The organism is Brenneria sp. L3-3C-1 (assembly GCF_016456245.1).
GTDB lineage: Bacteria > Pseudomonadota > Gammaproteobacteria > Enterobacterales > Enterobacteriaceae > Brenneria.
This window is the reverse complement of record NZ_JAEMHF010000010.1, coordinates 1-115,343: the sequence shown is the minus strand read 5'-3', so window position 1 is coordinate 115,343 and position 115,343 is coordinate 1. Positions and strand designations below refer to the sequence as shown.

At 58.4% G+C, this 115,343-nt stretch carries 102 protein-coding genes, 2 tRNA genes, 1 pseudogene and 1 riboswitch (1 of these 106 running past the window's edge); of the genes and pseudogenes, 55 read left to right on the top strand and 50 right to left on the bottom strand.

Features of this window, described 5'->3' with window-relative positions; translation table 11 throughout:
* The 4 genes in view from JG725_RS17090 to JG725_RS17075 are tightly spaced (at most 15 nt apart) and all read left to right on the top strand, a layout consistent with a single transcriptional unit that may run on beyond the window.
* Positions 1-365: the 3' end of a TIGR03756 family integrating conjugative element protein gene (locus tag JG725_RS17090; protein WP_199379006.1), read on the top strand. The gene continues 580 nt to the left of window position 1, outside the view; only the last 365 of its 945 coding nucleotides appear in the window; the start codon falls outside the window, past its left edge; the stop codon is at positions 363-365.
* Positions 366-375: 10 nt separating this feature from the next.
* Positions 376-1,773, top strand: a complete 1,398-nt coding sequence (locus JG725_RS17085) for an integrating conjugative element protein (RefSeq protein ID WP_199379004.1) — start codon at positions 376-378, stop codon at positions 1,771-1,773.
* Positions 1,770-2,120, top strand: a complete 351-nt coding sequence (locus tag JG725_RS17080) for a hypothetical protein (RefSeq protein WP_199379002.1) — start codon at positions 1,770-1,772, stop codon at positions 2,118-2,120. The genes JG725_RS17085 and JG725_RS17080 overlap by 4 nt, the downstream gene beginning before the upstream one ends.
* 15 nt (positions 2,121-2,135) lie before the next feature.
* Positions 2,136-3,668 (top strand): conjugal transfer protein TraG N-terminal domain-containing protein, encoded by a 1,533-nt coding sequence (locus JG725_RS17075; protein WP_199379000.1) that lies wholly within the window; start codon positions 2,136-2,138, stop codon positions 3,666-3,668.
* 13 nt (positions 3,669-3,681) lie between these two features.
* On the opposite strand, the gene JG725_RS17070 is transcribed toward JG725_RS17075, so the two are convergent.
* The 4 genes from JG725_RS17070 to JG725_RS17055 form a co-directional block, all read right to left on the bottom strand.
* Positions 3,682-4,062 (bottom strand): DUF3742 family protein, encoded by a 381-nt coding sequence (locus JG725_RS17070; protein ID WP_199378999.1) that lies wholly within the window; start codon positions 4,060-4,062, stop codon positions 3,682-3,684.
* 69 nt (positions 4,063-4,131) lie between these two features.
* Positions 4,132-4,548 carry a PIN domain-containing protein gene (locus JG725_RS17065; protein ID WP_199378996.1) on the bottom strand — a complete coding sequence of 139 codons (417 nt, stop codon included), beginning with the start codon at positions 4,546-4,548 and terminating at the stop codon, positions 4,132-4,134.
* Positions 4,535-4,768, bottom strand: coding sequence for an AbrB/MazE/SpoVT family DNA-binding domain-containing protein (locus tag JG725_RS17060; RefSeq protein ID WP_199378994.1), 234 nt, complete (start codon positions 4,766-4,768; stop codon positions 4,535-4,537). Before JG725_RS17060 ends, JG725_RS17065 begins: the two co-directional genes overlap by 14 nt.
* Positions 4,769-4,892: 124 nt before the next feature.
* Positions 4,893-5,378, bottom strand: a complete 486-nt coding sequence (locus tag JG725_RS17055; protein WP_199378992.1) for an Lrp/AsnC family transcriptional regulator — start codon at positions 5,376-5,378, stop codon at positions 4,893-4,895.
* A 222-nt stretch (positions 5,379-5,600) separates the two neighbouring features.
* Between JG725_RS17055 and JG725_RS17050 the strand changes: the two genes are divergently transcribed.
* The 10 genes from JG725_RS17050 to JG725_RS17005 all read left to right on the top strand — a co-directional run bounded on the left by JG725_RS17050 (position 5,601) and on the right by JG725_RS17005 (position 13,909).
* Positions 5,601-5,966, top strand: a complete 366-nt coding sequence (locus JG725_RS17050; RefSeq protein WP_199378990.1) for a Dabb family protein — start codon at positions 5,601-5,603, stop codon at positions 5,964-5,966.
* 28 nt (positions 5,967-5,994) lie between these two features.
* Positions 5,995-6,417, top strand: a complete 423-nt coding sequence (locus tag JG725_RS17045) for a DUF2000 domain-containing protein (protein ID WP_199378988.1) — start codon at positions 5,995-5,997, stop codon at positions 6,415-6,417.
* A 10-nt stretch (positions 6,418-6,427) separates the two neighbouring features.
* On the top strand, positions 6,428-7,831 hold the full coding sequence (locus tag JG725_RS17040; RefSeq protein ID WP_233356462.1) for a phenylacetate--CoA ligase family protein: 1,404 nt from the start codon (positions 6,428-6,430) through the stop codon (positions 7,829-7,831).
* A 2-nt stretch (positions 7,832-7,833) separates the two neighbouring features.
* Entirely contained in the window at positions 7,834-8,799 is a 966-nt protein-coding gene (locus JG725_RS17035) for a branched-chain amino acid transaminase (RefSeq protein ID WP_199378986.1), read from the top strand.
* Positions 8,800-8,820: 21 nt separating this feature from the next.
* Complete coding sequence (locus tag JG725_RS17030) at positions 8,821-9,462, top strand: bacilysin biosynthesis protein BacA (RefSeq protein WP_233356461.1); 642 nt, start codon at positions 8,821-8,823, stop codon at positions 9,460-9,462.
* 34 nt (positions 9,463-9,496) lie between these two features.
* Positions 9,497-10,066, top strand: coding sequence for a carboxymuconolactone decarboxylase family protein (locus JG725_RS17025; RefSeq protein ID WP_199378984.1), 570 nt, complete (start codon positions 9,497-9,499; stop codon positions 10,064-10,066).
* Positions 10,067-11,023 (top strand): ornithine cyclodeaminase family protein, encoded by a 957-nt coding sequence (locus tag JG725_RS17020; RefSeq protein WP_199378982.1) that lies wholly within the window; start codon positions 10,067-10,069, stop codon positions 11,021-11,023.
* Between the two features lie 30 nt (positions 11,024-11,053).
* Positions 11,054-11,674, top strand: a complete 621-nt coding sequence (locus JG725_RS17015; protein WP_199378980.1) for a LysE family translocator — start codon at positions 11,054-11,056, stop codon at positions 11,672-11,674.
* A gap of 173 nt (positions 11,675-11,847) precedes the next feature.
* Positions 11,848-12,963, top strand: coding sequence for an NAD/NADP-dependent octopine/nopaline dehydrogenase family protein (locus JG725_RS17010; protein ID WP_199378978.1), 1,116 nt, complete (start codon positions 11,848-11,850; stop codon positions 12,961-12,963).
* A 58-nt stretch (positions 12,964-13,021) separates the two neighbouring features.
* A complete protein-coding gene (locus tag JG725_RS17005) occupies positions 13,022-13,909 on the top strand; it encodes a DMT family transporter (protein ID WP_199378976.1) in 888 nt (295 codons plus the stop codon).
* A gap of 44 nt (positions 13,910-13,953) precedes the next feature.
* On the opposite strand, the gene JG725_RS17000 is transcribed toward JG725_RS17005, so the two are convergent.
* Positions 13,954-14,847: a LysR substrate-binding domain-containing protein gene (locus tag JG725_RS17000; RefSeq protein ID WP_199378974.1), complete on the bottom strand. Its 894-nt coding sequence runs from the start codon at positions 14,845-14,847 to the stop codon at positions 13,954-13,956.
* A gap of 124 nt (positions 14,848-14,971) precedes the next feature.
* On the opposite strand from JG725_RS17000, the gene JG725_RS16995 reads away from it, so the two are divergent.
* The 6 genes from JG725_RS16995 to JG725_RS16970 all read left to right on the top strand — a co-directional run bounded on the left by JG725_RS16995 (position 14,972) and on the right by JG725_RS16970 (position 20,763).
* A complete protein-coding gene (locus JG725_RS16995; RefSeq protein ID WP_199378972.1) occupies positions 14,972-16,351 on the top strand; it encodes an MmgE/PrpD family protein in 1,380 nt (459 codons plus the stop codon).
* Positions 16,351-17,523: an FAD-binding oxidoreductase gene (locus tag JG725_RS16990; protein ID WP_199378970.1), complete on the top strand. Its 1,173-nt coding sequence runs from the start codon at positions 16,351-16,353 to the stop codon at positions 17,521-17,523. Before JG725_RS16995 ends, JG725_RS16990 begins: the two co-directional genes overlap by 1 nt.
* Positions 17,516-17,815: a (2Fe-2S)-binding protein gene (locus JG725_RS16985; RefSeq protein ID WP_199378968.1), complete on the top strand. Its 300-nt coding sequence runs from the start codon at positions 17,516-17,518 to the stop codon at positions 17,813-17,815. Before JG725_RS16990 ends, JG725_RS16985 begins: the two co-directional genes overlap by 8 nt.
* A complete protein-coding gene (locus JG725_RS16980) occupies positions 17,815-19,254 on the top strand; it encodes an FAD-dependent oxidoreductase (RefSeq protein ID WP_199378966.1) in 1,440 nt (479 codons plus the stop codon). Before JG725_RS16985 ends, JG725_RS16980 begins: the two co-directional genes overlap by 1 nt.
* On the top strand, positions 19,200-19,562 hold the full coding sequence (locus JG725_RS16975; RefSeq protein ID WP_199378964.1) for a RidA family protein: 363 nt from the start codon (positions 19,200-19,202) through the stop codon (positions 19,560-19,562). Before JG725_RS16980 ends, JG725_RS16975 begins: the two co-directional genes overlap by 55 nt.
* 193 nt (positions 19,563-19,755) lie before the next feature.
* The gene (locus JG725_RS16970) at positions 19,756-20,763 is read left to right on the top strand and encodes a tripartite tricarboxylate transporter substrate binding protein (protein WP_199378962.1); all 1,008 of its coding nucleotides are present in this window, start codon (positions 19,756-19,758) and stop codon (positions 20,761-20,763) included.
* Positions 20,764-20,831: 68 nt separating this feature from the next.
* Here the strand turns inward: JG725_RS16970 and JG725_RS16965 are convergent, their stop codons facing one another.
* Together JG725_RS16965 and JG725_RS16960 are read right to left on the bottom strand one after the other, a co-directional pair.
* A complete protein-coding gene (locus JG725_RS16965; RefSeq protein ID WP_199378960.1) occupies positions 20,832-21,296 on the bottom strand; it encodes a hypothetical protein in 465 nt (154 codons plus the stop codon).
* A gap of 332 nt (positions 21,297-21,628) precedes the next feature.
* Complete coding sequence (locus JG725_RS16960) at positions 21,629-22,012, bottom strand: hypothetical protein (RefSeq protein ID WP_233356460.1); 384 nt, start codon at positions 22,010-22,012, stop codon at positions 21,629-21,631.
* 355 nt (positions 22,013-22,367) lie between these two features.
* Between JG725_RS16960 and mobH the strand changes: the two genes are divergently transcribed.
* Entirely contained in the window at positions 22,368-24,203 is a 1,836-nt protein-coding gene (mobH, locus tag JG725_RS16955; RefSeq protein ID WP_199378958.1) for a MobH family relaxase, read from the top strand.
* A gap of 108 nt (positions 24,204-24,311) precedes the next feature.
* On the opposite strand, the gene JG725_RS16950 is transcribed toward mobH, so the two are convergent.
* Positions 24,312-24,617, bottom strand: a complete 306-nt coding sequence (locus JG725_RS16950; protein WP_199378956.1) for a helix-turn-helix domain-containing protein — start codon at positions 24,615-24,617, stop codon at positions 24,312-24,314.
* Positions 24,618-24,715: 98 nt separating this feature from the next.
* Between JG725_RS16950 and JG725_RS16945 the strand changes: the two genes are divergently transcribed.
* On the top strand, positions 24,716-25,381 hold the full coding sequence (locus tag JG725_RS16945) for a LysR substrate-binding domain-containing protein (protein WP_199378954.1): 666 nt from the start codon (positions 24,716-24,718) through the stop codon (positions 25,379-25,381).
* A gap of 70 nt (positions 25,382-25,451) precedes the next feature.
* On the opposite strand, the gene tssA is transcribed toward JG725_RS16945, so the two are convergent.
* The 17 genes from tssA to JG725_RS16860 form a co-directional block, all read right to left on the bottom strand.
* Complete coding sequence (tssA, locus tag JG725_RS16940) at positions 25,452-26,549, bottom strand: type VI secretion system protein TssA (protein ID WP_199378952.1); 1,098 nt, start codon at positions 26,547-26,549, stop codon at positions 25,452-25,454.
* A 228-nt stretch (positions 26,550-26,777) separates the two neighbouring features.
* On the bottom strand, positions 26,778-27,281 hold the full coding sequence (locus JG725_RS16935) for a type VI secretion system tube protein Hcp (protein ID WP_199378950.1): 504 nt from the start codon (positions 27,279-27,281) through the stop codon (positions 26,778-26,780).
* Between the two features lie 137 nt (positions 27,282-27,418).
* A complete protein-coding gene (tssM, locus tag JG725_RS16930) occupies positions 27,419-29,920 on the bottom strand; it encodes a type VI secretion system membrane subunit TssM (RefSeq protein ID WP_199378948.1) in 2,502 nt (833 codons plus the stop codon).
* On the bottom strand, positions 29,917-30,843 hold the full coding sequence (gene tagF, locus JG725_RS16925; RefSeq protein WP_199378946.1) for a type VI secretion system-associated protein TagF: 927 nt from the start codon (positions 30,841-30,843) through the stop codon (positions 29,917-29,919). The genes tssM and tagF overlap by 4 nt, the downstream gene beginning before the upstream one ends.
* 43 nt (positions 30,844-30,886) lie before the next feature.
* Positions 30,887-34,762, bottom strand: coding sequence for a type VI secretion protein IcmF/TssM N-terminal domain-containing protein (locus tag JG725_RS16920; protein ID WP_199378944.1), 3,876 nt, complete (start codon positions 34,760-34,762; stop codon positions 30,887-30,889).
* Between the two features lie 23 nt (positions 34,763-34,785).
* Entirely contained in the window at positions 34,786-35,505 is a 720-nt protein-coding gene (gene icmH, locus JG725_RS16915) for a type IVB secretion system protein IcmH/DotU (protein ID WP_199378942.1), read from the bottom strand.
* Entirely contained in the window at positions 35,502-36,845 is a 1,344-nt protein-coding gene (gene tssK, locus JG725_RS16910) for a type VI secretion system baseplate subunit TssK (RefSeq protein WP_199378940.1), read from the bottom strand. Before tssK ends, icmH begins: the two co-directional genes overlap by 4 nt.
* On the bottom strand, positions 36,842-37,579 hold the full coding sequence (gene tssJ / locus JG725_RS16905; protein WP_199378938.1) for a type VI secretion system lipoprotein TssJ: 738 nt from the start codon (positions 37,577-37,579) through the stop codon (positions 36,842-36,844). The genes tssK and tssJ overlap by 4 nt, the downstream gene beginning before the upstream one ends.
* Before the next feature lie 66 nt (positions 37,580-37,645).
* Positions 37,646-37,813 carry a hypothetical protein gene (locus JG725_RS16900; protein ID WP_153574941.1) on the bottom strand — a complete coding sequence of 56 codons (168 nt, stop codon included), beginning with the start codon at positions 37,811-37,813 and terminating at the stop codon, positions 37,646-37,648.
* Positions 37,810-38,274 (bottom strand): hypothetical protein, encoded by a 465-nt coding sequence (locus JG725_RS16895; RefSeq protein WP_033951041.1) that lies wholly within the window; start codon positions 38,272-38,274, stop codon positions 37,810-37,812. Before JG725_RS16895 ends, JG725_RS16900 begins: the two co-directional genes overlap by 4 nt.
* Before the next feature lie 24 nt (positions 38,275-38,298).
* Positions 38,299-40,911, bottom strand: coding sequence for a type VI secretion system ATPase TssH (gene tssH, locus JG725_RS16890; protein ID WP_330529053.1), 2,613 nt, complete (start codon positions 40,909-40,911; stop codon positions 38,299-38,301).
* Positions 40,908-41,978, bottom strand: a complete 1,071-nt coding sequence (tssG, locus tag JG725_RS16885; protein WP_199378936.1) for a type VI secretion system baseplate subunit TssG — start codon at positions 41,976-41,978, stop codon at positions 40,908-40,910. Before tssG ends, tssH begins: the two co-directional genes overlap by 4 nt.
* Positions 41,942-43,777 (bottom strand): type VI secretion system baseplate subunit TssF, encoded by a 1,836-nt coding sequence (gene tssF / locus JG725_RS16880; RefSeq protein WP_199378934.1) that lies wholly within the window; start codon positions 43,775-43,777, stop codon positions 41,942-41,944. The genes tssG and tssF overlap by 37 nt, the downstream gene beginning before the upstream one ends.
* Positions 43,777-44,262 carry a type VI secretion system baseplate subunit TssE gene (gene tssE / locus JG725_RS16875; protein ID WP_199378932.1) on the bottom strand — a complete coding sequence of 162 codons (486 nt, stop codon included), beginning with the start codon at positions 44,260-44,262 and terminating at the stop codon, positions 43,777-43,779. The genes tssF and tssE overlap by 1 nt, the downstream gene beginning before the upstream one ends.
* A 25-nt stretch (positions 44,263-44,287) precedes the next feature.
* Entirely contained in the window at positions 44,288-45,790 is a 1,503-nt protein-coding gene (gene tssC, locus JG725_RS16870; protein WP_199378930.1) for a type VI secretion system contractile sheath large subunit, read from the bottom strand.
* 15 nt (positions 45,791-45,805) lie between these two features.
* Positions 45,806-46,342, bottom strand: a complete 537-nt coding sequence (gene tssB / locus JG725_RS16865; protein WP_199378928.1) for a type VI secretion system contractile sheath small subunit — start codon at positions 46,340-46,342, stop codon at positions 45,806-45,808.
* Positions 46,343-46,391: 49 nt separating this feature from the next.
* Entirely contained in the window at positions 46,392-47,141 is a 750-nt protein-coding gene (locus JG725_RS16860) for a hypothetical protein (protein ID WP_199378927.1), read from the bottom strand.
* A 549-nt stretch (positions 47,142-47,690) separates the two neighbouring features.
* Here JG725_RS16860 and JG725_RS16855 point away from each other — a divergent pair.
* The 18 genes and pseudogenes from JG725_RS16855 (at position 47,691) to JG725_RS16770 (ending at position 65,115) form a co-directional block, all read left to right on the top strand.
* Complete coding sequence (locus JG725_RS16855; protein WP_199378926.1) at positions 47,691-48,707, top strand: hypothetical protein; 1,017 nt, start codon at positions 47,691-47,693, stop codon at positions 48,705-48,707.
* Positions 48,704-49,429 carry a hypothetical protein gene (locus JG725_RS16850; protein WP_199378925.1) on the top strand — a complete coding sequence of 242 codons (726 nt, stop codon included), beginning with the start codon at positions 48,704-48,706 and terminating at the stop codon, positions 49,427-49,429. The genes JG725_RS16855 and JG725_RS16850 overlap by 4 nt, the downstream gene beginning before the upstream one ends.
* A 403-nt stretch (positions 49,430-49,832) precedes the next feature.
* Complete coding sequence (locus JG725_RS16845) at positions 49,833-50,792, top strand: hypothetical protein (RefSeq protein ID WP_199378924.1); 960 nt, start codon at positions 49,833-49,835, stop codon at positions 50,790-50,792.
* A gap of 127 nt (positions 50,793-50,919) precedes the next feature.
* Positions 50,920-51,144 (top strand): hypothetical protein, encoded by a 225-nt coding sequence (locus JG725_RS16840; RefSeq protein WP_199378923.1) that lies wholly within the window; start codon positions 50,920-50,922, stop codon positions 51,142-51,144.
* Positions 51,145-51,239: 95 nt separating this feature from the next.
* A complete protein-coding gene (locus tag JG725_RS16835) occupies positions 51,240-53,093 on the top strand; it encodes a type VI secretion system Vgr family protein (protein ID WP_199378922.1) in 1,854 nt (617 codons plus the stop codon).
* Between the two features lie 2 nt (positions 53,094-53,095).
* Positions 53,096-53,665, top strand: a complete 570-nt coding sequence (locus JG725_RS16830; RefSeq protein WP_199378920.1) for a hypothetical protein — start codon at positions 53,096-53,098, stop codon at positions 53,663-53,665.
* A gap of 25 nt (positions 53,666-53,690) precedes the next feature.
* Positions 53,691-54,161, top strand: a complete 471-nt coding sequence (locus tag JG725_RS16825; RefSeq protein ID WP_199378919.1) for a DcrB-related protein — start codon at positions 53,691-53,693, stop codon at positions 54,159-54,161.
* 6 nt (positions 54,162-54,167) lie between these two features.
* Positions 54,168-58,373 (top strand): RHS repeat-associated core domain-containing protein, encoded by a 4,206-nt coding sequence (locus JG725_RS16820; protein ID WP_199378918.1) that lies wholly within the window; start codon positions 54,168-54,170, stop codon positions 58,371-58,373.
* On the top strand, positions 58,367-58,921 hold the full coding sequence (locus JG725_RS16815; protein WP_199378917.1) for a hypothetical protein: 555 nt from the start codon (positions 58,367-58,369) through the stop codon (positions 58,919-58,921). The genes JG725_RS16820 and JG725_RS16815 overlap by 7 nt, the downstream gene beginning before the upstream one ends.
* 107 nt (positions 58,922-59,028) lie before the next feature.
* Positions 59,029-59,259 (top strand): annotated as a pseudogene (locus JG725_RS20910) (hypothetical protein); the annotation flags it as partial.
* Positions 59,260-59,601: 342 nt separating this feature from the next.
* Positions 59,602-60,459, top strand: a complete 858-nt coding sequence (locus JG725_RS16805) for an RHS repeat-associated core domain-containing protein (RefSeq protein WP_199378916.1) — start codon at positions 59,602-59,604, stop codon at positions 60,457-60,459.
* A 3-nt stretch (positions 60,460-60,462) separates the two neighbouring features.
* Positions 60,463-60,933, top strand: a complete 471-nt coding sequence (locus JG725_RS16800; protein ID WP_199378915.1) for an Imm26 family immunity protein — start codon at positions 60,463-60,465, stop codon at positions 60,931-60,933.
* Between the two features lie 305 nt (positions 60,934-61,238).
* A complete protein-coding gene (locus tag JG725_RS16795; protein ID WP_199378914.1) occupies positions 61,239-61,655 on the top strand; it encodes an immunity protein YezG family protein in 417 nt (138 codons plus the stop codon).
* Between the two features lie 159 nt (positions 61,656-61,814).
* Entirely contained in the window at positions 61,815-62,045 is a 231-nt protein-coding gene (csrA, locus tag JG725_RS16790) for a carbon storage regulator CsrA (protein ID WP_199378913.1), read from the top strand.
* Positions 62,045-62,503 carry a hypothetical protein gene (locus tag JG725_RS16785; RefSeq protein WP_199378912.1) on the top strand — a complete coding sequence of 153 codons (459 nt, stop codon included), beginning with the start codon at positions 62,045-62,047 and terminating at the stop codon, positions 62,501-62,503. The genes csrA and JG725_RS16785 overlap by 1 nt, the downstream gene beginning before the upstream one ends.
* 50 nt (positions 62,504-62,553) lie before the next feature.
* Positions 62,554-62,982: a hypothetical protein gene (locus tag JG725_RS16780; protein WP_199378911.1), complete on the top strand. Its 429-nt coding sequence runs from the start codon at positions 62,554-62,556 to the stop codon at positions 62,980-62,982.
* A gap of 28 nt (positions 62,983-63,010) precedes the next feature.
* Positions 63,011-64,024, top strand: a complete 1,014-nt coding sequence (locus tag JG725_RS16775) for a DUF6710 family protein (RefSeq protein ID WP_199378910.1) — start codon at positions 63,011-63,013, stop codon at positions 64,022-64,024.
* A 389-nt stretch (positions 64,025-64,413) separates the two neighbouring features.
* The gene (locus tag JG725_RS16770; RefSeq protein WP_199378909.1) at positions 64,414-65,115 is read left to right on the top strand and encodes a hypothetical protein; all 702 of its coding nucleotides are present in this window, start codon (positions 64,414-64,416) and stop codon (positions 65,113-65,115) included.
* A gap of 21 nt (positions 65,116-65,136) precedes the next feature.
* On the opposite strand, the gene JG725_RS16765 is transcribed toward JG725_RS16770, so the two are convergent.
* Positions 65,137-66,972, bottom strand: a complete 1,836-nt coding sequence (locus tag JG725_RS16765; protein WP_199378908.1) for an integrase arm-type DNA-binding domain-containing protein — start codon at positions 66,970-66,972, stop codon at positions 65,137-65,139.
* Between the two features lie 228 nt (positions 66,973-67,200).
* Positions 67,201-67,276, bottom strand: a tRNA-Gly gene (locus tag JG725_RS16760).
* Between the two features lie 103 nt (positions 67,277-67,379).
* Here JG725_RS16760 and JG725_RS16755 point away from each other — a divergent pair.
* Positions 67,380-67,577: a hypothetical protein gene (locus JG725_RS16755; RefSeq protein ID WP_199378907.1), complete on the top strand. Its 198-nt coding sequence runs from the start codon at positions 67,380-67,382 to the stop codon at positions 67,575-67,577.
* Between the two features lie 160 nt (positions 67,578-67,737).
* On the opposite strand, the gene JG725_RS16750 is transcribed toward JG725_RS16755, so the two are convergent.
* From JG725_RS16750 to JG725_RS16725, 6 genes are all read right to left on the bottom strand, one after another.
* Positions 67,738-68,376: a fimbrial protein gene (locus JG725_RS16750; protein ID WP_233356458.1), complete on the bottom strand. Its 639-nt coding sequence runs from the start codon at positions 68,374-68,376 to the stop codon at positions 67,738-67,740.
* Positions 68,377-68,389: 13 nt separating this feature from the next.
* The gene (locus tag JG725_RS16745; protein WP_199378905.1) at positions 68,390-69,436 is read right to left on the bottom strand and encodes a fimbrial protein; all 1,047 of its coding nucleotides are present in this window, start codon (positions 69,434-69,436) and stop codon (positions 68,390-68,392) included.
* Entirely contained in the window at positions 69,433-72,066 is a 2,634-nt protein-coding gene (locus JG725_RS16740) for a fimbrial biogenesis usher protein (protein ID WP_199378903.1), read from the bottom strand. Before JG725_RS16740 ends, JG725_RS16745 begins: the two co-directional genes overlap by 4 nt.
* Positions 72,067-72,168: 102 nt before the next feature.
* Positions 72,169-72,885, bottom strand: a complete 717-nt coding sequence (locus JG725_RS16735; RefSeq protein ID WP_199378901.1) for a fimbria/pilus periplasmic chaperone — start codon at positions 72,883-72,885, stop codon at positions 72,169-72,171.
* A 216-nt stretch (positions 72,886-73,101) separates the two neighbouring features.
* Complete coding sequence (gene fimA / locus JG725_RS16730) at positions 73,102-73,668, bottom strand: type 1 fimbrial major subunit FimA (RefSeq protein WP_172291552.1); 567 nt, start codon at positions 73,666-73,668, stop codon at positions 73,102-73,104.
* Between the two features lie 713 nt (positions 73,669-74,381).
* Entirely contained in the window at positions 74,382-75,005 is a 624-nt protein-coding gene (locus JG725_RS16725) for a helix-turn-helix domain-containing protein (protein WP_172291551.1), read from the bottom strand.
* A gap of 907 nt (positions 75,006-75,912) precedes the next feature.
* Between JG725_RS16725 and gcvA the strand changes: the two genes are divergently transcribed.
* From gcvA to JG725_RS16710, 3 genes are all read left to right on the top strand, one after another.
* Positions 75,913-76,818, top strand: coding sequence for a transcriptional regulator GcvA (gcvA, locus tag JG725_RS16720; protein ID WP_172291550.1), 906 nt, complete (start codon positions 75,913-75,915; stop codon positions 76,816-76,818).
* 75 nt (positions 76,819-76,893) lie between these two features.
* The gene (locus tag JG725_RS16715) at positions 76,894-77,721 is read left to right on the top strand and encodes a DMT family transporter (RefSeq protein WP_172291549.1); all 828 of its coding nucleotides are present in this window, start codon (positions 76,894-76,896) and stop codon (positions 77,719-77,721) included.
* Between the two features lie 20 nt (positions 77,722-77,741).
* Positions 77,742-78,632 carry an oxidoreductase gene (locus JG725_RS16710; protein ID WP_172291548.1) on the top strand — a complete coding sequence of 297 codons (891 nt, stop codon included), beginning with the start codon at positions 77,742-77,744 and terminating at the stop codon, positions 78,630-78,632.
* 327 nt (positions 78,633-78,959) lie between these two features.
* Here JG725_RS16710 and JG725_RS16705 read toward each other — a convergent pair.
* A tRNA-Gly gene (locus tag JG725_RS16705) sits at positions 78,960-79,035 on the bottom strand.
* A 222-nt stretch (positions 79,036-79,257) separates the two neighbouring features.
* Positions 79,258-79,800, bottom strand: a complete 543-nt coding sequence (gene orn, locus JG725_RS16700; protein ID WP_172291544.1) for an oligoribonuclease — start codon at positions 79,798-79,800, stop codon at positions 79,258-79,260.
* Between the two features lie 166 nt (positions 79,801-79,966).
* On the opposite strand from orn, the gene rsgA reads away from it, so the two are divergent.
* The 3 genes from rsgA to mscM all read left to right on the top strand — a co-directional run bounded on the left by rsgA (position 79,967) and on the right by mscM (position 85,435).
* Positions 79,967-81,016 carry a small ribosomal subunit biogenesis GTPase RsgA gene (rsgA, locus tag JG725_RS16695; RefSeq protein ID WP_199378899.1) on the top strand — a complete coding sequence of 350 codons (1,050 nt, stop codon included), beginning with the start codon at positions 79,967-79,969 and terminating at the stop codon, positions 81,014-81,016.
* 77 nt (positions 81,017-81,093) lie between these two features.
* Positions 81,094-82,053 carry an archaetidylserine decarboxylase gene (asd, locus tag JG725_RS16690; RefSeq protein ID WP_199378896.1) on the top strand — a complete coding sequence of 320 codons (960 nt, stop codon included), beginning with the start codon at positions 81,094-81,096 and terminating at the stop codon, positions 82,051-82,053.
* 58 nt (positions 82,054-82,111) lie between these two features.
* A complete protein-coding gene (mscM, locus tag JG725_RS16685) occupies positions 82,112-85,435 on the top strand; it encodes a miniconductance mechanosensitive channel MscM (protein ID WP_172291541.1) in 3,324 nt (1,107 codons plus the stop codon).
* 53 nt (positions 85,436-85,488) lie between these two features.
* On the opposite strand, the gene epmA is transcribed toward mscM, so the two are convergent.
* The gene (gene epmA / locus JG725_RS16680; protein ID WP_172291540.1) at positions 85,489-86,466 is read right to left on the bottom strand and encodes an elongation factor P--(R)-beta-lysine ligase; all 978 of its coding nucleotides are present in this window, start codon (positions 86,464-86,466) and stop codon (positions 85,489-85,491) included.
* A gap of 411 nt (positions 86,467-86,877) precedes the next feature.
* Here epmA and frdA point away from each other — a divergent pair, with 411 nt between their 5' ends.
* The 4 genes from frdA to frdD are packed head-to-tail and all read left to right on the top strand — an operon-like array spanning position 86,878 to position 90,181.
* Complete coding sequence (frdA, locus tag JG725_RS16675; protein ID WP_172291539.1) at positions 86,878-88,674, top strand: fumarate reductase (quinol) flavoprotein subunit; 1,797 nt, start codon at positions 86,878-86,880, stop codon at positions 88,672-88,674.
* Positions 88,667-89,401, top strand: a complete 735-nt coding sequence (locus JG725_RS16670) for a succinate dehydrogenase/fumarate reductase iron-sulfur subunit (protein WP_199378895.1) — start codon at positions 88,667-88,669, stop codon at positions 89,399-89,401. The genes frdA and JG725_RS16670 overlap by 8 nt, the downstream gene beginning before the upstream one ends.
* Positions 89,402-89,414: 13 nt before the next feature.
* Complete coding sequence (frdC, locus tag JG725_RS16665; protein WP_172291537.1) at positions 89,415-89,810, top strand: fumarate reductase subunit FrdC; 396 nt, start codon at positions 89,415-89,417, stop codon at positions 89,808-89,810.
* 14 nt (positions 89,811-89,824) lie between these two features.
* Positions 89,825-90,181 carry a fumarate reductase subunit FrdD gene (gene frdD, locus JG725_RS16660; protein ID WP_172291536.1) on the top strand — a complete coding sequence of 119 codons (357 nt, stop codon included), beginning with the start codon at positions 89,825-89,827 and terminating at the stop codon, positions 90,179-90,181.
* A gap of 131 nt (positions 90,182-90,312) precedes the next feature.
* Here the strand turns inward: frdD and JG725_RS16655 are convergent, their stop codons facing one another.
* From JG725_RS16655 to efp, 3 genes are all read right to left on the bottom strand, one after another.
* Positions 90,313-90,666, bottom strand: a complete 354-nt coding sequence (locus JG725_RS16655; protein ID WP_172291535.1) for a DMT family protein — start codon at positions 90,664-90,666, stop codon at positions 90,313-90,315.
* A gap of 92 nt (positions 90,667-90,758) precedes the next feature.
* Positions 90,759-90,890 carry an entericidin A/B family lipoprotein gene (locus JG725_RS16650; protein ID WP_172291534.1) on the bottom strand — a complete coding sequence of 44 codons (132 nt, stop codon included), beginning with the start codon at positions 90,888-90,890 and terminating at the stop codon, positions 90,759-90,761.
* Between the two features lie 149 nt (positions 90,891-91,039).
* Positions 91,040-91,606 (bottom strand): elongation factor P, encoded by a 567-nt coding sequence (gene efp / locus JG725_RS16645; protein WP_172291533.1) that lies wholly within the window; start codon positions 91,604-91,606, stop codon positions 91,040-91,042.
* Positions 91,607-91,645: 39 nt separating this feature from the next.
* Between efp and epmB the strand changes: the two genes are divergently transcribed.
* Complete coding sequence (gene epmB / locus JG725_RS16640; RefSeq protein ID WP_199378894.1) at positions 91,646-92,704, top strand: EF-P beta-lysylation protein EpmB; 1,059 nt, start codon at positions 91,646-91,648, stop codon at positions 92,702-92,704.
* Positions 92,705-92,759: 55 nt separating this feature from the next.
* On the opposite strand, the gene JG725_RS16635 is transcribed toward epmB, so the two are convergent.
* Positions 92,760-93,104: a DUF4156 domain-containing protein gene (locus tag JG725_RS16635; protein ID WP_172291531.1), complete on the bottom strand. Its 345-nt coding sequence runs from the start codon at positions 93,102-93,104 to the stop codon at positions 92,760-92,762.
* Positions 93,105-93,744: 640 nt separating this feature from the next.
* Between JG725_RS16635 and JG725_RS16630 the strand changes: the two genes are divergently transcribed.
* Complete coding sequence (locus JG725_RS16630; RefSeq protein ID WP_172291530.1) at positions 93,745-95,175, top strand: capsule assembly Wzi family protein; 1,431 nt, start codon at positions 93,745-93,747, stop codon at positions 95,173-95,175.
* 65 nt (positions 95,176-95,240) lie between these two features.
* Here JG725_RS16630 and pgi read toward each other — a convergent pair whose 3' ends face one another.
* The gene (gene pgi, locus JG725_RS16625; protein ID WP_172291529.1) at positions 95,241-96,890 is read right to left on the bottom strand and encodes a glucose-6-phosphate isomerase; all 1,650 of its coding nucleotides are present in this window, start codon (positions 96,888-96,890) and stop codon (positions 95,241-95,243) included.
* A 168-nt stretch (positions 96,891-97,058) separates the two neighbouring features.
* Positions 97,059-97,254: riboswitch (Lysine riboswitch) on the top strand.
* Between the two features lie 125 nt (positions 97,255-97,379).
* Between pgi and lysC the strand changes: the two genes are divergently transcribed.
* Complete coding sequence (lysC, locus tag JG725_RS16620) at positions 97,380-98,741, top strand: lysine-sensitive aspartokinase 3 (protein ID WP_199378893.1); 1,362 nt, start codon at positions 97,380-97,382, stop codon at positions 98,739-98,741.
* 45 nt (positions 98,742-98,786) lie between these two features.
* Here lysC and JG725_RS16615 read toward each other — a convergent pair whose 3' ends face one another.
* From JG725_RS16615 to JG725_RS16595, 5 genes are all read right to left on the bottom strand, one after another.
* Positions 98,787-100,433, bottom strand: a complete 1,647-nt coding sequence (locus JG725_RS16615) for a Na/Pi cotransporter family protein (protein WP_172291527.1) — start codon at positions 100,431-100,433, stop codon at positions 98,787-98,789.
* A gap of 472 nt (positions 100,434-100,905) precedes the next feature.
* Complete coding sequence (locus JG725_RS16610; RefSeq protein ID WP_199378892.1) at positions 100,906-103,014, bottom strand: TonB-dependent siderophore receptor; 2,109 nt, start codon at positions 103,012-103,014, stop codon at positions 100,906-100,908.
* A gap of 122 nt (positions 103,015-103,136) precedes the next feature.
* Entirely contained in the window at positions 103,137-104,093 is a 957-nt protein-coding gene (locus JG725_RS16605; RefSeq protein ID WP_199379134.1) for a helix-turn-helix transcriptional regulator, read from the bottom strand.
* Positions 104,094-104,297: 204 nt separating this feature from the next.
* A complete protein-coding gene (gene metH / locus JG725_RS16600; RefSeq protein WP_199379132.1) occupies positions 104,298-107,981 on the bottom strand; it encodes a methionine synthase in 3,684 nt (1,227 codons plus the stop codon).
* Between the two features lie 44 nt (positions 107,982-108,025).
* The gene (locus JG725_RS16595; protein WP_172291525.1) at positions 108,026-108,178 is read right to left on the bottom strand and encodes a hypothetical protein; all 153 of its coding nucleotides are present in this window, start codon (positions 108,176-108,178) and stop codon (positions 108,026-108,028) included.
* On the opposite strand from JG725_RS16595, the gene iclR reads away from it, so the two are divergent.
* Positions 108,177-109,010 (top strand): glyoxylate bypass operon transcriptional repressor IclR, encoded by an 834-nt coding sequence (iclR, locus tag JG725_RS16590; protein WP_172291524.1) that lies wholly within the window; start codon positions 108,177-108,179, stop codon positions 109,008-109,010. The genes JG725_RS16595 and iclR overlap by 2 nt on opposite strands.
* Here iclR and aceK read toward each other — a convergent pair.
* The 4 genes from aceK to metA form a co-directional block, all read right to left on the bottom strand.
* Positions 109,007-110,776 carry a bifunctional isocitrate dehydrogenase kinase/phosphatase gene (gene aceK / locus JG725_RS16585; protein ID WP_199379130.1) on the bottom strand — a complete coding sequence of 590 codons (1,770 nt, stop codon included), beginning with the start codon at positions 110,774-110,776 and terminating at the stop codon, positions 109,007-109,009. The genes iclR and aceK overlap by 4 nt on opposite strands.
* A gap of 48 nt (positions 110,777-110,824) precedes the next feature.
* The gene (aceA, locus tag JG725_RS16580; RefSeq protein ID WP_199378890.1) at positions 110,825-112,132 is read right to left on the bottom strand and encodes an isocitrate lyase; all 1,308 of its coding nucleotides are present in this window, start codon (positions 112,130-112,132) and stop codon (positions 110,825-110,827) included.
* 30 nt (positions 112,133-112,162) lie between these two features.
* Positions 112,163-113,761 carry a malate synthase A gene (gene aceB / locus JG725_RS16575; protein WP_172291522.1) on the bottom strand — a complete coding sequence of 533 codons (1,599 nt, stop codon included), beginning with the start codon at positions 113,759-113,761 and terminating at the stop codon, positions 112,163-112,165.
* A 283-nt stretch (positions 113,762-114,044) separates the two neighbouring features.
* Positions 114,045-114,974, bottom strand: coding sequence for a homoserine O-succinyltransferase (gene metA / locus JG725_RS16570; protein ID WP_199378888.1), 930 nt, complete (start codon positions 114,972-114,974; stop codon positions 114,045-114,047).
* Positions 114,975-115,343: the final 369 nt, after the last annotated feature.

Below are 115,343 nucleotides of genomic sequence, written 5' to 3'. Positions count from 1 at the left end.
TGTGGGGCTCCGTGTACCCACGCGGCGGCTTCCTGCATCAGGTCGATGACCACAAAGCGGCCGCCGTGGTCGCTCAGCGCGCCGGTGACATCGTGACCCGGCGCGGACAACTGCACGTGTACCAGCCCCTGCTGGCCAACGCGCGCGACGGCTACTGGCCAGCCGGTGAGCTGGTAGAGACCGATGCCTCGACAGGCAAGTGGCAGGAGCTGACCCCACGCCTCTCCAACACCTGCGCGGTGTTCCCGCACAGCGGGCTACTGACGCAAGCCCAGCAAGGCGACTACGCCTGGGCCCTATGGCGCCCGTACAGCTGTTGCGAGCGGCGCGGGCAGACCTTCCTCGGCAGTGTGGATTTCTACTGAGGGCACGCGCATGCACCATCCTGACCTGACAACGCATTCGGCTATCGCCCCACACCGCTGGCGCCTTACCGCATTGGCCTGTGCACTGGCCCTGACGAGCGGTCTGACCCTGGCCCAGAGCGGCGGCTTCCAGACCACCGGAAGCGTGATCGGCGACGAGGTCATGTACTCGATCGGCGGCGGCAATGCAGTCTCGATGAGCGGCGCGGCCGGCATGCGATCGATTGGCGTCGGCGTCGGCTGGAACAGCAACTTGGTTTGTGGCGACATGAGCATCAGCACGACGATCCAGAACCAGCTCAACGGACTAACGAATGGATTTCAGAACATCATGTCGTCCGTGATCCAGAGCGCCACGAGTGCGGTCGCATCGCTGCCGGCACTGATCATTCAAAGGGCTGACCCCGGTCTGTACAACCTCCTCACGAATGGGGTGCTGCAAGCCAGGCTCGACTTCGACCGCTCCAAACTTACCTGTCGTGCGATGGCCGAGCGGATGGCCGAGGCCGCCGGCGGCCAGCTCGGCTGGAACCAGATCGCCGAGGGCATGGCGCTACGCCAGGCGGTGGCAAGCACCGATGCAGTCTCGGCCATCGAGCAGGCCGAAACCAATCGCGGTAACGACGGCGTGCCGTGGGTAGGCGGCAGCAATGCCGGCGGTGCCGGCCAGCCGTCGATCAAGGTGGTGTCGGATGTAACACGGGCCGGTTACAACCTGGTCAACGGGCGCAGTGCGACCGACTCATCCGCCATTGATGCGGCAAGCTGCAACAGCCTGGCCTGCCAGACCTGGACCTCACCGCAAGAAGCGATCGACTGGGCCACCCGCGTGCTCGGTGAACAGGAGCAGCGCACATGCGACGCCTGCACCAAAACCCAAACCGTTCCGGGCGTGGGCCTGACGCCGGTCATCCAGGAAGAGTACGACACCAAGCTGCAGGTGCTGCAAGAGCTGATCAGCGGCTCGCGCACCACCACCTTCGAAAACCTGCGCGAAGCCGGTAGCGTCTCGCTGCCAATCACTCGCGGCGTGATCGAAGCGCTGCGCGACGAGCCCGACCAACATATCCTGGCACAACGCCTGGCCTCAGAAGTGGCATTGGCCTCGGTGCTGGAGAAGGCGCTGCTGCTGCAACGCACCTTGCTCACTGGCAGGAAAGAACCGAACGTCGCGGCCAACCAGTTGGCGATCACCACCGTCGATCAGGAAAGCAACGCGCTCGACCGGGAAATCCTCAACCTCAAGACGGAGCTCGAGCTGCGCCGCGAACTCGCCAATAACTCTCCGTTATCGATCATCCAGCGCCATAGCACGCGCGCAGCCGGGTCGCGCGGCATCTACGAAGGCGACCCGGTGCCGGATCGGCTCGATCAATTGCAGCGGCCCACCACCGGAGGCACGCCATGAGTCTGGCGTGGCTGCGCCCTAGCTGGCTGTTCAACCGGCGTATCGGCAAGGTGCTGCTCTGGACCGTGCTGCTCCTGACTGCCGCCGTGACCGCCAACGCCCTGGGCATCCATTTTGTTGGCAGCGTCGCCAGCTGGGAGCGCTGGCTCGCCGATGCAGCGGTCTATTTCGTGGTGTGGCGCCTGTGCCTGTACGGTGCCACCGTCTATGGCTGGCTATGGATGCGTCGTCGCCTGCTGGCGCGCGAGAACAACGCCGAGGCACAACGCCGACTGCTTCGTGCCGAGGTTGCCAGCATCATCGCGATTGTTGCGTTGGAAGCCAGTCTGCTGATGCAGGCCGCCTAGCGGGAGACTCCGGATATGACGCTTTTTACGACCGACTACCTGGAGTATTACCTGACGCTGGTGGGCTGGATCGTCCACAACGGCATCTGGACGATGCTAGTCGCCAGCGGTCTGTTCGCCATTCCCTTCGTAGCCATCATCATCCAAGAGTGGCTGAAAGCCCGCACCGAGGACGCCGACGAAGGCAATAAAGGCGTGCTGTCCTCGATGCGCATCGAAAACCGTGTGTGGGTGGCGATCGTGGTGGTGATGTTTGCAGGCATTCCATTCATCGACGTCGACCTCAACACCATCAAGTACGACGTGTCGCGTTCGGCGCAATGTCAGGTCAACGTGCCGCAGCCAACCGAGACGGGCTGGTCGCGGTCGTTCAGCACACTCAACGACCAGAGTGCGAAGGTGCCGGTATGGTGGGCCCTCATGCACGCCCTGTCACGGGCCGCGACCGGTGCTTCGGTGGCTTCCATCCCGTGCGGCACGGACTTGCGGCAGATCCGCATGGAGATCAGCGCTACCCGTGTCGATGACCCGGTTCTCGCACAGGAAGTGGCAGACTTCACTCATGACTGCTACGGACCGGCCAGGGCCAAGCTTTTCATGAGCCGCCCGGAACTCAATGAGGCACAGATGCACGATGTGACCTGGATTGGTTCGCGCTACCTCCTCGACACTGCGGGTTACTACGACACCTACCGTGCCAAGACGCCGCGCGACGGCTGGGCATACGACAGCGACCGCGACGCCGGCCTGGCTCAGGTGCCCAGCGGCGCTGGCTATCCAACATGCCGGCAATGGTGGAGCGACGGCGGCAACGGACTTCGCGCCCGCCTGCTCGCTGAGGTCGATCCCAGCTTGCTCAACCGCATCGCAGGCTGGGCCGGTTTCCTGAACCGCACGGAGGTAGATGACTCGGTGATCCGCGCCATCGCTTCGCCCAGGCAGCAGAAACTCAACCTTGGCAGGGTCTACACCGACTATGGCGGCCAGATCGAAAAAACCCTGCCGAACATCGTCACTCGCACAGCCAGCGACGTAGGTCTGATTGCGGGCTCTCTCGGCTACTTCCCGGCAATGGATGTCGTGCGGCAAGCATTGCCGATGACGCTATCGCTATTGAAAATGGCGTTTGTGATCTGCATCCCGTTGGTGCTGGTTATTGGCACCTACGATCTGAAATCGCTGGTCACGATGAGCGTGGTGCAATTTGCACTGTTCTTCGTTGATTTTTGGTTTCAGTTGGCACGATGGATCGATTCGACCATCCTGGATGCGCTGTACGGCATCGGGCGGCCGCACATGAACTTCAACATCACGATGGGCCTAGAGAACGCGTTCGGGGACATGATCCTCAACTTCGTGATGGCGACCATGTTCCTCCTACTCCCCGGCTTCTGGATGACCGCGCTGGTCTGGACGGGAGTCCGCACAGGCAATGCCCTGCAAGGTCTATCCAACGGAACCGCCGGCGCAGGACAAGCGGGCGCCAAGGGCACAGGCGTGGTCACCAATGTTCTCAGCGCGGGTAAGGCCAAGACCACGAAGAAGTAGATCACGCGACGGCTCAATCATCCTCAAAACGCGGATCGGGATCATCGTTGTAGGAGGCAGGGTGGTAGAAAAGACTGTCGCGATGATCCCGCTCCTCGGCCTTGTGTCCGAGAAAATCATCATCGTCGTCATCACTCGCCGACGCATGCTCCGCGCCCCAGGCGGCCACGATAACAAACACCAATAGCAGCGCGAGCCAGAAGGCGGCATACAGCAGCACTGCCAGCAAAGCCAGCTTGAGCAGCCATGGCAACACGAGTGCTCCACCTTCCGGCAGCCCCTTGGCGACAAGCCATCCCGACATCTGCGTTTCCCTGCGGGCACAAGCCCGCCATCCATGACCAAGCCAGCGGCCAAAGCGTTCTGCGGTACTGCTACGGGTTGTCGTGTTCATGGTGATCACCTGCTGTCTGCGTTACACGGTTGCTCCAGTTGTTTACTGCTTCATACTCGCTCGCTGCAATCATTTCGCTACGAACGGATTCCTGATGATCAAACTGTCTTCCAGTATCTGCCCGTGGTTCATATCTTCACTGTAGAGCGTACTGCAACCAGCTGTCGCTGCGGCCGCCACAATGCAGGCGTCGTAGAACGACAGGCGGTGCTGCTCGGCCACCCACCGGGCCTGATCGTGAATCGTCTCCGTGAGCGGCACGACCCGGCAGAAGCTGCGCACCAGTTCCAGAAACTGGGCGATCTCATCCCAGTTCATGTGCAGCTTGCGCAGGCACACGTTCGTCACTTCATTGAGCACCTGCACGCTGATGACCGGGTAAGTCTTCAGCAACGCCTCCGCGCTATCGGCCTTGGCTGCGTCGCTCGACAGCAGGTAGAGCACCACATTGCTGTCGAGGAAGTGCTTGAACTTAGCCGCGGGCATTGGCTTCGTCACGACTGAAGCGGAAATCTGCCGGCAGCTTGCCGCGGAAAGAGCGCAGGCGCTCCAGCAGGGCATCGGCACCGGGTTTCTTGCGAACCGCGAACGTGCGCAGATCATCCACGATGATCTCTATATCGTCGCCTTCACGCAGCTCCAGCGCGTCCACCAGCGTGGCCGGGAGACGCACGGCGAGACTGTTACCCCATTTTGCGACTTGCATGTTCTGCTCCTTCATGGATATACACTCAATATTGTATATCCAGAGAGGTAAAATGCAAGCTTCTGCGGTGCTGCAGGCGGGCGACCAAGGTCGCAAGCCCACGTACAGCCCCCATGGCTCACCTTCAAACGGCTCGCTGACGTTTGACCGGGAACGACACGAAAGGCTTGATTTCCTTGAGCACGAACATGCTCTGCATTTCCTTGATGCCGGGCAATTTCCGAACATTGGACATCGCAAATTCGGCGAACGAGTCCAGATCAGGTGCCACCACCTGCAACAGGAAGTCGGCATCGCCACCGATGCTGTAGCACGCAACGACATCCTCCAACTGCATCACTTCCTGCTCGAACTTCTTCGCCTCGGCCTCGCTGTGGTGGTCGATTTTGATCCGGATGAACCCCATGACCCCCAGCCCGATCTTGCGGCGATCCAAGACCGCCCGGTAGCCCTGGATGTAGTGCTCCTCCTCCAGTTGCTTCACCCGGCGCCAACATGGGGAGGCAGACATGCCGACCTGCTCGGCCAGCATCTGGTTGGTGACCCTGCCATCTTGCTGCAGGGCGGTAAGGATTTTGACATCTATCAGATCCAGAGCTCGATCGGTCATAAATTTCACTTGTTCACTTATTTTGGGTAAATCCTACCACTTTTTGACTGGTTTCCAATAAGAATAGAAAGCTCTTTCCCGATCAGATGACGTAGCATTTTTCATCTGAGAACGTCACGCGCAATAACTATCGTGCTGCATTCTTTATTGCATGTTGGGCACGTCGTTTGAGCCGATCAATAAGTCGATAGTCGCCTTCGAGGCGCGATGCGAGGATGAAAAATGATTCTCCATCTAGTGGTTTTCAAACTTAATAACCCTTTCCAATGGCGCGATGACGAAGTTGTCGATGCTGAAGCATCGACACGCCAACATCCAAAGCACATCAAAGAAATCAGTGGCTGGTTTTGTGCCCGGAATATCAGTCTGCGCGAACAAGCCATGGACTTCGTGGTGTTGGGACTCTTTGAAAACCAAGAAGACCTTTCGGCATATCTGATTCATCCCGATCATCAACAGGGGGTTCGGAAGTGGAAGAAAGTTGCCAATTGGAAAGTGGTGGATATTGATCTCGGCAGCGACACGACAAGGTTCTTCGGGTTACTGAGTGGCCTGGCCGACACCAGTGCAGCACTCGTATCGAGCTGAATATTTTTTGAAAACAAAGGAGAGATCAATGAATTTCGATGCATCCATTCACAAGTGCGTCATTGTGGTCGACAAAGCACTCGGACTGGGACATGCAGTCAATGCCGTCAGCGTGATTGGCGTCAGCATGGGGCGCTCAGTAGAAGGCCTGGTTGGGCCAGACATGCAAAGCAAGGACAACGTGAATTACCCAGGCGTCATCTACGCCCCCTTGCCGATTCTGCTTTCCAGCAACGAACTACTGCACGAAATCCTGGAGAAGGCGCTGGCGGACGATGAAATCAACAGCATCCCTTTTAGTGCCTTGGCGCAATCCTGCAAAACCTATCAGGAGTATGAAGCGCGTATTTCGGAAGCGGACAGCCAATCCATTGAATTGGTTGCCATTGGTTTGATTGGGCCGAAGAAAAAGATCAGCAGACTGACTGGCAGTCTTCCACTGTTCAAGTGACAAGGGGGTTATGGTGTACGCCTTATTCAAGCCTGATCTACTGGAACTGGCTCGTGAAGTTCATCAACAGCACGAGCTATTTGAAAATGGCGAAATGTCTGCCAAGGAATTGAATGACATTCGACTTGAGCGGCTTAAAAACACGCTCCGCCATGCCAAAAATAATGCGCCTTTTTACCGGAACACATTGTCTGGCCTATCTGATTCAAGCATAGATGAGCTGGACTGGAATACGTTTCAGGAATTGCCGTTCACCACAAAGAATGATTTGCGCACAGCAGGGCATGACATGGCTGCTGCGCCGCTGACCGAAGCCTGGATCTACTACGAGACCACTGGCACCACTGGCGCGGCGACTCCCTGTCCGCGCAACGAGCAGGACTCCATATTCAATAACACCCCGCTGATACTCCGTTATGGCGAGATTTTCCGAGCCCACGGCCCGCAGCATATTGTCGGCGTGATGGGCCCTACGGAGTTGCACTCGACCGGCGATACTTTCGAGGATGTGTGCCGCAGTTTGGGCCACACCGTCGTGAAGATGTGGCCGCGCTCGCCCGTTGTAGGGCCGGATCGCGCAGTGACGCTGATCAAGGAATTGAAGATCACCGCTCTGGTCTGTACGCCGGCCATCGCCATCAGTCTGGCCAAGCATCTGCTCCGAAGAGAATGCGCACCTTCCGACTTGGGCGTGAAGCTGATTTTCACCTTGGGCGAGCTCACCACGCCTGCCTTGCTGCGCAATATCGGCGAGGTTTGGGGCAGTGCCGTCTACAACTGCATGTATGCCTCACAGGAATCGTCGATCCTGGCCGCAAGCGATAAGGATGGAAACCTCTGCACGGTTCCCCTGAACGTCCTTTATGAAATGATCGATCCCCTGACGGAGCAAGTCTTGCAACCTGAGAACGCCAGCATGACTGGCGAACTGGTCATCACCCACCTGTATCCGGGGCAGAAGCCGCTGATCCGCTATCGCACCGGCGATATGGTCAGAGCGCAGGTAAGGGATCAAGGCCAGTGGCACATCATCCCTATCGGCCGAGTCAGGGACACCTTGTCCATCAACGGCATAAGCCACTGCGCCTACGACATCGAAGCCGCACTGCTCGAAAGCCTCAAAGGCTGCCTGGACTATCACATTCAGGTGGAAACCGTTGCCGGTGCCGATCGGCTGAACGTCACGCTGGAGCTGGGGAACAAGAGCGCCGCCCAAAACGATCTGGATTCCATCTCCAGTTCCATGGCGAGCAAGCTCGGTGCCCGTGTTCACATCACGGTTGGCTCGACCGATGCCGTTACCGGCACTGCGGCGATGGTCAGTTGGAAGGCCGCCAGACTTCATGACAAGCGCCAGGGCAGTGACAACCAGGAGCGTGAAACCGCATTGAAGATTGCTGCGCGGAGGGCTTGACCATGGCTGACTCGTTTGGCACTGCCTTGTCTGCCCCACGCAAGCCACACCCCTGGGTGTATTTGGATGGGGAGGTGGTGGCGGCTGCAGAAGCTCTGGTACCGACAACGACCCAAGCGTTCAATTACGGCACCGCCGTTTTCGAGGGCATTCGCGCCTATGCCACCGGCAATGGCGTACTGAATGTCTTCCGGCTAGACGATCACCTGAAACGACTGGAGAGTTCGGCCAGGCTTCTGCAGTTGGAAGACCTGCCGCGACGCCTGGCGATGAAGGAAATCATTCTCGATCTGCTACGGCGCAACCAGGCATCGACCGATAGCTACATCAGACCGCTGGCCTACAAGAAGGCGCTGCTGCCCGGCTTCGGCTTCGGCGTCAAGCTCACCGGCGTCAGCACTGGCCTGGCAATCAATACCCTGGCCATGGGGGCCTACATGCCAGCAGACGGCATTCGTTGCGCCGTTTCGAGTTGGCGGCGCATCCCCGACTCGTCACTCCCCGCGCGGGCCAAGATCACCGGCAGCTATGCAAATTCGGCACTGGCTATGGAGTCGGCGCAGCGCATTGGGTGCGATGACGCATTGATGCTGAATATGCATGGCAACTTGGCCGAATCGACCACTTCCAACGTCTTCGTCGTCAAGGGTGGCCACCTTATCACCCCCCCTTTGAGTGCCCACATTCTTGAGGGAATTACACGCGACACGGTCATGACCCTGGCCAGAGACGAACTCGGACTGAAGGTCATCGAGCGTGACGTCTCGTTTTCCGAACTGTTCTCGGTCGATGAATGCTTCCTGTCCGGCACCGGCGTCGAGGTCGTACCGGTGACGCAAATCGACCACTACAAACTGCAAGAAAGTAGTGTGGGGGAAATAAGCACTGCACTCAGGAGGCTCTATTTGGAGACCGTGAAAGGTCTGAATACCAAATACGCTCATTGGCTGACCCCTGTATCCAATTGATCTCACTGGAGACTCGTGACTATGGACCGCAGATTACTGAATTTTGGTATTGGTGATTGGTGCGATGTCAACATTCACACCTTGGGACCCAACGGCACCAGCAGTGAAGCGGCCGCCGGATTCTTCACCGAATGGTTCGAGCAACGATATCCCGGCTCACGTGTACGGCTCAACCTCAGTGATTCCTACGAGCATGCCCGTTCCAGCATGGAAACGGACACCCCAGCGGTGTTGATCGTGGCCAATGCCTATCCAGAAATTCACAACTTCTACATGGAACCGCAACTCAGCCTGGTTGCAACCTTTGTATTCGACACACCTTTGTACGGGTTGGTGAGCAAGGGACCGTTGACGACCAGCAAGCCAACCGTCGCAACCCATCCGGCGCCCCGGCTCCTGATCGAGGAGCTATTGCCCCAGGGTCTGGAAATCGGTTCCGTGGTCCTCGCGCTTTCCACCAGTGCCGCCGCAGCCGCTGCAGCCAAGGGTGAGGTGGATATGGCGCTGACCACGGAAGTAGCGGCCAACATCCATGGTTTGCATTTCATCTCCAACACTCGTCCGATCCGAATGCTCTGGTCTGTCTTCGCACACACGCGCTGGAGCACAAGGTTGGCCGAGGCCAGCTCGCGCAGGTTGAGCACAGAGCAACTCGCAATCTGATCGGACTGCCATTGAATCAGCCTTCGAGGTCATTATGTCCATCTTTAAACGACACACAATCGACTCGGCACCGGAAAAAAGCAAAGCGCTACTCCAGAGCTCAATCGACAACTTTGGCTGGATTCCCAACCAGAGTGCCTATATGGCGGAGTCACCGTCATTATTGGCGGCCTATCAGCGAGCACATGATCTGTTCATCGACAGCTCGTTAACTGAGGAAGAAAAGGCCGTTGTATGGATAACCTGCGGTGTCGAAAACAACTGCGCTTACACGGTTCAGGCACATGCCTTCATCGCCTTGTCCAAAGGCGTCGACGCACGCGTGGTTGACGCTGTTGCGCACGCTCCAGCCAACCTCGATGCCCGGCTCCTGGCGCTGCACAACTTCACCCTGAAAGTGATCCACTGCCGCGGTCGCCTCGGAAAGAAGGCAATGGATGCTGTCGTGCAGGCCGGCTTCAGCAAACAAAACATGCTGGACGTGGTTCTCGGCATTTCACAGAAAAACATGTCGACCATCCTGAACAACATTGCTGGCACGGAAATCGATAGTCGCTTCAAGTGGGATGCCTTTCGGGGAATCAAGCAGACAGGCGAGGCTTGAATGATGCTTCACGTGGATGGCGAATCGATCAGGAAACTCTTGGATTTCAAACTAGGCATCCGGCTTAGCGAGGAAGCATTCAGGCTGCACTCTTCGAATCAGGTAGAACAGCCGCTGCGCACAGTCCTCAGAGGAAGCGGTAACGAGCTGATGGGCGTCATGCCTGCCTACATAAAATCCGGCCCCTACCAGGGGTTCGGTTTGAAATCGGTGGTAGTCAGGCTGGGGGCCGAGATTCGTGGCCCGTCTCATATGGGGAGCGTCCTGATCTATGACGAGGCCGGGGCATCCCCGGTCGTTGCTGTCGATGCTGGGGCGATCACTGAAATCCGCACGGCGGCAGCGTCGGCATACGCGACGAGCCTTCTTGCCGCACCCAACGCCAGCCGCCTAGCTATTCTGGGCACGGGCTTGCAGGCCCGCTCCCATCTCCTGGCAATGCAGGCCGTCAGGCCGATCAAACAACTTTCCGTATGGGGACGCACCGAAGCCGCCCGCCAGGAATTTGCCATCTGGAGCAAGCGCTACTGCGATTTTCCGATCTCGACTCACGCCACAGTGGCCGAGGCTGTGCACGACAGCGACATCATCTGCGCCACCACAGCTGCTCGCTCGCCCATCCTGAACCGTACTGACCTGCCTGCACACTGTCACGTCAACGCAATTGGCTCTTCAGCTCTCGGTTTTCAAGAGCTGCACGAAGACATGTATGAGCACAGCGCCTTGTTCACAGACTGCAACCGTTCGGTCCTTGCCTCATCCGAATGCGTGATCAAGGCCGTCCAGAAAGGCCTGTTGACCGCGCAGGACGTTGGGACAGAAATCGGCACCGTCCATGCCAATCGTGCGCTGATTGATGAACGGGGCGTGAGCATCTTCAAGTCAGTCGGATTGGCAGTCCAGGATTTGGTCTTTTCCCGTGAGGCCATAAGGCGGTGGCTATCCACATGCCGCTGACACCCATAACCATTGCATCAGGACCGTGACATGCTCGATTTAACGCAGGTGATTTCCTATTCGGTAGCGCTGGGTATTGCCGCTGCCGTTCCCGGCCCAGGGTTGGCTGCTCTGGTCGCCCGCAGCGTCAGTGGCGGCACCCTGTCGGGCTTCTGCCTACTGCTCGGTTTGATCCTTGGCGATCTGATCTATCTGTCTTTTGCGGTCTTTGGCCTAGCGATGGTCGCGGAACACTTCAGCGCACTGTTTGAGGCGGTACGTTGGGGAGCCGCACTGTATCTCTGCTATCTCGCTTGGCAGTTCTGGTTCGCCAATCATCAGGCGATAGAAGTAGGCAAATCGGCAAAGAAGAGAGAGCTCGTGTCGGCTGCGCTGTCTGGGCTGACCATTACGTTGGGCAACCCGAAGACTATCGCTTTCTACCTGGCGATCTTGCCGCTGGTCATTGACCTGCAGGCGGTCTCATTACAAACCTGGGCGGTGGTGCTGGTGCCCCTTACCGTCTTGGTGCTGTTGAGCGTTGGCGCACTGTTCATTGTCGCCGCGGTGCGTGTCCGACACCTGCTGTCCAGCCCGCGCGCTCAACAACATTTGTTCCGTGGGGCAGCGACGATCATGGTGGCTGCGGCAGCCTCCATGCTGCGTCGCTGAGGTGGACAACTTTCTTGCTCACGATGCACAGGCGTTCCGGCATTGCCGGGCGCGTCTGATGCTCACCGTTCGACCATAGGTTTTCATGTTGTCGAACTTTGCTTGTGATGTAGCAAACAGTGAGGCCAAGGCTCTAGGGCGTCTCTTCGCGAGAGACAGGACGAGGACATTACATGAACATGTCTGTTTCGATCATCGGCGCCGGTCATTGCGGATGCGCGTTCGCCGCCGACCTGCTTGATCGCGGTGCCCGTGTGCTTCTTTATGCCCACCCCAACCACCGCAGCGCGCTCGATGCCATTGAAGACAATGGCGGCCTGCTCGCCTCGGGAATGATCGATGGCGTCTTCCACCCCGAACTGAGCACCGATATCGGAGACGCCGTCCGGTTCTCCAGATACCTCGTCGTCACAGTACCGGCTTATGCCCATGACGACGTGATTTCAGCCCTGTCAAAGCACGACCTCAACGCTCATTTCGTAATTTGCATCACAGGCAACTTCTTCAGCCTCGCGGCGCGTCGGGCGCTGAATGCGGCGGCGATCCTGGAGACCAGTTCCGCCCCGTACGCCTCACGCATCGAAGGTGCCACGGCGACGATTCTTGGCATCAAGTCCGCGATGCCAATCGCATCACTCTTGCCCATCTCAGATGCCGCCCTGCGCGATTGCATCGCCCGCACGTTCTCCATGCCGCTTCAATGGCATCGGCATGTGCTGGAAATCGGCTTTTCCTGTATCACCGCTGTGGTTCATCCGGTGCCCACGCTGATGAATGCAGGGTGGATCGAGTCGACAGGCGGCGACTTTTACTTCTACCGCAACGGCATGAGCCGTTCGGTCGTCAGGGTCATGGAAGGCGTGGACGAGGAAAGGCGCTTGATCGCCAAACAGTATGGCTTTTCGCTGCCAACCACTGTAGAGCTGATGAATCGCTACTACCAGAGCAACTACGCCGATCTAGCTGACTTCGCCAACCGCAGCCCCGAGCACAACCGAACCAAGATGGCGCCAGCGAGCCTGAGACATCGGTTCATAGCCCAGGATGTTCCCTACGTCCTCGTTCCTTGGTACGAGTTTGGGCGCGCAGCAGGCATTGAGGCGCCGTCCATCTTGTCGGTTATCCAGATCGCGTCGCTCATCCACAACGTCAATTATCTGGAGACCGGACGCACATTAGGGCGGCTCGACCTGCATCAGCTCGACAAGCACGGTATCCAGGCTGCACTTGGCGTCAGCGTTGCGCAAGGGCCATCGTCACCGCCCGCCCACATTGCGACGTGTTGCTGAGATGCGCTCAAGGCGCATCGGGTCTCTGGCTCCACTGCACGGGGCCGGCTGCTCGCCATTGCGCGCGATCGCCTACAAGCTCGCCTCGGCGATCGTGCTGGCCTGCATGTTTGCCCTCATCAAGTCGCTCGGCAGCCGCTATCCCATCGGTGAGATCGTCTTCGCGAGATCCATCTTCGCACTGCTGCCCATCCTGTGGCTGCTGCACCACTCCGGGCAATGGGCAACCCTCAAGACCACCCGGCCGCTGGCCCACCTTCACCGATCGGTCGCGGGGACTCTTTCGCTGTTCCTGAGCTTTGGCGCAGTCACGCTGCTGCCGCTTTCCACGGCTACCGCGTTGACGTACGCCGCGCCCTTGTTCATCACCGTTCTGGCGGCACCGATGCTTGGCGAACGGGTGCCGGCCCGTCGGTGGTCCGCAGTCCTGGTGGGATTCGTCGGGGTGCTGATCGTCGTCCAGCCCGACATGGGCGCCGGCCTGCCCATAGGCAAGGTTTTGGGCGTGCTCGCCGCCGTCGCCACGGCCCTGGCACTCATCGCCATTCGCCAGATGGCCGCAACGGAGTCCTCCCTGGCGATCACGTTCTACTTCACCTTGTTCGGCACTCTCATGGGCGCGGCCACGCTGCCGTTCAGCTCGGTGCGCCCCGACGGCATGGACGCGCTTCGCCTGATCGTGGTCGGGCTGCTCGGAGGCGCCGCACAACTGCTGCTGACCAAAGCCTATCACCTCGCGCCTGCCTCCCTGATCGCGCCGTTTGAGTACGCCACCTTGCTGAGCGCGATCCTGCTCGGTTTTCTGGTCTGGGGCGATCTGCCCAACCACGTGGAGTGGATCGGTATTGCAATCATCGTCGCAGCAAACCTTGCGCTGGCCGCGCGCGAGCACTCAACGGCCTTGCTGCAGCAGATGCGCACGCTGGCAAGGCGGAAAGTGAGATGAATCTGCTGACGCCCAGCCTGCGCGCCACGGCCAGCTTAGCCTCGTCATTGCGCCATGCGCAGGGCCAGCAACTCCGCGAACTCGTTTGCCAGCACCATTGGCGGATGATTCGACGGAGTCACGACACCATACTGCGACCGAATGCACTCCTTCAGCGGCCTGACCACACAGCGCGGGTCGCTGATCGGTGCCGGCACCCAGTGCGACACCAGCGCGATACCCGCGCCTGCCGCGGCGAGTGCGCAGGCAATGGAGGACGTCGGGGTTTCGGCGACGACCTGCGCTGCCAGGCCCCGCTGGTTGAAGGCGTCGTCGATCTGGTATCGCACGTAGCTGTGCTGCGAAGGCAGGATCAAGCGCTCGGATATCAACTCGGCCAAGGCAATCTCGGACTGGTCCACCAGACGGTGCCGAGCGGGCAGCACCGCCACCATATCGCCCGAGGGCAACGGCGTGACACTTACACCCGCGCGCGCAAGCGGCAACTCGATCACGCCGACCTCGAACTGCCGCGTGGAAACCAGTTCGGCAATCTGCCGGGATGGCAGCGACTGCACGAACACCGTGGCCTGCGGCCGCTCAGCCATGAACTTCGCGATCACTTCCGGCACCAGCCATTGGGCCAATGCCGGCAGCACGGCGACCTTGAGCGCCCCCGCGCGGTGGTGGCGCAGATCCTGCGCGACCTCGGTAATGCGCTCGATACCGCCATAGATCTGCTCGACTTCACGATAAAGCGCTTCGGCCTCGGCCGTGGGCACCAGACGGCGGCCTTTGCGATGGAACAGCGGATAGCCCAGGCGCAACTCGAACAGCCCAATGGTCCGGCTGACCCCGGGCTGGGTCACGCTGAGCAGTTCAGCGGCCCCGACGACGCTGCCGGACAGCATCACCGCCCGGAACGCTTCGATGTGTCGCAGGTTGATGGTGCTCTTCATCCATTACCTTTAGGCATATACAAGACTCAACACGGTAATAGTCGTGTGAGGAGAACCTCTTTACGATTGCAATAAACCCCAGCATTTCAGATGCAATTGAGGGGGATACCCCGAAGGAGCATAAATGCCACCTAGTTATACATCGAAATCAATCAGCACCATTGCTTCGGCATCTGCGCCAGATTCCACCTCGCACACGCTGGCGCGCTACGCGGTCGGCACCTCGGCTATCCCCCTGTCCAGTACAACGCGCGACACGGCGCTCAAGTGCCTGCTGGACGCGCTGGCCAGTGCCGGCGCCGCGCTGGACCTGCCGGGCGTGAGGGCTGCGCGGGAGGGCGCCGTGCGCCTGCTCGGCCAAGGCCAAGTTCCCATCTGGTTCACAGATAGCCATGGTTCGCTGGGCGCCGCCCTGGTCGCCAACAGCGCAGCCACGGCGGCGCTGGACCTGGACGACGGCTACCGGCGCGCACGTGGCCATCCCGGCGCCGCCGTCATCCCCGCAGCGCTTGCGGTGCTGGGAACAGAGCCGGATCTCCAGGCCGATACCCTCATCGCGGCAATCGTGGCGGGCTACGAGGTGGCATTGCGCGTGGCGATCGGGCGCCCGTCGTATGCCCCATCGGGCGCATGGTCCCCATACGGCGTGATCGCGGCGATCGGCCGCCTGCAGGGCAACAGCGCGGAACACATCGCCCATGCGCTGGCCATCGCCGCCCAGGCAGCGCCGGGGCTGCCTGCGCTGGCGGGCATTGCGGGCTCCGATGTCAAGGAAGGCATTCCTTACGGCTGCCTGGCAGGATTGGCTGCCCTGGAGATGGCCAGGGCCGGCGCGACCGGCCCCCTCGACATCTTTGACGACCCGGCATTGTTCAACGCGCAAGCCATCCTGGACGGCCTGGGCGGCACGCCCTTGATCGAAGGCACCTACTTCAAGCCGTACGGCTGCTGCCGCCACATTCACGGCGCGCTCGATGCCTTCCTCGCACTGCGCCAGTTGCAACCATTCGAGGCCGCAGACATCGTGGCGCTGGATGTTCACACTTACCGGGCCACCTTCAACCTCGCCAACCGGGCCGAACCCGTTTCCCTCGTGGATGCGCAGTACAGCGTGCCGTTCTGCATGGCCGCCGCCGCGCTGGGCGGAGCGCGCGCGCTGCTGCCCTTGAAGCCATCGCAACTGCGCGATCCATCACTTCTGCAACTGGCCCAGCGGGTGACGGTCCACCATGATCCCGAGATCGAGCCGCTGTTTCCCGCTCGCTCGCCATCGCGGGTGACGGTCGTGCTCAAGGACGGCCAGCGTCTGGACTCGCCGGTAGTGGACCCACGGGGCGATCCCATCCAGCCACTGTCCTGGGAAGATCTGGTCGCCAAGTTCCGGCAGGCGAGCGCCCATACGCTGGGCTCGCAGCAGCAGACCGTGCTGGCCAGCCTGGAACGGTTCGCCCAAGGCGATACGGCCCCCTTGAGGCAGGCGCTCGCGCTGCACGGGACGGTGTGATGTCCGCCAGGCAACACCCCTCGACGCTGCCGGCAGGTAACGCGCACCGCCTCGCGCGCATGCCGGCGAGTGGCCCTTTTGACGTGCTGGTGGTGGGCGCCGGTGTCGTGGGCATGAGCGTGGCCTGCGGCCTGCTCCAGCAAGGTCTGACGGTGTGCGTGGCGGACGAAGGCGATATCGCCTTGCGAGCCTCCTGCGGCAATTTCGGCCTGGCCTGGGTTCAGGGCAAGGGCGCCAAGTTCGCCCCCTATGCGCATTGGTCCATCGACGCGGCGGCGATGTGGCCCGGCTTCGCCGACGCGCTGCAACAGTGCAGCGGCGTGGATGTGGAGCTGTCGCAGCCTGGCGGTTTCACGATCTGCACCGACGAGCAGGAGTACCAGCAGCGCGTGGCGATGCTCCATGGCATGCAGCACCAGATGGCACCAAAGTTCCGCTTCGAGGCGCTGTCGGGGCCCGAGACGCAGGCGCGCCTACCGCACGTCAGTCCCCGCATCGCCGGCTCAACCTACTGTCCGCTCGATGGGCACGTCAGTCCACTGCGATTGCTGCGGGCGCTGTTCAAGGCCTTTGTCGCGCAAGGCGGTGTGCTGCTTCCCCGCACGCCCGTGCGCGCTCTGACGCCCCGGCCCGGCCTAGGCTTTCTGGCCTGCACCGCGGGCCAGCCCATCGAAGCCGGCAAGGTGGTGCTTGCAGCCGGGCTGGGCAGCGTGGCGCTGGCCGCCGAAGTCGGACTCAAGGCCCCGCTGCGCCCGCTGCGCGGCCAGTTGCTCATCACCGAGCGCACGGCACCGTTCCTGCACCACCCGACGCTGCATGTGCGCCAGACCGCCGATGGAACCGTCCAGATCGGGGATTCCAAGGAAGAAGTCGGCCTGGATACCGGCACGACGTGGGAGGTGCTGGCACGCATCGCCAGCCGTGCGGTGCTCACCTTCCCGTGCCTGCGCGACGTGCGCGCGGTTCGCAGTTGGGGCGCGCTGCGCGTCATGAGTCCCGACGGCTTCCCGATCTACGACGAGTCGGAGCGGTATCCCGGTGCCTTCCTGGTGACCTGCCACAGCGGCATCACCCTGGCACCCCAGCACGCCGGGCCGGTGGCGGATTGGATTGCCGGCGGCAGCAAGCCCGACGCCATCGCAGGGTTCAGTTCAAGGAGATTCGATGTTTAAACCACTGGATGGGCTTGCGCCCACCCCCACGGTGGAGCTGGACGTGGACGGAACCACGGTCGCAGTCGCGCAAAGCAGGACACTCGCCATCGCGCTGCTCGAAGCGGGCTACCACGCCACCCGCCGCAACCATCGCGGCGAGCCTTGTGCCCCTTACTGCCTGATGGGTGTGTGCTTTGAGTGCCTGGTGCAGGTCGACGGCGTGGACAACGTGCAGTCCTGCCTGGTCAGAGTGCAGGCTGGCATGAAGGTCCGCCTGCCCAACGGCCCCCGGCCGGTGAAGGAGGGATGATGGACTACGACCTGGTGGTGATCGGCGCCGGGCCGGCCGGCATGGCGGCGGCAGCCGAAGGCGCGAACCTGGGACTGAAGGTACTGCTGCTCGACGAACAGCCGCAGGCCGGTGGCCAGATCTACCGACGCGTCCAGCAGGCCAGTCCGCAGGCGGCGCGTGTGCTTGGCAAGGATTACATCGAGGGGCGTGAGCTGGTGGCCCGTCTGGACGCCAGCGGAGCGGACACCTGCTTCGGCGCCTTCGTGTTCGACGTCTCGCCGCAGTTGGAAGTTTCTTTCCAGGCGGACGGCGTCTTCATGCAGGCTCGGGCGCGGCACCTCATCATCGCCACCGGCGCCATGGAGCGCGCCTCGCCGTTTCCCGGCTGGACGCTGCCGGGCGTGATGACCGCCGGTGCCGCCCAGATCGCGCTCAAGGCCGATGCCGTGATTCCGGCGGGGCGCATCGCCATCGCCGGCTGCGGGCCGCTCGTGCTGCTGGTAGCCCAGCAGCTCCTGCGGGCCGGTGCAACGCTGGCGGCCGTGATCGAGACCGGGGAGCCCCGCAACGTGCGCCGCGCCATCGGCAAACTCCCTGCAGCGCTGCGCGCGCACCGTGACCTGCGCAAGGGCGCGGCGATGCTGCTGGGCATACGGGCAGGGCGCGTGCCGTGGTTCAAGGGCAGTGCCGATCTGCGCGCACTTGGCAGCGACCGGCTGCGCGGCATCCAGTTCCAGCACCAGGATGCCCGCAAGGAAATGGAAGTCGACACGCTGCTGGTGCACCACGGCGTGGTCCCCAACCACCAGCTCACGCGCCTGCTAGGCCTGGCGCACCGCTGGAACACCGATCAACTGGCCTGGGAGGTGGTTTGCGATGCGCTCGGGCAAACCTCCAGGCCCGGGGTCAGCGTCGCCGGCGATGGCGCCAGCATTGCCGGCGCCAAGGCTGCCGCCGCACGCGGGGCGCTGGCCGCGCTTGGCGCGGCGCACGCCCTGGGCGTGCCGCCGCCAGAGGAACGGCTGCAACGCTACCGCGCGCGGCTGAAGACGTACACGGCCATCCGCCCCTTTCTGGACACGCTGTACCGCCCGCCAGGCTGGATCGAGCAGCCCGCAGATGACACCACCGTCTGCCGCTGCGAACGCGTGACCGCCGGAACCATTCGTGAAATGGCCGACCTGGGCGCCGGCCCCAACCAGACCAAGTTCTTCAGCCGCTGCGGCATGGGGCCATGCCAGGGCCGCGTTTGCGGCACACCCGTTTCGCAATTGCTGGCACAGCGCGCAGGACTGAGCATCGATCAGATCGGCGCCTACCAGGTCAGGGCGCCGCTCAAGCCATTGCCCCTCTCATTGATCGCCAGTTTCGATCTCAACACACCTTCACCCACCAACCAGCCATGCCCACCACACTCCAGCGCTTCCATAGCAACACCCGGCTCAGCAAAGTCGTGATCCATCCCAGCGGCTTGGTCTTCCTGAGCGGCCAGACCGCCAGCGGCACCACCGCATCCTCCATCGAGGAGCAGACGCAGGAAGTGCTGAGGCGGATCGATGCCTACCTTGCCGAGGCGGGCACCGGCAAGGAAGGCATTCTGTCGGCAACGATCTACCTGCGCGAGATCAGCGACTTCGGCGCCATGAACCAGATCTGGGAGCGCTGGGTACCTGCAGGACATGCGCCTGCACGCTGCACCGTGCAGGCGCAGTTGGCCTCGCCGCAACTGCGCATCGAGATATCAGTGACTGCAGCAACCCAATAGCTGGCATCGCCACGTGATCGGCAAGAGGCTGCACCGCCCGTCAATCCCTTTGCTCCCTCCGCAGTCGACATAACAAGCAGGCATAAACAGCCCAACGAATTTGCATATTCATATTCTGCTGATTCATAAAAAATCAACATACCGCCTGGCTGCCTCAGTCGTCTTTTAACCCCCCCTTTAATGAGGTTCCGTAATGAATGCACCGATTCAGACCATCCCCTGCGCCAATCGCCGAACCATCCTGCGTTTAGCGGGATGTGCAGGTCTTCTTCCCCTTTTGGGGTTTGCACAGGGAAAAACCGAATATCCAACCAAGCCGATTCGATTCGTCGTCCCTGCGCCGCCTGGCGGTGGAACCGACGTCGTGACCAGGCAGATAGGCAATGCCTTGTCGACTTCACTCGGGTGGACAGTGGTAGTCGAAAATAACCCCGGAGCGGGAGGCAATATCGGGCTCGACCGTGTGGTGAAGGCACCCAAGGACGGATACACCATTGCCATGGGGGAATCCAGCAACCTCACGGTCAATCAGTTTCTCTACAAGAACATCCCTTTCGCCATCGAGAAGGATTTGATTCCGGTTTCCCTGATCGCCAAGGTGCCATTGGTATTGCTGGCCTCCGGCAAGGGGGCACACCAAAGCGTCGCCAACCTGGTGGAAGCTTCCAAGAGCAAGCCACTGACGTTCGCATCGTCGGGCAACGGCACCCTGGGGCATCTGGCGGGCGAGTTGTGGAAGAAAACCTCCGGACTGGACTTGCTTCACGTTCCTTATCGTGGCGCGGCTCCGGCCATGTCGGATCTGAGTGGCGGGCACGTGGATCTGTTCTTCGCCTCGATCACCGCAGCACTCGCGAGTATTCAGTCCGGGCTGGTTCGCGCGCTGGCCGTCACGACCGCGGAACGTGCATCGGCACTTCCCGACGTCCCAACCATGGCCGAAGCCGGCTACCCGGACATCGAAGCGGCGGTGATCTTCGGCGTGGTCGCCCCCACTGGTACGCCGCAGGAAGTGGTCGCCAGGCTCAACCAGGAACTCAATGCCGCGTTGCAGCAGGCCAGCCTGCGCCGGGCGCTCCTTGATCTGGGAGCCATTCCGGAGTCCTTGGGTGGCAGCGTCGAGACGTTCGCGGACGTTCTGCACGAAGAACGGCTCAAGTGGGGCGAGGTCGTCAAGGCGTCCGGCGCGACGGTCGATTGACTGCCCCGCCTGCACTGGGAGAACCGCCCAGACCTCTGCATCGGCATGTCAGAGGTCACGGTCATGCGTCATGAAGCGCTGGCGGGCACTCTGCCCTCCAGAGAGGTAATCCCGACGCTGTGCAGGCAATGGGGGTTGTCCTGGCGGAAGGAAAAACTCAGTTGCCCCCAAGGCTGCGTGCTTTCCCATACGGCCGATTCATTGGCCGAACGGCCACGTGGTCCCGAGCGCAGTTGCAGCGTGCCGTACTGGGCCTTGATCTGGTCATGTGTGATGCACGCTCCACCCAAGTACAGACCGACCACAGTCTTGGACTGGGTAGTGGCACTGGGCCTGGAGGTCAGACCCACCTGTTCGACACGCATGTGGCCGCGCAGGGTCACCGGGCCGCCGGCCCAACGTGTCCGAGCCGCAGTCTGTTCCTCGACCTGTAGGGAGGTACCCAGCGCCTGCCCCACCTTCTGCGGCGTGAAGGGAATTTGCTGCCCCAGTTGGTCAATGGCTTGCCAGAGTGTCAGCGGTTCTTGATTCATTGGCCCCTCCTTGGGGGTGGTGGCACCCGGCGCCGCATATGCCGCCACGCCAGTCAGGCAAAGCAAGACGAAACACAACAAGGACAAGGGTGCCCTACCTCGATCCAACATGATTGCCATACCCACTGAAGTAATAGTCGTTTGTAGTTCAACGAATGCTGCCTGTATTCACCGCTGCATCAGGCCGTTTTGCTTCATCTGCTGTGATTGTTCTACCTGCCGCACCGCCATTCAACGCAAGTATTTCTCGGCAGAATTCATGCAGACAGTCCCTAGCGTTGAGGAGGCCTGTTCAGAGTGTTGTCCGAGGAGACCGCCCAACTCCGAGAGCGTCAATGAAATCCGCTTGAGACCACCTCATGCTGCATGGCATCAGTATCGAGGTCGAAGTCCCGTAGTCGATCCAGCAGCGCATGAAACGCCTCATCGCCCCCGACCATTCTGGAGAAAATGGCACATTGCCATAAGAGGGAATCCAGCAGCAGTCGCTGTTCGCCCTCGGACGGGAACTGCTTCACGCCGGAAAGAATGAGTTGATATGCCGTCTCGGCGTATATGCTGGGATTGGCGTATTTTTCCGAACGATCCATGTCGCTCTTACCCCTGATCGCATTTAGCTTTACCGCTGCCTGGCTCGATGGCGGCGACCCGCAGGGGTGAGAAACCGGCTGATACCAGACCGGCCAGACGCGAACGCCTGCCCTACGGATCGCCATAACGCGACCCGCTCGGTATCAAATTCGAGTTCTCACACCCGGCGCCGATATGCGGCGCTCGGCAAGGATTGCACACGGCTATTTGCCTTGGCAACCTAAAAGCGGTGGCATTCCCGAGAGATAGCTGTCCCTTGTATGCACCCGGCCCGAGTCTCAAGTCGTTCAATGCTGCCACTTCAACAAAGGGGCACCGACCGTACCGTATTGACAGTGGCTGGCACGATTGCACAGCGCTATATCAAAGGGTTTCAGCAAGGGGTAAAGGGTTGGAAGGGTCAATGGAATGGGGCCAAGGGGAATGGCCCTATCTGGAAAAGGAAAAGGCCCACCTTACTTCGTACTTCAGGCCATCACGATGCTCGCTCTGTTCAAACGAAAACGGCCGGCGCCGTCTGCCCCCTCTGTCGAGAGATCACCGAAAGGGCTGACGCGGCCGGAGCCGGCCGCGTCCCTGTTGGCAACACCACGTCGGCGGAAGCTTCTTGAGCACATCTGGCAGCGCACGTCGCTCTCCCGCCGACAGTTCGCGTCGCTGTACCTTGCGCCACTGGAACGCTACGCGAGCCTGGCCCAGCAGTTCCCAGCTTCCGAGAGCCATCACCACGCTTACGCCGGGGGCATGCTGGATCACGGCCTGGAGATCGTTGCCTACGCGCTCAAGCTGCGCCAGTCCTATCTTTTGCCCGCCGGCACGACGCCGGAAGATCAGGCCGCGCAGTCCGAGGCCTGGACCGCAGCCGTGGCCTACGCCGCCTTGCTCCATGACCTCGGAAAACTCGCCGTCGACCTGTACGTGGAATATGACGACGGCACGATCTGGCACCCTTGGCACGGTCCCGTGCAGCGGCCGTATCGCTTCCGCTATCGAGAGGATCGCGAGTACCGACTGCATGGCGCAGCCACCGGCTTGCTCTATCACCAGGTTCTCGACGGCCCCATTCTCGACTGGCTCAGTACCTATCCCGCGCTGTGGGGATCGCTGCTCTATGTGCTGGCTGGCCAGTACGAGCACGCCGGCGTGCTGGGCGAACTGGTGGTACAGGCCGATCGCGCATCGGTGGCCCAGGAACTGGGCGGCGACCCGGCGCGCGCTATGGCAGCGCCCAAGCATGCACTGCAGCGCAAGCTGCTCGAAGGCCTGCGCTATCTATTGCGGGAAGAACTGAAGCTCAATCAGGTGCAGGCTTCGGATGGCTGGCTGACCCAGGACGCGCTATGGCTCGTCAGCAAGACGGTTTCCGACAAATTGCGCGCCCATCTGCTGGCCCAGGGTATCGAGGGGATACCTGCGAGCAATACGGCGGTGTTCAATGTGCTGCAAGACCATGGGATGTTGCAGCCAACGCCAGAAGACAAAGCCATCTGGCGTGCCACCGTGACCAGCGGCGAGTGGTCTCACAGCTTCACGTTGCTCAAGCTGTCGCCCGCGCTGATCTGGGAGTCCGGCGAGCGGCCCGCTCCCTTCGCCGGCACTGTGATCGTCGATGGGGCGCCTGCGACCGAGGAAGCGAATGCGCCTTCACCTGCAGTTGACCCAGCAACGAGCCCTGGGGAGTTCCCTGTGCCCCCCACTGCGCCGCTGTCGGATCTGACCCTGGGCATACCCGCAGTCCAGGCCCCGGCAGGTGTGCCGGATGTGATGGAGGAACTGATGTCGATGATCGAGGCGCCGGAGGCCGTAGCTCTGGCGCCGCACGCGGAGCCCGTGCCAGCAACGCAGCCCGAAGAAGCCGCACAGGCGCCCATGCCTTCGCCCTCCGACATGGGATCAAGACCGGCGCCTGCCAGCCCACTACCCACGGCAGCACAGCCCTCTGGCGAACATTTCATTGCATGGCTGAAAGAGGGCATCGCTGTCCGCCGTCTCGTCATCAACGACGCGAAAGCACTGGTGCATACGGTCGGCGATACGGCCTACCTGGTCAGCCCCGGCGTGTTCCAGCGCTATGCACAAGAGCATCCACAGATCACCGTGCTGGCCAAGCAGGAAAAATTGCAGGAGTGGCAGTGGGTGCAACGGCGGTTCGAGAAGCTGCAACTACACCGTAAGCAGGACAGCGGCTTGAACATCTGGACGTGCGAAGTCACCGGCCCGCGCAAGACGCGGCGGCTGCACGGCTACCTGCTCACCGCCCCCGAGTCACTTTTCGACGATTTACCGCCCAACAATCCCTATTTGTCGCTGGTCTGATCAAGAAACCCGGCAGCAGCGGAGACTGGATTCACCGACTGGAAAAACACTATCCTGTTGCAGGAGGGTGATTCCTGAATTTGGTTTGCCAGCCGTCATCGCATCGGTTCAGTCTTCCCCGCAGCTCTTGCCAGCACGCTTGAGGATACGCTCTGTCTCGGCGATAAGCTCGGAAGCCGCGCAGTTCAGCGCCGACGCGAGCCTCAAGATCATCGCCAGTGTCGGCATATGCTCGCCGCGTTCGATTTTTCCTATATGGGAACGGTCAACGCCGGCCAGGTGGGCGAGGTTCTCTTGCGCTAGACAATTCTTGGCACGGAATGCGCGCACGGCATTCCCGAACGCTTGGGCGGGTTCGGGTTCGTAAGTAGTGGTGCCTGTAGGTCGGCCTGACCGTATGGGACGCTTCTGCATCTACAGAAGCGTCAAGGACGGGGTCAATTTAAACCACGGTAAGTTTAACTCATCCTGCTATTATTTCATCCTCAGCATGCAGCCATCGGAACATCACCATGTCTCTCGACCATGCTACTGCTCCACTGCAGATTGCTGTTTCCACCGGCATCATGCCGCCTGCACTGGCAACACTACTCGCCAAGCAGCGCATGGAAGAGCCGGAGACACCTGTACGCCTGATAGAGACTACCGAGAAGGATCAGCACCAAGGATTGAAGGATGGCCGCTACTGCCTGGGACTGTTCTTGTCGATGAATGAAACGCCTCTTGCGAGAGAAACATTCGCTCTCTGGCAAGACGAACTGGCACTGGCTCTGCCTTCGCGTTCGCCACTATTGGCTTTTGCCGAGGTTCCGCTTGGAGAAGCAGTACAGTACCCCCTGATCATGTGGCAAAGAGGATACTGTAGCCCCTTGGGGCAGCAGATCGAATCCCTGCTGTCATCGGCTGCCAGCAAGCTCAATGTAGTTGATCGGGTGAGCTCCTTTGAGTTGATGGCGGTACTGGTAGCGTCTGGCTATGGTATCGGTTTCGCCACCAAGTCACGCATCTCCTGTTCCCGCAATCTGAATCTTGTGATGCGCCCGCTGGCATGCGGCCCCCACCAGGTAACCACCTACCTGGCGCTGCCGCCATCTCCTTTATCGGCCACCGTCGAGCGCCTGATCCAGCGTGCCCAGGCCATCGAGGCCGAGGACGGCCTTCGGAATACTCTGCGATGAGGGAACCGTCATCCCCAATCTGTATGCGGAAGCCCCAAAAGCAAGCATTCCCAGGCGTATGCGCAACGCGTCAATCCGAACCGGACTGGGTACCCAACGTGCTTTTGATACTGTCGATTACGCCGTTGTCCTTGATCACGTCCTTCAGCCATTCTTCCAGCGGCATGCGTCCCCAGCGAATGGCGCGCTCCACCAAGTACGGAACAGGGCTCTGAGGCTCGGTCTGCTTGAAGTAGTCCGCCGCGTTAGCCAGCATCGTGAATGCCTCCTCCCTGCTGAGCGGGGTCATGCGCAGTCCGCTGCCCTGCCGTTGCTGCACCGCTGCAGTCAGCAGCACCTCCTCGGCATGCGTTTCGTCGAGGCGCTCGCCATGCCCCGGTTCTTCGCGTGTCTGCGGCACCTGCTCGATCCCTCGCTCCTTGAGCACGCGCTCAAGCAGTTGCTGCGCAGCCAGTAGTTTCTCGTCCAGCTTGCGCAGGCTGGGCGCCTCGTGGCCAAAATGCGTATCCATGCAAGCCTGGAGCCGACGACAAGCTTCGACACTGGCGGTCACCTCCGCACGTCTCGACAGCAGGAACTCGGTTTCGGTCTGCGTCACTGACCGCTGGAATAGCTCGGCATTGATCTTGCCTTCTTCCAGCGCTGCAGCCCCCGCGCTCGCGTTCTGCCGCGCCAAATTCTCGACTTGGCGCGACTCGTCGTATCGGTTCAGCCCATAGCCGCTGCCCTGGACGAGCGGCAGATTACCGATGACTTCGGCGAGTGTCGTTCCCTGCCAACCCAAGCGTGCTGCCCGCTCCTCCAGCCCTTCATCCAGACCTGGAAACAGGTTCTCCCAATAGCGCTGCAGAAGCGAGTCGGTGAGTTCCAAGCCGAAGGCCAGGCCCTGGAAATGATATTTCTGCGTCAGGCCCTCGGTGAGCCATCCCGCCAGCATCAAATCTTTGCTTCGGATCTGTATGCCTTCGGTGGCCAGCTCGACCACGGTGTCCCAATCGGCCTGCTTGAGTTCGGTCTCCCACTCTCCCTGGGTCAGATACACGGGATCGGCCCGGCGGGCTTCCTTGATCTGGTCGAACAACGCCGAGAACGCCAGATCCTCTCCCGCTCCACCGTCGATGGGAACGAGCAGGTCATCAAGAGACGGGAGCTGCGGCAAGGATGACATGAGAACCTCCAACCAGTATCAATTGGCGAGCGTATCGATGGATGCTCGCCTGTCTTGAAGGAAATCTGCCAAGTCGCATAAACAAATACGACTTGAATCCCATCGACCAGCCGGATTTCCTGTTTCGCTCATAAAAAAATCGCTCAACCCGAGCGACGATTTGTTACGCCAAAAAAATGGGGCTTTCCGGCGACTTTCGTCGCCGGAAAGCAAAGGACAACGTGCGTATCAGGAAAAGACCTTGTTGAGCGTGCGATCCCAGCCGCCAGCGACATTGCCGCTGCCCGCGCCATCGGCGCGTTTCTGCTGGGTGTAGGTCGTCTTGATACGAGCGAAGTTGAAGGTCACCACCTCGACCGGCAGGTCGCCGTCGCCGTCGGAAGCGCCCGTATGGTCGAGGGAGGACACCACGACTTCTTCCAATGTGATGGTGAAGTAGGTGACCTTTTCACCGCCCCCCGCACGATTGATGTTCAGCACGATCTCCTTGATGTGCTGGCCTTTGGCGACAGCCTCGAACAGCTTGGGCGAGGACTTGTCGACGAACTTGCGAACGGTGAGATCGGTCAGGTTGACGCGCTCGGAAGAAGCGCCACCGGAGGAACTGGCAGTTGCCGAAGTGGCCTGGGACGCACCGTAGTTGTACCCCAGTACTTCGATCCAGTCCTTGTGCTTCTCATCCAGAGATTCACCCGGAATACCGTCTATTTTCAGGAAAGCATCGAATGCCATTTTTCATTTCTCCATACATTGCCGGGCTTCCATCGGTTCATGTGAACCGTCGCCCTGTTTCGAACACCGGTGATTCGGTCACCGAGCTCATATAGCCCCTGCCGGCATCCCAGCAAGGAGCATCCTCTGCCAGCCGCTCAGTTGAGCGCCCGGACTTCGATTTCCACCCGCCTGTTGGGCTCCAGGCACTGGATCAGCTGTGCACGGGGCAGGCTTGCCTCGCATTGCACAAGCGGCTTCCCGCTACCCTCGCCAGTTGCCTCGATGATCTCGGCAGGTACGCCCTTGCCCACGAGGTAGGTGCGGATCGTTTCCGCACGCTGGCGCGATACCCGGAGATTCCCCTGCGGGTCGCCCAACTGGTCTGCATGTCCGGTGATCAGGATTCGTCCGACGTCAGGCGTGCTCAGCAGCTTGCCGGCGATGGCGTTGAGCTGTCGCTGACCGCCGGCCTGCAGGCTCTGGAAATCCGCCCGCCCGAAGGCAAACAGCGTGTCCGACTCCAGCGTGATCGTCTCGATGGAACGCAGCGATTGCGACAGGAGGCTGTCGATGTAGTTGCGCGAACTGGACACCAGGAAGGCGTTGTCCGTGATCCTGGGCGCGTCCGGCTCGCGGATCTGGTCGCTGTAGAAGACGACCTGCCGTCCGGCAGACTGATACTGCTGCTCCGACGCACCACCAGCGGCCTGAGCTGCGGCATGGTCCGTTCCCAGGCGTGCGGCGATGTCCGGATACCAGTAGTTGGGCAAGCGCGACTTGAGGAACGCCGGATCGGCCTTCTCCCGATGCGAACGTGACAGCATCAAGTACGTCTGCAGGGTGGCCTTGCCGAAGTTCGCCACCGACTCGGCGCGGTTGTCGGTAGGCAGCGCGCCTGGCTCGACGCTGTCGACGCCGGTCACCGGCGCCAACTCACGGGCATTGCGCTGGTAGACCTCGATACCGGTCAGCAGGTAGAGCGAGCGCGTCAGGTTCTCCCCGGTCGGCTTGAGCATCACCGTCTCCAGATGCGAGAAGTAGCGTGCGCGCAGCAGTGGCTCGACCTCTCGTCCCTGGTACAGCCCCAGCTTCAGACGCAGCGGGACGCCTTCTTCCCGATGCGCGGCGTAATAGTGTTGCGCCCAGCGTTGCAAGGCATCGAGGCTATGCCACTGGGCGTACTGCCCCGGAGCCTCTGCATCCTGCTGCACGGCCTCGGCCAGTTCCGCGTTGAGTGCCTGCAACTGCGAACGGTTGTTCCAGTACGACCACCCCCACAGAGAGCAGAGCACCAGGCCAACGGCTGCCGCCGTCGAGGCCCAGGCCGCCTTGCGCCGGCCTTCGCGGCGCGTGCCGGTGTACAGCGCGACCAGATGCTGGTCCGGCACGATGACCTTCTGGAACAGCCCGTTGATGAACAACGATTGCGCTTGCGCCGTTCCTGCCTGGGCACCGGGCTCCGCTGCCAGCGAGAACCGCTGCGACACATGGCGGGCATGCTCACTCACGGATGCCTCGGCACCATCGAGTGCACTGGTGAAGTAGACGCCCCTGAGAAGTTCCGCACTCTGGTAGGGGTTGGCGCGAAGCAAAGCCTCAACAAACGCCCGAAGCACCGAACCCAGCGCGGTCAGTTCCAAGGGAAATCGGTAGGCCGACGCATCGCATCGGGTCAGTTGGATATCCTGATCCACCAGTTGCCGGTCCGCCACCGCTTGCCAATGGGCCAGCAGCTCGTCCAGTGCCTGGGCGAAACGTTGCCCCCAATCGGAACGGGCGAAACCTTCGTGCGCGAACGTCGTTCCCATCACCTCGCCACGGGTTCCGGCGTCCAGACGACGGTAGAAGTCCGTGAAGCCGGGAACCAGGTCGCACTTGGTGAACACCAGGTAGATCGGCAAGCGCAACTCCAGCAGGTCGTGGACCTCCTGGATTCGCTCGCGCAGTCGCTTGGCGAGCCGCTCTCGCTCCTGCGCATCGGCCGCCAGAATGTCCTGAACGCTGACCGCGACGATCAGGCCATTCAAGGGCCGGCGCGGCCGATACTTGCGCAGCAGCGACAGGAAGGCCCGCCACTTGTCCGCTTCCTCCTGGCTTTGCATGTAGCGCCCGGCGGTATCGAGCAGCACGGCTTCGGAGCTGAAGAACCAGTCGCAATTTCGCGTGCCGCCCAGTCCGGCGACCCGCACGCCTTCCCGGTCGGCATAGGGGAAATTCAGGCCGGACTGATAGAGCATGGTGCTCTTGCCCGCCGCCGGCTGGCCAATCACCAGATACCAGGGCAGGGCATAGAGCGCATCGCTGGAGCGGCGCCCCTTGCGGGCCTGGCTGCTGCGCAAGCGCTCGACGCTCTGCAGCAGGCGCTCGCGCAGCAGGCCGACCTCCTCACGGTCCTGTGGACTCGCATTGAGCACCGCCTGGTCGGCATCCTCGCGCAGCAAGGCCTCGAGATCGGGATGGTGGGCTGCTCCGCGATACAGGAACAGCACGTACACCGCCGATGCGAGCAGGAACACCAGCATCCCGGCCAGCAGGCTATACAGCGAAGTAAACCCCAGCCACACCCCTAGCCCCCAGACCAGAAACATCGCCAGAAAGAAAACGACGCCAAGAACGTAGGGTTGATGCTTCAGGAAGTAATACTTGATCTTCTTCATGGCAGGGACGCCGCAGTCAGGGACAGAGAAAAACGTTCGATGAAATCACCCAGGGGCAGATCGGCATCAGGAAACGCCAACTCCCGCCGCTGCTCGTCGAACACATCGAATGACCCCAGCAGGTCGTAGCACTCCCTTTTTCTGTCGCATCCAGCCAGCACGCGGTAGGCGGCGTCGCTGGAACGCGAAAGGCATAGAAGCGATGGGCGCATGAAATCGTCCACCAGCACGCTCACTTCCGGAATCGTGGACGCTGGCACGAGCGAGGCAAGCCAGGTACACCACAGATCCGCCACCGGGCGTTTCAGCCCGCGCTCGGCAGGCAACGGAAGTCTCGCCACCGGCTTCACGCCTGCCCGCAACTGCTGAGCAAGCCCCGCCAGCCGATGCAGCGATGCCCGCGACACGAACTCCGGATAGGCGTGCTGCAAGGCGCTGGCGATGTCGAGCAGGTTGAAATCCTGCAGGAACTTGTCGTGCACGCGTCGGTAGAGATGCAGGTCCTGTTCGCCCCAGGGACGCAGCGCCGCAATGCGCTCGATCAACGCACCTGCATCGGCACCGCTGCGAGCCTGGTTGAGCATCGGAGCGAGTTGCCCAGCGAACGTCTCGAACAACGTGTGCGGGCTGACGAATCCCTCGACAAGCCCCCTGTGCACGCACTGGAACACCATGAACGGATAGCGTCGGCCGCTCGCATCGCGCGAGCTGACCAGTCCCGCGAACAGCCAGTTTCCGGTACGCGCGCGATAACAGTAGAAACTCAGCGGCAAACGGTCAAAGCGCTCGCGCCAATCCTCCTCGTGCTGTAGCCCCCCGATCGCGGCCTGCAGCCAGGCATCGAACTCGCGCACCTCCTCCACCGCGCCATGCAGACTCACGAAGTCCGCATCCGCGGGGAGCTTGCCGAAACACCCAATCATCGAGCCTTGCCTCTCCCGGTGGGCATACCTTTCGCCAACCTCGTCATTGCTTCGCCAACTCGCCGAGGCTCTTCACGTTGGCCAGATCCGTGAGCTTCACGCCCCCGAAGTTGCGCACCAGCAGGCTGACCTGCCCGCCGCCGACCGGCCAACTGAAACGCTGCTGCACTTCGTCCAGATCGGACACGCGCGCGGCGCTATCACTCATCTTCAGCAGCCCCCACCGCCCGGGATAGTCGAAGACAGTCCGACGCTCGCCTACGACGGTCACCACCTCCAGGCGTGCACCCGGCGTCGCGCTCTCTCCCGGCCAGACGAAGCGGCTCCAGCCGCTACGGCCATTGCGGTAGTGGGATACCTGCCCATCCAGCGTGAATACGATGTCGGTGACCCCGGCGGCAGGCTCAAGCATCACCTCGAAACCGTTGTCGCGGTCGGACAGGCTGGCGATCACCTCGCCCAGCGAACTGGCTCGGTCGATGCTGGAGAGCATGCGTGGATTCACCAACGGCGCCCCCGAAGGCGTACTGCCCACACCCAGCCCCTCGCCACCGGCCAGGTTGCCGATCTCATTGCGCTTGAACGTCGGCAGCAAACCGCTGTGCGGATCGACGAAACGCTGCAGATCCTTCACCGATGCCTCGTTTCCGCTGTCCGCCACCATGGGATAGCGATGGCCCAGGGTCCGCTGCCAGGGCGCGGCGATCTGCTTGTCCCAAGCGATGGCGATCTGTTGACCGGCCGGACCACGCAGGCTGTTCCAGGCAGACTGCACAGGGGCGATGAATAGCCCGCGCAAGGCGCGCGACAGCGCATCCTGGCTGGTATCGACGCTGGTTTCGACGTAGTTGCGCACATTGCCGATCTCGGAAGGCGCCCCTTCCAGCGTCTCGCTGATCAGGGCCTTGCTGCTCTTGCCGACATCCTGCGAGCGCTGGATATTGTTCAGGCGCACTTTCAGTCCGCGCAGGCCAGCCAGGTACCGATCCATGATGGTGCTGTCGAGGCCTTCCGCGTTCTCGGCTGCGAACAACCGGGAGACTGCCTCGAATCGGCCTGCCAGGCTTGCATCGTCGACCCGCGGCAATGCTGCCACCAGCTCTTCGGCCACCTGCGCACCATCGCTGCCGAAAACGCCTCTGACACGCTGCCAGAACCCATCCTCGGCCCGTGCTGCAGTACTGTTGTCCGATCGGTGCTCGGGCACATCCCAGCGGGTATTCTCGTTGACCCCCGCCAGCAGGGTCTTGAGCGGCGACTGCTGCACATCGCTGAACAGGGTCAACTGGCGCGTGACGCTTTCCAGATCGCTGGTGCTACGTACGCCGGTGCCCGCCAGAAAGCGATACCACGCCTCGGCGTAGTCGCTCTTGTAGCGCGCCATGAACTCGCGCATGAAGCCGGCCTTGCGCACCACTCCGGAACCGCCTTCGCCATCGAGCACCCAGTCCGTCTCGTCCTGCAGCTCAGTGGACAGCAGCTTGATCAACTCGGGTCTCAGGAACTGCTCCCACCCTTGGCGGGTATACAGCGCCGGGATCGCTTCGCCGGAATAGAGCTGCTGGCGTCCCGGCAGCGGCACCAGATCGCCCAGCGTCAGAGAGGGAAACTGGCGGCTTGCTTCCAACTGCAGGCGCAGGTATTCGCGCTCCACCAGCGAGCTGGCGATCATGAAGGACTTCAGGCTGTTGCGCGCCTGCTCGACCAACTGTTCATTGCGCCGCAACGCCCTTGCTTCCCCATTGCGCAGATCGTCCAGGTAGAGCGCGACGTGCTCACGCACGCGTTCCGGCTCGACCGATAATGCGTCGCCTGACACTGCTTGCAGCCAGGCTGTGGGCAGGGCATCGGCAACGAACTCGTCCTCGGGATGCGCTTCTGGCTGGCTTAAGACCAAGTACAGCTTGAGCGCGTTGTAAGCCTCGATCAGGGACGCCAGTTGGTGTTCGTCCAACCGCGCAAGCACCTCGTCGGAAAGCGCCAGACCTGTCCCGCGTACTGTTTCCTCACTTGCCGAAGCCTCTCGCAACTGTTCGCGCAGCGCGCCGATTGCCCCTTGGCGCCCCTGCGTCGCGACATCTTGGGCGACGCCGCGCGCACGCCCACTCACATCTGAAAGCCCTCTTGGCAATGTGCCTCGGGCCAACTGACTACCTGCGGCGCTGACCCCTTGCCGGGCCGCTTCACGCGCCGACCGCTGCGGGGCCGCACCCTGCGCAGCCGTACCTTCAGGCTCTGGCTGCAGCACTTCCTGGGTAAAATCATTCAGTGCACGCAGGCGTAGCTGCAGATCGCGGCCGATTGGCTCCAGGACCTGTACCTGCAGTTGATGCCGGTAGGCATCGCGCAGGGCCGGACGCAGATCGCCGCCGCTATAAAGCCCCGCCGCCAGCCCCAAGGGAACGCCATCGCGCCGATGCGTCTCCAGCTCGGCCAGCCGTTCGCGTAGGAATTCCAGGGCTTCGCCTCCGGCTTGGCCCCGATCCCCGATCGTGTGCAAGCGCGCGGAGGTGTCGGCAAGCCAGAGGCGATTGTTGTAGAACGAAGTTCCCTCCCAGGCCAGCAGGGCCACCCCCGCCAGCAAAGCGGCCACTGTCAGGGCCGGAGCCAGCGACTTGCGACGGCCCTGGCGCGAGTAGTAGAGGCTCAGGTCGCGATCCGGGAAGATCACCCGGCGGAAGGTATCGGTGATGAAGTAGCTGCGGTCGCCCCTGCGTTCGGCTTCCGCCGCCTCGCCCTCCAACGGAGCCGGCTGCAGCGAGAAACGCTCGCCAGTGGCCTCGTCCAGCAGGGGCGGCAATCCATGCCCGGCCTGTAGCGCGCTGGTGAAGTACAGCCCGCGCAGGACTGGCGTCGCACGCCCCTGTGCGGCCTGCTCGAAATGTTCGAGGAAACCGCCCAGCACCCCCGACAGCTCGCCGATGTAACCCGGGAAATTGAGCATCCGCCCGTCGGCTCGCCCGCCTTGCCCGAGCAACTGCCCGTCGACGTGCCGGCCCAGGCTCGCCAGCAGCTGTAGGAATTTGGCCTCCAGCGCCTTGCGCGCGCCGCCCTGATGCAACTCGGAAAGCGCGAACGTGATGCCGAGCGGCTGCTGGCGGGCAGCAGCATCCAGGCTCCCGAAGGCCGGCTCGAATCCTGGCAACAGGTCGGCCTTGCTCAAGACCAGATAGATCGGCGGGTTGACGCCCAGGCACGCCGTATATTCCTCGATTCGCGTGACCAGCCTTTCGGCCAAGCGCTGCCGTTCCTCGGGCGAATCCTGTACCAGCTCTGGCAGGCTCACGACCAGCACCAAGCCGTTGATCGCAGGCTTGCGCCGCTGTCGCCGCAGGAGTCTGAGGAAATCCGTGAATTCGCCGGCGGACTGATCGTCCATCAGGTAACGGCCAGCGGTATCGATCAGCACCGCCTCGGGGCTGAAATACCAGTCGCAGTGTTGTGTCCCGCCATCTTCCAGGCCGGTTTTCCCTCCGGCCACGGTGGCCGACAGGCCTGACCGGGTGAGCAGCGACGTTTTGCCGGACGCCGACATGCCCAGCACCAGGTACCAGGGCAGGTCGTACAGCGCGGAGCTTCCCCCGCCACTGGCCGCGCGGGCCGTGCGCAACAGCGCGATGGCATGGCGCAGACGCTCTCGCAGGACCTGCTGATCGCGGAACTCGCTCTGGGCACCCACGGAACGGTCCATCTCCAACTGGACGAGGTTCTCGATGTTGTGCTCGGCACGGATGCGCCGGTACTGGCGCAGCACGATCAACAACAGGCAGAACGCAGTGACCAGCGCCATGGCGACCCATACGCCGTCCTGCTGCGGCACCCAGTGCGGCAGCAGGAACCAGCACGCCAGCATGGCGGCAAGCCAGAAGGCCGCCAACAGGAACCAGAACCCTTTCAGAACTCGCAGTAATACTTTCATGTCTTCCTGACCCGTCCCGATTCCTATGCCCCGAACAGCCGGCCGATCTGCTCGGCCAAGGCCTCGACCTGGATACCCAGCGACCAGTCCAGCACCAGATAGACCACCCCGCACACCAGCGCGATCAGCACCACGTAAACCCAAAGCGGGATCTCGTAGCGGATCATCTGCGACACCTGATCAGGCAGCGCCCAGTCCGGCGCCAGATCGCGCGGCTGCGGCCGCAGCCGCGCGATCTCCTGCCCCAGCGTGTTGGCCACATAACGCAATTGGTCTTGTTGCCCCAGGCTGTACTTGCCCTCGAAACCCAGCGCCAGGCACAGGTGATAGACCTCCAGCACCTCCAGATTGGCCCTCACGTCGGCACGCAACGCCTCAAGCTTCTCGAAGAAGCCTTCGCCAGCCAGATGGACCCCGAAGTACTTGAACTGCAGCGGATGCAGTTCGACATGACCGCGAATGTTGCTGTTGCCTGCCTTGAGCACGCTCTCGTCGAGAAAGGCGCACAAGGCGTACTGGACATCCCTGACCTGCTCCGCGCTGTAGCGGGCATTGCGTGCCTCCCGCTCCAGGTCGGCGAAGAATCCATCCACGCTCTCCAGAAACGCCTCCACGCTGCGTGCCTGCCGACCCTCCCGGATCAGCAGCGCCATCGACAGGAAGTCCCTGACCAGATCCTTCAGCGTCGGTTTTTGTCCGGACGCCGCCGCCATAGGCGCGCCATTGAGTACTGCATCGGTCATTTGAGCACCGCCATCAGTTCAAGCTTGAGGTTGGTGAATGCACTGGGCACGTAGAAAGCGACGGCCTGGGCCCGCATCATTCGCTCGAAGACCTCCCCGCGCGGTTCGATCGCGAAATAGTGGTTGTCCAGGCGTACCGGGATCGCGCTGGGCAAGCGGGTGGTATGCACCAGGCTGGCACCGGGCATGGCCGTGTTGACGACCACCTCGATGTCTTCCGGCGATCCCACCTTGAATGCCCGCGGCACCAGCTCCAGCAGCTTCGCTCCCGGCATGTCGGCGTGCACCGAGATGTAGAAATCTGCCGAAGTCAAACGCGCGTCGTGCAGGCGGCCGATGTAGTAGGACGTCTTGCTCTGCTCCAGCGTGATCGGCACGTACTGGTTGGGCACCACGTTGTCCAGCAACTCGCGCAACAGGATGTCCAGGCGCTGCATCGAAGCCGCCGGATCATCGTGGTCGTACTCGGGGATGTCCGCCAAACCGGCGTCCAGCGAGAAGGTCAACAGCCCACCTGCCAGCTCGGCCAGGAACAGATAGAGCCGCTCGGGATGCAGACGCGGATGCTGCAGTAGGTGCGCCAACTGCGGATAGGCCCGGTTGATCGTGTTCAGCAACCAGAACAGAGTCACGTCGCTGGAGCCGAACTCCGCGATCAAGTTGGCCCGCTCGCGGCGCCGCGAGGACAGCGCATCGCTCTTGGCCTGCAGCACGCCCAGCAACCGTCGGGCCAAGCTGAGCAATTGATCGCTGGCCCCCAGGTACAGACACGGAGAGATGAAGGCGGAAGCCAGCCCGAAACCGCCCGCGCTGTTGCGCGTCAGTTGCAACAACGGGCAGTAGCTGTAGCCATCCAGGCTATCGCCCTCGATCAGCAGAACCACGTTCAAGCCAAGGCTGGTGATCTCGTTCTCCAGATCCCCCTCGTTGAGATCCGGCAGCACCTCGAAGCGTTTTCGAAATCGCTTTGGCGCCTTGCCCTCATCCCCGTCGTCCACGTAGTTCACCCCATAGGGCTCGCCATGGCGCAACGCCGCGTAGACCTTCAACTCGCCCTCGCGCGCCCGCTCCCGAAGATCGCGCACCGCCGGCAGTGCATCCTGCTGGGGGGCGTCGTAGAGCGTGCCGTCGGGAAACACCAGCTTGAGCCGCTTGAGGCTTAGCGTCCCGCCAGCCAGCGCATCCTCGTCCACCTCCAACTGCTCAATACCCCAGTGGAACGGCGTGGAGCGCTGAACCGTTTGCGCCAACTGATGCTGGTGATACTCGTCCTGATACTGGAAGTGCTGGGGGAGCAGGAACATGCCCTCCGACCACATCACCCGGCTGCGTCTGCTCATTGCACCACGCCTTCTACCGCGGAACCGACTCGGTTCCTCACCGCATTGCCGGCCGCGTCCTCGGCGCTGTCACGCACCACCGAGCCCGTTCTTTCCAGCAAAGGATTCCAGCGCCGCTCGTCCTCCACCACACCCGGCGTCGCCTGGGCGCGCAGCGGGTGCAGACTGTCGCGTCCGCGCACCACCACCACGGTGTTGCCCTCCAGCAGCAGTCGGCCGCCGTCGGTGGAGAACAGCACGCCATCCTTGCGCATATCGTCGGCCGGCAACGCCACTTTCCAGCGCGCGCCACGCTCATTACGGAAGAATGCCGCCACCGCGACGTAGCGGGCAGCCACCGCCATCGGCCGTGTTTCTTCCTTGGTCTTGCCGGGCACCAGTGTGATCTCCTGCGTATCCAGCAGGGTGCCAGCCAGTGCCCGAGCAGCGTCGTCCCACAGTTGATCCGAGCCGGCACTGCGGAACCTGTCCAGCGAATTGAGCTGATAGATCCGCACCACCACCGACAGCGACCTGTCGCGCTCGTCCGGGTTCAGGTAGTCGGCCCCCTCGAAACTCAGCTTCACCCGGTCGGTGTGACTGAACAGGATGTCGCCAATCCAGGTGCCTTCCACTCGCTTGCCGAGCCGATCGCTGACACCGCATCCGGCAACCCCCAGACTCAGGATCAGAAGCCCCAGCACAACACGAATGCGTCGCGCTCCATTGCAAGACCAGCCGGCCAAACGCTCCATCCCACATACTCCCCTGCGCAGCAAAGCCTTACGTTTTTGCGCCCGCACACAGCGGGCGGCAAACTTCTATTTCTTTGTGCCGAACTTCGGCTTTCCGACCTTGGCAATCAGCGCCGCGACCGTAATGACCAGCATGACCAGAAACGCATAGTTCCCCAGGACATAGAACAGCCCCCATGCCGCGGCGACGATGGCGACACACGCCGCCAGGAAAAGAATATTTTTCAACATCATGCGTACTCGAAAAGACGGGGTGATTTTCTGGCCTTCGCACCGAAGCTGCTCCGGAACGGATAGCTACCATCCAGCACCTGTGGATTGCGGGCGTAGAATCTTTCCGCACCCTTGAAGTGCAGATTGGTCTGGCGAGTGAAAACGAGGAAGTCGGCGATGCTGGTTCCACACGACAGCGAACGGCCGCTCGCGACGGCGATACTCCCGATCGCCGCCCCCGTGTAGGCGGCGGCGCTGAGCGATGCCGCGACGGCCAGCTTCTCCAAGCCGACTGTGGCGCCAATCAGCTCGCCGACCGTGGCGCCCTTGCCCAAGGTTGCAACAGTGCCAACGAGTGTAGAAGCCGTTCCGATCGCTGTTTGATAGCTATCGAACATCGTGGAAGGAACTGGCAGCCCCAGCGCCCCCATGTTCTCGTCAAAATATTTCTTGAAATCACCTGCGACATAACACTGACTCATCAAAATCTCCTTATTTCCATGTATTCAGCGGATGCGATATTCAAAATCGCTTGTCTTCCCGAGCTTCACGCTCAATGCCTGAATCGGTTTGCCCTGTCCCATCCGCTCCAGTACACGTTCGGCCAGTTCCGGCATCAGCGAACCCGAGAGGATGTTGTCAATATTGCGTGCCCCGCTGTCGACTTCCGTGCAGCGCCTCGCAATCTCTGGAATTAGCTTGGCATCGAAGTCCAGGTTGGCCTGGTGGTTGCGCTCGAAGCGCTTGCGAATGCGTTCGAGCTTGAGCCCGACGATCCGCTCCAGCACCGCGTCGCGCACCGGGTAATAGGGCACGATGTTCAACCGCCCCAGGAACGCCGGCTTGAACACATGGTTCAACTGGTCGCGCAGATCCTCGACGATCTCAGCCGCTGCTGGCCGCTCTCCGACTTTGTCGCAGAGCTGCATGATCCGCTCAGTCCCGACGTTGGAAGTCAGGATGATCACGCAGTTTCGGAAGTTGATCTCGCGTCCTTCGCCGTCATCCATCACCCCCTTGTCGAACACCTGGAAGAACAGCTCCAGCACGTCCGGATGGGCCTTCTCCACCTCGTCGAGCAACACCACGCTGTAGGGCTTGCGGCGTACTGCCTCGGTCAGCACGCCGCCCTCGCCATAACCGACGTAGCCTGGCGGCGAGCCCTTCAGGCTGGAGACGGTATGTGCTTCCTGGTACTCCGACATGTTGATGGTGATGACATTGCGCTCGCCGCCGTAGAGGATGTCGGCCAACGCCAGCGCCGTCTCGGTCTTGCCCACGCCGCTGGGGCCGAGCAGCAGGAAAACCCCGACCGGCTTGTTGGGATCTTCCATGCGCGCACGCGAAATCTTGATGCGCTTGCCGATCTCCGCCAGCGCATGATCCTGCCCGATGACGCGCTCGGCCAGCAGCTCCGGCAGACGCTGTACTGTTTCGATCTCGTCGCGCAGCATCCTGCCCAGTGGAATGCCGGTCCAGCCGGAAATCACTTCGCCGATCGTGGTGCCGTCCACCAGCGCATGGACCAGCGGCTGCTCGCCTTGCACCGCTGCCAGCTCGGCACGCAATGCGGCCAACTCGCGACCGCCCTCATCACCGCCATCTCCCTGCGTGATCCGCTCGCCCGCCTCATGGATGCGCTTGACCAGTTCCAGTTCACGATTCCATTGCTCGGCCAACTGCGCACGCTCGCGCTCGGAATTGACCAGTTCGTCGCGCAGCGCCTTCAGGCGCCGCTCGTGATCGCCGCCATGGGCGCGCTCCTTCTCCAGCACGGCAATTTCCGCCTGGAGATTATCGATCCGTCGCCGGCAATCCTCGATCGCCCCCGGCTGGGCCGACTGTGCCAGGGCCACGCGCGCGCAGGCCGTGTCGAGCACACTGACCGCCTTGTCCGGCAACTGCCGCCCGCTGATGTAGCGATGCGACAGCCGCACCGCCTGCACCACCGCATCGTCGAGCACCGCCACCCGGTGGTGATCCTGCATCTTCCCCTGCAGGCCACGCAGCATGTGGATGGCCTTCTCTTCGTCCGGCTCATCCACCTTCACCACCTGGAAGCGCCGGGCCAGCGCCGCGTCCTTCTCGAAGTACTTCTTGTACTCGGCCCAGGTCGTCGCCGCGATGGTACGCAGCTCGCCGCGCGCCAGCGCCGGCTTGAGCAGATTGGCGGCATCGTTCTGCCCAGCCTGTCCGCCGGAGCCGATCAACGTGTGTGCCTCGTCGATGAACAGAATGATCGGATGGAGACTGCGCTTGACCTCCTCGATGACCGACTTCAGGCGGCTCTCGAACTCGCCCTTGACCCCGGCGCCCGCCTGCAGCAGCCCCAGGTCCAGCGTATGGATGGCCACGTCCTTGAGCGGTGGCGGTACATCGCCCTGGACGACGCGCAGCGCCAGCCCCTCAACCACTGCCGTCTTGCCCACCCCGGCCTCGCCGGTGAGGATGGGGTTGTTCTGTCTGCGCCGGGTGAGGATGTCCACCATCTGGCGTACCTCGCCCTCACGCCCGAGCACCGGATCGATGCGCCCTTCGAGCGCATTGCGGGTCAGGTTCACCGTGTACTGATCCAGCGCCGGTGTCTTGCCTGCACCCTTCCTCGCTGGCGTGTCGGCCGGAGACTGCTCGATTGCGCGTGCCTGCCGCGACTCGCCGCTGCCCTCTACCAGCGCCTGCAGGTTCAGGCGCAGGTCGTCGGCATTGATCTTCTCCAGTTCCCGAGCTGACGACGCGACGATGCGGCTCAGCTCCTGATCGTCCAGCAGCGCCTGCAACAGGTAGGCGCTGCGGATCTGCGCCTCCCCGTACTCGATGGACGCCAGCACCCAGGCCCGCTCGATCACGGTGGCGATATGCGGAGACAGCACGGGGGTGCGTGTATTGCCGGTCTTGAACGTGGCCAGCGCATTGGACAGCTGCGCCTGCAGCCGCTCCCTGACCACCTCGTAGTGGCGCAGGATGGGGCCGAAATCGTTATCGTCGCCTTCCAGCAACTGCAGCAGCACATGCTCGACATCGACCTCGTAATGTCGCTCGGACAGGCACAGCGACGCTGCACCTTCCGTCGCCACACGGCAGGTTTCGTTGAGCTTGGTGAACAGGGACTTCAAGTTCACGAGGACACTCCATCGTAAGGAATACGGAATAGCGCACCGCTGGCAGGCGCTCCTTGTCTGTCGGGCCGCTTGAGCCAGCCGATCCGGCCCAGGACCGCGCCACCGTCCCGCTGCAGCCGGGTGGCCGGCACCTCGTCAGGGCGGATACGCAGTTCGATCTCGAAATCGAACTCCGCCCCCAGGTAGAAGCGCACGATCTCCAGCAGTTGGCGGTGATCGGCCGTCCCGGGTTGAAAGCGGCGGTAGTCCGCCAGCCCCAACGGACCGAGTGCGATGCGCAGATTCGATTGGTAGTCCCAGACCCGGTTTCCGACCACCGCCGTACTGCCCAGTGCGGCATTGCCACGACCCAGGCGCGTACGCTCCTGCGGGTCCAGGCGCAGCCAGCGGCCGGCAAACCCCTGAACCTTCACCGGAAGGTGAAAGTAGAAGACCAGCATCTGCTCCAGGTTCAACGCATTCCGCGGACGATGGCTCAACAGGCCCGAGAAATAGGCGAAGAAGTCCTCCCGCAGCGAAGATGCCCCCTCCGTGAACTGCCGCTTGCGGGCCTGTGAGCCGAAGCCCACCAGGTTGAGCAGGAATCGCTGGAAATCGGAATGCCCCTGGCGCTCGAACTCGATGTGGAACTTGTACTTCTGCCAGGCCTGATAGAACAGCGCAGTCATCCGGTGCGAGAACACATCGAAGAACGCATGCGCAGCATCGTCGCGGTGCTCCACATGGCGGTTGATCAGCAACTCCGTGTACGGCAGCGGCAGCACCCCCGACGGACCGACCAGTCCCATGAAGGTCACCTGCACCTCTGTCAACGGCTGTCCGGTCGGCGACACGCGCCCCTCCCGCTCGAAACGCAAATCGCTCACCTCGCTGACGGGAAACGCCAGCGACAGCAGAGAGCGGAAGCGAAGAGGATCCTCATGCGGCCGCGTCTCCGGGTCGATCCGTCCCGAGCGGCTGTAATGCAGGCGCAGCAGTCTCACCAGTTGGAAGAACTCGAACCGGTAAGGCTCCGCGCGTGCCTGATCGATCAGACCAGGGGCTGTGTGCCGGTTCTGGGGGGCCATTGGACGACTCTCTGTTCACGCTGGCGGCTGCGCAGCGTGAGTTGGGTGAAACTGTTGACCGAGCAATACAGCCCGAAGAAATGGTCCAGAACCATGCCGAACAGATAGATGCCGCTGCCGATGTACTGGCTTTCGTCCAGTTCCAGGGTGATTCCCACCCCCCGGACGAAGTTCGGCCGTGGATGCCCGATGCGCCGTACCAGCGGTTCGCTGCTGATCGACACGATGCCATCGATCTGCTTGCGCACCGCCGACGCATCCCGGTAGTTGTACAGCGCAAGCATCTCCAACAGCGCCTCGCGCCCGTTGCTGACCAGGGACAAATGGTTGAGCGACAAATGCGCGATCAATCGCCAGATCGCCCCGCCGCCGAGCGACGGGCGTACCGTTGCGGTGGGTTTGCGCAGGCAGCGGATCTGCCGCACCACATGATCCCGTTCGATGCTGAAATCACCCTGCGCCCCGCCATACGGCAAGTACTGCGGCAGATCCCGATTGCTGCAGGTCAGCGCGATGCTCAGGGTATCGCTGCCGGTGTCCACCAGCTCCAGCTCCCGGTCCACCAGGCGGATGACCATTTCCACGCCCTGATCCTGGGCGCGCTGCGATGGCCTGCGACGACCCAACCAATAGCAGGCACCGGGCCCCAGATCGCCGCGCGGCTCGAAGAACGGATGGCATGTCGAAACCTGATCCTGGCGGGCGGCCTTGCGCACCCGCTGCACGCGGTCGATCGAGACCACCTCCGCCGCTCCCTGCTGCCGAACATCGGGCACCACCGGGTACTCGTGTTGGATATGGCTCAGCTTGATCGGCTCCGCCTGCTGGCGAAACAGGTTGATGATCGGGGTACAGCCCAGCTTGAAGTTGCCACGCCCGATGTTCTGCGCCAGCCGCGCCAAACGTTCGTTGAGCATGTAGTCGGAGAAATAGAAACCAATCTCGACCTGCGTGATGTCCTTGCCGGCCAGGGCGCTCCCTATCCCGTCCAGGTCGAAGAACATGAATTTCTCCGGGAAGGTGAAATACTCGTGCAGCAGCCGGTAACCCAGGAAGGAACGCTCCGAATAGTCCACCAGCCCTTCGTCCGGCGAGAAGCCCACCGGCTTCAGCGACGAGGGCGGCAGCCCCAGCTCGCGCCGGCGCCCATCCTCGTCGACATAGCTCAACGTCAACTTGGCCAGGTTGTTGAACAGCAGCTCGTAGAGCTGCAGCATCAGGCTGCTCTCGCCATCCAGGAAGACGCGCAGGCGCTGGATGTCGAGTGCACCGAAATTCGCCTCGCCCGTGCTGCCCAGCGCGATGCGCAACTGCGCCACCAGATCCGCGCCATGGCCGTTGAACGCCGATCGCTCCAGCTCCGTGAAGCTGGCCTCGCGCACCTCCACCGGCCACAGATCGACCGGATAGCAGGTTCGGAAGCGGCAATTCACACCATCGATGGCGCGCGACGTGAGCTGGGTGTGGCGGGCGATCTGGAAGCGCCCCGTCACATCGCCACGATCCCCCATCGTGAACTCGACGACCGACAGCGAGGGGGTCGGCCGCAGGTAGTGCGGATAGAGGATCTCCAGGAAGGCCTCGACGATCTCCGGAAGTTCGTCATCGAGCTTCTTGTGCACCCGCGCGGCCAGGAACGCGAACGACTCGATCAGGCGCTCGGCATGCGGATCCTCGCAGTTGTCACCCTCGATGAGCAACCGCGAAGCGATCTTCGGATACTGCCGCGCGAACTCCTGCCCCAGGAAACGCAGATGCGACAGCTCCTTCTCGTAGTAAGGCAGCAGATCGTCGAGCATCAGTTCAGGTTCTGCACTGTGTATTCCTGAGTGTTGATCCGGAGTACCGCATCGAAAGAAACCTGCCGGGATACGTCATGCAGACGCAAGACCGAATCCACGCGGAACGTCAGCATCCGCTGGCCCGGCTGCTGGTCGAGCAACTTTACCCGGACATGGCGGAAACGCCGGTCGCCAACCTTGATGGCCCGCTCCAACTGGCTCCGGATCAACCTGCGATCCGCAGGATCGAGCAAGGCACGGCTGGTGAAGTCGGGCATGCCGTATTCGAGGATGCTGCCGCGCAGCTGCGGAAACACCTCCAGATGCTTCGCCAGCAGACTCTGGCGGGTATTCACCAGAGTCTCCAGGTCACGGACGATGCGGGCCTTGTATTCGGCCAGCGAAAACGAGCGCCGCGCCACTGGCTCTGCGGAATGCTGGGGCTCATCGTCCAGCAGACGATCCAACAAGGAAGGCACCAGCCGATGGGATGTACTCATCATTGCCGCTCCATGGCCAAATCAAGGATCAGCCGCGCGTGGGTTGCGGCAACTCGGAAACCAGTCGCAGCGACGCAGTCAGCTCGTCGAGTTGGTAATGCGGGCGCAGGAACGTCACCGCCTTGTAGGCACCGGGCTTGCCGGGCACCTCGGCCACCTCCACATTCGCCTCACGCAGCGGAAACTTGGCTTTGGCCTCCTGGCTGGCCGAATCATCGAGCAGAACATAGCTGGACAGCCACTTGTTCAGGTACTCCTCGACGTTCTTGCGATCGGCGAAGCTGCCAACCTTGTCGCGCATGATCGCCTTCATGTAGTGCGCGATGCGCGAGGTCGCGAAGATGTACTGCAGCTGTGCCGACAGGCGCGCATTGGCGTTGGCGATGTCGGTGTTGTACTGCTTCTGCTTCTGCGTCGACTGCGTGCCGAAGAAGGCGGCATAGTCGGTGCCCTTGCAATGCACCAGCGGGATGAAGCCCAGGTCGGACAACTCCTTCTCGCGGCGGTCGGTGATCGCGATCTCGGTCGGGCACTTCAAGGCGACCTCGCCGTCGTCGGTGCGGAAGGTATGCGTCGGCAACCCTTCGACCAGGCCACCGCCCTCAACACCTCGGATCGCCACGCACCAGCCATAGCGGGAAAACGCATCGGTCACGCGCGCCGCCAGCGCATAGGCCGCGTTCATCCACAGATACTTGTTGTGATCCCGGCCGTCCACGCTCTCGACGAAGTTGAACTCTTCCACCGGTGCCGTATCCGGCCCGTACGGTAGCCGTCCCAGCACATGCGGCAGTGTCAGCCCGACGTACCTGGAATCCTCGGAATTGCGGAACGACTTCCACTTGGCGTACTCGACGGTATCGAAGATTTTCGCCAGGTCGCGCGGCCCGGACATGTCGGTGAAGGAGTCCCAGCCGAACAGCTCCGGCGAAGCCGCCGAAATGAACGGCGCGTGCGCGGCCGCGGCGACATGCGAGACCTCTTCGAGCAGATACATGTCCTCCGGACTGCGGCCGAACTCGTAGTCGCCGACCAACATCCCGAACGGCGCACCGCCGAAAGTGCCGTACTCTTCCTCGTAGACCTTCTTGAACAACGCGCTCTGGTCGAACTCCGAGGCCGACTTGAGATCGCGCACAAGATCCTTCTTCGAGGCATTGAACAGCTGGATTTTCAATTGGGTACCGGTTTCGCTCTGGTCCACCAGATACTTCACCCCGCGCCAGCACGCCTCCAACTGCTGGAACTCGCTCGCATGCATCACCTCGTTGAGCTGCTCGGAGAGCAGCGAGTCGATTTCGGCGATGCGCGCATCGAGCACAGCCATCAGATCCTTGCTCGGCGTCACCTCGCCTTCGAGCACCTGGCCCACCAGTTCCCCGATCAGGTCACGGGTGCGCGTACGCTCGACTTCCGAGCGGGCGACCCGGCTTTCGGAAATGATGCTTTCGAGCAGCGATGCCTGCGGCGCGAACGTCTCGGCGGCTTCGCTGGCGGTTTCAGTCTGCGGCGCGGTTTGCTTGCTTGTCATGCCTCGTCTCCTGTATCAGGCCTTGCCGTCGTCCGAGGGCGCCACGGCCGCCTCGCGGCCGAGCTCCTTGCTCAGGGCGCCCAGCTTCTCGGTGTTCTGCAGCACGTCCATCAGCAACTCTTCGAGCTTGTCGTTGCCGCCCATCTTGTTGCGCAGGTCGGCCAGCTTGTTGCGCACGTCCAGCAGCTTGCGCAGCGGCTCGATCTGCCGGACCACGTTCTGCGGCTCGAAGTCATCGAGGGAGCCGAAGTTCAGTTCCACCCCTAGCTGGGTGTCGTCCTTGGCCAACGTGTTGTCCACGCGGTAGGTCAGGCGGGGCTTGGTTCCCTTCAGCACACTGTCGAAGTTGTCGCGATCCACCTGCACGAACTTGCGATCCTTCAACCGCGGCAGCGGCTCCAGCGGATTGCCGGAGTAATCGCCAAGCACCCCCACGACGAAAGGCAGTTCCTTCTTCTCCTGGGCGTCGCCCACTTCCACGTCGTAGGTGATGTGTACGCGGGGAGCCCGAACGCGATCGAGCTTGTGCTGGGTACTTTCCTTCTTCGCCATCTACTGGTTCCTCGTACTGAATTCCAATCATCCACACTCGCCGCCGCAGTCACGCCCCTTCGACGGACTGCAGAAGACGTTCCCGAATTTCGTCGCGCATCTGCTCGATACTCTCGCGGCCCAGCAGCTCCTCGAAGGTGGTGTTGCCCGAGATCGCGGTGCTGTTGCGGATCACTTCTTCGTCCGGCAGGCTCGACCGCACCGGCGAACTGATCACGCAGAAGGGCAGGTCGCCGAAATCCTCCAGGCGCTCGAACGACACAGGAAAGCGCAGCCCCTGCAACACCCGCCCCAGCCCGCCGGCCTTGCTGAAGCAATAGAACAGGATCAGGTAATGGGTCACGAAGCGGTAGAGTTCCGCGTTGCTGCGATTGGGGTCCTTCACGATCTTGCGAAAGCGCGCCAACTCGAAGGAGTTGAAGCCCACGACCCATCGGCAGGGGCTGGTGATGCGGATGCGCTGCTGGCTCTGAGCGAGCACGATGTCGTACTCCAGCGGATAGAGCTCTGGCGTGGTGCTGAGGAGATTGACCGGCACTTCCAGTTCGTTGATCAGGCCGAACGGTGCCGCAGATCCGACGCGGTCATACAGCGTCTTGAAGTCCTTGAAATTGTGCTGGGTCTCGCGGCCACTGCCGCGCGGAGCGCCCTGCAGGTACTCGCCGAACAGCGATTGCGGGCGCACCAGATGGGACAATGTGGACAGATAGTCGGCCGCCTGCGATCGGAGCAGTTCGGAAATTGCCCGAGTCTGCTTTCGCAGCTCAATCAGTGCCTCGACATCGAAAACCTGAGTCATGAATATCCCTTTCCTTGAAGCCGACCTCTTTCCTTTCGGAATACGGCCCCCACCGCGAAACAACCTTGCGTAAGACATGCGGGAGATATGAAAAAAGACCCGATGCCCCGAGACGAACGTCTTGCCTGCCCCCTGAACGGGAATAATCGTCCACCCGGGTAATGCAAACATTATTCGCAGCATCTAACGGCCTCGGCAACAGTGTCTTTTTGACATCACGCCACCGGACACTCCACGCGTACCGTTTCGATCCTTCCACACGAGCCATCACAATGGAATCAGTGTGGAGGCGCCGAATCTACGGAATTCCTGCGGCAATACCTATTCAATCGTGCGTCAAATGCGAACTGCCTCACACCGATTCCGCAGCGCCCCGGAATTGACCACTCCTTTTCTTTCAAGCCGCCCGTTGCCAATTGGCGATCAGGCATTGCCCGAGACATACAGCACATAACAGCAAGAATCAGAATTGCCAGGGCTTGACAACCACACCCCTCCGGTTTCTCCTTCTGGGTAATATGGATCAACTTCAGCAGGACGCACACCGTCATGAGCGATCTCTTCTACCAATGCACTCGCAACGATGCCCCCGCCCAGCAGGGTTTACTTGGCCAGGGCACGCTGCCTTACCCCGAAGTCATCGCCAACCGCGCCATTCCACAAATCGACGTGGGCGGCGACTACGCGACCGACGAGCTCAGCGGAGCGATGTTCCTTGCGACGGCCCTGGCCCAGCCTGACGACGAAAGCACGCCCGATGAAACCCTGGAAGACCTGGGCCTGCTCCTGTCCCTCTACGCAGAGCTGCAACGGACCGGCAAAGCGACCGCCGAGGAGCTGAACGAGCTGCGAAAACGAGGCGAGGCGATTCCCGTGATCGGCCCCTTGGTCTTTTCCCCCGCCAACCTGCCAGCCGTCGTCGGCAGCTTGACGGGCATTGCCCATGCCACTTCGCAGGCCAGGCGTGTCATCGACCTGCTGAACATTCCGAACAGCCTGAAGCGGGAGTTGCGCAACTGGGCCACGACCCGAGGGAGAGCCGGCGCCCGCTCCGCAAGCAAGACGTTCCGGCGACGGATTAAACTGGTGTACGTCAACGGCAACCTGGTGTTCAAGATTCCCGCTTCGACACTGGCTCCCTACTACGCCCTCAGAGGGCTTACCGCTGGCGGTGGACATGTGCATGTTCCGGTTCATGGAGCCAACCAAGCCTTGAATACGCGTGTCACTCCAAATACCGCAACGTACGCAACACGAGGCCTCGGCCGCGTACTGGGAAGCAACTGGGTAGGTGCAGCGCTCTCCATGGGGCCTCAAGCGGCCATCGATGCCCAAAACTCGGCAGACATGCGCGAGTTTGCAGAGCGCTCAGCCTATAGCCAGGCAACCAACGCGGCGGTATTCGCTACAGGAGTCGTCGTTGCTGGTGTTGCAGCTGTGGCAGGCGCCCCGGTCATTGCTGCTTTTGCATTGGCATTAGGGGCAGGGTTAGTTGTCCAATTTGTCCTAAATAAATCAGGATTCAATGATTGGGTAGGAGACAAATACATGGAACTGACCAGATGAGGACTGCAGACCTCTACAGCCTGATTATAATCACCAGGCTCTTTCTTATTTTGATAGGGGTGCTCTGCTTTACTGTAAGCAACCTGCTCCCGAGCCTGAGCATTCCCATGCTCGCGCTATTCGGGCTGGCATTCTGGCTGAGAGCCAAGTACACCTATATCAATGAAAGCTTTACCAGATTCTACGATGGCATCCTATTTATTTTGATATTTTTTATCTCATCCATATTCTTTGGCGCCACCACCTACATAGCGAATTCAATGCTTGGGATGAGCCTATCCAGCAGCATCACTCTTGGTCTATCGTTACCCATACTCATGGGCGCTTATTATTTTTATGCGAAATACAAGATTCCCGCGCCATCGAGTTACGAGATCAAAAACAATCGGATATACCCTATCCAGAACCCTCAAAGGGCAAGCCCGCTCGCTATCGGCGCGGCAGTAGCCATTTCAGCGGTGCTATTCCCATTCTTGCAAGGCAGTACCTTGTACGCCGCTTTTCTGATCCTGTTCCTTGCCGCCGCCTCACTCGTCGTGATGTTCTACGCGCGAAACACCATTGCCGATCTGCAGCAGATCAAATCTGAAGAGCACCGCCTAGGAATTCGCTACACCTTTGGCAACCTCGAAGAAATCCAGGCGTGGCGCAACCGCGCTTGGGCCCCCCGTTTGTTCCGTTATTTCTATACGAAGTTGCAATCAGCCTTCGGCCAGCAGTAAGCCTAGGGTAGGGGGGCAAGCACTTCGACGAGTTGTCGACTCCAGTAGCGCGGCCATGCTGGATGGCTCCATCCGCTCTCGATACCATGGCCAGGAATATATATTCAAATAATTCAAGAGCACGGCACTCCGATGGCGATCTACCCTCCACACACCGCCCCTCACTCGATACTCAAGGCCAGCAACGCACTGATATTTCTCCTGGTCGTGTTCTTTGGGATATTTTTCATCGTCTTCCCCACACTGCGCATGCTTACGGCGGCCCTGTTCATCTCGCTCGACAACGCGTTGAGCAGGCTTGTGCGAAAGCCCGGAGCCAGCATTGGCAAATAGTGGAGCCGTCCGGACCGGGCAGTGCCACGGATCAGCGCACTGCGACAGCCTTCGCATCGATCCCGACCAGATGCACAAGGCCGTCCGCCTTGTCATCGCCGCCAAGGCAGAGATGGATCGGGCGCTGCGAGAGCCAGGGCTCCGTCCCCTGCTGCCGTTGGAGATCGCCAACGCCGCCTACTCGGCCTTCTGCGCGCCGTCGTTCATGCACGCGCTCCTGCCGCATCTCGACACAGGCAACACACTCGGCCGACGACGCGCGCGCATTCCGCTCGATTGCCTGATCGGCGAATCCTGGAAATGGCGCTCGCCCGATCCCCGGCGCCGCTCTGCCGACGAACTGGCCGCCTACCTGCTCGACGATGCCCGCTCGGCCGACGGGGATACCGATCAGGCCTGGGTCTTTCAGATCCAGCCCTTCGACCTGTACGTCGCCTGCGAGGGCAAGAATCGCGTGCAGTTCCTTCGCGATCATGGCGAACAGGACATGCCGGCCAGGGTCACGAAAATCGCCTACCCGGACGCGGAACGGCTGGCGCTCTACACACTCGGCGTGGCAGGCCGCGACGAATGCTGGTGCGTGCTCGATGGGCGCCAGGCCAGCCGCGTGTTGATGCCCCACCTCACCACACCCTTGCTTGGCCTCCTGGGCGTGAAGCTGCAGCGCTGGCCCGACAGCCTGCTGCCCGGCAGTGCGTTCATCCAGGCGCTACAGGAACGCCCGCACCAGCATGATGCGACCAGGCCCATCGATATCGCCCCTCTGCGCGCATGGCTCGCCCGTGAAACCGATGCCGCCGGGGCCGGGGACTTGAGCCTCATCGAACTCATCCTCCAGGGGCAGGCGAGGCCGCGCTGGAAACCGCTGCGCGCCGCGGCCATCGCATTCGTGGCGGGCTGCGCCGGTGGCCTGATGCTCCCCGCCCCCTGGAACGATCAGGCCGCCATGTTCATGGTGGGCCTTTTGTCCGGCGTGACTGCCGCGTGCGCGCTGCCCTGGCTCAAAGCCCGCAGGCGTTCGCAACCCTGACTGCGGCTTGCGCCGCCGCCAATATCGGCATGTCGCCGTCCTGCGCGGGCACCCGAAACCCGGGCTGCGGAGTATCTGCGGACGACCATATTGGAATCAAAAAGCCACCATGCCGCAGCGACATCAAATGCTTGACAACGGAGCCCAGCCAGTTTTTCCTTTGCACCCAAGCAAGCAAATACCGCTACTGACGGAATGCTGGAACGGACAAGAATTATTGAGAAGCAATCCACACCGCACTTTCCGTAATTCAGGTAAATATTCATTCCGTCATGCGCATACCGCATTGGAAACCGGCAACACCAGCTTCGCCGGGATGAATCACCGAGCACATCTGCCTGCCGGCATCTAGCCGGCGGGCGTTGCCATGGCCATGGCGCTAAACGGCCACCAGAACGGACTCCGCCGCCCGGCTTTCGGGGCGGCCCGGTATTACAGGAGATATGCATGCTGATGGATCTCGCCGCCCTGTTCGCTCCACAGAACCGGCGCCTGGTGAAACTGACCACCCCGCTGCAAGGCTCCCAGGAACTGCTGCCCGACCAGGTCACGGGCACCGAAGCCCTGTCGCAGCTGTTCAACTTCAACCTCGCGCTCATCAGCCAGGATGCCGGCATCGAACTCAAGAGCCTGATCGGCCAGCCCGTGCTGCTCGAGCTCGAACTGGCCGAAGGCGGCACGCGGCCGATCCACGGCTATATCACACGCTTTTCCAGCAACGGCAGCGACGGCGGCCTGGCCCGCTACTCGGCCACCCTCAGCCCCTGGCTGTGGATGCTCAGCCGCCGCTACGATTCGCGCCTGTTCCAGGACCAGACGGTCGAACAGGTGGTCACCCAGGTCTTCGCCACCTACGGTGCCCTGCCCAAGTTCGAGTTTCGCCTGAGCAAGACACTCAAGCCGCACAGCTACATCACCCAGTACCGCGAGAGCGACCTCAACTTCGTCCAGCGGCTGCTGGAGAACGAGGGCCTGTTCTACTACTTCGAACACACGCCCGAGCAACACACCCTGGTGGTGGTCGACGACTCCACCGTGCTCCAGCCCCTGCCGCTGCAGCCGCAGATCCGCTACCACAGCGCCTCGGTCACCGAAACCGCCGACACCATCACCAGCTGGAACGGCAGCCGGCAGCTGCAATCCGGCCGCGTGGCGGTGCAGACCTTCGATTACAAGCAGCCGGGCAACCTGCTGCCCGTCAGCCTCGACAGCGTCAACCAGCAAGGCGATGTCATGCCGCTGGAAATCTTCGACTTCCCAGGCCAGTACACCCATGGCAGCGTCGATGACGGGGAAGTGCTGGTGCGCAACCGCCTCGAAGCGCTGGAAGTCCTCGCCAAGACCTTCCAGGGCGACAGCAACTGCCGCAACATGAGCCCCGGCCACACCTTCGAGCTGCTGCAGCACTACGACCACGACCAAGGCAGCCCCGAAGACCGCCAGTTCCTGCTGCTCAGCGTGCACCACACCGCTGGCAACAACCACCTCAGCGGCAGCGAACCCTACTACGCCAACAGCTTCACCTGCGTGCGCCGCAAAATTCCCTTCCGCCCCCAGCTCAGCGCACAGCGCCCCGTCATTTCCGGCCCGCAAACCGCCATCGTCGTCGGCCCGCCCGGCGAGGAAATCTTCACCGACAGCCTCGGCCGGGTGAAGCTGCAGTTCCACTGGGACCGCTACGGCGGGCGCGATGACAAGAGCTCGTGCTGGGTGCGCGTCGCCCAGGCCTGGGCCAGCGGCGGCTTCGGCGCCGTGCAGATCCCCCGCGTGGGCGACGAGGTCGTCGTCTCCTTCCTCGAAGGCAACCCCGACCGGCCACTGATCACCGGCAGCCTCTACAACAGCCAGAACCCACCGCCCTGGTCGTTGCCCGAGAACAAGACCCAGAGCGGCTTCCTCACCCGATCCACCAAGAGCGGCGCGGCCAACGCCAACTTCCTGCGTTTCGACGACAAGCAGGGCAACGAGCAGATCCTCATCCATGCCGAGCGCTTCATGGATACCGAGATCGAGCAGGACGAGACCCATAGCGTCGGCGCCAGCCGCACCGTCACCGTCGGCGGCACGCAGGCCCACGCCATCAAGGGCGACACCCTGCTCAACGTGCAGGAAGGTGCGCTGACCATCGTTGCCGACGAGCAGCACATCCAGATCGCCGCCAAGACCCACATCACCCTGCAGGTCGGCAGCAGCAGCATCACCCTCACTCCCGAGGGCATCACGATCCAGGCCGAGGCCATCCAGACCCAGAGTACCGGCACCACCTTCATCAAAGGCGGCCAGGTTCAGATCAACGAATAGCCATGAGCATCTACGATCGCCTTCATCAGCGCCGCCAGGCCGCCCTGGACGAGGTGCAGCAGGCCGAGCAGGCCCCCGCGCCAGAGGTGCCGCCAGCACAGCCCGAACCGCTCCTCCTGGCTGAATGCCAGAGCAGCATCCAGTTCGCCGGCCTGACCTTCGCATTGCCTGGCGAGCGCACACGCGCCAGTGAAACCCTCATCGAGCGCGATGGCGGCATCGCGACGCTGCGCATCAAGCGCCAGCCCGTTCCGAACCACCTCACCCTGGAACATGCCGCTGCCTCTGCGCTGGAGAACCTGCAGAAAAAGCATCCCGGCCTGGCCGTCATCCGCCAGAGCGACCGCCTGCTGGCCGGCCACCCCGCGCACGCCATCGACTACCAGTTCATCGGCACCCGGCCCCGGCACGGCCGCCTCGTCGGTGCCATCGTCCCCACCGACGGCCAGGGCCGCCAGTGGCTGGACATCGCCACCCAGTTCGACCCCACGCATGCCGCATTCGGTGACTGGCTGATCGACTTCGACGCCATCCTCGACACAGTGGCCGCAATCCCGGCCCCCACAACCTGAAAAACATGAAGAAGGCACTCGCCCTATGGAATACCAACTGCAGGAAGGAACCATCAGCCTGGCCGACGGCTTTCAGGATCGCACCGTCAACATGTTCGTGCTCGGCAGCAGCATTCCCGCGCCGCTGAGCATCACACTCTCCCGCGACGACACCCTGCCAGGCGAAACACTGACGGCCTACGTCGACCGCCAAGTCAAGTTGATCGCTGCCAAGCTGCGCGGCTACACCCCGCTCGGCCGCAAGCCGGCCACGCTTTCGACCGGCCAGCCCCTGCAGGGCTTCCAGGTCGACGCCTACTACCTCAACGACGGCCGCCCGATCTACCAGCGCCAGGCCGCCTTCGAGGTCACCCCCGGACGCATCCTGGTGTTCTCCACCACCAGCCAGAGCGACTTCAGCAAACGCCAGGATCAGGACTGGCAGGCCCTGCTGGCCAGCTTCCAGCCGCGTCTGGCGCCCGACGAGACAACCGCCGACGCCACCGACACGGAGTAAGTCGCCATGTACGAAGCGGCACGCCTGGGCGACGAGATCGCCCATACCAGCGCCCTGGCTGGCTTCCTGATCGGCGCGGTCGCGGGCATCGCTCTGGTGGCCGCCGTCGCCTTCGCCACCTTTACCTGCGGCTTCGGTGTCGCCCTTCTGGCAGGACTCGCGGCAGGCTTGGGAGGTAGCCTGCTCACCGCCGCCGGCGAAGCCATCGGCCGATCGTTCAGCTCCCCCGCCGGGGCCATCAGCACCGGCTCGCCCGACGTCTTCGTCAACCACCGCGCCGCCGCTTTCGTCGAAGGCAGCCTGGGCGCCTGCGACAAGCATTCCGGCCCGGTCAAGGTCGCCGAAGGCTCCAGCAACGTCTTCATCAACAGCAAACCCGCCGCCCGCAAGGGCGACAAACTCACCTGCGGCGCGGTCATCGATGCCGGCTCGCCCAACGTCACCATCGGCGGCGGCCAGGAACGCTACCTGCCGGTGGACGACGAAGTTCCCGGCTGGCTGCGCACCACCGTGGACATCCTCATGGCCATCGCCGGCGTGGCCAGCGGCATCGCCAACCTCATCAGGATGGGCGCCCAGTCCGGGCTGAAGGCCGCCGCGCCCTGCGCCCTCAAGTTCACCGCTGGCTTCGTCGCCGGCGAAGTGGCCGCCCGCTACGTCGCTGGTCCCGCCATCGAGCGCGCCGTGGGCGGCCTGTTCGGCAACCCGGTCGACGCCACCACCGGCCGCAAGCTGCTCACCGACGAGACCGACTTCGCCTTGCCCGGCCTGATGCCCATCGCCTGGACCCGCTTCTACGCCAGCGACCTCCATGCGCCCAGCATCCTCGGCCGCGGCTGGATACTGCCCTGGGAACAGACCCTGCGCCGCGAAGGCGAGCTCATCTACCTGCGCGACAACCAGGGCCGCGACGTGCCATTCGTCGACCTCACGCCTGGCGAACGCATCTTCGCCGCCAGCGAACAGCTCTACCTCGTGCGCAGCCAGGGCGGCCACTACCTGCTGCAGACCCTGGACAACACCTTCTTCTACTTCGGCGACCTGCCCGACGACGGCAGTGCCGCGCCGCTGCTGCGCATCGAGAACGCCCTGGGCCACTTCCTCAACCTGGCCCGCGACGCCACCGGCCGCCTGCGCGACCTCACCGCCAGCGGCGGCATCCGCCTGCACCTGCACTACGACGACGCCGGGCAACGCCTCGCCCGCGTGGTGCGCGTGGCCGGCGACCAGGCCGCCGAGACCCTGGTGAGCTACCAGTACACCCCGGACGGCCAGCTCAGCGAAGTCATCAACCGCAACGGCGACAGCATCCGCCGCTTCGCCTACGAAGACGGCCTCATGGTGCGCCACGAGAACGCCCTCGGCCTGATCTGCGTCTACCGCTGGGCACACATCGACGGACGCCCGCGCGTGGCCGAGCACACCACCAGCGACGGCGAGCACTTCCGCTTCCACTACGATACCGCCGCACGCACCACCCGCATCACCGAGGCCCTCGGGCGCGAGGCCGAGATTCACTACAACGACGACCGCCGCGTCGTCGCCAGCCGCGACTTCGGTGGCGAGCACTACCGCATCGAGCTCGACGCCGCCGGCAACATGACCGGCCTGGAACTGCCCGGTGGCGGCCGCATCGCCCTGGAATACGACAAGCACTCGCGCCTGGTCGCCGAGACCGACCCGCTCGGCCGCACCACCCGCTACCAGCACCACTACGACACCCCGCTGGTCACCGAAGTCGTCTATCCCGACGGCAGCACCTGGCAGGCCCGCTACGACGACCAGGGCAACCTGCTGGCCGAGACCGACGCCGAAGGCCACACCACCGAATACCTCAACGGCCCCGACGGCCTGCCCCACACGATCATCGACGCTCATCAGCGGCCCAAGTACCTCTGGTGGAGCCCCGTGGCCCAGGTCGAGGCCTACCAGGACTGCTCCGGCAAGCAAACCCGCTACACCTACGACGAGCGCCACCACCTCGTCGCCATCACCGATGCCCTCGGCCAGACCACCCGCCTGACCCGCAAGCCGGCCGGCGAGGTGCTGGCCGTCGAGCATGCCGACGGCACCCGCGAAACCTTCGCCTACAACGCCCACGGCCAACTGCTCGAACACACCGACGGCAACGGCCATAACGTGCGCCTGATCCGCACCGCCCGCGGCCTGCCGCAGATCCGCCGCGACGCCCAGGGCCGCCTGGTGCGCTACGAGTACGACCGTGCCCTGCGTCTGGCCTCCCTGATCAACGAGAACCACGCCGCCTACCGCTTCGCCTACGACGCCAGCGACCGCCTGCTCGAAGAACAGCGCATCGACCACCTCACCCGCCGCTTTGCCTATAACGTGGCTGGGCACCTGGTCGGCGTCGAGGAAATCGGCTACGGCACGCAGGGCGAGCGCCCGGTACGCCGCACCACCTTCGAGCGCGACCCCATCGGCCGGCTGCTCGCGCGCATCAACGACGACGCCCGCTACGACTACCGGTATGACGATGGCGATCGCCTGCTCGCCATCGAGCGCCTGCCCGGCGAGCAGGGCAAGCGCCTGGGCCTGCAGCCCGACCGCCTGGCCTTCGCCTACGACCGCAACGGCCGCCTTACCGGCGAGACCGGCGCCCTGGGCGAGCTAGCCTACCAGTACGATGCCCTGGGCAACCTCGCCACCCTGGGCCTGCCCGATGGCCGCGCGCTCAACCACCTCTACTACGGCAGCGGCCACCTGCACCAGATCAACCTTGATGGCCGCACCGTCAGCGACATCGAGCGCGACGACCTGCACCGCGAGATCCTGCGCACCCAGGGTCGCCTGACCAGCCGCACCGGCTACGACGCCCTCGGTCGCAAGGCCTGGCAGTTCGCCTCCAGCCTGCCCGCCGACAAGCTCTCCAGCCTGCACAACCCGAACATCGTCGTCACCGACCTCATCGAGCGCCGCGACAACCCCATCCACCGCCGCTACCGCTACGACGCCGGTGGCGAGCTGGTCGCCCTGCGCGACAAGCTGCGCGGCGACACCCACTACGCCTACGATGCCGCCGGCCGCCTTCTCGGGCGCAGCGCCCCGGACCTGGCCGCGCGCGAGCACTTCGCCTACGACCCCGCCGCCAACCTCGTCCAGCCCGAGGGCGACACCCTAGGCGGCCACGTCAAGGACAACCGCCTGCGCACCTGGCAAGACCAGCGCTACGACTACGACCCCTGGGGCAACCTGGTCACCAAGCGCGTCGGCCAGCACCTGGAGCAGCGCTTCGCGTACGACGCCGAGAACCACCTGATCCACGCCGCCACCTACCGCGACGGCAACCTGGTCAGCGAGGGCCGCTACCACTACGACAGCCTCGGGCGGCGCATCGCCAAAGTGGTCGAGCAGGATGGGAAGACGAAGCGGACAGACTTTTTGTGGCAGGGGCTGCGGCTGCTCGAAGAGCGCAGCGGTGATGGACAGAAGCTCTACGTCTACGAGCCCGACAGCTACGCCCCGCTGGCGCGCATCGACGGCTCAGGCGACGACGCCCGGCTCTACTACTTCCACACCGACCAGATCGGCACGCCGCTGGACGTCACCGACGAAGACGGCCAGATGGTCTGGCAGGCCAGCTACAAGGCCTGGGGCGAAGTGGAGCAGTACCACACGCAGGCCATCGAACAGAACCTGCGCTTCCAGGGCCAGTACTTCGACGACGAGACCGGGCTGCACTACAACACCTTCCGCTACTATGATCCGGGTGTGGGGCGGTTCGTGACGCAGGATCCGATTGGGTTGTTGGGTGGGAGTAATCTGTACCAATACGCCCCTAATGCACTGGGGTGGATTGATCCACTGGGTTGGGCTGGAAATCCAGCAAATGCAACACATATCACTTATGAAGGCATCAAAGACGGAAAACCTTATATTGGATATGCAAGCAAACCTGGCTTAGGTCACTCCGCTGATGATGTATTAAAATATCGATACCCTAATACAAGTCAGTTTGACGTTGCTCCACAAGCGGTATTCATTGGCAATGGCCAAGAAGGCAAGAATATTGCCCGAGGGCTGGAGCAGAGGATCTTCGAAGAGCGAGGTGGATTAGCTGGAACCTCCAATAAACAGAATCCCGTTGGGATAGGAAATAAAAACCGAGCAACGTACCTCAGCGCAGCTGACGCTCACATATCGAAAAATGCAGCCACAGGAAGGCCAGTAACCACAGGAGCCACTGGATGTTGAAATCCATCAGATGGGTTGAAGACAGGATATTCAGCCTAAAACTATCAGAAAATGTATACAGCTTAGCTCAAATGCGAAAGAATCACCTAATGGAGTTCTTCGACATATTCCATGAAAATGAATCGTGGGAAAATATTGATCTCAGCAATGAAAAAATTCTATTTTGCCTTTTTGTGGCCGAGAATAGGCTAAAACCTCTTTATTCATCAGTGGTTGAAAGAAAAGCAGTAACACCAAATTCCAGGCCAATTATTAAGCGAATGCTTAGTGCGAATTTCGGGCAAGGCCCTCAAGGAGGAGCCAAACTAATAGAATTAACAGACAAATACTCATCCCTTCCAGAGAAGGTGATAAAGCCAATCCTATCAATCAAGAGCGACCTTGATATTATTTACTCGCATGAGCTCTGCGGAATGTATGGAGACCCCGAAAAAATAAGAAAACGCCTATTGGTTTATCTTGAAACTGGCGTTAACTGGGATGAATCAAAAGGCTTTTTGTTCAGCGGAATCCCATTGCCGCCGCCGTCTCGGAAAGTAAACGAGTAACTGGGCGATAACAGAATCAGGCTCACCTCCACAGCTTTCTAGCAACTAAACATCCTTACCCGCCTGCAGGGCGGCTTGGTCAGCGACATCGAGCGCGACACCGCGAGATCCTGCGCACCCAGGGTCGCCTGACCAGCCGCACCGGCTACGACGCCCTCGGTCGCAAGGCCTGGCAGTTCGCCTCCAGCCTGCCCGCCGACAAGCTCTCCAGCCTGCACAACCCGAACATCGTCGTCACCGACCTCATCGAGCGCCGCGACAACCCCATCCACCGCCGCTACCGCTACGACGCCGGTGGCGAGCTGGTCGCCCTGCGCGACAAGCTGCGCGGCGACACCCACTACGCCTACGATGCCGCCGGCCGCCTTCTCGGGCGCAGCGCCCCGGACCTGGCCGCGCGCGAGCACTTCGCCTACGACCCCGCCGCCAACCTCGTCCAGCCCGAGGGCGACACCCTAGGCGGCCACGTCAAGGACAACCGCCTGCGCACCTGGCAAGACCAGCGCTACGACTACGACCCCTGGGGCAACCTGGTCACCAAGCGCGTCGGCCAGCACCTGGAGCAGCGCTTCGCGTACGACGCCGAGAACCACCTGATCCACGCCGCCACCTACCGCGACGGCAACCTGGTCAGCGAGGGCCGCTACCACTACGACAGCCTCGGGCGGCGCATCGCCAAAGTGGTCGAGCAGGATGGGAAGACGAAGCGGACAGACTTTTTGTGGCAGGGGCTGCGGCTGCTCGAAGAGCGCAGCGGTGATGGACAGAAGCTCTACGTCTACGAGCCCGACAGCTACGCCCCGCTGGCGCGCATCGACGGCTCAGGCGACGACGCCCGGCTCTACTACTTCCACACCGACCAGATCGGCACGCCGCTGGACGTCACCGACGAGGACGGCGCCCTGGTCTGGCAGGCCAGCTACAAGGCCTGGGGCGAGGTCGAGACCTACCACACTCAGGCCATCGAACAGAACCTGCGCTTCCACGGGCAGTATTTCGACGACGAGACCGGGCTGCATTACAACACCTTCCGCTACTATGATCCGGGTGTTGGGCGGTTTGTGACGCAGGATCCGATTGGGTTGCAGGGAACACAGAATCTTTATCAATATGCTCCAAACCCAAATATTTGGATGGACCCATTGGGTTGGATTCATGAGAGCGCTCCCGGATATAACGTCTATGGATTATTTGATAAAGGAGCAGACAAACCATACTATGTCGGTATAACTGATGATTTATCCAGAAGACGGACAGAACACGTCGGCACAGGAAGAATGAACGGAAGTTCCATCATGCGCCCATTAGATGAGAACATCACCTACGGACAAGCACGCGGCTATGAGCAAGCATACATAGATCACTATCAGACAAAAACCGGCATCATCGGCGAGGAAATATCCCCGCAAAACAGAGGAAACAAAATCAACTCCTACGACAAAAATAACACAACGCGCAGAGCTTCCAGGCAAGCCAATTTTGATTCCAATTATCAAGCCAAAACAAACTCACTTAAACCCACTTCTGGAGGATGCTGACACATGAAACTAAAGAAATACGATTGGAAAAAAAAGAAAAAAACCCTATTGAGATACATAAAACCCGGTGACATATTTTTTTTTGAGAACACTCCCGGGGAGTATTATTTTGGCAGAATCATGGCCAAAAACTCACTTGGTCACTTCGCAGAAATATTCACCCCTTCCACAAACGATCCAGAAACAATAACACTAGACACGAAAAAAAGAATACGCGACCCAATAGTGCTTGACTCATATAGCCTCTTCGACCGAAGAACAGAAGGCAACTGGGTAATAATCGCCAATCAAGAAGATTACATAATTCCAACCAACGAGCCCATCAGATTCTCTTATGGCGCAGGCCCCATTCAAACCAAAGTTGACATTCTTGGAAACAAAGAACAGATCACCGAAGAAGAAGCAAAGTCCCTCCCATCTTACTCTCCGATGGGCGACTTTGACGTTAAAGAATATCTTGGAATAAATCAGTAGAAAGGCAAATAGTTAAGCAACCGCTCTGATGGATGGCGGGGCTCGGTTCACTTTCACAGTTCTTTAGCAACCCGACATCTTGAGCTTTCCATGACAGGCGCACCGTCAGTGACATCGAGCGCGACGACCTGCACCGCGAGATCCTGCGCACCCAGGGCGGCCTGACCGCTACGACGCCCTCAGTCGCAAGGCCTGGCAGTTTGCCTCGCACCTCTCCGTCGCCAGGCTCTCCAGCCTGCGCAGCCCGGGCCCAGCGCATCCAGACTCAGATAACGCATCGAACGCCGGCCCAGGAGGTTCCTGATATGACACCTGAAATAGAACAGCTGCAACTGACGCTCGCTCAAGGGGTATTTGACGAACTACCGGAGGATGGCTGGGTTCAAGCCAAGTACTCGCTCCTGGCCATCACGATGTTTGCCGAGGAGACCGGCTACTACCTGCTCGAAAGCGGAAAGCAGGTGTATTTCACTATCGAAGACGAGGCCAGCGATGCCTTCCGAGAACTACGCGCCAAGATGGCGGCCCTGCATCAGAACGGGCATGCCTGGTACACCGGAACGCTGACCCTAGACCCGGCTGGAAGTTTTCGATTCGACTTCATCTATGACGAGTTACCGGCGTTCCAGATAATTCCATCGCCGGCGAAATGGGCTGACGAGTTTCGGACCTACCCACGCCCAGAACTGCAAGACCGTATTCCGGCTCAGCCGCAGGACTAGGATTACCCAGGCAGCGACCATGATCCCATCCGAACAGGTCGTCCATCTGTTCGGGTGGATGGCAGTGCCCATGCTTGGTATTTTGATCAATGCAGCCCGCATGACAGCGGGCAACGCTCAGCCATTGAACGGCAAACCGCATGAGAGGGAGGTTCCACGTTGTTGATCTTGACGCGCGAATTGGGCGAAAGCCTGATGATTGGAGACGATATTAAAGTGGATGTGCTCAGGGTCGAGAAATCGCAGGCACGTCTCGGCATTCACGCCCCCGAAGGCAAGCGTGTCTACCGGGAGGAAATCTATCGCCGCATCAAGGCCGAGAGCCCGGAGAACGCGCGTCCGAATGAAAGCACGAGCGATTCGGAAACCGCCAACGAAGACAGAACCTGATGAAGAACATCCCCCATGCTGGGGCCATGCTCCTGGCGGCCATCATGGCCAGCTCGGTCCTGGCAGCAGAGCACGATGCCGCAGGCCCGCCCGAAACCGCGGAGTTCGCAGGCCAGCCACTGGCACTGGTCGAGACCTCGGGCCAATGCGCGGTCCGGTCGCAGGACGGCCAGCAGCTCGTCACCCAGCTGGATTGGCCCTGTCGGTTCCACCGCAAGCCGGACGGCCAGTTGCGAGTCGAGGTGATCCGCGGTATTCCCGTCGCCCTGCTGGAGCGAAGCCGTCCCGCGCCCAGTCCGGACTTCCCCGGGGATTGCCTCACCAGCTTCCAGGCCATCCGCCTGCTCCAGGGCCAGCTGGAACTCTCGCTGGCGAGCGAAGCCGCCGCATGCTTACCGTCCCGCTGGGACGAGAAGATTTTCATCGGCTTGTTTCCAGATCAGCACGCCGCCCACTGACAAGCTTCACATAGCAAAATGAGGCTCTCCAAGTATGCCGAGCGTTACTCGTGGCCGATGAACTCCTTGGCTATCCAGAAGCAAGCCACGCCTTCACGGCATCGACCGTTGCCGCTTATGTGGAAGACGATATATTCATCGTGGCGTTGGGCGATGACCCCGTGCAGCCCAGGAGTTTTTTCATCATTTCCCGCCCGGTAGACAGCGGGAACAACTCCGTCGACGAAAGCATCGAGCTGCAAGGCCACCACTCCGAACATGGACAGGCAGGTGCTCTGCTCAGCATCACACTCTCCCCTCGAGATCTCACCGTTCGCATCAAGCCGCAGCATGTCGAGCACTTCGGCACAGCAGGCTTCACCGGGCATTTCGCCGAGGGTGAATTGCAAGTGGAATCATTGGACAATCTTGAGCGATTCATCAGGAGAATCCTGGACGGAAGCCAGGCCACCTTTACCAGTGAGCGAGCAATCGAATGACGATGATCGCCAGGCAATATGAGCGTGTATGAATCTTCCCTTCTGGCACAGTAGAAAAAAAGCGGCAAGCAACGAACGCGTCGCACGCTTTGAACATGCCATTGAACTGGCACATGCAATTGCGGCCACCGACCCTGGGGGGCTGGCGTCATTGATCCGGATCGTGGCTGCCCCGCTACAGGCACGATCGACGACCTCCGCAGCGCTTGCCGGCCCTCACGAGGCTCGCCGCTGCGAAAAATTCGAGACGTTGTTCTTCGACTGGGGCGTGTCTCTCACACCGCAGAGACAGACCGTCTTCGACTTGGCGCCTCAGAAGGCCGACCGGGGCTATCGGTTGCGGCTGGGTGTCGACCCCGTGCTGGCGACGCCTTGGCACCGCACGCGCCTGGTCCGTGCACTTGCCACCATTGGCCATGGCAAGCGGCAGGGCGCATGGCACGAAGATCCCAACCATGTGGTGACGCTGCTGCAGCCATTGGGCATCGGTCTGGTGGGTGGTGGCAACCATTCGATGACCGCAGGGATCGCCAACGGCGAAGGCTATGTCACGTCCACCGACGTGCAGGATTTGACGCCGCTCTATGCCCATGTCCGCTATGACGGGCTTGCGTTTGTGCGCACATGCGACGGCCGGGCGTTATCGCGGCCCGAGGACGAAGAGCCGGGCATTCTGTTCGAGATTGGCCGGTTGATGGTCGAGCACGGCGTGGCATCCGGGGTCGCCCGCATCGAGTTGGACGCTACGTCTGCTCCATCGCTGTCCGGCGGGGATGGCTACTACAAGGTGCTCATCGACGGCTGCGATGCCGGCGTGGCCCTGACGCCGAGCGGTGCGGCCCTCGCGTTGCGGCAGGCCGGACTGCAGGAAGGCAGTGCAGAGTGGCGCAAGGCCCTTTGCGGTGAGACATCTTTGCCGAGGTGCAACTGGAAGGGCGAGGAAGAACACATTCAACTGCGCTGGAGCATCCGGCGTGCCGTGGTGAACGACCCGGGCTCCATCTATGGGGTGAGGCCCTGGGTCGCGGACGATGACGACTGACCTCTGTCGTTATCCCTGTCGACAGGCAGAGTATCGACGGCGAGCAGACAGCAAGGCGATTACTGATCTTCTCAGCGCTCCGTGAGGGACTAGAAAATCCTGCCCAGGAATCCGGCTCTCGGTTCATCGTCACCAGGGCCTGCTGATGTTTCACATGGCGATCTAAAGAAAGCGAGCGTCTCTACTATTTCCCCGCCGGCCAGATCGCCACGCCGCTGGACGTCACCGCTGAAAAATGATTGCATTCGGCTTTCACAAACCGGTAGGAACGGACGCCATGGGCAACAAAGAGCTGGGAACCGCACGCGAACCAATGGCCTTCCATTCGCCGGCTCGCGCCTTCAGTGGCGTCTGGGTCTACCCGCTGACAATGGCTTGGTGAAGTGGTCATGCCGGCATTATCGAAGGTCGCGCCGTTCGACGCCCTCCTGGGCAAGATTCCCGATACGCAGCTAGGCCGCTTGATCGGCGTCTCGGCCGATGCCGTCCGGCTGCGCCGTCTCAAGCTGAACATTGACCGATATGTCCCGCCAGGGGGATTAGGGGGTGGGGCCTTCGATCATTTGATGTGGTATCTGCCAGATGCGCAAATCGCCATCCTGGCAAATGTCTCGCGCCATGCGATTCAACACCGGCGAAAACGCCTCGGCATTGCTCCGCCCAAGCGCGCAAAGCGGCTGGCCGAGTGGGAGCCATTTCTGGGCCAGATCACCGACCAGGCACTCGCGGAAATTGCCGGGGTGTCAAAGCAAAACGTTACAGCGTTCAGGAGACGACGAGGCATTGCGTCATACCGCGAGCGGAACCAACGAGCGGCGGTGAGTTTCTCGTATGCGCGCGGCAGACGGCCTGCTAAAGCAACATCCGGGACGGCGCAAGGCCAGTGGGGGGCCGGGCCTCACCATGCGACTCCTACCGGGAATGGAGCGCGGACGCCAGGTTTTCATGTTCATCAACCTTGCCATGCTCGCCAACACCGCCCATGGTGGCGCGCGCTGGGTGCTGCGCAAGGAGAGAAGATCCCGCGCAATTCGCTCATCCTACACAGTGAACTACGCCTTGGCGTAGTTCACTTTCTCAAGGAGAATTAAAGAGACCATCGGACATAGGCTCTATGCGGTTTCAAGCAGCGGCGCATTTCGGCTCATCAGGTCGTAACAGACGGCAGTAATCGACTCATGCAAGTTTGCAGCCGAGACCACCTCGACGGCTGAACCGCCCAGTGACTCACGGGGCTGCAACAGCGCCCGGTAGAGCTGCCATGGGTCCATGCCCTCCAGTCTCTCCATCACGGACTGCACCAGCCGCTGCTTGAGCGGGTCGAGCTGCCACTCTGGCACTCGCTGACCACGATTTCCGATGCTGATCGTCAGCAGCTTGCCGGCCTTGATCTCGCGGTTGATCTGATCCTTGGACTTGCCAGCCAGCTTGGCGAACTGCGCCACAGGCAGGTTGTGGGGCGCCTCATAGGTCGCGAGCATTTCCATCCGTTCGCGCTGCAAGTCGGAAACAGCGACTTCGACGACAGGTTCCGGAACGGGCCTTGCGGGCACGGCCGACAGCCGATGGACAGGAGGAACACCAGCCATGACCGGCAACATGGCCGGCGGAGGCGTCACCTCTCTCTCATCCGCCGTCCCTCTACCGCTTTCTTCCAACAGGGGTACGCCATCAATACGAATGGTCAGGTGGGCACTGGCGGTAGCCACTTCGCCTTGTTCCAGGAGATCGAGTCTGTCCGCCCAATCCTGCATCATCCTGCGCCGAGGCTCCACGTACAGCGCGTGGTTGTAGGCTGCACTTACTTGGTTGGGGTCGCTATGCGACAACTGGGCATCGACCCAAATCTTGGGGTAGCCCACCTCGTTGAGCGCTGTGGAGATCGTGCCACGGATGCCGTGGCCGGTCAGCAGATCCTTGTAGCCCATGCGTTTCAATGCACCGTTCAGGGTGTTCTCGCTGATACGCTCCTTCAAATCACTGCGATGCGGCAGGAGATAGCGCTGAGCTGGCTTGAACTCTGCGAGCAGGTAGCGAACGACCTCAATCGCCTGCACAGACAACGGCACGATGTACGGCGGGACGTCCTGGGGCCGAATGCCCTTCTTGCGCATGTCGGTCTGCAACTGCTTGACCACTTCCGGGGGGATGATCCACAGCCCCTGATCCAGAACGAACTGATCTGGCGTCGCCAGTCTCAACTCACCGGTTCGCACCCCCGTCAGCAGCAGTAGGCGGATTCCCAACTGCGTGGTAATCGCACCACGATAACGGCGCAGTTTCTGCAAAAGCTCTGGCACTTGCGGCAGGCGCAGGAACGGATTGTGGGTGACTGGCGGCGGCGGCACGGCGACGACATCCAGATCCGAGGCCGGGTTGGTTTCCAGCCCCTCGACTTTCACTAGGGCGAAGCGGAACAGTTGGTTGAACCACGTCCGCACCTTTTCGGCGGTGGTGAACGCTTTGCGCTGCTCGATCTTGGCCACCACATCCAGCAGATCCGTGCGTCGAATGTCGTACATGGCGGTTTTGCCCAAGCTCGGCAACACGTCCCGGTCAAAGATGCGCAGGATCTGCGACAGAGTGCTGTTGCGCCCCTCCTTGAGCTCCAGCCTGCGATGCTCAACCCATTGGAGGAACACGGCCTTGAAGGTGTGCTCGTCGGCCAGGCGCACAGCCCGACGCTTCTGCTTGCGATCGAGTTTGGGATTGATTCCCTTGGCGAGCAAAGCTCGGGCTTGATCCCGAAGGGCGCGAGCCTCGCGCAGAGTGATTTCGGGGTAGGTGCCGAGTGACATGCGCTTCTGCTTACCTGCCCAGCAGTAGCGGAAGTGCCAGGATCGACCGCCTTGGTCGGTCACAGCCAGGGAGAGGCCGTCGAGATCGCCGAGGGTATACGCTTTGCCGGTCGCCTTGGCTTGGCGAACAGCCATGTCTGAGAGTGCCATCGTTCCAGCTCCTAACTTGAAGAGTTAGAGCTAGATCCTCGACTCGCCTACCACTCCGGCCCAGCAAGAATGCGGAACCTCACACACCCGGATTTATGGACTAAAAAATGGACTAAAAAGCCCCGGATGTGGGTGGATTCCAGTGGACTTCGCTGGAATGAAAAAAGGGCCAAAAGGCCCTGTTTTCAATGGCTTGCAGACTTCAGTGGACGTCTACAGAACCTAAAATGGAGCGGGAAACGAGACTCGAACTCGCGACCCCGACCTTGGCAAGGTCGTGCTCTACCAACTGAGCTATTCCCGCATTATGGTGGGTATTCCAAGCAGCTTAATAGTTCGAAGCTTTATTTGATAACCGATTGATTAAACAGACTTTAATGCAAACCGGCGTTTGGAATGGGCGCATTATGAACCGGTTCTCCGAGCATGGCAAGCCCTTTCTCATTCGTCGCCGTCTGATTGGTTATAACAACGCCAACTGGCTGCAAATCGACGAGCTATCATCCGCATCTCGCCACATCCGGCTGACGACAGGGCGGGAACCCGCCGCCTCAGCCATACCACGCATACCCTTTGGGCACGCGCGAGAAACCGGCCGCGGATAGCGCGTTGGCAACCGGACTGGTGCCCGTCGGCCGACTTAGCCTTAAACGGCTGGCAGGAAACGGTTGGCACAGGCGAACAATGAATAAAAGTTTAGCACCATTGCCGCCATCGCCTGTTTTCCGCCCTCTTCTGAAAGCCGCCGCCGGGCGCGATGCGGATTTACTGATAGTTCAGCGTAAAGGTCACATCCCCGTTGGCCGTACCGGGAGTCACGTTATTTTTCGTCGCCACGTATTGTCCGTAGAACACCAGCTGCGCGCTGCCGGCGCTGGCGGCGCTGGCGGCGCTGGCGGTCAACGGATAGACCGTGCTGCCCTGCCCGATGGGAATACGTTGGTAATCTTTATCGAGAATCGCAATCCCCAGGTTGGCGGCGGTGCTGTCGCTGCTCAGCGCCAGCAGCGTGCCGTCGTCGCCGTCGATATTGCCGTTGAATACGGTCTCTACCCCAGACGTGGCCGGACCGCAGCTTTCAAGATTGATGACGAATCTGACCGGCGGCGCGCTGCGGTTGCCGGCGGTGAACTGCTTCGACGCCCTGGTGCCCATATCGACGGTTTGCTCCTGAGATCCCACGCTGACGGAACACCCGTTTGCCACCAGCGTCGCGGTAAGCTGGATATTGGACATTCCCAAATCGGCGTGGGCTGCCGGCGCGCAGCACAGGATCGCGCTCGCCAGCAGCCCGCGTGCCAGAGCGGCGCCGTTCCCGGCCGTCTCCGCTTTTCGCTTTTCCTCCGCGCCCATATTCCTGGCGCGGGCGCCCGTATGACGTTTCGCTCTATAAGGCCCTATCATCCCTTTCTCCTCCTCAGGCAAAATCGACTCGCAAATAAGCCAGCGCGGTCACAACGCCCTCCGCCGGCTTATTCCCGGTCACGCTCACCGGATAGGCCGTGATGGTCACATTGGCGCTGTAGGAATCATCCAGGCTAAAGGGCAGCACGCTGGAGAGATCGTTCGGCGTCAGCGGGCTGCTGCCGCTATCGGTAATCACAAAGCCGACGTCGGGATTATCGGATACGATGATATTGCCGGAGGTATTATCCGCCTGGACGCGCATAGTCAGACTGGCCTGAGCGTCAATACCGTTACAGGCAATGCCTATCGTCCGGCTTACCGGATTGACGCCGTCGGGTCTGGCGCCGGCCGTTTTGAACGACCCGGTGGAAATAGAGCCAAAATCGATGGCGATGACCTGCCCCGAGTTGAGCGTACAGCTTTGCGGCACCGTCATCGACCCGCTCATATATCCGACCACCAGCGGCGAGCCGGTTCCCTGCCCCGCTCCCCCCTGGTTGCCGTATAGATAGAAAACCGGCGTCAGCGGGATGGTGGTCACGCCGACGAATTTGCGCTTGATACGAAAATTCACCCGCACCCGGCTGCCCGTCGTCGCCTGTCCGCCGCATCTGCCGTTGCAATTGTTCGACAGGTCGACAAAGGGAACATTGTTATAGGTACTGCCGCCCGACGCGTTATACACATACATCTGCGAGGCGATCTGCAGGTAATCATTGCCGGTAATGTCATACCAGTTCAGACCGCTCTCCGACGAGGCCAGGCTTAGCGACGGGCCGGGCTGAGCGGTGTAATAGACCGTATCCTTGGTATTGCATCCCCCGCTAATGGTATACGAACCGCTGTCCCTTTTTTCATTCCATCCCGTGGTATAACCGACGGTGTTTTGCTGTGAAGCGAACTGAAAAGAAAAATCATAGGTCACGGGCGATCCGGCGGCGGTATTGCATTGCGTCGCGAAAACAGAGTGCGGGCAAAGAAGCAGCAATAGCGCCGGGCATAGCCACCGCGGTTTTCCACCCAACGCGCTGATTAACATTTTCATTTTATCGATCATAAACATTCCGCCTTAGCATAAGTCATCGGCTTGTTTTCACTCCCTGCCGGCAGGGTATAATTGATGGCGCACTGTTGCTGCGCAGAGGCCCCCCACGCCACTAGCAGCACGCCCTTGGGCGACAGTCCGGAGAGGAAAACCTGGCCGTTATCGCCCACAATCGCCGTGCCGTTACTGTCGGCACGACGCACTTCGGCGCCAAACGGCACGGGTTTACCGCCGCGTTGCCGTAGCGTGATCAAGGCACGAACCCCGACGCGCGCATCGAAGTTGGCGCGCACCAGCGCCCCGCGCGTCGGCACGACGTTCACTACCGCGTCGTCGACTTCTGTACGGTTGTTCAGCGTGTTGACATCCAACGCGATGCGATTGCGCCGGTAAGTGGTGGCATAGGGCACCACCGCGTATCCGCGCCAGTCGGTGCTGACGCCGGTGACGTCCTCCAGTTTTACGCCGCTGGCGCCGGGCGCGCTGACCAGCACGTTGGTATCGCTCAACGGCTGGCTCAGGGTGACGCCATTGGCATGCGCCACTACGCCGCCGCTCACGCCGTAATGTACCTGCCGGAACCCCTTGCTGTAGTTGTAGCCGACGTTGCTGTTGCCGTACTCGCCCTGATAATTGAGGCTGGCATTGCCGCTATAGCCGATCCCCTGGCTGCCGTAACCCTGCTGCACGCCGTAGCCTAAATTGTTGTCGTCCAGCAGCGTGCCGCTGACGCCGGCCTGCTGGATATTGCGTCCGTGGGTGTCGGTATTGGCGTTATAGGTCAGGTAGGATGAATTGGATGAATGGGTTATATCGGTTTTGCGGCCGCCGCCGCTAAGCCATTGGCCTAACGGCAACGAGAGATTAAACGCCACGAGGCGATCCGCCTCCACGCCCAGGTTCTTGTTATAGCTGTAGGTCAGACTATAGCTGATGCCGTCCCAGGAGCCGCTGTAGCCGGCCTGCCACAAATCGGCGGTCTTGTCCGTGTGCCAGTAATCCTGTCGGCTGCCGGTGAAAAAGAGCGTTCCGTTGTCCCCAATGTGCTGGGTGATATTCACCTGGACCTTACCCTTTTTCGTATGGTTGAGGTCGTAATAGTCCTGGTAAACCGGTCGGACACTTACCGTATCGATGCTATAGCCGCTCATCTGCTTATAGCTGGTTTCATCCAGGGTATAGAAACCCTGCGTGGAGTAGCGGTAGCCCAGTAGCTGAAAGTTGGTGCCTAAGGCGTTTAACGATCTAGCATACAAAAAGCGCAGCGACTGGCCCTGATGATCGCTGCCATCCGCCAGCGTACTATAGGCTTGGGTGACGTCGGCCGAAAACGCGCCCCATTCCCCCAAGTTTTTACCGGCGCCAAGGGCCATGGACTGATAGTCATCCGCCAGCTGCGACCCGCCATACAGCGTGACGCCGGCGGGCAGCCCCCAGATCAACGTGCCCTGAGCAAATTCGGGTTTATCCTGCTGGCTGTAATTGCTGCGGTACTGACCCGCGGTCAACGCATACTTAACGCGCCCCTCGCGCTGTAGCACCGGTACCGCCGAATAAGGGATGGTGAAGCTATTGGTGCTGTTATCGCTTTCGGTTACCGTCACCACCAGGTCGCCGCTTGAAGTGGTGGGGTAGAGATCGTCGATGGTAAAAGCGCCCGGCGGGACATAGGTTTGATAAATCACATAGCCGTTTTGCCGCACGGTGACGCGGGCATTACTTCTCGCCACGCCGCGGATGGTGGGGGCGAATCCCCGCAGGCTGTCCGGCAGCATATTATCGTCGGAGGCCAACCGTACGCCGCGAAAACCGAGGCTATCAAACACCTCGCTCGACGTGCTGCTGTCGCCCAGCGTCAGCTCGCTCTTTAGCGGAACAATCGTGCGTTGCAGATAGGTATTAACGTGCTGCCAGTCGTGAGTACGGCGCCCCTGATAACTGTAGTAGTTCCAGGTGGAGTAGTCGCGCAGCCGCCAGCCGCCCCAGTTAAGCCCGCTGTTCAGATTGAGAAAATAGTTGTTGCTGCTGTCGTCGCCGGAGGTGTTGCTGCCGGTGAAATCGTAATTCAACAGCGCGGCGTTGATGCCGTCGTCCCACTGCTCCGGCGGAATATAGCCGCGGGCGCTGTTGTTCAGCGACGCCTGGGGAAGCGTAACATTCAAGCGCTGTAGTTCGAAATCAAAGGCCGTGTGCGCATCCGGAATGAGGCGCGTCAGCGCCACGCACTGATCCGCCGGCGCGTTGGCGATGGTCGGAAACGCCTTGGTATTGACATTGAACGTCTCCAGTTGGGAACGGGTAATGCAGGGATCGAGCCCCGAATCATCCTCCTGCGCCGCGTCGGCGGATACCGGCTGGCGCGCGTTAAATTTGATATCGCGCGTCGCCACATATTCGCCGTCAAGATAAATATCGACGTGATAGACGCCGGGCGGCTGTCCTTTCCCTTGCTCAAAGCGGGACAAATCCGCTACCGCGGCGGGATCGTTGGACAAAAACGCCGGGTTAAAAAACAGTTCGGCATAAGCGCTGGCCGCAGGTAATGCCACACATAAGGCGATAGCCCGGCATAACGGCGCCCGGCGCCATCTCGCCGTTACGCGTTGATGTCTGGGGCTGCGCTTCCAATAAAATGGCCGCATACGAAAAGCTCCTGAAGAAGTGACGGAACGTACCGCGTAACGCGGCCGACGTTTCCTTTATTCCATGCCCGGTTCGGGCCTCACCGGCGCCACCGTCCGCAACTACTGCATATTGCCGGTAGTCCGGGGGGTATTGGCGCCATAGTCGTTGACTGACTGGAAGACCACCTCGCCGCGGGCATCCGCGGGAAGTGCGACGGAGGCGTTTCCTTTTGGCGGCACCATGGTGTTGGGAAGTTTTCGTGTGCCTATATTGAAGTTAACCAGCGTGACGAAATAGGGCGTCGGGTTGGTGATGGCGAGGGAATCAGCCTGGCGGTGGAAACGCAGTTGAGCCGGAGCATCGCTCGGACTCTGCGCCAGACCTGCAGGCCGGACGAACAGTTTGATGCGCGACTGAACGGCCAGTTGCAGCACGTTTTTATTCTGAATGGCGTTGCGGTCGACGGACGGAATCGCTTTTACGTTCATCCAGTATACCGACTCCCGGTCGGTCGGCAGTTCGCCCCCCACGTACATGATACGCAGCGTATTTTCGCCCAAGGGTTTGGTGACGAACAGCGGCGGCGTAACGACGAAGTCCGCGCTCTTTTTTTCGCTATTGTCCTCAACCCAGGACTGGATAAGAAAAGGGGTTTTATTATCGGTATTGATGATCGCCAGCGAGCTCTGAGCCGCCCCTGCGGGATAGATGACCCTTGTCGCGCCTAATTCCACGCCGCCGGCTTTGGCCGCCAGCGACAGCGTCGCCAGAGAAAGAAACGCCGCGCCAGCCAGAGCGAGGCGGTAAAAAGTTGTATTAAACACGCAAAACCTCATAGATGAAAAATAACTGATTGACGGCCATACGATGAATTCGTGCGGGCTATGCCAGGTTCGCAGCCGACGATGCAGCGTGCCCGATAACCATTCGCGGGGTCGGAACCACGGAAACGCTGGAAGCGGCGATTGTCTTTCCCATAACGCCGTCTCTTCTGATAATCGGAAATGACGCCGTCCCTGGCAGCCGTCCCTCGTCCCTGCATGTGTCGATAGTTATTCGTACTTCATGGTAAAAGTGACATCCGCATCCGCTTGGCCCGCGGTAACGGCATCCAGCGTGGATTTATAACGCGCGTTGAAATTCAGGGTATTACCGCTGCCGTTGGTCAGCGTTTGCGCGTTGGAGTAAACGGCGCCGTTCGGCGACAGTACGGTGCCTTTACTGTCGCTGATTTCGATACCCACGCCAGAAGCGGCGCCGGAGCTCCCGCCGCTAATGTTGCTGGTGGTCAGAACGGTGTTATCGCTGCTGTCGGACGATCCGCTAAAGGCAACGGAGGCCGTGGTGGATACTGTGGTATCGCAATCTTCAAGTTTGATCGTAAAAGGAACTTTACCGGAGTAAGCACCTGCCGCCGCAAAGTTGGAGGTACGATATTGTCCCAGGTTGACCGTCTGGTCGGCAGAATTGGTGCTAACCGCACAAGCCGCATTAACGATCTGTCCTTTGAAATGCACAGTGCCTCCGGCAACCGTAGTAGTAGCCGCCTCAGCCAGAGCAGCATAACCGGCTGACAAAACAGACACACCGATTAAAGCGCTGAGTAGAGTTTTACGCATAAGTTACGCTTCCTTATTGCCAATAAAAGGCTAGGTAAATAGTCAAAAAAATGAATGTGGCTTTCAACCACATGGGTATTTCTCACCTACCGGGATCTATCCGGCATCAATATAAAGGCACACCTGAACGGCTGACTTTATATAAAGCCAGAAGCGGTGGGATTGAGAAATTACTGCATGCATAGAATTTATCCTGCCCGCTAAGTATTTGCGAAAAAAACAAATTACGAGCGAAAATCAAAAAGCGGAACAATACGGATAAAAAACCAATCAACAACCAAGAAAACCTAAAAAACCAGATAAAAGAACCGCACAGAAAGTATAAGAAGTACAAAAACCCAAACCATCAGTAGTTGAGGGGCGTAATTATCAGCATAAAAAAACAAATAAATAGTTCTCATATAAATACACATGTTTTTTTATTGTTTCGTCATATAAACATTACCACCAACCACTTAACATCTTTGAAAAATTAAAGTGAACTAATAAGGCTGCAATCAATTTAAATAATTAAAAAAACCAAAAAATCATCAATATAAAAATACTACGGCAGCCACTATTTCACGCAGCGTTACAATTAAGCAATGAATTTATTTTGGTAGGAAACCAATAGGAGGGAATAATTCGTGGGTTTACTTCGCATCAGGAAGAGAAAAACGCTGCCCGCAAGGTAGGGGGCAAGGAAAAGCCGAAAGCCGCCATTGACGACAGATTCAGCAGGCAATGGGTTGGCTAAAAGCTATTTTTTTTAACCGTCCGTGCTCTAATTCGATAAGCTTTTCCGCCTGCAACTTCTTTAACACCCTGAATATAGTGCTTTTAGAAAGCGAGGTTCTCTGGGAAATAAAGGTTAACGCGGTATAGCGCCGCCGGACATCCGGCGGCAGTTTGTTAAGCGAACGCAGCATATTTTTCACTACAGATTGCGAATCGCCGTCGTTATCAGCACAAAAATCAATCAAAAAATGAAACCAGAAATTAACGATAATCAGAACATCATCAAATCGCTGATAGGCGGTAACCACCCTTAGCGCGATATTAAATGGCAAACATCTTATTTTTCCGTAGTCGACTCTTTCAATATAGATGTCATCACTCTTCAATGCCGCCAAAGACCAGCCGACTATGGTCGGAGACAGGATCATCGAGATAACTTTGTTATCGCGGGTTCTTTTTATTAAAAATTCACCTTCATCGAGAAAATAGATAAATTGTTCACCAGAAGAATGAAGGTGATAACGTCTTTTCCCTCTTACAACTTCCGAGGGCATTGCGACATGCGCGTGCGGAGAAAGCATTTTTGTCAGACGAGAGATGGATTGCTCCGGATAAACCATGCCAGTGCCTTTGTCTAAATAAAAATAATCGTTATAAATTAAATGGGCGCAGACAAAAATAAATAACCTGCCCAGCCCTAAAGATTTTCACTTACCTTTTTATAAGACTATCCCGACTGACCAAAGTGAAATCAAGTCCCCATAAACATCTCGTGACACTTCATATTATTGGTAAGTTAATTTGCTGCCCGCTTTCTCCGGCCTCCCCCCATCATGCCGACGCGTGCACACTGGCAGATCGCATTTAAAGCGGGCAGGTCAGAAAGACAATCTCTATTCATTTTAGACAAATGAATGACATCGGCCTGACACTCGTCGCCGTGGGGAAAAATAAAATAAAAGGCTAAAAAAATAAAAACTAACGGAGTAAATAGACTTATCCACTAAATAAAACGAAAAATAAAAACAAAAAAACCACAAATAAGCGCCTAAGCGCAGCGCAAAAAAAGCAGGCCAAATAAAATTTTCATCGTCATATGAAAACCAATGTTAAAAAAATGTTATATCCAGCTAAGGGTTTAAACATTTTGTTACCCGCAGCGGCAGAAGCTCGCGTTTTAACGGGCATGATTTAACCAAGCACGGAAAGGCGCAGTTGAAGGAGGTTCAGCGGATTTCGCTGGATGCGCAATAGAGCGATTCCCCCTTTTAATCAGTAACCTATAGACTTTTATGGATGTCTATAGAAAAGAAATTGGAGCGGCAAACAAGACAAGCGTTGAGTAGCTAAGCATTATTTTATTAAAGCTAATTTGATACTTTCAGTATCAGTTAAGCCTTGAAAGCTAACGCTGTACGACTATCCGTATATTCCCGGTTGCTTTACTTATCACTCTGTCGCCGTATCTTTTGCAAAGGATCCGGCATATCGTGTTATGAGTATTAGCTCATTAACAGGAATAGAGTGATGCGTGACCTCCCCCCTACAGCCACATTGCGCGCCTTTGAAGTCGCCACTCGCCACGCCACGTTTACCTCAGCCGCAGAAGAGTTATTTATTACGCAAAGTGCGGTCAGCCATCAGCTTAAAAGTCTGGAGGAAATGTGGGGCCTGCAGCTTTTTCAGCGCGGTAAAACCTTGCGGCTAACGCCTGCTGGCGCCGCACTCGCTCCCCTGGTGCGCGAATTCTTTAGCAAATTGGAAACCACGCTTGCCGACCTGCGTGAACAAAAAGGCCGAGTGCGTTTGCGCGTCAACACCACCTATTCTTTCGCGCTAAAGTGGCTGTTACCTCGCCTGCCAGATCTGGCACGTGTACATCCGGAGATCCTGGTGACGATCGAAAGCACAGATAGCGCCATTAGATTCACGAGCGAAGATGCCGATGTGGCGATCCGTTTCGGTTACGGTAATTATCCTGCTTTGCATTCGGAGTTTATGTTCCGGGAACAGCTCTTTCCGGTTGCCAGCCCGGCCCTTTTACAACGTTTAGGCACCCCGAGTGACCCTGCCGAATTGCTGCGCTACCCGCTCCTGACGCGTGACGGTGCCGACCTGGTACCAAAATGGGACACATGGTTTAAGCAAGTCGGCGTAAATACCGATGTGCTCCACGAGAGCGTACGCTTCGCTGACACCAATATGACGATTGAAGCGGCGTTACTGGGTCAGGGCATTGCATTAGCGCGCAGCGGACACGTTGAAAAAGAAATCCGCGAAGGCAGCCTGACGCGTCTCTTTGACATAACGTTCCCCTCACCTGCCGCCTATTACTTTGTCTGCCCGGGAGGCACTGAAACGCAGCCGCACATCCTAAAATTCCGCAATTGGCTCCTCGCTCAATCACAACAGGCACAGCTTGGTTACGGTTAAAGCATGAGTCTTTGCTCATGCCATGATGGCAACATTTCACTTCAAATCCGGGCAGGGGCTGTTTAGCATCAGCACATGCCCACTCATATTATTTTACTGACGTTGTTCGCCGCCCTGCTGCATGCCAGTTGGAATGCCTTATTACGCGGCAGTGCTGACCGGTTGTGGTCGATGACTATCATGTGCGTGGCGATCGCGTTTAGCTGCGTCGTCATCGCACTGTTCCTACCGCTGCCTGCCTGGGCGAGCGTAAGGTATGCGGTGTTATCAGCGTTACTGCATGTAGGCTATAACCTGTGTCTGATACGCAGTTATCAAAGTGGGGATCTCGGGCAAACCTACCCGATTGCACGTGGTTCTTCGCCACTGATGGTGACCTGTGGGGCGGCCCTCTTTGCTGGGGAAAAGATCGCCTTACCTACGCTTGTCGGTATCGGGCTGATTTCTGGTGGAATTTTGGTGCTTGCCGTGAGAAACCTCAGGCTGTCGGTGTTAGGCCTCAAATATCCCCTCGCTACCGGGGCTTTTATCGCCGCCTATAGCGTCGTGGATGGTATGGGCGTGCGCCTCTCCGGCAATTCTTTTTCCTATACCGTGTGGATGAGCATGCTGTGGGGAGCGCTGATGCCTGCGCTCTATATCGCCTTACGCGACACGAAAAGTTTACTGTGCTGGCGGCCCGGTTTATTCAGTGCGGCGGCGGGGGGGCTGGTGTCGCTGATGGCTTACGGCATCATTATTTATGCGATGACGGCTGCACCGATGGGAGCCGTCTCAGCGCTGCGCGAAACCAGCGTGCTGTTTGCCGCTGTACTGGGTTATCTGTTTCTCGGCGAAACCTTAACGCTGAGAAAAATGCTGGCGTGTACGGTGATTGCCGCCGGCACACTGATGATGGGTTAATCAAATCAGGAGAATACAAAATGTCTGACCATCCCACGATTGCTCTTATTGGTCCAGGTGCTATCGGTACCACCATCGCCGCTGTACTGCATGAAGTTGACCGCACGCCAGTCCTTTGCGGGCGCACCGCGCATCCGCGGTTAATTCTGCGTCACGATGATGGTGAAGTTGTGGTGCCAGGTCCGGTATTGAGTAATCCGTCAACTGTCACCCATCCATTCGATCTGGTCTTTGTTGCGGTGAAAACCACCCAGGTGGCTGACAGCGCCGACTGGCTGGCCGCGTTGTGCAATGAAAACACCGTAATATGTGCCCTGCAAAACGGCGTCGAGCAGAAAACCCTGCTGGAACCCTACGTCAACGGGGCAACTGTGCTGCCTTCAGTCGTGTGGTTTCCGGCACAGCGCGAGCCGGATGCTTCAGTCTGGCTGCGCGCCAAACCGCGTCTGACGCTGCCGGATGTGCCGCAGTCACAACAGGTCGCTGATGCGCTCAGCGGCACGCGCTGCACGGTTGAGCTGTCAGCCGATTTTCTCTCGATAGCCTGGCGCAAACTACTTCAGAATGCAGTTGCGGGTCTAATGGTGCTCGCAAATCGCCGTGCGGGGATGTTCTCACGCGAAGACATAACACAGTTGGCCCTGGCTTATCTGCGTGAATGTCTGACGGTAGCGCGTGCGCAAGGTGCGGTACTTCACGATAACGTTGCGCAGGAGATCGTTGACGGTTTTCAACATGCGCCTGCGGATTTAGGCACCTCTATTCTCGCCGACCGACAGGCCAACCGCCCACTGGAATGGGATATACGTAACGGCGTGGTACAGCGTTATGGTTGCTCACAGGGTATTCCTACGCCCATCAGTGACGTGCTGGTACCGCTGCTGGCGGCGGGAAGCGAGGGGCCGGGTTGAAGTCGTTGACTACAGGAGTGCTTACAAGACAATGGCCCCCTGAATCGCCACAGGTTTGAGCGATATATCCAGACTATTAAGATGATTAAAATAGTGCCCGATACAAGATGCGACGACATGCCTGCTCCTCTGTAAGCACACCCGTTTTAGTTCCACGAACTTATAAGGAGGCACCTATAACGCACCCGATTTTCATGTACTAATTTGTGTACTACTTCGGCGTGGTTGACGGTGGTTTTCAGCGGGTTTCGCTGGATGCTCAACAGAGCGATTACCCTGTTGAATCAGAGAGCTACAGACTTTGGTGGAAGTCTATAGAACAAGAATTGGAGCGGGAAACGAGACTCGAACTCGCGACCCCGACCTTGGCAAGGTCGTGCTCTACCAACTGAGCTATTCCCGCTCGGGAAAGTGCCGAACCGGATACGAAATTCTGTATCCGGTACGGGGTGCGTATTATACGAGAAATCCTTTCGACCGCAACCCCCGAAAATGAAAAAACATCTGACTGCCGATAAAAAGAGCAACACGGCGCGAATATGTTCATCCATCAGCATGGAGACCGCCGGGCTGATTCTCCTGTCGATCATCACGCCGAGCGCCGCCTGATCATCGCCGCGCCGCGCTATAGCTGAATAAAATGCTCCCGATAATAAGCCAGCTCCGCCAGCGACTCTCGGATATCATCCATCGCCTGATGCGTGCCCTGCTTTTTAAAACCGGCCAGAATCTCTGGTTTCCAGCGGCGAGCCAGCTCTTTCAGCGTACTGACATCCAGATAGCGGTAATGGAAGTAGGCTTCCAGTTCCGGCATATAGCGAAACAGAAAACGCCGATCCTGCCCGATACTGTTACCGCAAATCGGCGATTTCCCCGCCGGCACCCAATGTTGCAGGAAAGCCAGCGTCTCTAACTCCGCCGTGCGTTCATCAACCGAGCTGGCTTTCACCCGGTCGATCAAACCGCTGGCCCCATGGGTACGCACGTTCCAGTCATCCATCAGCGCCAACTGGCTATCCGGCTGATGGACGGCCAAAACAGGGCCCTCAGCCAAGACATTGAGATTGGCGTCGGTCACCAGCGTTGCAATTTCAATGATGCGATCCCGTTCAGGATCCAACCCTGTCATTTCAAGATCGATCCAGATTAGGTTATTTTCATCTACCATCGTGGTATTCCTGTTTAGCCTTGTGCTGTTACCCGCCTGTTGACGACAACAGCACGTCAACGCTTAAGTGACCAGCATTAATCAAATAGGGTGTATTATAGTCGCTTCAATCGCCGCGGGCGATAATCAGTGCCGTGGCGATAATCATAGTATTAAGTGAGGCTCAGTGAGCAAAAAGAAACTGTCGAAAGGGCAAGAGCGTCGGGTCAGCGCCAATCATCAGCGCCGCCTTAAGCACGCGGATAGCAAGATCGAGTGGGAGGATAGCCAACTGGGCGAGGCTCAGGAAGGCATTATTATCAGCCGCTTTGGTATGCATGCCGATGTGGAAGCGGCCGGTGGCGTGGTGCATCGTTGTAATATCCGCCGCACCATTAAGTCGCTGGTCACCGGCGACCGCGTCGTCTGGCGCGCCGGCAACGAGTCGCTGGCGGGCATCAGCGGGATCGTTGAAGCCGTCCATCCGCGTCACTCCGTGCTGACGCGCCCTGACTACTATGACGGTGTTAAACCGATCGCCGCCAACATTGATCAGATCGTGATCGTTTCCGCCATTCTTCCTGAACTGTCGCTCAATATTATCGATCGTTATCTGGTCGCCTGTGAAACGCTGGAGGTCGAACCGCTGATCGTGCTGAACAAGATCGATCTGCTGGATGATGAAGCCTATCAGTTCGTCAATGAGCTGATGGATATCTACCGGGCGCTCAAGTACCCGGTGATTATGGTGTCAAGCCATACGAATCAAGGGATCGAGGAACTGGAACAGGCACTAACCGGCCGTATCAGTATTTTCGCCGGACAATCAGGGGTCGGCAAATCCAGCCTGCTCAATGCCCTGCTCGCGCTGGGCGAAGAACGTATTCTGGTTAATGAGGTTTCTGATAACTCAGGGCTGGGGCAGCACACCACCACGGCGGCGCGGCTTTATCACTTCCCGCACGGCGGAGATGTCATCGACTCGCCCGGCGTGCGCGAATTTGGTCTCTGGCATCTGGAGCCGGATCAGATTACCCGCGGTTTCATTGAGTTTCGTGACTACATCGGCAGTTGCAAATTCCGGGATTGCCGTCATGAAAACGACCCCGGCTGCGCGATTAACGCCGCGCTTGAACGTGGCGACATCGCCGCCGAGCGCTTTGATAACTATCACCGTATTCTGGAAAGCATGGCTCAGGTAAAAACACGTAAAACCTTTTCCGATACGGATAACTGACATTTATCGTATCCATCGCTACAATGCGCCGCCTTTATCCCCTATTTCATGGCGCATACTAATCCAAGAGGCTCACCGTGCTGGATAGCATCAAAATTAAATTACAGTATTGGCTTCCCAAAATCTGGCTGACCCGTTTGGCCGGCTGGGGAGCCGATAAACAGGCGGGTAAGCTTACCAAGCTGGTTATCGATCTGTTTGTCCGTTACTACAAGGTCAACATGCTGGAAGCACAGCAGCCTGATACCGCCGCCTATCGCTCTTTCAACGCGTTTTTCGTCCGTCCGTTGCGGCCGGAAATCCGTCCGATCGATCCCCATGCCCATCGTCTGGTTCAACCCGCTGACGGCGTGCTGTCTCAGTTGGGCGCGATCACCGACGGTAAACTGATTCAGGCCAAAAATCACCACTACTCGCTGGAAGCGCTGCTGGCGGGAAATTATGTGATGGCGGAGTTGTTCCGCGGCGGGTTGTTCGCCACCACCTATCTGTCGCCGCGCGACTATCACCGCGTTCACATGCCCTGTGACGGCGTGCTGCGGGAAATGATCTATGTTCCCGGCGATTTGTTTTCCGTGAATCTTCTGACCGCGGAAAACGTCCCCAATCTGTTTGCCCGTAATGAGCGCGTGATTTGCCTGTTCGATACCGAGTTTGGCCCGCTGGCGCAGATTCTGGTTGGCGCAACCATTGTCGGTAGTATTGAAACCGTGTGGGCGGGAACGGTCACTCCGCCGCGGGAAGGCATTGTTAAACGCTGGACTTACCCATCGGCGGGAACAGAAGGCGCCATTGCGCTGACCAAAGGTGAGGAAATGGGCCGTTTTAAACTGGGGTCTACGGTGATTAATCTGTTTTCATCCCAGCGGCTGCAATTTTCCGCTCACCTCGGCAGCCTTAGTGTGACCCGCGTGGGTGAACCTTTTGCTGAAATAGCGAGTGATGAGCAGGCGTTCGATGTTTCACCCGCGGAAACGGCCGGGCAGCGGCATGTTGCTGTGAATGTTGATACCGACACGACGGCTAATCCGGGGTGAAGCCCCATGCGCCGTAAATAACCACCCGTCATTGTTGTAAGTTAAAGGTAGGCTAAGCGTGCGTCTGATCGTCACTTTTCTGCTGGGATGTTTGTTATCCACCGCCTCATTGGCCGCCACGGCGCCCAGCGAGGCACAGTTACGCCAGCAATTGCAGCAGGCGGAAGCGAACAAAGGCGCCGCCGATCAGCCTGAGATTGTCGAAGAACTTCAGTCCGCCCTGAACGCCATGCAGGAGCGCAAGGAGTCGATTGAGCGCGCGGCCCAATACCAGCGCGTCATTGATGATTTTCCCAAGCTGACACAGGAGCTGCGCCGCCTGATCGCGGCAGAGGACGATAAGCCGTCGACTGTCCCGGATAATCAGTCCGTTAACGATCTTGAGCAGCAGATCCTACAGATCAGCAGCCAACTGTTGGAACAGGCTCGCCAGCTTCAGCAGGAGCAGGATCGGTTGCGGGATATCGGCGATTCCCTCGGTCAGCTTCCCCAACAGCAAACCGAAGCCAGCCGCGCACTCAGCGATGCAGAACGGCGGATCCAGTCTCTGGGGTCGCCGGCCACCCCGCTGGGGCAGGCGCAATTAGCTGCGTTGCAAGCCGAATCCGCGCTACGTAAAAGTCGGGTTGACGAGTTAGAGCTGGCGCAGTTGTCCGCCAGCAATCGTCAGGAGTTATCCCGCTTGCGCGCCGAACTGTATAAGAAACGCCATGACCGGCTGGATATCCAGCTTCAGGCGTTACGCAGCAGCATCAATAGCCTGCGTCAGCGGGAAGCGGAACAGGCGCTGGAAAGAACAGAGTTACTGGCGGAACAAAGCGGCGAATTGCCTTCCGTCATCAGTTCGCTGCTGACCGTTAACCGCGAACTGTCCGTCGCTCTGAATCAGCAGGCGCAGCGTATGGATCTGATCGCTTCCCAGCAGCGTCAGGCCGCCACGCATACCCTTCAGGTTCGTCAGGCGCTGAGCACTATCCGCGAGCAGGCGCAGTGGCTGGGCGTTTCGCCTGTTTTAGGCGAAACCCTGCGGGCGCAGGTCGCCCGACTGCCGGAGATGCCCAAACCGCAGTTGCTGGACAGCGATATGGCGCAGTTGCGCGTACAGCGCCTGCATTTTGAAGATCTGATTAATAAACCCAGTGACGCCGAACAGGCCAAACAGGACGACGGCACGCCGCTCACCAGTACGCAGCAACGGATCCTGACCGACCAACTGCGTACCCAGCGCGATCTGCTGACGTCGCTGATATCCGGCTGTGATACGCAGATCCTGGAACTGACCAAGCTCAAAGTCGCCAACAATCAACTTGAGGACGCCCTGCGCGAAACCCGGGAAGCGGCGCACCGCTATCTTTTCTGGGTTGCGGATGTCGATCCGATTACCTTTTCCTATCCGCTGAAGCTGGTGCAGGATCTCACCCGACTGCTGTCGCTGGATACCTTGACCCAGCTCAGCAGCGCCATGGTGATGATGGTCACCAGCCGCGAAACCGTGATGCCGCTGCTGGGGGCGCTGTTGCTGGTCGGGTTCAGCATCAGTTCCCGCCGCCATTATCATGCGTTCCTCGAACGCGCCAGCGGCCGGGTGGGTAAAGTGACGCTTGACCATTTTATGCTGACGTTGCGTACCGTGTTCTGGTCAATCCTGACGGCGCTGCCGCTGCCGGTGCTCTGGGCGGCGTTGGGGTACGGGTTGCAAAACGCCTGGCCTTATCCGGTCGCCGTCGCTATCGGCGACAGCGTGACCGCTACCGTGCCGCTAATGTGGGTGGTGATGATCAGCGCATCATTCGCGCATCCTCAGGGGCTGTTTATCGTCCACTTCCGCTGGTCGCCCGATCGGGTTGCCCGGGCGATGCGCTACTATCGGTTGTCGATTGCGTTTATCGTGCCGTTAATCATGGCGCTGATCACCTTTGATAAACTCAACGATCGTGAATTCTCCAGTACGCTGGGACGTCTGTGCTTCATTTTACTGTGTATGGCGCTGGCGCTGGTCACCACAGGCCTGAAACGGGCCGGCATTCCGCTTTATCTGGATAAGGAAGGCTTAGGGGAAAACTCCGTTAACCGGGCGATGTGGAACCTGATGATCTGCGCGCCGCTGGCCGCCGCGCTGGCATCCTGTATTGGTTATCTGGCGACCGCGCAGGCTCTGCTGGCCCGGTTGGAAACCTCGGTTTCCATCTGGTTCTTCTTGTTGGTGGTGTATCATATCATCCGTCGCTGGATGCTTATTCAGCGCAGACGTATCGCCTTTGATCGGGCCAAACAGCGTCGATCGGAGATTCTGGCCCAGCGCGCCCGCGGCGAAGATGACTCGCCACCCGGCGCCCAGCACGAAACCAGTTCGGAAGTCATTGAAGAGCCGGTGGTGGATCTGGACGCCATCAGCGCGAAATCATTGCAGTTGGTCCGTTCCATCCTGACGTTAATCGCGCTGGTTTCGGTGATTGTGCTGTGGTCTGAGATTCACTCCGCGTTTGCCTTTATGGAGAATATCAGCCTGTGGGACGTCAGCAGTACGGTCAGAGGCGTCGAAAGCGTACAGTCGATTACGCTGGGATCCGTGCTGATCGCCATACTTATTTTCATTATTACCGCTCAACTGGTGCGCAATCTCCCCGCTCTGCTTGAACTGGCGCTGTTGCAGCATTTGGATCTCTCCCCCGGCAGCGGTTACGCCATCACCACCATCAGCAAATATATTCTGATGCTGATCGGCTGCCTGATGGGATTCTCGCTTATCGGCATTGAGTGGTCGAAACTGCAATGGCTGGTCGCCGCGCTGGGTGTCGGGCTGGGCTTTGGGTTGCAGGAAATTTTCGCCAACTTTATTTCCGGACTGATTATCCTGTTTGAAAAACCGATTCGTATCGGCGATACCGTCACCATCCGCGAACTTACCGGCAACATCATGCGTATCAATACTCGCGCGACCACCATATCGGACTGGGATCGCAAAGAGATCATCGTGCCGAATAAAGCGTTTATTACCGAACAGTTTATTAACTGGTCGCTATCTGATTCGGTGACGCGTGTCGTGCTGACGATACCGGCGCCGGCCGACGCCGACAGCAAAGAAGTCACTGACTTGCTGATGGATGCGGTGAGCCGCTGTTCGCTGATATTGGACACCCCGGCGCCGGAAGCATTCCTGGTGGATCTGCAACAAGGGATCCAGATTTTCGAACTGCGTATTTTCGCGGCGGAAATGGGACACCGTATGCCGTTGCGTCATGAGCTTCACCAGTTGATTCTGGAAAATTACCGTAAACATAATATGGTGATGCCGTTTCCGCCCTTTCAGGTGCGCATGGACTCCTTATCGCGCAAGGGAAGAACCACGACGTCCGGTAACCGGACGGCCGGAAGCTTATAAAGGAAGGAATGAGGCGGGGAGCAGCCGATGCCCCGCCTTTTCACAGAGAAAGATCAGGAACGCTCGACCGGGAACGCAATCACATCACTCAGCCTGTCGGCATTCAGGGCCAGCATAATCAGGCGATCGACCCCCAGCGCCACGCCGGCGCATTCCGGCAGACCATGTTTTAACGCCGCCAGTAAATTCTCATCAATCGGTTGCTGCGGCAAACCGCGGGCGGCGCGTTTACGGTTATCCTGTTCGAAACGCTGGCGTTGCTCATCGCCGTCGGTTAACTCACGGAAGCCATTCGCCAGTTCAATGCCTTTAAAATAAACCTCAAAGCGCTCGGCAACCCGATGATCTTCAGTGCTGATTTCGGCCAACGAGGCTTGCGTCGCCGGAAAGTGATAAACAAACGCCGGCTTTTCGCGACCGATATGCGGTTCAACGCCAAAGGTGAACAGCATCTGCACCAGCGCATCCCGGTCTTCTTCGCGACAGGCGATATCGCCCAGGCCTAATTTTTCAGCCGCTTCGCGCAACTGGGTTTTATCAACGGAGAGGGGATCGATCTCCAGATGACGGAGAAAAGCCTGCTGGTACGAGAGCATCTCCGCGCTCTCGCACTCCAGCACCTGCTGCAATAAGTCGTCGACTTCATTCATCAGGCGGTACATATCGTAATGCGGACGATACCATTCCAGCATGGTGAATTCCGGGTTATGGTGCCTGCCGGACTCTTCATTGCGGAAACTGCGGCAGAGTTGAAAAATCGGACCGCTGCCTGCGGCCAGCAGGCGTTTCATGTGGTATTCCGGGCTGGTCATCAAATAGAGCGTCATGCCCTCGGCAGCGCCGGGGCCGACAAAGCGAGTCTGAAACGGGCAGAGATAGACGTCGGTTACCGTGGCCCGGCTCATGGCCGGCGTTTCAACCTCTAATACGCCGCGATCGGTGAAAAAACGCCGGATCGCGGTGACTATCGACGCGCGCTTCAACAAATTAGCGATAGGGGCGCTAGGTTGCCAACTTGTCGTTTCGCTCATGGTTACTACTCCAAAGTCAAACAGGTGGAGCAGTCTACCCGCATCATAGCGGGCAGACAAAAAAATTTATCTCCAGTGAAATCTTTTTCCATCTCGTCGCCAAAAGGGTTATTAAAGAAATAAAAGCATTATTTCTACGGAAATAAGCCTTTCGATCACGTTTTTATAAGTTATTTCAGTACACTGTGGAAAAAATACAAAATGCTGGATCACATCAAATTTCATCCGCCTTTAATTCGGTATAATCATTCCCACACAAAAAATAGAGGTTTATCTATTCTTAATATGTCCTAAAGTCATTTTTTTATGCGATTTAATGCACTAATAATTAAGCAGATATATAAAGACAGAAATGAATAGGCGTTATTTTTTTATTTTAACTTAATTAACTTAAGTAACTGGAGGAATGCAGTGCAAACCTTTAATGCCGATTTGGCCATTATCGGGGCCGGGGGCGCTGGCTTACGCGCAGCAATTGCTGCTGCCGAAGCAAATCCCCAACTGAAAATTGCGCTGATCTCAAAAGTCTACCCAATGCGTAGCCACACCGTGGCGGCAGAAGGCGGATCAGCAGCGGTCACTCAGGACCACGATAGCTTTGATTATCATTTCAACGACACCGTTTCCGGTGGTGACTGGCTGTGCGAACAAGACGTCGTCGAACACTTCGTCAAGCATTGCCCGGAAGAAATGATCCAGATGGAACAGTGGGGCTGCCCATGGAGCCGTAAACCTGATGGTTCTGTTAACGTCCGTCGTTTCGGCGGCATGAAAATAGAACGCACCTGGTTCGCCGCCGACAAAACCGGCTTCCATATGCTGCACACCCTGTTCCAGACCTCCCTTAAATATCCGCAAATCCAGCGTTTCGACGAACATTTCGTTCTGGATGTTCTGGTCGATGACGGTCAGGCCCGGGGCGTCGTCGCCATCAATATGATGGAAGGCGCACTGGTTCAGATCCGGGCGAACGCGGTGGTTATCGCCACCGGCGGGGCCGGCCGAGTCTACCGTTACAACACCAACGGCGGCATCGTGACCGGGGACGGTATGGGCATGGCGTTCCGCCACGGCGTCCCCTTGCGCGACATGGAATTCGTGCAATATCACCCGACCGGCCTGCCGGGCTCCGGCATTCTGATGACCGAAGGCTGCCGCGGCGAAGGCGGCATCATGGTCAACAAAGACGGCTACCGCTATCTACAGGATTACGGCATGGGGCCGGAAACGCCGTTGGGCGAACCGAAAAACAAATACATGGAACTGGGGCCGCGCGACAAGGTTTCCCAGGCTTTCTGGCATGAGTGGCGCGCCGGGCGCACCATTTCCACCCCGCTGGGCGACGTGGTCTATCTTGACCTGCGCCATCTCGGCGAGAAAAAGCTCAAAGAACGCCTGCCGTTCATCTGCGAACTGGCGAAAGCCTATGTCGACGTCGATCCGGTTAAAGAACCGATCCCGATTCGCCCTACCGCGCACTACACCATGGGCGGTATCGAGACCGATCAGCATTGTGAAACCCGCATCAAAGGTCTGTTTGCCGTCGGCGAATGTTCGTCTGTCGGTCTGCACGGCGCCAACCGCCTCGGTTCCAACTCGCTGGCGGAGCTGGTGGTGTTTGGGCGCATCGCCGGCGAGCAGGCCGCGCAGCGTTCTCAGGCAGCCGCTCCCGCCAACGGCAGCGCGCTCGACGCGCAAACCCGTGATGTCGAACAGCGTCTGAACGACCTGATGAACCAGGAAGGCACCGAAAGCTGGGCGAAAATCCGCGACGAAATGGGCATGTCGATGGAAGAAGGCTGTGGTATTTACCGCACCACGGAGCTGATGCAAAAAACCATTGATAAATTGGCCGAGCTGAAAGAGCGCTTCAAACGGGTAAAAATCACCGACCATTCCAGCGTATTCAATACCGATCTGCTCTATGCCATTGAGCTTGGTCACAGCCTGGATGTGGCGGAATGTATGGCGCACTCCGCCATCAACCGTAAAGAATCCCGCGGCGCCCACCAACGTCTGGATGAAGGTTGCACCGAGCGCGACGACGTGAATTTCCTGAAACATACGCTGGCTTTCTACAACCCTGAAGGGGCGCCACGTCTGGATTACAGCGACGTGAAAATCACCAAACTCCCTCCGGCCAAACGCGTTTACGGCGCCGAAGGCGATGCTCAGGATAAAAGCAAGAAGGAGCAGGCGAATGGCTGAGATGCAAACCCTGAAAATGGAAGTCATGCGCTACAACCCCGAACGGGACAGCGCGCCGTATTTTGAAACGTTTGACGTCCCATTCAACAAGCAGACTTCCCTGCTGGACGCGCTGGGTTATATCAAAGATAACCTGGCGGCGGATCTCTCCTACCGCTGGTCCTGCCGGATGGCGATCTGCGGTTCATGCGGCATGATGGTGAACAACGTGCCCAAGCTGGCCTGTAAGACGTTCCTGCGCGATTATCAGGACGGCATGAAGGTTGAAGCGCTGGGCAACTTCCCCATCGAGCGCGACCTGGTGGTCGACATGACCCACTTTATTGAAAGTCTGGAAGCCATCAAGCCGTATATCATCGGCAACGATCGTAAACCGGCCGACGGCACCAATAAACAAACCCCGGCGCAGATGGCCAAATACCACCAGTTCTCCGGCTGTATCAACTGCGGTCTCTGCTACGCCGCCTGTCCGCAGTTTGGTCTCAACCCGGAGTTTATCGGGCCGGCGGCGATTACGCTGGCGCACCGTTACAACCTGGATAACCGCGATCGCGGGAAAAAACAGCGTATGGCGCAGTTGAACGGTGATAACGGCGTCTGGAGCTGTACCTTTGTGGGTTACTGCTCAGAGGTTTGTCCGAAGCATGTCGATCCTGCCGCTGCTATTCAGCAAGGCAAGGTGGAAAGTGCCAAAGACTTCATGATCGCCATGCTGAAACCACAATAAGGGAGGGGCAATAATGACATCCAAACGTAAAGCGTATGTCCGCGGCATGGCGCCGACCTGGTGGCAAAAGCTGGGGTTCTACCGTTTTTATATGTTGCGCGAAGGTACGGCCGTACCAGCCGTCTGGTTCAGCATCATATTGATGTGCGGCGTATTTTCTCTGAAGAATGGCCCGGAAGGATGGGAAAGCTTCGTCGGATTCTTACAGAATCCGCTGGTGTTGCTCATCAACATCATCGCACTGTTGGCGGCGGCGCTGCACACCAAAACCTGGTTTGAACTGGCGCCGAAAGCATCCATCATTATCGTGAAAGACGAAAAAATGGGGCCGGAGCCGATTATTAAAGGGCTTTGGGCGGTCACCATCGTCGTCACGCTGGCTGTTCTGGCTATTGCCTTACTATTCTGAGCAGGAGGAATAACGTGATTAATCAAACGCCAAAACGTTCCGATGAACCGCCATTCTGGGGATTGTTCGGCGCCGGTGGTATGTGGAGCGCCATCTTCGCCCCGGTCATCATCCTGCTGGTTGGTATTCTGCTGCCTTTGGGTTTGTTCCCGGATGCGCTGAGCTATGAACGTATCATGGCTTTCAGTCAGAGCTTTATCGGCCGCCTGTTCCTGCTGCTGATGATTATTTTGCCTCTGTGGTGTGGTTTACACCGTATGCACCACGCCATGCACGATCTGAAAATCCACGTTCCCGCCGGGAAATGGGTTTTTTACGGTCTGGCAGCCATTCTGAGCGTGGTTACCATTATTGGTGTCGTCACGCTGTAAGTCGGTTGGTTTACGCTAACGGCCCGCCTGTGAGGGCCGTTTTATTTTGTTCCTGCTTTCCGTCTCATCGATTACCCTAAAAACAAAGCAAGGCCCGCCCTAAGAAATAAATCAGAACCTGTCGGTTCTCATTACCCGATAATTTTATCCCGGAACATAAAGAATACCGCGCCCAATAGGCACAGCCCGGCCCAAATATAGTCCGTCCGAAAGGGTTCTTTTAAAATGATTATTGAAAAAGGAATAAACACGGAAAGGCTAATGACTTCCTGCAATATTTTTAGCTGCCCTGCTGAAGCCACCTGATAACCAATACGATTAGCGGGAACCTGTAATAAATACTCAAATAATGCGATCCCCCAACTGACCAATGCGGCGATTAACCAGGTTCGGCCGCTGAAATAACGCAAATGCCCATACCAGGCGAAAGTCATAAACACATTGCTGAGCGTCAGCATACACACGGTGATAACCAGCGGCGACATCATTTTTCTCCAATTCGTTCACCGCTGCATTATGTCGTCGCCGAGAGGAAAACGCCACGGTGGCGCTTTCGCCTACGAAAAACCTTTACAGCTTACTGTGCGCTACGCTGTATCGCTTCCCCACCTGCCTCAACATCCTGTCCAACACCACGCGTGGTATTGCACCCGACGACCGCAGATAGAATTAATACAGAGAAAATAGCGATAAGACTTTTCTTCAACATAGGTGATTCCTTCTAGTGATAAGAAAAAAGGTCTTTTTAAGCGTAGTCAATATTGGCCGCTTCGTGGCACTTTTCATGCTTAATGATGCGATCGGCGCTATTCAAGCGAAAAAAAACCGCCATTAAGGCGGCTTTTTAAAAAGAATGCATTATTTAACGCGAGAAACATACTCGCCAGAGCGGGTGTCGACTTTGATCACCTCGCCAATCTGCACAAACAACGGCACTTTTACAACCGCGCCAGTGGTCAGTGTCGCAGGCTTGCCGCCGGTTCCCGCGGTATCGCCTTTCAGCCCCGGGTCGGTATCGACAATTTCCAGTTCGACAAAGTTCGGCGGAGTCACCGTGATAGGTTGACCGTTCCACAGCGTTACGATGCATTCAGCCTGATCGAGCAACCATTTGGCGTTATCGCCAACCGCTTTCTCATCGGCAGCCAGTTGCTCGAACGTTTCATTATTCATGAAATGCCAGAACTCGCCATCGTTGTACAAGTAAGTCAGGTTCATATCCATAACGTCGGCGCCTTCGGCGGAGTCGGTGGATTTGAAGGTTTTTTCAATAAGCTTACCGGTTAACAGACGACGCATTTTCACACGTGCAAAAGCCTGGCCTTTACCCGGCTTAACAAACTCACTCGATTCGACAGCGTAAGGCTCGCCTTCGAACATGATTTTAAGACCGGAACGGAAATCGTTGCTAAAATAAGTCGCCATAAAGGCCCTCTACATTTGATACTGGTACTAAGCCAAAAAATGGCACACATTGTAACCCTAAATATACCTTCCAGAGAAGATTGGTTGCAGCAACTTGCGGACGTAATTACCGATCCGAACGAATTACTGCAACTTTTGGCGCTGAGCGACAACGCCAGACTCCGGCAAGGCAACGACGCGCGCAAACTGTTCCCTTTGCGCGTACCGCGCGTTTTCGCCGCGCGTATGCAAAAGGGGAATGCCGGCGATCCGCTTTTGCTACAGGTTCTGACCGCGCGCGAGGAACTCATTTCCGCCCCAGGTTTCACTCATGACCCGCTTGATGAACAACACAGCGTCGTCCCGGGGTTGCTGCACAAATACCATAACCGTGCCTTGCTGCTGGTCAAAGGCGGCTGCGCGGTGAACTGCCGCTACTGCTTCCGCCGCCATTTCCCTTATCAGGACAACCAGGGAAACAAGGCGAACTGGCGTCAGGCATTGGACTATATCGGCCAGCATCCAGAACTGGATGAAATCATTTTTTCCGGCGGCGATCCGCTGATGGCCAAAGACGCGGAGCTTGACTGGCTGATAACCGAGTTGGAAAACATCCCGCACCTGAAACGCCTGCGCATTCACAGCCGCTTGCCGGTAGTGATTCCGGCGCGCGTTACCGACGCGTTATGCCAGCGGCTAGCGCAGACGTCGCTTCAGACCGTGCTGGTTACCCATATTAACCACGCGCAGGAAATCGATGGTGATCTCGTGCAAAGTATGGCGCGTTTACGTCGGGCCGGCGTCACATTGCTGAATCAAAGCGTTTTGCTGCGCGGGGTGAACGATAATGCGGATACGCTGGCAAACTTAAGTAACGCCCTGTTTGATGCCGGTATTCTTCCTTACTATCTCCATGTTCTGGATAAAGTACAGGGCGCCGCCCATTTTCTGGTCGGCGATGAGGAAGCCCGTACGCTGGTCAAGGCCCTGATGAAAAAGGTTTCTGGTTATCTGGTTCCCCGCCTTGCGCGGGAAATTGGCGGAGAAGCCAGTAAAACGCCGCTGGATCTGGGACTAAAACAAAGCCGGGAAGAGAACGCCACAGTTGATGATAAATAAACAAACCCGGCGAAACGATGCATTCGCCGAGCGGTGGCATTCATTCAACTCGCGTTTACGGACATTTGTAAACGTTGCCGACCATCTCACTGTCCAGCGGGGCAAAACTTGACCAGAATGTTTCACTCGGGCTGGTCGCGCCATAGATCGTATTACCGCCCATGGCCGCCGCTTTATTGCGTAAATCATTAACCGCGCCGCGCATTGAGCTACTATCACTATGATTGCCGGATAGCCAGTTAGACTGTTTGCCGCTAACCTGACCGAGTAACCGGCACTCATTGCCCGGCTGCTTATCCGTAAACGTAACGGCCTGCCCTGCGGCACTGAGTTGATTGGTCGTACTGCACCCTGCCAGCAACATAACGGCAGAAATACCGAGTAAAAGGTGGATCCGCATTTTCCCCTCCATGATAGTGAAAAATAAAATACGCCTGGATGAATCATCCTGCGATGCAAAAAACCTGACGGTTACCGCTTCTCGCAGTCATGCATGCCACGACCACCTTAACATTCTATACCCTAAAAACCGGTGAGAATGATTCATCTGTCAATTAACTGATATCAAATAAAAAATTGCTAACCGGAACGGATATGCCTCGGTGTGTTAAGGCCTATCGCCTTAGGCTTTATCTGAAAAAAACCATAACTTAATTTATGTTCATTTCAATCACTGTATTTTATGTACTATCCTGATCACTGGTCATTTTTGGCTACACCCGCCTATATCTATACTCTAAATAATTCGAGTTGCAGGAAGGCGGCAAACGAACGAATCCCCAGGAGCTTACACCAGTAAGTGACTGGGGTGAGTGACAAATCTGCCTGGAGCAGATTTGAACGCTGTTTGCAGCAGCCCCAATGGGGCGAGGCCCAGGGAGGGGCCGAGTAATGCAGCCAACGCACATGCAACTTGAAGTATGACGAGTATATAATTAATAACTGCAAAATTATCGTGTTAGGGAACGCCCGGCTTCGTTTAATTTTGGATAAAACGAAACATAGTCAGACAACGTAGTGTCATCAAGGAAACCAACAGTATGTTTACCAAGAAAATTTTACTGGCTGCCAGCGGCATGTTCTTATGCGTGTCGGCCAGTCAGGCGGCTGGCTTGATTGCCCCGGACAATACGCTGCGTAACGATCTCGCATGGCTTTCCGACCGTGGCGTAATTAATGTCAGTCTCTCCACCTGGCCGTTAAGTCAGGAAGAAATAGAATCCGTTCTTTCGCAGGCCAAGCCTGTTACCAACACGGAAAAAAACGTCATTAGCCGGGTTGAGCAACGCATCAGCAATCTGAAATCCAATGTTCGTATCACCGGCTATACCTCTACCGACAAACCCGGATTACCACAGGGCTTTGGCAACACCCACGCCAGCGATCATGCGCTTTCCATTGGCGCTGGAGCCAGCGATGAATTCTGGGACGTCAATCTTAAAGGCACCGTTGAAGGCGACCAGCGGATTAGCGATCAATCCCGCTGGAATATGGACGGTTCCTACGGCGCGGTTAAAATCTTTAATCAATGGCTATCATTCGGCAAAACCGCCCAATGGTGGGGCCCGGGCTATGACGGCAGCCTGATCCGTTCCGACGCGGCCCGTCCGGTAACCGGATTTAGCTTGCAGCGCGCCGATCAATCGCCGTTTGAAACGCCGTGGCTTTCCTGGATCGGCCGCTGGCAATATCAAATTTCCGCCGGTCAGCTCGAACAGTATTATGCCGTGCCTGAAACCAAACTCATCGGTGGGCGCCTGACATTCATGCCGACCAACTTCGTTGAGCTGGGCGCGTCACGTATTATGATGTGGGGAGGGGAAGGTCGTCCTCAGTCATGGGGATCGTTCTGGGACGGTGTGGCGGGAAGAGACAATACCGGAACGCAGAATGAACCCGGCAACCAGTTGGCCGGCTTTGATTTTAAACTGAAATTGCAACCGCTGACGGGTCTGCCGGTCAGCCTGTACGGTCAGTTGATCGGTGAAGATGAAGCCGGCATGCTGCCATCAAAAAACACCTACCTTGTCGGTCTGGAAGGCCATCCTGAATGGGGCACATCAACCATCAACTGGTATATTGAAGGGGCCAACACCCGCTCCAACGAATCCACAAACGGCGTCATTTACACCCACCACATCTATAGAGACGGCTACTACCAGCAAGGCTCGCCTTTGGGCCACGCCATGGGCGGCGATGGACGTATGCTATCCGGGAAAGTGGAGTTGGCGCTGGATGACGGACAGCGCTGGAGCACCCGCGTCACCTACGCCAGGGTCAATCCGAACGAGCAGAGTATTAATAAAGCCTTCCCTCGCTCTGATACGTTGAAAGGAATTGAACTGGGCTGGGGTTACGACTTCCAGTCAAAGGTGAAATTTGACACCAGCGTATGGTACACCGATAGCGATAACAGCCTCAGCGACGACTTCGGCGCCGGGTTGGGCGTGGAAATACCGATTAATCTCTAATCATTTTCATCGTTGCCAGAAACAAAAAAGGTGGGAATTCCCACCTTTTTTAATGGTTGCCAATCTCAAGCACGCCACTGCTTGAAGCGGTTGATCAGTCCGTTTGTCGAACTGTCATGGCTGGTGACGTCTTTCGCATCTTCCAGTTCGGGCAGAATGCGGTTAGCCAACTGTTTACCCAATTCCACGCCCCACTGATCAAAAGTGAAGATGTTCAGAATCGCTCCCTGGGTGAAGATTTTGTGCTCATACAGGGCGATCAGCGCCCCCAGGCTGTAAGGGGTAATTTCACGCAGCAGAATCGAGTTGGTCGGACGGTTGCCTTCAAAGACTTTGAAGGGCGCAACGTGCTCGACGTCCTTCGCCGTTTTACCCGCGGCGGCAAACTCTGCTTCAACCACATCGCGGCTCTTGCCGAACGCCAGCGCTTCCGTCTGGGCAAAGAAGTTAGACAACAGCTTGCTGTGATGGTCGCTCAACGGGTTATGGCTCAACGCAGGCGCAATAAAGTCACACGGAACCAGCTTGGTTCCCTGATGAATCAGCTGATAAAACGCATGCTGACCGTTGGTTCCCGGTTCGCCCCAGATAATCGGCCCGGTTTGATAATCCACCGGATGACCGTTGCGATCGACGTACTTGCCGTTGGACTCCATATTCCCCTGTTGGAAATAGGCGGCGAACCGATGCATATATTGATCGTACGGCAGAATGGCTTCCGTTTCGGCGCCGAAGAAATTGTTGTACCAGATACCGATCAAGGCCAACAGCACCGGCAGGTTTTGCTCGGCCGGGGTAGACGCGAAGTGTTTGTCCATCGCATGAGCGCCGCTGAGCAGTTGCTCAAAATTGTCGAATCCCAGAGAGAGAATGATCGACAAACCAATCGCGGACCACAGAGAATAACGCCCGCCGACCCAGTCCCAGAATTCAAACATGTTATTGGTATCAATGCCAAAATCGCCGACGGCCTGGGCATTGGTAGACAGCGCGGCAAAGTGTTTCGCCACATGTTTTTCGTCTTGCGCGGTTTTCAGGAACCAGTCACGGGCGCTATGCGCGTTGGTCATGGTTTCCTGGGTGGTGAAGGTTTTGGACGCCACCAGAAACAGCGTGGTTTCGGGATTAAGCGGCTTCAGCGTTTCCGCAATGTGCGTACCGTCGACGTTGGAAACAAAATGCATATTAAGATGATTTTTATACGGCTTCAGCGCTTCCGTCACCATATACGGCCCCAGATCGGAGCCGCCGATGCCAATATTCACCACATCGGTAATCGCCTTGCCGGTGTACCCTTTCCACTCGCCGCCGATGACCCGTTCGCTGAAGTTTTTCATTTTCTCCAGTACCGCATTCACCTCAGGCATGACATCTTTGCCGTCGACGACAATCGGGGTGTTGCTGCGGTTACGCAGGGCAACGTGCAGCACTGCCCGGCCCTCGGTCCGGTTAATTTTTTCGCCGGCAAACATCGACTTAATCGCCCCGGCCAAATCAGTTTCCCGCGCCAGCGCCTGTAATTTTTCCAATGTCTCCGCTGTAATGCGGTTTTTGGAATAATCCACCAGCATCAAATCGTCAAAAGTGGCGGAAAAGCGTTCAAAACGCGAACGATCCTGAGCAAACAAGTCTTTGATCTGAATATCTTTCATCACATCAAAATGTTGTTGTAACGCTTGCCACGCGGCGGTTTGGCTTGGATTGATATTTTTCATAACAATGCTCTTCTCTCCGAGAGTGAAATCAAAAATTGCTGAATCGATTGTATCCCGTAAATCGTCAATTGAGATCCCTTTTCTTGAGAAATGCACATCGCCGCGTTTGTTTTATTGACAGTCACCGGATAACCCGTTATTTCTAACTCTGTACTTGCGCGTTCAGCGCAAGCCAGAAGAGGAGCGTCGCCCAGGTAAGGTATTGGAGGAACCGTAATCCGCTGATGATACCCCAGGGGGAGCGACGCCGAGATGGCGTGAACGACGGAATTCACGGACATCGACCACAGGGGCTGAATCCTCTGGGTTGTCACCCGGTTCGCCCTGATTAGGGCGTTCAGCAAGGTGGAGCGCTTCTGGGTGTATCGTAGTTTTTCTATTTCTACGCCTGCTCCCTGCTTACCGCTCTTCCCTTGTGCCAAGGCTGATTAATGGATCGCCGTTGTGAATAACGCAAACAATGGCTCCCCTGACACGAGGTTTTTTTAAATGTCCGCAAACACGCATCCTATCGTTATCGCCAAATTCGGCGGCACCAGCGTCGCCGATTTTGACGCCATGAATCACAGCGCCGATGTGGTTTTATCCAATCCCGATGTTCGGGTCGTAGTATTGTCGGCCTCCGCCGGCATCACCAATTTGCTGGTTTCCCTGGCCGAAGGGCAGAATCAGGAACAGCGCGCCCAACTACTGAGCAAAATCCGTCAAATTCAGTACGCCATCATCGACCGCCTGGCGACACCGGCGGTGATCCGCGATGAAATCGACCGCATGCTTGAGAATATCACCACGCTGTCGGAAGCGGCGGCGCTGGCGACCTCCAATGCCCTGACGGATGAGCTGGTAAGCCACGGCGAGTTGATGTCCACCCTGCTGTTTGTTGAAATCCTGCGCCAGCGTGAGGTGATTGCCGAGTGGTTCGATGTTCGCAAAATCATGCGCACCGATGACCACTTCGGCCGCGCCGAACCCGATTGCCAGACATTGGGAGAATTGACCCGCAGCCAGTTGCAACCGCGTCTTGAGCAGGGATTAATCATCACGCAAGGTTTTATCGGCAGTGAGGCCCAGGGGCGCACCACAACCTTGGGACGCGGCGGCAGCGACTACACCGCCGCGCTGCTGGGCGAAGCCTTGAATGCCAGCCGCATTGATATCTGGACCGACGTGCCCGGCATCTACACTACCGATCCGCGCGTGGTGCCGGCGGCGAAACGTATTGACGAAATTATGTTTGAAGAAGCGGCGGAAATGGCCACATTCGGGGCGAAAGTGCTGCATCCGGCCACGTTATTGCCCGCCGTTCGCAGCGATATTCCGGTGTTCGTTGGTTCCAGTAAGGATCCCGCCGCGGGCGGTACGCTGGTTTGCAATAAAACCGAAAACCCGCCGTTGTTCCGTGCGCTGGCGCTGCGTCGCAAGCAAACCCTGCTGACCTTACACAGTTTGAACATGTTGCATGCGCGCGGCTTTCTGGCCGAGGTATTCAGCATTCTGGCCCGTCACAACATCTCGGTCGATTTGATCACCACCTCGGAAGTCAACGTGGCGCTGACGCTGGATACCACGGGTTCCACATCAACCGGCGACAGCCTGCTGTCCAGCGGCTTGTTGACCGAGCTGTCCTCGCTGTGCCGGGTGGAAGTCGAAGAAAATCTGTCGCTGGTTGCGCTTATCGGCAACAAGCTGTCGCAGGCCTGCGGGGTGGGCAAAGAGGTCTTTGGCGTGCTGGACCCGTTTAATATCCGGTTGATTTGCTACGGCGCCAGCAGCAATAACCTGTGTTTCCTGGTGCCCGGCAATGATGCGGAGAAAGTGATCCAAACGCTGCACCGCAGCCTGTTTGAATAATCCGTTTTCGCCGAATTCAGCGCGGGAGAAGCGCTTCTCCCGCGCTCACAGCGTCAATGGCGACTCTTCCCGTTCTTCATCTTCATCCTGCGATACCGTCAGCACGTTATACGCCACCGCACAAAACAGCGAATTCAACCGGTTCATATCGCCCAACAACCCCAAATGCAGCGAGCTGGTTTCCAGGCTCTGCACGTTCTGCTGGTGCAACCGATCAACGTGGGCATGCGCATAACGACGATTCAGAATACGGAAACGGTGTTTGGCACGGCGTAAACGTTTAGCGCTGGTGATATCTTCCGAAAGAAATACCGACAGACCAAGACGTAAGTTCGCCAGTAACTGATCGTGCAAGGTGTTTAACTCCGTCAGCCCCTGAGCCGAAAAGGCCCGGCGAGCGGTCAGGGATGTATTGGCGACATCGTCGGCCATCCGTTCGATAATATCCCCCGCCTGCTCAAGATTCAGCGCAACCTCAATCACTTCCGCCCAACGCCGGGAGTCCCGCTCGTCGAGGCTGTCTTTTTGGATCTGCGCCAGATAGAGCTTAATCGCGGTATACAGTACATCGACATCATCATCCAGCCGGCGGATTTCCCGCCGCTGCATCGGGTCGCCTTGCAGTACCTCACGATACAGACGCAGCATCTGCTCCACCACATCGCCGATCCGCAGGGTTTCCCGCGCGGCGTTGGTCAGCGCCAGCGCGGGCGTATCCAGCGCGCTGGTGTCCAGATGCCGCGGCCTCATTTGAATATCCACTTCGGGCGAATCGGCGATCATCACGCAGGATAGGCGGGCGACCATCTCGGCGAACGGAATCAATATCAGACAACGAATAAGGTTGTAGAAAAGGTGGAAATAAATCACCAGTTCTTCCGGTTCGAGCGGTAAACGCGCCAGCCAGCGCGACAACGGCTCAACAAAGGGCAGCACGAACAGGCAGCCAATCAGTTTGAACAGCACGCTGCCCAACGCCACACGGCGACCGGCCGCATTCTGCGTCGTGGAACCGATCATGATCAGCAGCCCGCTGCCCAGATTGGCGCCAATCACCAGACACATCGCCACTTCCAGAGAAATCACTCCGCTGGCCGTCAACGTCGCGGTCAGCAGTACCGCCGCCAGACTGGAATAACTGACGACCGCAAACAACGCGCCGACCAATGCATCGAGCATGATGTCGCCGGTGAGCGAAGAGAACAGCACTTTCACACCCGCTGTTTGGGTGATCGGGGTGGCCGCCGCCACAATCATTTCCAGCGCCAGCAGAATCAGCCCCAGGCCAATAGCCACCCGGCCGATTTGTCCCACGCGCGTCTGCTTACGGCTGAGGAAGAAAATCACCCCAAGAAAAATCAATAACGGGGACAGCCAGGAAAAATCAAACGTCAGTATCCGCACCATCAGTGCGGTGCCGACATCCGCGCCGAGAATAATCACCAGCGCCGGGGCCAACGCCACCAGCCGCTGCGAAACAAAAGACGTGGTCAGCAACGCGGTGGCATTACTGCTTTGAACCAACGCCGTGACGCCGATCCCGGCCATAAAAGCCCACGGTTTCTTCTCCACGCTTTCGCTAAGAACCCGCCGTAAACTGGCGCCATAGACCCGCATAATGCCGGTGCGAACAATATGCGTTCCCCACACCAGCAACGCAATCGCAGAAAGTAAGTGCAGCAGTGTTAACACAACGTTGATACTCCTGGCGTCTAGGTGATATTGATAATTCCCTCGTCAGTCATATTAACAGATGTTTCCTGTCTTCACTGGAAAGCGCTTTCCATATAAGAAAATTCGCCGGCATGCTTCAATAACTCAATCGCCCCTTTTTAATGGCGTTGACGTCAGAGCGTGGCGGCGGCGGAAAGTGATTGGCGGGTGCTGAGGAAAAAAGCAGGCCGGGAATGTTCCCGGCCCCAGACCGTTGACAAAGCCCGTTATTAGGGAGAGCGTGGCGAGGGGCCGTAGCGGCGTAAGCCGCCGACAAATTTGCCAGGAGCAAATTTGAACAGCATTTATGCTGGCCCGCAGGGTGGGACACAAGGATGTGTCCCATCATGGCCCCTCGGTACGGTAGGCCCGGGTATCTCGGGCTTACCGACGACTTTGTCAGCAACCTCAGTCCGGGAATGTTCCCGGCCTGCTTTATGTAACAACCGTATTAGAAAGAGTAAGACACGCTGCCCACGATGCTGCGCTCGGCGCCGAAATAGCAGAACTCCAGCGAGTTACAGGCCGCCACGTAACGTTTGTCCGTCAGGTTATTCACGTTCAACTGCGCGCTGAGGCCTTTCAACCCGACGTTGGATAAGTCATACCCCACCGCCATATCCACCAGCGTATAGGATGGCAGCGTATGGGTGTTGGCGCGATCGGACGTTACCCCGTTGACATAACGCACGCCGGTGCCGATGGTCAAACCATCCAGCGGGCCGCTTTTCACGTCATAGCTCGCCCAGGCGCTGGCCTGATTACGCGGCGCGTAAACGGCGCGGTTCCCCTGCTCGTCGGCGCTGCTTTTCTTATAACGGATATCCGTGTAGGTATAGGCAGCCTGCAAACGCAGGTTGTCGGTCAATTGGCTGACGGCCTCCAGTTCCACCCCTTCCGATTCGATTTCCCCCACTGAACGATAGGGGTCGGTCGGCTGTACTTTGGTCGCCACATTGCGCTGATTGATGCGGAACACCGACAGGCTGTACTGGCTCTGCGAACCTTCCGGCTGATATTTCAGCCCCGTTTCCCACTGCTTGCCTTTCATTGGCTCAAGCACGTTGCCATCCTCGCCGACAAAGCTGGTGGGCGTGAAGGCGGTGGAATAGCTGACGTAAGGGGCAAAACCGGAGTCAAACAGATAGAGCAGCGCCGCCCGGGAGCTAAGGTTATTTTCATCCAGTTCGCTGCGGGTGCCGGTGCTCTTATCGATATTGGTCACTTTCACCCGATCGTAACGCCCGCCCAGCGTGAAACGCCAGCGCTCCCAGCTCATTTGATCCTGAATATAGATCCCGGTCTGTTGCAGCTTATGTTTCTCAAGCGTTGAGCCGTACATGGCCGTCGGCGCGGCGCCATAGACCGGATTAAAGACATCAATGTCGGGAAACGCGCCTGAAGGCCAGTCCACGTCATTGTGCCGTTGCTGATAGTCTACGCCCACCAGCAGACGATGATTCACCGCGCCGGTGTCAAAGCTGCCGTCCAACTGGTTATCCAGCGTCACGGCGGAAAGTTTTTCCCGCGCGCCGGAATAGTAGCGATAAAGCGAGTCCCCGCTGCTCCAGCCATAGGCATACACCTGATCCAGATGAACTTTAGTCCGCAGATAGCGCGCTTTCTGACGTACCGACCAGCCGTTGTCGAAACCATGCTCGATGTTGTACCCGACCATATTCTGCTTACGATCGTACTTCTCGTAATTCTCTTCGCCTTCATAAAAGGTGTTCGGGATTTTCCGCCCGTTATGGGCAATCACCGTTCCTTCATAGGGTAATCCAGAATGGCTGCCGCCTTCCGGATCGCGGTGCAGGTAAGCCAGCAGATCCAGCCGGGTCTTATCGGAAATCCGCCAGGTCAGGCTGGGCGCAATGGCGTAACGCTGCTCTTTCAGCGGGCCGAACTGGGTATCCGCATAACGCGTCATGCCGCTGAGGCGAAACGCCAGACGGTCATCGTCATCCAACGGCCCGGTGACATCAAAAGCCGCGCCGCGCTGCGCGTTATTACCGGCAAACAGTTTGATCTGTCCGCTGCGATCAAACGACGGCTGACGGGAGCTTAGCGCCACAATCCCGCCCGGCGAAGCGCGGCCATACAGCACCGAGGCCGGCCCTCTGACCACTTCAATGCTATCCAGGAACCAGGGATCGACAACTAAAGAACTGTGGGAGTTGGTGTCTCCCATCATTTTCAGCCCGTCCCAATAGACGTTGTCCAGACTGCCGTCGGAAAAACCGCGCAGCACCATATAATCAAAGCGGTTGGATGCGCCGATTTGGTTGCTGAACACGCCGGGCGTATAGCTTACGGCCTGTCGTACGCTGATGGCGCCTTGCTCTTGGATCTGATCGCGCGTGACGATGGAAACCGCCTGCGGGGTTTCAATATCCGGCGTCGCCAGCTTGGTTGCGCCGCTTTGCGTCTGAGAGGACACCACTATCGTATCGTTACCGGAGGAAGACGGCGATGCCGTCTCTTCCTCCGCCATTGCCGATAGGTTAAAGCCGCCCACGATACACCCAACCACCCATGCCAGCCGCGATTTTCTGAACATGACACTCTCCACAACACGCTTTATTGTAAATAAGAATTATTACCGTTTTTACCGACGTTATAACTATGCGCAATGACAGATGCCATATGCGCAATGACAAAGGTGCTGTACGGTGGGAACTTTTAGATATTGGGTCGAACCACGCTCGGTGAAAAACCGTAGCGTCGCCGAAAGGCGGTAGAGAAATTGGTGGCGTGCTGATAACCGGACATCCAGGCCGCCTGCTGGACGCTATACCCCTGTTCCAGATAGCGACGAGCCAGTTCCAACCGGCAGTCGCGCAGGTAATCAAATACCGAATGCCCGTAGGCCTGGCGGAATTTGCTTCGCAGGCTACTGGCGCTCATGGCTGCCGTTTGCGCCAGATCATTGAGCCTGTACTCTTTTTCAGGCTGCTGCTGTAACAGTTGGCGAATAGTCTCCAGACGATGCCGTTCACCGGGAGAAGATAAATAGCTTTTTTCCTGTGGCTGAGATTCCATCGACAGGCCGTATCCCAGCAGTTGCAGCATGACGCCTTCCAGCATGAACTGGCGCGCCATACTTGGCTCGGCGTTTTCCAGCACATACTGCAACCCGGACAGCAAATAACCGGGTATCTGCCAGACAAACGCCGGGGCATCTGTGCGTTCCCATTCATGCAATAACGAGGTAATCAACGGCTGCGGCTGAAAACTGGCCGGATTGATGCCAAGCGTCAGGGTCTTGAGGTGACAATCGGCCTGATGACTGGCGTTCATTACCACATGCTCGCCCAGCCGGGTGCTGAACGCCATGCCCGGACGCACGGTAAACTCCCGGTTATTCAACCGGATCGCCACGCAGCCTTCCAGAACGATCAGGGTATAAAGAGGAGAACAGTGCAGTGAAGTGGATTCATAAGGTTGCAAAACCTGCACGTTGGAATGGGTCAGGCAGATGCCTGACGACAGCGCCAGCTCTTCGACACGGCCCTGGATGACCGCACCCTTTTCTTTGTAACGATCGCAACTCCCTGCCAGCGCAGGAAAATGGTAGCTAATCCCATAACGCTCGCCAAAATCAAAAAAATCTTCTATCGAAAAGTGGCGTTTTGCCATCGCAAGAGCGTGTGCATTCATCATGTTTTGTATCAAACATCAGGCCAGGTCGATCTGGAGAAACAAACGCCAGAGTAATAGTTATCAGCTTCACCATATCATCAGCCTCGCGGGGCATCAATAATAGTGATAACCATTCTCATAAAATCGTGTTATCAATTTCTGAAGAATGGAGCATGCTCAGCCTATCCCGCGATACATCGCCTAGTCCGCGTCGTAGCCTAAATTCGGCGCTAGCCAGCGTTCCACTTCACCGATATCCATCTGCTTACGTCTGGCGTAATCTTCGATCTGATCGCGCTGAAGCTGGGCGACGGCAAAATATTTGCTGTCAGGGTGGCTGAAGTACCAACCGGATACCGAAGCGCCCGGCCACATGGCGTAAGAGTCGGTTAATTTCATCCCGACGTGCTTCTCCACATCCAGCAGTCGCCAGATTTCGGCCTTTTCGGTGTGATCCGGACATGCCGGATAGCCCGGCGCCGGACGAATGCCCTGATAGTTTTCACGAATCAATTCGTCATTGCTGAGGTTTTCATTGGCCGCATAGCCCCAGTAAACCTTGCGCACGCGCTCATGCAAATACTCGGCGAAAGCTTCAGCTAACCGATCCGACAAGGCTTTCACCATGATTTTATTGTAATCATCATGCTTCGCTTCCCATTGTTCGGCTAACGAGTCCTCCTCCAGCCCGCCGGTGACGGCAAACGCGCCAAGATAGTCCGGCTTACCGCTGGATTTAGGCGCGACGAAATCGGCCAGGCAATAGTTGGGGAAATCCGCTTTTTCCGTTTGCTGGCGTAGATGATGGCTGACCAACAGCACCTCATCCCGACGCTCATTGGTATAAATCTCCACATCGTCACCCACTCGGTTGGCGGGGAATAGCCCAACAACCCCGCGGGGATGAAGCGCGCCGCGCGCCGACAGATCATCCAGCATGGCGTTGGCATCGGCAAACAAGCGTTGCGCCTCTTCCCCCACTATCTCATCTTCCAGAATACGCGGGTATTTTCCGGCCAACGACCAGGTCATAAAGAATGGCGTCCAGTCGATGTAATTACGCAACGTTTCAATATTGGCGGTAACGTCCTGTACGCCCAGGCGATGCGCAACTGGCGGCGTATAGCTTTCCCAATCCAGCGGCGTGGCGTTATCGCGGGCGGCTTGCAGCTTGATGGGCGGCGTTCTGGGCTTTTTGCGCCCATGTTGAATACGCACGGTTTCATATTCTTTGCGGATACGGGCGACAAAATCATCACGCTGACTGGCGGACAGCAATGCGGAAACCACCCCCACCGTGCGGGAAGCATTCTGTACATAGACGGTCGGGCCGCTATAGTTTTGCTCGATCTTCACCGCGGTATGCGCTTTTGAGGTTGTCGCGCCGCCGATCATTAACGGCAGGGTAAATTCCTGACGCTCCATCTCTTTCGCCACGTTGACCATCTCATCCAGCGACGGGGTGATCAGGCCGGACAGACCGATGATATCCACTTTCTCTTCGCGCGCGGTCTTCAGAATTTTATCCATCGGCACCATCACGCCAAGATCGATGATTTCATAGTTATTGCACTGCAACACCACGCCGACAATATTCTTGCCGATATCGTGCACGTCCCCTTTTACCGTTGCCAGCAGGATTTTCCCGGCGGTGGTGCCCTTGGCTTTACTGGCTTCGATATAGGGCTCGAGGTAGGCCACAGCCTGTTTCATCACCCGGGCGGATTTCACCACCTGCGGCAAAAACATTTTCCCGGCGCCGAACAGATCGCCGACCACGTTCATACCATCCATCAGCGGCCCTTCAATCACTTCAATGGGCCGTTCCGACTGCTGACGCGCCTCCTCGGTGTCCAGCTCGATAAACTCGGTAATGCCTTTAACCAGCGAGTACTCCAGCCGCTTCTTAACCGGCCAGCCGCGCCATTCCGCCTGCGGCTTGTGGCTTTCATCGTCCGACTTGCTGCCGCGGTATTTTTCCGCCAGATCGAGCATACGCTCGGTGGCATCGTCACGACGGTTGAGGATCACATCTTCAACCGCCTCACGCAGCTCCGCCGGGAGATCGTCATAGATCGCCAACTGACCGGCGTTAACGATCCCCATATCCATCCCGTTGCGGATCGCATGGTAAAGAAACACGGCGTGGATCGCCTCGCGCACCATGTCATTGCCGCGAAAAGAGAAGGAAACGTTAGACACGCCGCCCGAGATCATCGCATGGGGCAACTGCGCTTTGATATCCGCACAGGCTTCAATAAAATCCACCGCGTAGTTGTTATGCTCTTCAATGCCTGTCGCCACCGCGAAAATATTCGGGTCGAAAATAATATCTTCCGGGGGGAATCCCACCTCTTCGGTGAGGATGCGGTAAGCGCGGCGGCAAATATCTATTTTACGGGCGCGGGTATCCGCCTGCCCCACTTCGTCAAACGCCATCACCACCACCGCAGCGCCATAGCGCCGCACCAGTTTGGCGTGATGAACAAAGGCTTCAACCCCTTCTTTCATGGAGATCGAGTTCACAATGCCTTTGCCCTGAATACATTTCAGGCCCTGCTCAATCACATCCCATTTTGAAGAGTCAATCATGATCGGCACGCGGGCAATATCCGGCTCGCCGGCAATCAGATTCAGAAAACGAACCATCGCCGCTTCCGCATCCAGCATGCCTTCATCCATGTTGATATCGATGATCTGCGCGCCGCTTTCAACCTGCTGGCGGGCCACATCCAGCGCTTCATTATATTTTTCTTCTTTGATCAGCCGCTTAAATCGCGCCGAACCGGTGACGTTAGTCCGTTCGCCGACGTTGACAAACAGCGTATTCGCGTCAATATTCAGCGGCTCCAGACCAGCCAAACGGCAGGCCACCGGGATCTCCGGCAATTTACGCGGGGCAACGCCGTCGACCGCCTTGGCAATGGCGGCAATATGTTCCGGTGTGGAACCACAGCAACCACCGACAATATTCAGAAAACCGGAGCGCGCCCATTCGCCGACGTGCCGCGCCATGTCGGCCGCATCCAGATCGTACTCGCCAAAGGCGTTCGGCAGCCCCGCATTCGGGTGCGCCGACACATAGCATTCCGCAATGCGCGCAAGCTCCGCCACATACTGGCGCAGCTCATCCGGCCCCAGCGCGCAGTTCAGACCAAATGACAGCGGCCGGGCATGACGTAACGCATTGTAGAACGCCTCCGTCGTCTGGCCGGACAGGGTGCGCCCGGAAGCGTCGGTGATGGTGCCGGAAATCATCACCGGCAGTTCGATCCCTAACGCTTCGAATTCGCTTTCAACGGCAAACACCGCCGCTTTGGCGTTCAGCGTGTCAAAGATGGTTTCGATCATAATCAGATCGACACCACCCTCGATCAACGCGCGGGTTGACTCACGGTAAGCGGTTACCAGTTGATCAAAACTGACGTTGCGAAATGCCGGATCGTTAACATCAGGGGAAATCGAGGCCGTGCGGTTGGTTGGCCCGAGAACGCCGGCGACGTAGCGCGGTTTATCCGGCGTCAGCGCCGTCCACTTGTCGGCGCAGGCGCGGGCAAGTCGTGCGGCGGTGGTGTTGATCTCCGCGGACAATGACTCCATCGCATAATCAGCCATCGCGATGGTGGTGGAATTGAAGGTATTGGTTTCGAGAATATCCGCTCCCGCCTGCAGATAAGCATCGTGGATCGCCGTAATAACCTGAGGCCGGGTCAGCACCAGCAGGTCGTTATTGCCTTTAACGTCGCTCGGCCAGTCGGCAAAGCGCTCCCCACGGTAATCCTCTTCCTGTAAGCGATAACTCTGGATCATGGTGCCCATACCACCATCCAACACCATAATGCGTTGCGCTAACTGACGGCGCAATTCGTCTACCCGATTAATCACAAAAACCTCATTCCAGCCAATGCCTGTCTTACCCATGCGAGGTTTTATCCTAGCATAAGTTGCGAATCAGCTAACGCCGTGTCACATGAGACTTTTTCAGGCAGCAAAGAGATTTCATCCGCCGGGAAAGAAGAGTTGCATTCTTGGGTAAAAAAACGAAAATCAATTCCATTATCTGAAAAAGGAATCAATGCCATGACGCCACCAGAACCCGCCAAAAGAGGGAAGAAACCCAGGGCCAATGCCGCGACGCCCGCCCAGCCAACCGGGCAGGTTCAATCGCTGACGCGCGGCTTGACGTTGCTGGAATACATCGCACAGGCTAACGGCAGCGTCGCGCTCACCGATCTGGCCCAGCAGGCGGGTTTGCCCAACTCCACGACCCACCGGTTACTGACCACCATGCAACAGCAGGGGTTTGTCCGTCAGGTCGGCGATCTCGGTCTGTGGACGATTGCTTCCCATGCCTTTATCGTCGGCAGCAGCTTTTTGCAAAGCCGTAATCTGCTAGCCACCGTGCACCCGATACTGCGCAAACTGATGGAAACATCCGGCGAGACGGTGAATTTAGCCGTGCTGGATCAGAGCGATTGTCAGGCGATTATTATCGATCAGGTGCAGTGCAACGCGCTGATGCGCATGTCCGCGCCGATCGGCGGCAAGCTGCCGATGCACGCGTCGGGCGCGGGGAAAGCGTTTCTGGCCGCTCTACCGGAGGAACAGGTAACGCGGTTGCTGCATAGAAAAGGGCTACATGGCTACACCCATCACACCCTCAACTCGCCGCAAAATCTTAAAGAAAATCTGTTGCAGATCCGCAAGCAAGGCTATTCCTTTGACGACGAAGAGCATGCGCTGGGACTGCGCTGCATCGCCGCCTGTATCCTTGATGAGCATCACGAAGCCTTTGCGGCGATCTCTATTTCCGGCCCGGTATCACGCATTACCGACGATCGCGTCACCGAACTGGGCGCGTTAGTGATCAAGGCGGCGAAAGAGATTACTCAGCAATACAGCGGCACGCGTTAAACGCGACGTCTAAAGCCGATAGGGATCGGTTGTTCATCCGCTTCAGCCCGACGCTGGCTGAAGCGCTGCTTATGCCGATAGGCGTAAACATCTTCAATATGGCCGTCACGAATGCGCTGCTGCAACCCTCGCCAGTAATCGGCACGGAACAAATCACCGTGCATTTCCTCAAACAGCGCCTGTAAATGGCGATCGCCGCACAGGAAATGGCGAAACTCTTCGGGAAATACATCATTCGGCGCCACGCTGTACCAGGGCTCCGCGGCCATTTCATCCTCGGGATAACGCGGCGGCGGGATCTCGCGGAAATTCACTTCCGTCATATAGCAGATCTCATCGTAGTCGTAGAAAACCACCCGGCCATGCCGGGTTACGCCAAAGTTTTTAAACAGCATATCCCCCGGAAAAATGTTGGCCGCGGCCAACTGCTTGATCGCATTGCCATACTCCTCAATCACATCATGGAGCTGTTGTTCCGTGGCCTGTTCAAGATAAAGGTTCAGCGGCGTCATGCGTCGTTCCATATATAGATGACGGATCACGATCCGATCGCCTGAATCCTCCAGCTTTTCCGGCACCTCACGCTGTAATTCCGCCATCAACGCCGGGCTGAGACGCTGCTTATCGATGACAAAATTTTCATACTCCTGCGTATCCGCCATTCTTCCGACGCGATCGTGCTCTTTGACTAACCGATAGCACGCCATAACTCGCTCGGCATTCACCTCTTTTGGCGGCGCAAAGCGATCTTTAATCACCTTAAACACCCGATCAAACGACGGCAGCGTAAATACCAGCATCACCATGCCTTTCACCCCGGGAGCAATAATAAATTGCTCCTCAGACGCGGCAATGTAATGCAGATACTCGCGGTAATACTCCGTTTTGCTGTGCTTTTGGCAGCCGATCGCCAGATACAGTTCAGCCGTGGTTTTACCCGGCAGAATATCGCGCAGCCAGGCCACCAGCGCGGAAGGCTGCGGGGCATACACCATGAAATAAGAGCGAGCGAAGCCAAACACAATGCTGGCTTCGGAATAGCTGGTCAGGCAGGTGTCGATAAACACCGCCCCCTGCTCGTTATGGTGAATAGGCAACAGGAAAGGAAAAATGCCCTCCGGCACGGACAGCTTCCCTACCAGCCAGCCCGCCTTATTGCGATAGAACACCTCATTCGCCACCTGTAGCGTCGCTTGGGATAGCTGCTCTGCGGAGAAAGTTTGCTGTAGATAAGCCACAATGTAGGAAATATCCCGCGACAGATCCTCCCATGGCAGCCGTAAAGGCAGGTCGCCCAGCAATTTTTCCAGCATCGCGCGCCAACCGTCCGACGGGATAAACATGCGCGCAATGGGACGCGGGATCTCGCGAAAACGTCGCTCAGGCTGAGAGCTGAAGACAAAAAGTTTATCCGGCGCGAGTTCCCGGTGGTTGAACAGCCGGCAATAGACCGAGTTAAAAAAGCTTTCCGCGATCTCAAAGCGCGGGTAATCCGGCAGCAAAGCGGTATAACGCTGTTTTACCCGAGCCAGAAAGTCGGCATCGTCGCAGCGTGTCCCGGTGATACAGCGCAATTGCTCCACCACCAGACCGACATGGTGATCATACAGGTGAATGCGCTGCTTCATTGCCTGCTGCACCGCCGGCCAGTCCGCTTGCTCAAACCGCTGTTGCGCGCCGGCCGTCACCTCCAGAAAGCGACCGTATTGCGCATCGAATCCCTGCAAAATCGTCTGCGCCACCAGTTGTTCAAGATCGCGAACCATCATGCTCTCCAGATGAACACCGGCCAGCAGCGCGCTGGCCGGGTAAGATCAAAATTGCTGTTCTTCTGTCGATCCCGTCAGAGCGGTGACGGAAGAAACGCCGCCCTGAATAATGTTCGTCACCTTATCAAAGTAGCCCGTGCCGACTTCCTGCTGATGGGATGAGAAAGAATAGCCGTCTTTTATCGCATCAAACTCCGGCTGCTGCACTTTCTCAACATAGTGTTTCATGCCTTCGCCGCGCGCGTAAGCGTGGGCCAGATCGAACATGTTGAACCACATACTGTGGATCCCGGCCAGCGTAATAAACTGATATTTGTAGCCCATTGCCGACAGTTCATCCTGAAAGCGCGCAATGGTGCGGTCATCCAGATTCTTCTTCCAGTTGAAGGAAGGCGAACAGTTATAAGCCAATAACTTACCGGGATATCTTTCATTTATCGCCTCGGCGAAGCGGCGGGCCAGTTGCAAATCGGGCGTTGAGGTTTCGCACCATACCAGGTCGGCATAAGGCGCGTAGGCCAGCCCGCGGCTGATTGCCTGTTCGATGCCGGCACGGGTGCGATAGAAACCTTCCACCGTGCGCTCGCCGATAACGAAAGCACGATCGTACTCATCGCAGTCTGACGTCAGCAAATCCGCCGCATCGGCATCGGTACGGGCAACCAGCAAGGTTGGCACCCCCAGCACATCGGCGGCCAGACGCGCGGCGACCAGTTTCTGAACCGCCTCCTGCGTCGGCACCAGCACCTTGCCGCCCATATGTCCGCATTTTTTGACAGAGGCCAACTGATCCTCAAAATGAACCGCCGCCGCCCCCGCTTCAATCATCGACTTCATTAGTTCAAAGGCGTTCAACACCCCGCCAAATCCCGCTTCCGCATCCGCGACAATCGGCAGGAAATAATCGGTATAGCCTTCATCACCCGGTTCAATCTGATTAGACCACTGGATCTGATCGGCGCGACGAAAGGTGTTGTTAATCCGCTCGACCACGGCAGGCACCGAGTTCGCCGGATATAATGACTGATCGGGATACATACTGGCCGCCAGATTCGCATCAGCGGCAACCTGCCAGCCGGACAGATAGATGGCTTCAATACCCGCTTTGGCCTGTTGTAAGGCCTGCCCGCCGGTGAGCGCGCCAAGACAGTTCACATAGCCTTTACGCGCATCGCCATGCAACAATTTCCATAATTTAGCGGCGCCCAATTGCGCCAATGTGCATTCCGGGTTCACCGAGCCACGCAGATTAACCACATCTTCGGCGCGATAAGGACGGGTGATGCCTTCCCAGCGAGCGGTTTTCCATTCTTGTTCGATTGCTTGAATCTGTTGGGTACGAGAGGTTGTCATAGCGGCGATTCCTTTTATCATCAGTCAGAATTAATCAAGTAATGCGTAACCGGGTAACGTCAGGAAGTCGATCAATTCATCCTGCGTGGTAATTTGCTCCATCAGGCGCGCAGCCTCATCAAACCGGCCGCCGCTGAACCGTGCCTCCCCCAATTCCTCCTGAATCACCCGCATCTCTTCCGCTAACATCTGGCGGAAGAGCGCTTTGGTGATAGCCTGTCCGTCGTTCAACGTCTTGCCGTGATGAATCCATTGCCAAATGGAGGTACGGGAAATTTCCGCGGTCGCCGCATCCTCCATCAGGCCGTAAATAGGCACACAGCCGTTACCCGAAATCCAGGCTTCGATGTACTGCACCGCCACGCGAATATTGGCGCGCATGCCGGCCTCCGTTCGTTCGCCTGGGCAAGGCTCCAGCAATTCCGCCGCACCGATCGGCGCATCTTCCGCGCGACTGATGTCAAGCTGATTGCTCCGACCCGTCAAGGCCCGATCGAAAACCGCCATCACCTCATCCGCCAATCCGGGATGTGCGATCCAAGTGCCGTCATGACCGTTTCTGGCTTCCAGTTCCTTATCTTTACGCACTTTATCCAGCACCCACTCGTTACGCGCGTGATCCTTGCTGGGAATAAAGGCCGCCATTCCCCCCATCGCAAACGCGCCGCGCCGATGGCAGGTTTTAATTAATAATCTTGAATAAGCGCTCAGAAAGGGTTTATCCATCGTCACCGACTGACGATCGGGCAAAACACGGTCGGGATGATTCTTCAATGTTTTGATATAGCTGAAAATATAATCCCAGCGGCCGCAGTTCAGCCCGACGATATGATCGCGCAGGTGATAGAGGATCTCATCCATCTGGAAAACAGCGGGTAATGTTTCGATCAGTACCGTCGCTTTGATGGTTCCGCGAGGGAGATCAAAACGATCCTCGGCATAACAAAACACCTCGCTCCACCAGGCCGCTTCCTGCCATGCCTGTGTTTTTGGCAGATAAAAGTACGGACCGCTGCCTTTTGCCAACAGTTGCTGATAGTTGTGGAAAAAATAGAGCGCGAAATCGAACAGGCTGCCGGGAATAGCCTCGCCTTGCCAGGTCACGTGTTTTTCAGGCAAATGCAAACCGCGAACGCGGCAGATCAATACGGCCGGATCGGGTTTTAACTGATAAATTTTTCCTGATTCATTGATATAAGAAATCGTGCCTCTTACCGCATCACGTAAATTAAGCTGACCGTCAATGACCTTGTCCCAACTCGGGGATAACGAGTCTTCAAAGTCAGCCATAAAAACTTTCACGTTGGCGTTCAGCGCGTTGATCACCATCTTGCGTTCAACAGGCCCGGTGATTTCAACACGACGATCGTTAAGGTCATCAGGGACACCGCGGATTTTCCACTCTTCACGCCTAATGGAAGCGGTTTCCGAAATAAAATCGGGGAGTTGGCCATTATCGATTATGCGCTGCTGCACCTGACGCTGCGCCAATAACTGATTACGTCGCGGCGTAAAACGGCCGACTAATTCAGTTAAGAAATCAACCGCGTCTTCAGTAAGAATTTGTCTTTCAACGTCGCCAAAACGCTGACTGAATACTAACTCTCTGCTTATCGTCTGTTGCGTCATTTCATGGTTCCTTCTCAGATCCCGCTTCACTCATCAACATAGCTGGCCGGCAAACAAGGCATGAGCATTTATTAACCGACAGTTTTAAGCGTAATTCAATAAAGTTAAAAATCAAAAACTATTTCCATTTTTAAAAATAAAAGCATGTAATCATTTGATCTATAGAAGAATTAATTTTTGTTAGCAAAGGAAAGGGATTTCACTTGATAAATCTGGCAGAGATGACAAAAAGAAAGGCGCCTAAAGGCGCCCGCAGAGAAGGGATAGATAAAGAAAAGATCGATTAGTCCAGCGTAGGATTCATGCGTCGCAAATCAAACGGTGTAATCTGGTAAACGTAATAGTTGAGCCAGTTAATAAACAACAAATAGCCGTGGCTGCGCCAGGTCGCATGTGGCGATATATCAGGGTTGTTATCAGGGAAGTAATTGACAGGCATCATCGGATCCAGACCGGCTTCACAATCACGAAAATACTCACCAGCCAGCGTCAACGCATCATACTCGGGATGCCCGGTGACAAACGCCAGGCGTTTATCCTTACTGGCAAACAGATAAGCGCCCGCCTGCTCAGACTCCACCAGAATATCTAAATCCGTATGGTCACGAATAACATCAACGGGGAAATCCGCATAGCGTGAGTGAGGCGCTAAAAAGGTTTCATCAAAGCCACGGGTCAATAAAGCATGGGGTTGCAGCGTATGATGCGAATAAACACCGGATAATTTCTCTGCCCGCGTCATTTTGGGAATGCCATAGAGAATGTTCAAAGCGGCCTGTACCGCCCAACATACAAATAGCGTTGACGTGACATGCTCTTTCGCCCACTCAATCACTCTCGCAATCTGCGGCCAGTAAACCACATCACAAAAATCCACTAATCCTAACGGCGCGCCTGTGACGATTAAACCGTCAAAATTTTCATCCTGAATATCATCAAAATTACAGTAGAAATTATCCAGATGCTCTGCGGGCGTGTTCTTTGATTCACGGCTATCAATACGCAGCAGTTGAATATCAATCTGCAAAGGGGAGTTTGATAGCAACCGAAGAAACTGGTTTTCCGTTTCGATCTTCTTAGGCATCAGGTTCAGTACCAGCACTTTCAACGGACGAATTTCCTGCGTTTTAGCGCGAGAAGAGGTCATCACAAAGACGTTCTCATTGCGCAGAAAACTTACGGCTGGTAACTCATCAGGAACCCGGATTGGCATAACCTTATATCCTCACTACATACGTTTATACGTTTAGACTTCTAGATGCCTGAAGATAGCGAGTTTTTATTCCAATGTCGAGCATCCACCGTCTAAGGTGAAAATGTTTCATCACGATTGAGATAAGCTTATCTGTTTTTCAGATAAAGAAGTGTAATTAGCAGAAATAGTAAAATAAGAGCGCTACAGTCAGCCTCTATATATCAGCCCTGCAACACAGATATTTCCGTTTTCTCCATGCAAAAAAGCCCCATGCTTTCGCATGAGGCTTTCCGCTTTGTTTGATGCCTGGCAGTTCCCTACTCTCACATGGGGAGACCCCACACTACCATCGGCGCTACGGCGTTTCACTGCTGAGTTCGGCATGGG

Excerpts from the sequence above, each read along its gene's own strand:
- JG725_RS17085 (WP_199379004.1), top strand. The coding sequence starts at position 376 with ATGCACCATCCTGACCTGACAACGCATTCGGCTATCGCCCCACACCGC.
- JG725_RS17080 (WP_199379002.1), top strand. The coding sequence starts at position 1,770 with ATGAGTCTGGCGTGGCTGCGCCCTAGCTGGCTGTTCAACCGGCGTATC.
- JG725_RS17075 (WP_199379000.1), top strand. The coding sequence starts at position 2,136 with ATGACGCTTTTTACGACCGACTACCTGGAGTATTACCTGACGCTGGTG.
- JG725_RS17070 (WP_199378999.1), bottom strand. The coding sequence starts at position 4,062 with ATGAACACGACAACCCGTAGCAGTACCGCAGAACGCTTTGGCCGCTGG.
- JG725_RS17065 (WP_199378996.1), bottom strand. The coding sequence starts at position 4,548 with ATGCCCGCGGCTAAGTTCAAGCACTTCCTCGACAGCAATGTGGTGCTC.
- JG725_RS17060 (WP_199378994.1), bottom strand. The coding sequence starts at position 4,768 with ATGCAAGTCGCAAAATGGGGTAACAGTCTCGCCGTGCGTCTCCCGGCC.
- JG725_RS17055 (WP_199378992.1), bottom strand. The coding sequence starts at position 5,378 with ATGACCGATCGAGCTCTGGATCTGATAGATGTCAAAATCCTTACCGCC.
- JG725_RS17050 (WP_199378990.1), top strand. The coding sequence starts at position 5,601 with ATGATTCTCCATCTAGTGGTTTTCAAACTTAATAACCCTTTCCAATGG.
- JG725_RS17045 (WP_199378988.1), top strand. The coding sequence starts at position 5,995 with ATGAATTTCGATGCATCCATTCACAAGTGCGTCATTGTGGTCGACAAA.
- JG725_RS17040 (WP_233356462.1), top strand. The coding sequence starts at position 6,428 with ATGGTGTACGCCTTATTCAAGCCTGATCTACTGGAACTGGCTCGTGAA.
- JG725_RS17035 (WP_199378986.1), top strand. The coding sequence starts at position 7,834 with ATGGCTGACTCGTTTGGCACTGCCTTGTCTGCCCCACGCAAGCCACAC.
- JG725_RS17030 (WP_233356461.1), top strand. The coding sequence starts at position 8,821 with ATGGACCGCAGATTACTGAATTTTGGTATTGGTGATTGGTGCGATGTC.
- JG725_RS17025 (WP_199378984.1), top strand. The coding sequence starts at position 9,497 with ATGTCCATCTTTAAACGACACACAATCGACTCGGCACCGGAAAAAAGC.
- JG725_RS17020 (WP_199378982.1), top strand. The coding sequence starts at position 10,067 with ATGATGCTTCACGTGGATGGCGAATCGATCAGGAAACTCTTGGATTTC.
- JG725_RS17015 (WP_199378980.1), top strand. The coding sequence starts at position 11,054 with ATGCTCGATTTAACGCAGGTGATTTCCTATTCGGTAGCGCTGGGTATT.
- JG725_RS17010 (WP_199378978.1), top strand. The coding sequence starts at position 11,848 with ATGAACATGTCTGTTTCGATCATCGGCGCCGGTCATTGCGGATGCGCG.
- JG725_RS17000 (WP_199378974.1), bottom strand. The coding sequence starts at position 14,847 with ATGAAGAGCACCATCAACCTGCGACACATCGAAGCGTTCCGGGCGGTG.
- JG725_RS16995 (WP_199378972.1), top strand. The coding sequence starts at position 14,972 with ATGCCACCTAGTTATACATCGAAATCAATCAGCACCATTGCTTCGGCA.
- JG725_RS16990 (WP_199378970.1), top strand. The coding sequence starts at position 16,351 with ATGTCCGCCAGGCAACACCCCTCGACGCTGCCGGCAGGTAACGCGCAC.
- JG725_RS16985 (WP_199378968.1), top strand. The coding sequence starts at position 17,516 with ATGTTTAAACCACTGGATGGGCTTGCGCCCACCCCCACGGTGGAGCTG.
- JG725_RS16980 (WP_199378966.1), top strand. The coding sequence starts at position 17,815 with ATGGACTACGACCTGGTGGTGATCGGCGCCGGGCCGGCCGGCATGGCG.
- JG725_RS16975 (WP_199378964.1), top strand. The coding sequence starts at position 19,200 with ATGCCCACCACACTCCAGCGCTTCCATAGCAACACCCGGCTCAGCAAA.
- JG725_RS16970 (WP_199378962.1), top strand. The coding sequence starts at position 19,756 with ATGAATGCACCGATTCAGACCATCCCCTGCGCCAATCGCCGAACCATC.
- JG725_RS16965 (WP_199378960.1), bottom strand. The coding sequence starts at position 21,296 with ATGAATCAAGAACCGCTGACACTCTGGCAAGCCATTGACCAACTGGGG.
- JG725_RS16960 (WP_233356460.1), bottom strand. The coding sequence starts at position 22,012 with ATGGCGATCCGTAGGGCAGGCGTTCGCGTCTGGCCGGTCTGGTATCAG.
- mobH (WP_199378958.1), top strand. The coding sequence starts at position 22,368 with ATGCTCGCTCTGTTCAAACGAAAACGGCCGGCGCCGTCTGCCCCCTCT.
- JG725_RS16950 (WP_199378956.1), bottom strand. The coding sequence starts at position 24,617 with ATGCAGAAGCGTCCCATACGGTCAGGCCGACCTACAGGCACCACTACT.
- JG725_RS16945 (WP_199378954.1), top strand. The coding sequence starts at position 24,716 with ATGTCTCTCGACCATGCTACTGCTCCACTGCAGATTGCTGTTTCCACC.
- tssA (WP_199378952.1), bottom strand. The coding sequence starts at position 26,549 with ATGTCATCCTTGCCGCAGCTCCCGTCTCTTGATGACCTGCTCGTTCCC.
- JG725_RS16935 (WP_199378950.1), bottom strand. The coding sequence starts at position 27,281 with ATGGCATTCGATGCTTTCCTGAAAATAGACGGTATTCCGGGTGAATCT.
- tssM (WP_199378948.1), bottom strand. The coding sequence starts at position 29,920 with ATGAAGAAGATCAAGTATTACTTCCTGAAGCATCAACCCTACGTTCTT.
- tagF (WP_199378946.1), bottom strand. The coding sequence starts at position 30,843 with ATGATTGGGTGTTTCGGCAAGCTCCCCGCGGATGCGGACTTCGTGAGT.
- JG725_RS16920 (WP_199378944.1), bottom strand. The coding sequence starts at position 34,762 with ATGAAAGTATTACTGCGAGTTCTGAAAGGGTTCTGGTTCCTGTTGGCG.
- icmH (WP_199378942.1), bottom strand. The coding sequence starts at position 35,505 with ATGACCGATGCAGTACTCAATGGCGCGCCTATGGCGGCGGCGTCCGGA.
- tssK (WP_199378940.1), bottom strand. The coding sequence starts at position 36,845 with ATGAGCAGACGCAGCCGGGTGATGTGGTCGGAGGGCATGTTCCTGCTC.
- tssJ (WP_199378938.1), bottom strand. The coding sequence starts at position 37,579 with ATGGAGCGTTTGGCCGGCTGGTCTTGCAATGGAGCGCGACGCATTCGT.
- JG725_RS16900 (WP_153574941.1), bottom strand. The coding sequence starts at position 37,813 with ATGATGTTGAAAAATATTCTTTTCCTGGCGGCGTGTGTCGCCATCGTC.
- JG725_RS16895 (WP_033951041.1), bottom strand. The coding sequence starts at position 38,274 with ATGAGTCAGTGTTATGTCGCAGGTGATTTCAAGAAATATTTTGACGAG.
- tssG (WP_199378936.1), bottom strand. The coding sequence starts at position 41,978 with ATGGCCCCCCAGAACCGGCACACAGCCCCTGGTCTGATCGATCAGGCA.
- tssF (WP_199378934.1), bottom strand. The coding sequence starts at position 43,777 with ATGCTCGACGATCTGCTGCCTTACTACGAGAAGGAGCTGTCGCATCTG.
- tssE (WP_199378932.1), bottom strand. The coding sequence starts at position 44,262 with ATGATGAGTACATCCCATCGGCTGGTGCCTTCCTTGTTGGATCGTCTG.
- tssC (WP_199378930.1), bottom strand. The coding sequence starts at position 45,790 with ATGACAAGCAAGCAAACCGCGCCGCAGACTGAAACCGCCAGCGAAGCC.
- tssB (WP_199378928.1), bottom strand. The coding sequence starts at position 46,342 with ATGGCGAAGAAGGAAAGTACCCAGCACAAGCTCGATCGCGTTCGGGCT.
- JG725_RS16860 (WP_199378927.1), bottom strand. The coding sequence starts at position 47,141 with ATGACTCAGGTTTTCGATGTCGAGGCACTGATTGAGCTGCGAAAGCAG.
- JG725_RS16855 (WP_199378926.1), top strand. The coding sequence starts at position 47,691 with ATGAGCGATCTCTTCTACCAATGCACTCGCAACGATGCCCCCGCCCAG.
- JG725_RS16850 (WP_199378925.1), top strand. The coding sequence starts at position 48,704 with ATGAGGACTGCAGACCTCTACAGCCTGATTATAATCACCAGGCTCTTT.
- JG725_RS16845 (WP_199378924.1), top strand. The coding sequence starts at position 49,833 with ATGCACAAGGCCGTCCGCCTTGTCATCGCCGCCAAGGCAGAGATGGAT.
- JG725_RS16840 (WP_199378923.1), top strand. The coding sequence starts at position 50,920 with ATGCTTGACAACGGAGCCCAGCCAGTTTTTCCTTTGCACCCAAGCAAG.
- JG725_RS16835 (WP_199378922.1), top strand. The coding sequence starts at position 51,240 with ATGCTGATGGATCTCGCCGCCCTGTTCGCTCCACAGAACCGGCGCCTG.
- JG725_RS16830 (WP_199378920.1), top strand. The coding sequence starts at position 53,096 with ATGAGCATCTACGATCGCCTTCATCAGCGCCGCCAGGCCGCCCTGGAC.
- JG725_RS16825 (WP_199378919.1), top strand. The coding sequence starts at position 53,691 with ATGGAATACCAACTGCAGGAAGGAACCATCAGCCTGGCCGACGGCTTT.
- JG725_RS16820 (WP_199378918.1), top strand. The coding sequence starts at position 54,168 with ATGTACGAAGCGGCACGCCTGGGCGACGAGATCGCCCATACCAGCGCC.
- JG725_RS16815 (WP_199378917.1), top strand. The coding sequence starts at position 58,367 with ATGTTGAAATCCATCAGATGGGTTGAAGACAGGATATTCAGCCTAAAA.
- JG725_RS16800 (WP_199378915.1), top strand. The coding sequence starts at position 60,463 with ATGAAACTAAAGAAATACGATTGGAAAAAAAAGAAAAAAACCCTATTG.
- JG725_RS16795 (WP_199378914.1), top strand. The coding sequence starts at position 61,239 with ATGACACCTGAAATAGAACAGCTGCAACTGACGCTCGCTCAAGGGGTA.
- JG725_RS16785 (WP_199378912.1), top strand. The coding sequence starts at position 62,045 with ATGAAGAACATCCCCCATGCTGGGGCCATGCTCCTGGCGGCCATCATG.
- JG725_RS16775 (WP_199378910.1), top strand. The coding sequence starts at position 63,011 with ATGAATCTTCCCTTCTGGCACAGTAGAAAAAAAGCGGCAAGCAACGAA.
- JG725_RS16770 (WP_199378909.1), top strand. The coding sequence starts at position 64,414 with ATGCCGGCATTATCGAAGGTCGCGCCGTTCGACGCCCTCCTGGGCAAG.
- JG725_RS16765 (WP_199378908.1), bottom strand. The coding sequence starts at position 66,972 with ATGGCACTCTCAGACATGGCTGTTCGCCAAGCCAAGGCGACCGGCAAA.
- JG725_RS16755 (WP_199378907.1), top strand. The coding sequence starts at position 67,380 with ATGAACCGGTTCTCCGAGCATGGCAAGCCCTTTCTCATTCGTCGCCGT.
- JG725_RS16750 (WP_233356458.1), bottom strand. The coding sequence starts at position 68,376 with ATGATAGGGCCTTATAGAGCGAAACGTCATACGGGCGCCCGCGCCAGG.
- JG725_RS16745 (WP_199378905.1), bottom strand. The coding sequence starts at position 69,436 with ATGATCGATAAAATGAAAATGTTAATCAGCGCGTTGGGTGGAAAACCG.
- JG725_RS16740 (WP_199378903.1), bottom strand. The coding sequence starts at position 72,066 with ATGCGGCCATTTTATTGGAAGCGCAGCCCCAGACATCAACGCGTAACG.
- JG725_RS16735 (WP_199378901.1), bottom strand. The coding sequence starts at position 72,885 with ATGAGGTTTTGCGTGTTTAATACAACTTTTTACCGCCTCGCTCTGGCT.
- fimA (WP_172291552.1), bottom strand. The coding sequence starts at position 73,668 with ATGCGTAAAACTCTACTCAGCGCTTTAATCGGTGTGTCTGTTTTGTCA.
- JG725_RS16725 (WP_172291551.1), bottom strand. The coding sequence starts at position 75,005 with ATGGTTTATCCGGAGCAATCCATCTCTCGTCTGACAAAAATGCTTTCT.
- gcvA (WP_172291550.1), top strand. The coding sequence starts at position 75,913 with ATGCGTGACCTCCCCCCTACAGCCACATTGCGCGCCTTTGAAGTCGCC.
- JG725_RS16715 (WP_172291549.1), top strand. The coding sequence starts at position 76,894 with ATGCCCACTCATATTATTTTACTGACGTTGTTCGCCGCCCTGCTGCAT.
- JG725_RS16710 (WP_172291548.1), top strand. The coding sequence starts at position 77,742 with ATGTCTGACCATCCCACGATTGCTCTTATTGGTCCAGGTGCTATCGGT.
- orn (WP_172291544.1), bottom strand. The coding sequence starts at position 79,800 with ATGGTAGATGAAAATAACCTAATCTGGATCGATCTTGAAATGACAGGG.
- epmA (WP_172291540.1), bottom strand. The coding sequence starts at position 86,466 with ATGAGCGAAACGACAAGTTGGCAACCTAGCGCCCCTATCGCTAATTTG.
- JG725_RS16670 (WP_199378895.1), top strand. The coding sequence starts at position 88,667 with ATGGCTGAGATGCAAACCCTGAAAATGGAAGTCATGCGCTACAACCCC.
- frdC (WP_172291537.1), top strand. The coding sequence starts at position 89,415 with ATGACATCCAAACGTAAAGCGTATGTCCGCGGCATGGCGCCGACCTGG.
- JG725_RS16655 (WP_172291535.1), bottom strand. The coding sequence starts at position 90,666 with ATGTCGCCGCTGGTTATCACCGTGTGTATGCTGACGCTCAGCAATGTG.
- JG725_RS16650 (WP_172291534.1), bottom strand. The coding sequence starts at position 90,890 with ATGTTGAAGAAAAGTCTTATCGCTATTTTCTCTGTATTAATTCTATCT.
- efp (WP_172291533.1), bottom strand. The coding sequence starts at position 91,606 with ATGGCGACTTATTTTAGCAACGATTTCCGTTCCGGTCTTAAAATCATG.
- epmB (WP_199378894.1), top strand. The coding sequence starts at position 91,646 with ATGGCACACATTGTAACCCTAAATATACCTTCCAGAGAAGATTGGTTG.
- JG725_RS16635 (WP_172291531.1), bottom strand. The coding sequence starts at position 93,104 with ATGCGGATCCACCTTTTACTCGGTATTTCTGCCGTTATGTTGCTGGCA.
- JG725_RS16630 (WP_172291530.1), top strand. The coding sequence starts at position 93,745 with ATGTTTACCAAGAAAATTTTACTGGCTGCCAGCGGCATGTTCTTATGC.
- pgi (WP_172291529.1), bottom strand. The coding sequence starts at position 96,890 with ATGAAAAATATCAATCCAAGCCAAACCGCCGCGTGGCAAGCGTTACAA.
- lysC (WP_199378893.1), top strand. The coding sequence starts at position 97,380 with ATGTCCGCAAACACGCATCCTATCGTTATCGCCAAATTCGGCGGCACC.
- JG725_RS16610 (WP_199378892.1), bottom strand. The coding sequence starts at position 103,014 with ATGTTCAGAAAATCGCGGCTGGCATGGGTGGTTGGGTGTATCGTGGGC.
- JG725_RS16605 (WP_199379134.1), bottom strand. The coding sequence starts at position 104,093 with ATGGCAAAACGCCACTTTTCGATAGAAGATTTTTTTGATTTTGGCGAG.
- iclR (WP_172291524.1), top strand. The coding sequence starts at position 108,177 with ATGACGCCACCAGAACCCGCCAAAAGAGGGAAGAAACCCAGGGCCAAT.
- JG725_RS16595 (WP_172291525.1), bottom strand. The coding sequence starts at position 108,178 with ATGGCATTGATTCCTTTTTCAGATAATGGAATTGATTTTCGTTTTTTT.
- aceK (WP_199379130.1), bottom strand. The coding sequence starts at position 110,776 with ATGGTTCGCGATCTTGAACAACTGGTGGCGCAGACGATTTTGCAGGGA.
- aceA (WP_199378890.1), bottom strand. The coding sequence starts at position 112,132 with ATGACAACCTCTCGTACCCAACAGATTCAAGCAATCGAACAAGAATGG.
- aceB (WP_172291522.1), bottom strand. The coding sequence starts at position 113,761 with ATGACGCAACAGACGATAAGCAGAGAGTTAGTATTCAGTCAGCGTTTT.
- metA (WP_199378888.1), bottom strand. The coding sequence starts at position 114,974 with ATGCCAATCCGGGTTCCTGATGAGTTACCAGCCGTAAGTTTTCTGCGC.